Annotated in this window: 111 protein-coding genes and 1 tRNA gene (2 of these 112 running past the window's edge); 55 read left to right on the top strand and 57 right to left on the bottom strand. The window is 63.2% G+C overall.

Going from position 1 to position 113,121, the window contains the following annotated elements:
* From SC1_RS10520 to SC1_RS10510, 3 genes are all read right to left on the bottom strand, one after another.
* Positions 1-1,778 carry the 5' portion of an ATP-dependent helicase gene (locus SC1_RS10520; RefSeq protein ID WP_238586652.1) on the bottom strand. 535 nt of this gene lie to the left of the window's left edge, so 1,778 of the gene's 2,313 nt are visible here — the first part of the coding sequence; the start codon lies at positions 1,776-1,778; its stop codon lies beyond the left edge, outside the window.
* Positions 1,779-1,788: 10 nt separating this feature from the next.
* A complete protein-coding gene (locus tag SC1_RS10515) occupies positions 1,789-2,670 on the bottom strand; it encodes a Rossmann-like and DUF2520 domain-containing protein (protein WP_062181127.1) in 882 nt (293 codons plus the stop codon).
* A 70-nt stretch (positions 2,671-2,740) separates the two neighbouring features.
* A complete protein-coding gene (locus SC1_RS10510) occupies positions 2,741-3,049 on the bottom strand; it encodes a hypothetical protein (RefSeq protein WP_202966796.1) in 309 nt (102 codons plus the stop codon).
* Positions 3,050-3,721: 672 nt separating this feature from the next.
* On the opposite strand from SC1_RS10510, the gene SC1_RS10505 reads away from it, so the two are divergent.
* Both SC1_RS10505 and SC1_RS10500 read left to right on the top strand, forming a co-directional pair.
* Entirely contained in the window at positions 3,722-4,264 is a 543-nt protein-coding gene (locus SC1_RS10505) for a septal ring lytic transglycosylase RlpA family protein (protein ID WP_238586651.1), read from the top strand.
* 84 nt (positions 4,265-4,348) lie between these two features.
* On the top strand, positions 4,349-5,614 hold the full coding sequence (locus SC1_RS10500; RefSeq protein ID WP_238586726.1) for an MFS transporter: 1,266 nt from the start codon (positions 4,349-4,351) through the stop codon (positions 5,612-5,614).
* Here SC1_RS10500 and rsmD read toward each other — a convergent pair.
* A complete protein-coding gene (gene rsmD, locus SC1_RS10495) occupies positions 5,601-6,143 on the bottom strand; it encodes a 16S rRNA (guanine(966)-N(2))-methyltransferase RsmD (protein ID WP_062181114.1) in 543 nt (180 codons plus the stop codon). The two genes, SC1_RS10500 and rsmD, sit on opposite strands and share 14 nt — an antisense overlap.
* The gene (locus SC1_RS10490) at positions 6,143-7,003 is read right to left on the bottom strand and encodes a pseudouridine synthase (RefSeq protein ID WP_062181110.1); all 861 of its coding nucleotides are present in this window, start codon (positions 7,001-7,003) and stop codon (positions 6,143-6,145) included. The genes rsmD and SC1_RS10490 overlap by 1 nt, the downstream gene beginning before the upstream one ends.
* Positions 7,004-7,134: 131 nt before the next feature.
* On the opposite strand from SC1_RS10490, the gene SC1_RS10485 reads away from it, so the two are divergent.
* The 3 genes from SC1_RS10485 (at position 7,135) to SC1_RS10475 (ending at position 10,176) form a co-directional block, all read left to right on the top strand.
* A complete protein-coding gene (locus SC1_RS10485; RefSeq protein ID WP_238586650.1) occupies positions 7,135-7,596 on the top strand; it encodes a response regulator in 462 nt (153 codons plus the stop codon).
* Positions 7,597-7,697: 101 nt separating this feature from the next.
* A complete protein-coding gene (locus tag SC1_RS10480) occupies positions 7,698-9,257 on the top strand; it encodes an MFS transporter (RefSeq protein ID WP_152682360.1) in 1,560 nt (519 codons plus the stop codon).
* A 172-nt stretch (positions 9,258-9,429) separates the two neighbouring features.
* A complete protein-coding gene (locus SC1_RS10475) occupies positions 9,430-10,176 on the top strand; it encodes a Fic family protein (RefSeq protein ID WP_083435783.1) in 747 nt (248 codons plus the stop codon).
* 17 nt (positions 10,177-10,193) lie between these two features.
* Here SC1_RS10475 and SC1_RS10470 read toward each other — a convergent pair whose 3' ends face one another.
* The 9 genes from SC1_RS10470 to purB all read right to left on the bottom strand — a co-directional run bounded on the left by SC1_RS10470 (position 10,194) and on the right by purB (position 17,965).
* On the bottom strand, positions 10,194-11,534 hold the full coding sequence (locus tag SC1_RS10470; RefSeq protein ID WP_062181104.1) for a folylpolyglutamate synthase/dihydrofolate synthase family protein: 1,341 nt from the start codon (positions 11,532-11,534) through the stop codon (positions 10,194-10,196).
* A 131-nt stretch (positions 11,535-11,665) separates the two neighbouring features.
* Entirely contained in the window at positions 11,666-12,517 is an 852-nt protein-coding gene (gene accD, locus SC1_RS10465; RefSeq protein ID WP_062181101.1) for an acetyl-CoA carboxylase, carboxyltransferase subunit beta, read from the bottom strand.
* The gene (gene trpA, locus SC1_RS10460) at positions 12,514-13,305 is read right to left on the bottom strand and encodes a tryptophan synthase subunit alpha (RefSeq protein ID WP_062181098.1); all 792 of its coding nucleotides are present in this window, start codon (positions 13,303-13,305) and stop codon (positions 12,514-12,516) included. The genes accD and trpA overlap by 4 nt, the downstream gene beginning before the upstream one ends.
* The gene (locus SC1_RS10455; RefSeq protein ID WP_062181095.1) at positions 13,302-13,499 is read right to left on the bottom strand and encodes a hypothetical protein; all 198 of its coding nucleotides are present in this window, start codon (positions 13,497-13,499) and stop codon (positions 13,302-13,304) included. Before SC1_RS10455 ends, trpA begins: the two co-directional genes overlap by 4 nt.
* Positions 13,496-14,707, bottom strand: a complete 1,212-nt coding sequence (gene trpB / locus SC1_RS10450) for a tryptophan synthase subunit beta (protein WP_062181092.1) — start codon at positions 14,705-14,707, stop codon at positions 13,496-13,498. The genes SC1_RS10455 and trpB overlap by 4 nt, the downstream gene beginning before the upstream one ends.
* Entirely contained in the window at positions 14,704-15,336 is a 633-nt protein-coding gene (locus SC1_RS10445) for a phosphoribosylanthranilate isomerase (RefSeq protein WP_062181089.1), read from the bottom strand. Before SC1_RS10445 ends, trpB begins: the two co-directional genes overlap by 4 nt.
* 106 nt (positions 15,337-15,442) lie before the next feature.
* Positions 15,443-16,117 carry an orotidine-5'-phosphate decarboxylase gene (gene pyrF, locus SC1_RS10440; protein ID WP_062181086.1) on the bottom strand — a complete coding sequence of 225 codons (675 nt, stop codon included), beginning with the start codon at positions 16,115-16,117 and terminating at the stop codon, positions 15,443-15,445.
* Entirely contained in the window at positions 16,114-16,455 is a 342-nt protein-coding gene (locus SC1_RS10435; protein ID WP_062181083.1) for a lipopolysaccharide assembly protein LapA domain-containing protein, read from the bottom strand. The genes pyrF and SC1_RS10435 overlap by 4 nt, the downstream gene beginning before the upstream one ends.
* A gap of 199 nt (positions 16,456-16,654) precedes the next feature.
* A complete protein-coding gene (purB, locus tag SC1_RS10430) occupies positions 16,655-17,965 on the bottom strand; it encodes an adenylosuccinate lyase (RefSeq protein WP_062183936.1) in 1,311 nt (436 codons plus the stop codon).
* Between the two features lie 199 nt (positions 17,966-18,164).
* Here purB and SC1_RS22225 point away from each other — a divergent pair, with 199 nt between their 5' ends.
* Positions 18,165-18,455 (top strand): hypothetical protein, encoded by a 291-nt coding sequence (locus tag SC1_RS22225; RefSeq protein WP_062181079.1) that lies wholly within the window; start codon positions 18,165-18,167, stop codon positions 18,453-18,455.
* 27 nt (positions 18,456-18,482) lie between these two features.
* Positions 18,483-18,965 carry a calcium-binding protein gene (locus SC1_RS10420; protein WP_062181076.1) on the top strand — a complete coding sequence of 161 codons (483 nt, stop codon included), beginning with the start codon at positions 18,483-18,485 and terminating at the stop codon, positions 18,963-18,965.
* Between the two features lie 61 nt (positions 18,966-19,026).
* Here the strand turns inward: SC1_RS10420 and rnk are convergent, their stop codons facing one another.
* Both rnk and radC read right to left on the bottom strand, forming a co-directional pair.
* Complete coding sequence (gene rnk / locus SC1_RS10415) at positions 19,027-19,434, bottom strand: nucleoside diphosphate kinase regulator (protein WP_062181073.1); 408 nt, start codon at positions 19,432-19,434, stop codon at positions 19,027-19,029.
* Positions 19,435-19,639: 205 nt separating this feature from the next.
* Positions 19,640-20,317: a DNA repair protein RadC gene (radC, locus tag SC1_RS10410; RefSeq protein ID WP_062183933.1), complete on the bottom strand. Its 678-nt coding sequence runs from the start codon at positions 20,315-20,317 to the stop codon at positions 19,640-19,642.
* 169 nt (positions 20,318-20,486) lie between these two features.
* Here radC and SC1_RS10405 point away from each other — a divergent pair, with 169 nt between their 5' ends.
* The 8 genes from SC1_RS10405 (at position 20,487) to SC1_RS10370 (ending at position 27,045) form a co-directional block, all read left to right on the top strand.
* Positions 20,487-23,654 carry a YdbH domain-containing protein gene (locus tag SC1_RS10405; RefSeq protein ID WP_062181070.1) on the top strand — a complete coding sequence of 1,056 codons (3,168 nt, stop codon included), beginning with the start codon at positions 20,487-20,489 and terminating at the stop codon, positions 23,652-23,654.
* A 53-nt stretch (positions 23,655-23,707) separates the two neighbouring features.
* On the top strand, positions 23,708-23,866 hold the full coding sequence (locus SC1_RS10400) for a YnbE family lipoprotein (RefSeq protein WP_152682443.1): 159 nt from the start codon (positions 23,708-23,710) through the stop codon (positions 23,864-23,866).
* A 14-nt stretch (positions 23,867-23,880) separates the two neighbouring features.
* Positions 23,881-24,282 (top strand): YdbL family protein, encoded by a 402-nt coding sequence (locus SC1_RS10395; protein WP_062183930.1) that lies wholly within the window; start codon positions 23,881-23,883, stop codon positions 24,280-24,282.
* Positions 24,283-24,517: 235 nt separating this feature from the next.
* Entirely contained in the window at positions 24,518-24,862 is a 345-nt protein-coding gene (locus tag SC1_RS10390; protein WP_062181065.1) for an AtpZ/AtpI family protein, read from the top strand.
* Positions 24,863-24,912: 50 nt separating this feature from the next.
* The gene (locus SC1_RS10385) at positions 24,913-25,665 is read left to right on the top strand and encodes a F0F1 ATP synthase subunit A (RefSeq protein WP_062181062.1); all 753 of its coding nucleotides are present in this window, start codon (positions 24,913-24,915) and stop codon (positions 25,663-25,665) included.
* 42 nt (positions 25,666-25,707) lie between these two features.
* Complete coding sequence (locus SC1_RS10380; protein ID WP_037515205.1) at positions 25,708-25,938, top strand: F0F1 ATP synthase subunit C; 231 nt, start codon at positions 25,708-25,710, stop codon at positions 25,936-25,938.
* Between the two features lie 71 nt (positions 25,939-26,009).
* A complete protein-coding gene (locus tag SC1_RS10375; RefSeq protein WP_062181059.1) occupies positions 26,010-26,507 on the top strand; it encodes an ATPase in 498 nt (165 codons plus the stop codon).
* Positions 26,500-27,045 (top strand): ATP synthase subunit B, encoded by a 546-nt coding sequence (locus tag SC1_RS10370; protein WP_062181056.1) that lies wholly within the window; start codon positions 26,500-26,502, stop codon positions 27,043-27,045. Before SC1_RS10375 ends, SC1_RS10370 begins: the two co-directional genes overlap by 8 nt.
* 61 nt (positions 27,046-27,106) lie before the next feature.
* On the opposite strand, the gene SC1_RS10365 is transcribed toward SC1_RS10370, so the two are convergent.
* A complete protein-coding gene (locus tag SC1_RS10365) occupies positions 27,107-27,754 on the bottom strand; it encodes a glutathione S-transferase family protein (protein WP_062181053.1) in 648 nt (215 codons plus the stop codon).
* An 11-nt stretch (positions 27,755-27,765) separates the two neighbouring features.
* Entirely contained in the window at positions 27,766-28,485 is a 720-nt protein-coding gene (locus SC1_RS10360; RefSeq protein WP_062181050.1) for an SDR family oxidoreductase, read from the bottom strand.
* A 68-nt stretch (positions 28,486-28,553) separates the two neighbouring features.
* On the opposite strand from SC1_RS10360, the gene uvrC reads away from it, so the two are divergent.
* The 8 genes from uvrC to SC1_RS10320 are packed head-to-tail and all read left to right on the top strand — an operon-like array spanning position 28,554 to position 35,662.
* Positions 28,554-30,488 (top strand): excinuclease ABC subunit UvrC, encoded by a 1,935-nt coding sequence (gene uvrC, locus SC1_RS10355; protein WP_062181047.1) that lies wholly within the window; start codon positions 28,554-28,556, stop codon positions 30,486-30,488.
* 11 nt (positions 30,489-30,499) lie between these two features.
* Entirely contained in the window at positions 30,500-30,892 is a 393-nt protein-coding gene (locus SC1_RS10350) for a PaaI family thioesterase (protein ID WP_083435782.1), read from the top strand.
* Entirely contained in the window at positions 30,880-31,617 is a 738-nt protein-coding gene (gene recO / locus SC1_RS10345) for a DNA repair protein RecO (RefSeq protein WP_062181041.1), read from the top strand. Before SC1_RS10350 ends, recO begins: the two co-directional genes overlap by 13 nt.
* Positions 31,618-31,665: 48 nt before the next feature.
* Positions 31,666-32,712, top strand: coding sequence for a 3-isopropylmalate dehydrogenase (gene leuB / locus SC1_RS10340; RefSeq protein ID WP_062181037.1), 1,047 nt, complete (start codon positions 31,666-31,668; stop codon positions 32,710-32,712).
* Between the two features lie 4 nt (positions 32,713-32,716).
* A complete protein-coding gene (locus SC1_RS10335; protein WP_062181033.1) occupies positions 32,717-33,925 on the top strand; it encodes a PLP-dependent aspartate aminotransferase family protein in 1,209 nt (402 codons plus the stop codon).
* 17 nt (positions 33,926-33,942) lie between these two features.
* On the top strand, positions 33,943-34,344 hold the full coding sequence (gene apaG, locus SC1_RS10330) for a Co2+/Mg2+ efflux protein ApaG (protein WP_193749193.1): 402 nt from the start codon (positions 33,943-33,945) through the stop codon (positions 34,342-34,344).
* Positions 34,341-35,135: a LysR family transcriptional regulator gene (locus SC1_RS10325; protein WP_062181029.1), complete on the top strand. Its 795-nt coding sequence runs from the start codon at positions 34,341-34,343 to the stop codon at positions 35,133-35,135. The genes apaG and SC1_RS10325 overlap by 4 nt, the downstream gene beginning before the upstream one ends.
* A 56-nt stretch (positions 35,136-35,191) precedes the next feature.
* Positions 35,192-35,662: a DUF417 family protein gene (locus SC1_RS10320; RefSeq protein ID WP_062181026.1), complete on the top strand. Its 471-nt coding sequence runs from the start codon at positions 35,192-35,194 to the stop codon at positions 35,660-35,662.
* Here SC1_RS10320 and SC1_RS10315 read toward each other — a convergent pair.
* From SC1_RS10315 to parE, 4 genes are all read right to left on the bottom strand, one after another.
* Positions 35,580-36,950: a serine hydrolase gene (locus SC1_RS10315; protein WP_062181023.1), complete on the bottom strand. Its 1,371-nt coding sequence runs from the start codon at positions 36,948-36,950 to the stop codon at positions 35,580-35,582. The genes SC1_RS10320 and SC1_RS10315 overlap by 83 nt on opposite strands.
* Positions 36,947-37,537, bottom strand: a complete 591-nt coding sequence (locus tag SC1_RS10310) for a hypothetical protein (protein WP_062181020.1) — start codon at positions 37,535-37,537, stop codon at positions 36,947-36,949. Before SC1_RS10310 ends, SC1_RS10315 begins: the two co-directional genes overlap by 4 nt.
* On the bottom strand, positions 37,534-38,058 hold the full coding sequence (locus SC1_RS10305; protein WP_062181017.1) for an RNA polymerase sigma factor: 525 nt from the start codon (positions 38,056-38,058) through the stop codon (positions 37,534-37,536). The genes SC1_RS10310 and SC1_RS10305 overlap by 4 nt, the downstream gene beginning before the upstream one ends.
* An 83-nt stretch (positions 38,059-38,141) precedes the next feature.
* The gene (parE, locus tag SC1_RS10300; RefSeq protein ID WP_062181014.1) at positions 38,142-40,121 is read right to left on the bottom strand and encodes a DNA topoisomerase IV subunit B; all 1,980 of its coding nucleotides are present in this window, start codon (positions 40,119-40,121) and stop codon (positions 38,142-38,144) included.
* 171 nt (positions 40,122-40,292) lie between these two features.
* Between parE and SC1_RS10295 the strand changes: the two genes are divergently transcribed.
* Complete coding sequence (locus SC1_RS10295) at positions 40,293-41,123, top strand: outer membrane protein (RefSeq protein ID WP_062181011.1); 831 nt, start codon at positions 40,293-40,295, stop codon at positions 41,121-41,123.
* 50 nt (positions 41,124-41,173) lie between these two features.
* On the opposite strand, the gene SC1_RS10290 is transcribed toward SC1_RS10295, so the two are convergent.
* Both SC1_RS10290 and SC1_RS10285 read right to left on the bottom strand, forming a co-directional pair.
* Complete coding sequence (locus SC1_RS10290) at positions 41,174-41,578, bottom strand: PaaI family thioesterase (RefSeq protein ID WP_062181009.1); 405 nt, start codon at positions 41,576-41,578, stop codon at positions 41,174-41,176.
* Positions 41,579-41,588: 10 nt separating this feature from the next.
* The gene (locus SC1_RS10285; RefSeq protein WP_062181006.1) at positions 41,589-42,278 is read right to left on the bottom strand and encodes a GcrA family cell cycle regulator; all 690 of its coding nucleotides are present in this window, start codon (positions 42,276-42,278) and stop codon (positions 41,589-41,591) included.
* A 123-nt stretch (positions 42,279-42,401) separates the two neighbouring features.
* Here SC1_RS10285 and SC1_RS10280 point away from each other — a divergent pair, with 123 nt between their 5' ends.
* Positions 42,402-43,274: an ABC transporter permease gene (locus tag SC1_RS10280; RefSeq protein ID WP_062181003.1), complete on the top strand. Its 873-nt coding sequence runs from the start codon at positions 42,402-42,404 to the stop codon at positions 43,272-43,274.
* Positions 43,275-43,281: 7 nt separating this feature from the next.
* On the opposite strand, the gene hspQ is transcribed toward SC1_RS10280, so the two are convergent.
* Positions 43,282-43,656 (bottom strand): heat shock protein HspQ, encoded by a 375-nt coding sequence (gene hspQ / locus SC1_RS10275; RefSeq protein ID WP_062181000.1) that lies wholly within the window; start codon positions 43,654-43,656, stop codon positions 43,282-43,284.
* A 180-nt stretch (positions 43,657-43,836) separates the two neighbouring features.
* Between hspQ and SC1_RS10270 the strand changes: the two genes are divergently transcribed.
* Positions 43,837-44,460 (top strand): Yip1 family protein, encoded by a 624-nt coding sequence (locus SC1_RS10270; RefSeq protein WP_062180997.1) that lies wholly within the window; start codon positions 43,837-43,839, stop codon positions 44,458-44,460.
* A gap of 64 nt (positions 44,461-44,524) precedes the next feature.
* Here the strand turns inward: SC1_RS10270 and SC1_RS10265 are convergent.
* Together SC1_RS10265 and SC1_RS10260 are read right to left on the bottom strand one after the other, a co-directional pair.
* Positions 44,525-44,614 (bottom strand) — tRNA-Ser (locus tag SC1_RS10265).
* Between the two features lie 92 nt (positions 44,615-44,706).
* Positions 44,707-47,946, bottom strand: a complete 3,240-nt coding sequence (locus tag SC1_RS10260) for an amidohydrolase family protein (protein ID WP_062183924.1) — start codon at positions 47,944-47,946, stop codon at positions 44,707-44,709.
* A 136-nt stretch (positions 47,947-48,082) separates the two neighbouring features.
* Here SC1_RS10260 and SC1_RS10255 point away from each other — a divergent pair, with 136 nt between their 5' ends.
* The 4 genes from SC1_RS10255 (at position 48,083) to SC1_RS10240 (ending at position 52,862) form a co-directional block, all read left to right on the top strand.
* Positions 48,083-49,261 (top strand): CaiB/BaiF CoA-transferase family protein, encoded by a 1,179-nt coding sequence (locus tag SC1_RS10255; protein WP_062180995.1) that lies wholly within the window; start codon positions 48,083-48,085, stop codon positions 49,259-49,261.
* 74 nt (positions 49,262-49,335) lie between these two features.
* Positions 49,336-50,211, top strand: coding sequence for a glutathione-dependent disulfide-bond oxidoreductase (yghU, locus tag SC1_RS10250; protein ID WP_062180992.1), 876 nt, complete (start codon positions 49,336-49,338; stop codon positions 50,209-50,211).
* A 214-nt stretch (positions 50,212-50,425) separates the two neighbouring features.
* Positions 50,426-51,619 carry an acyl-CoA dehydrogenase family protein gene (locus SC1_RS10245; protein WP_062180989.1) on the top strand — a complete coding sequence of 398 codons (1,194 nt, stop codon included), beginning with the start codon at positions 50,426-50,428 and terminating at the stop codon, positions 51,617-51,619.
* 103 nt (positions 51,620-51,722) lie between these two features.
* The gene (locus SC1_RS10240) at positions 51,723-52,862 is read left to right on the top strand and encodes an acyl-CoA dehydrogenase family protein (protein ID WP_062180985.1); all 1,140 of its coding nucleotides are present in this window, start codon (positions 51,723-51,725) and stop codon (positions 52,860-52,862) included.
* Positions 52,863-53,347: 485 nt separating this feature from the next.
* Here SC1_RS10240 and SC1_RS10235 read toward each other — a convergent pair whose 3' ends face one another.
* The 5 genes from SC1_RS10235 to SC1_RS10215 form a co-directional block, all read right to left on the bottom strand.
* Positions 53,348-55,855 (bottom strand): TonB-dependent receptor, encoded by a 2,508-nt coding sequence (locus tag SC1_RS10235; RefSeq protein ID WP_062180982.1) that lies wholly within the window; start codon positions 55,853-55,855, stop codon positions 53,348-53,350.
* 2 nt (positions 55,856-55,857) lie between these two features.
* The gene (locus SC1_RS10230; RefSeq protein WP_062180979.1) at positions 55,858-56,787 is read right to left on the bottom strand and encodes a FecR domain-containing protein; all 930 of its coding nucleotides are present in this window, start codon (positions 56,785-56,787) and stop codon (positions 55,858-55,860) included.
* Positions 56,777-57,298 (bottom strand): RNA polymerase sigma factor, encoded by a 522-nt coding sequence (locus tag SC1_RS10225; protein ID WP_062183922.1) that lies wholly within the window; start codon positions 57,296-57,298, stop codon positions 56,777-56,779. The genes SC1_RS10230 and SC1_RS10225 overlap by 11 nt, the downstream gene beginning before the upstream one ends.
* 237 nt (positions 57,299-57,535) lie before the next feature.
* Entirely contained in the window at positions 57,536-60,751 is a 3,216-nt protein-coding gene (locus tag SC1_RS10220; protein WP_062180976.1) for an autotransporter outer membrane beta-barrel domain-containing protein, read from the bottom strand.
* Positions 60,752-60,855: 104 nt separating this feature from the next.
* Positions 60,856-61,707, bottom strand: a complete 852-nt coding sequence (locus SC1_RS10215; protein ID WP_062180973.1) for a class I SAM-dependent methyltransferase — start codon at positions 61,705-61,707, stop codon at positions 60,856-60,858.
* Between the two features lie 150 nt (positions 61,708-61,857).
* On the opposite strand from SC1_RS10215, the gene SC1_RS10210 reads away from it, so the two are divergent.
* The 4 genes from SC1_RS10210 to SC1_RS10195 all read left to right on the top strand — a co-directional run bounded on the left by SC1_RS10210 (position 61,858) and on the right by SC1_RS10195 (position 66,082).
* Positions 61,858-62,829, top strand: a complete 972-nt coding sequence (locus SC1_RS10210) for a glucokinase (RefSeq protein WP_062180970.1) — start codon at positions 61,858-61,860, stop codon at positions 62,827-62,829.
* Positions 62,830-62,903: 74 nt separating this feature from the next.
* The gene (locus tag SC1_RS10205) at positions 62,904-63,644 is read left to right on the top strand and encodes a gamma-glutamyl-gamma-aminobutyrate hydrolase family protein (RefSeq protein WP_062180967.1); all 741 of its coding nucleotides are present in this window, start codon (positions 62,904-62,906) and stop codon (positions 63,642-63,644) included.
* 105 nt (positions 63,645-63,749) lie between these two features.
* Positions 63,750-65,123 carry an aspartate aminotransferase family protein gene (locus SC1_RS10200; protein ID WP_062180964.1) on the top strand — a complete coding sequence of 458 codons (1,374 nt, stop codon included), beginning with the start codon at positions 63,750-63,752 and terminating at the stop codon, positions 65,121-65,123.
* A 20-nt stretch (positions 65,124-65,143) separates the two neighbouring features.
* On the top strand, positions 65,144-66,082 hold the full coding sequence (locus SC1_RS10195; protein WP_062180961.1) for a DUF808 domain-containing protein: 939 nt from the start codon (positions 65,144-65,146) through the stop codon (positions 66,080-66,082).
* Positions 66,083-66,172: 90 nt separating this feature from the next.
* Here SC1_RS10195 and SC1_RS10190 read toward each other — a convergent pair whose 3' ends face one another.
* From SC1_RS10190 to SC1_RS10155, 8 genes are all read right to left on the bottom strand, one after another.
* Positions 66,173-67,303, bottom strand: a complete 1,131-nt coding sequence (locus tag SC1_RS10190) for an ABC transporter ATP-binding protein (RefSeq protein ID WP_062180958.1) — start codon at positions 67,301-67,303, stop codon at positions 66,173-66,175.
* Positions 67,304-67,305: 2 nt separating this feature from the next.
* A complete protein-coding gene (locus tag SC1_RS10185; RefSeq protein WP_062180957.1) occupies positions 67,306-68,148 on the bottom strand; it encodes an ABC transporter permease in 843 nt (280 codons plus the stop codon).
* A complete protein-coding gene (locus SC1_RS10180) occupies positions 68,148-69,053 on the bottom strand; it encodes an ABC transporter permease (RefSeq protein ID WP_062180954.1) in 906 nt (301 codons plus the stop codon). The genes SC1_RS10185 and SC1_RS10180 overlap by 1 nt, the downstream gene beginning before the upstream one ends.
* Positions 69,054-69,076: 23 nt before the next feature.
* A complete protein-coding gene (locus SC1_RS10175; RefSeq protein WP_062180951.1) occupies positions 69,077-70,183 on the bottom strand; it encodes a PotD/PotF family extracellular solute-binding protein in 1,107 nt (368 codons plus the stop codon).
* Positions 70,184-70,274: 91 nt separating this feature from the next.
* Positions 70,275-71,666 carry a glutamine synthetase family protein gene (locus SC1_RS10170; RefSeq protein ID WP_062180947.1) on the bottom strand — a complete coding sequence of 464 codons (1,392 nt, stop codon included), beginning with the start codon at positions 71,664-71,666 and terminating at the stop codon, positions 70,275-70,277.
* Between the two features lie 7 nt (positions 71,667-71,673).
* A complete protein-coding gene (locus SC1_RS10165; RefSeq protein WP_062180944.1) occupies positions 71,674-73,017 on the bottom strand; it encodes an aspartate aminotransferase family protein in 1,344 nt (447 codons plus the stop codon).
* Positions 73,014-74,282, bottom strand: a complete 1,269-nt coding sequence (locus SC1_RS10160; RefSeq protein ID WP_062180941.1) for an FAD-binding oxidoreductase — start codon at positions 74,280-74,282, stop codon at positions 73,014-73,016. Before SC1_RS10160 ends, SC1_RS10165 begins: the two co-directional genes overlap by 4 nt.
* Before the next feature lie 14 nt (positions 74,283-74,296).
* A complete protein-coding gene (locus tag SC1_RS10155; protein WP_062180934.1) occupies positions 74,297-75,643 on the bottom strand; it encodes a glutamine synthetase family protein in 1,347 nt (448 codons plus the stop codon).
* A gap of 239 nt (positions 75,644-75,882) precedes the next feature.
* Between SC1_RS10155 and SC1_RS10150 the strand changes: the two genes are divergently transcribed.
* Positions 75,883-77,205, top strand: a complete 1,323-nt coding sequence (locus tag SC1_RS10150) for an aspartate aminotransferase family protein (RefSeq protein ID WP_062183919.1) — start codon at positions 75,883-75,885, stop codon at positions 77,203-77,205.
* Between the two features lie 95 nt (positions 77,206-77,300).
* Here SC1_RS10150 and SC1_RS10145 read toward each other — a convergent pair whose 3' ends face one another.
* Positions 77,301-78,533: a cell wall metabolism sensor histidine kinase WalK gene (locus tag SC1_RS10145; protein WP_062180931.1), complete on the bottom strand. Its 1,233-nt coding sequence runs from the start codon at positions 78,531-78,533 to the stop codon at positions 77,301-77,303.
* 149 nt (positions 78,534-78,682) lie between these two features.
* Between SC1_RS10145 and SC1_RS10140 the strand changes: the two genes are divergently transcribed.
* Positions 78,683-79,096: a hypothetical protein gene (locus SC1_RS10140; RefSeq protein WP_062180928.1), complete on the top strand. Its 414-nt coding sequence runs from the start codon at positions 78,683-78,685 to the stop codon at positions 79,094-79,096.
* A gap of 57 nt (positions 79,097-79,153) precedes the next feature.
* Complete coding sequence (locus SC1_RS10135; RefSeq protein WP_062180924.1) at positions 79,154-80,155, top strand: fumarylacetoacetate hydrolase family protein; 1,002 nt, start codon at positions 79,154-79,156, stop codon at positions 80,153-80,155.
* Positions 80,156-80,215: 60 nt separating this feature from the next.
* Here the strand turns inward: SC1_RS10135 and SC1_RS10130 are convergent, their stop codons facing one another.
* Genes SC1_RS10130 through SC1_RS10100 form a run of 7 tightly spaced genes read right to left on the bottom strand, consistent with a single transcriptional unit; the run spans position 80,216 to position 87,339 of the window.
* Positions 80,216-81,253 (bottom strand): type II secretion system F family protein, encoded by a 1,038-nt coding sequence (locus tag SC1_RS10130; protein ID WP_062180921.1) that lies wholly within the window; start codon positions 81,251-81,253, stop codon positions 80,216-80,218.
* Between the two features lie 12 nt (positions 81,254-81,265).
* Positions 81,266-82,234 carry a type II secretion system F family protein gene (locus tag SC1_RS10125; RefSeq protein ID WP_062180918.1) on the bottom strand — a complete coding sequence of 323 codons (969 nt, stop codon included), beginning with the start codon at positions 82,232-82,234 and terminating at the stop codon, positions 81,266-81,268.
* 55 nt (positions 82,235-82,289) lie between these two features.
* The gene (locus tag SC1_RS10120) at positions 82,290-83,561 is read right to left on the bottom strand and encodes a pilus assembly protein CpaE (RefSeq protein WP_062180915.1); all 1,272 of its coding nucleotides are present in this window, start codon (positions 83,559-83,561) and stop codon (positions 82,290-82,292) included.
* Positions 83,558-84,199 carry a CpaD family pilus assembly protein gene (locus SC1_RS10115; protein ID WP_062180912.1) on the bottom strand — a complete coding sequence of 214 codons (642 nt, stop codon included), beginning with the start codon at positions 84,197-84,199 and terminating at the stop codon, positions 83,558-83,560. Before SC1_RS10115 ends, SC1_RS10120 begins: the two co-directional genes overlap by 4 nt.
* A gap of 25 nt (positions 84,200-84,224) precedes the next feature.
* Complete coding sequence (locus SC1_RS10110; protein ID WP_062180908.1) at positions 84,225-85,769, bottom strand: type II and III secretion system protein family protein; 1,545 nt, start codon at positions 85,767-85,769, stop codon at positions 84,225-84,227.
* Between the two features lies 1 nt (position 85,770).
* Positions 85,771-86,814, bottom strand: coding sequence for a Flp pilus assembly protein CpaB (cpaB, locus tag SC1_RS10105; RefSeq protein ID WP_062180905.1), 1,044 nt, complete (start codon positions 86,812-86,814; stop codon positions 85,771-85,773).
* 54 nt (positions 86,815-86,868) lie between these two features.
* A complete protein-coding gene (locus tag SC1_RS10100) occupies positions 86,869-87,339 on the bottom strand; it encodes a prepilin peptidase (protein ID WP_238586648.1) in 471 nt (156 codons plus the stop codon).
* A gap of 106 nt (positions 87,340-87,445) precedes the next feature.
* Between SC1_RS10100 and SC1_RS10095 the strand changes: the two genes are divergently transcribed.
* Both SC1_RS10095 and SC1_RS21580 read left to right on the top strand, forming a co-directional pair.
* Positions 87,446-88,576: an FAD-binding oxidoreductase gene (locus SC1_RS10095; protein WP_062183916.1), complete on the top strand. Its 1,131-nt coding sequence runs from the start codon at positions 87,446-87,448 to the stop codon at positions 88,574-88,576.
* An 88-nt stretch (positions 88,577-88,664) separates the two neighbouring features.
* Positions 88,665-88,841, top strand: coding sequence for a DUF1508 domain-containing protein (locus SC1_RS21580; protein ID WP_083435781.1), 177 nt, complete (start codon positions 88,665-88,667; stop codon positions 88,839-88,841).
* Between the two features lie 19 nt (positions 88,842-88,860).
* On the opposite strand, the gene rnhA is transcribed toward SC1_RS21580, so the two are convergent.
* The 3 genes from rnhA to ispH are packed head-to-tail and all read right to left on the bottom strand — an operon-like array spanning position 88,861 to position 91,240.
* The gene (gene rnhA / locus SC1_RS10090) at positions 88,861-89,319 is read right to left on the bottom strand and encodes a ribonuclease HI (RefSeq protein WP_062180899.1); all 459 of its coding nucleotides are present in this window, start codon (positions 89,317-89,319) and stop codon (positions 88,861-88,863) included.
* Positions 89,316-90,278 carry a homoserine kinase gene (gene thrB, locus SC1_RS10085; protein ID WP_062180896.1) on the bottom strand — a complete coding sequence of 321 codons (963 nt, stop codon included), beginning with the start codon at positions 90,276-90,278 and terminating at the stop codon, positions 89,316-89,318. Before thrB ends, rnhA begins: the two co-directional genes overlap by 4 nt.
* On the bottom strand, positions 90,278-91,240 hold the full coding sequence (gene ispH / locus SC1_RS10080; protein WP_062180893.1) for a 4-hydroxy-3-methylbut-2-enyl diphosphate reductase: 963 nt from the start codon (positions 91,238-91,240) through the stop codon (positions 90,278-90,280). Before ispH ends, thrB begins: the two co-directional genes overlap by 1 nt.
* A 192-nt stretch (positions 91,241-91,432) precedes the next feature.
* On the opposite strand from ispH, the gene SC1_RS10075 reads away from it, so the two are divergent.
* The 9 genes from SC1_RS10075 to tatC all read left to right on the top strand — a co-directional run bounded on the left by SC1_RS10075 (position 91,433) and on the right by tatC (position 98,701).
* Positions 91,433-92,104 (top strand): hypothetical protein, encoded by a 672-nt coding sequence (locus tag SC1_RS10075; RefSeq protein WP_062180890.1) that lies wholly within the window; start codon positions 91,433-91,435, stop codon positions 92,102-92,104.
* A gap of 133 nt (positions 92,105-92,237) precedes the next feature.
* A complete protein-coding gene (gene argS, locus SC1_RS10070; RefSeq protein ID WP_062180887.1) occupies positions 92,238-93,965 on the top strand; it encodes an arginine--tRNA ligase in 1,728 nt (575 codons plus the stop codon).
* Positions 93,965-94,732 (top strand): SPOR domain-containing protein, encoded by a 768-nt coding sequence (locus tag SC1_RS10065; protein WP_062180883.1) that lies wholly within the window; start codon positions 93,965-93,967, stop codon positions 94,730-94,732. The genes argS and SC1_RS10065 overlap by 1 nt, the downstream gene beginning before the upstream one ends.
* A gap of 107 nt (positions 94,733-94,839) precedes the next feature.
* Positions 94,840-95,847 (top strand): beta-N-acetylhexosaminidase, encoded by a 1,008-nt coding sequence (gene nagZ / locus SC1_RS10060; protein ID WP_062180880.1) that lies wholly within the window; start codon positions 94,840-94,842, stop codon positions 95,845-95,847.
* 6 nt (positions 95,848-95,853) lie between these two features.
* Complete coding sequence (locus SC1_RS10055) at positions 95,854-96,627, top strand: ScpA family protein (protein WP_062180877.1); 774 nt, start codon at positions 95,854-95,856, stop codon at positions 96,625-96,627.
* Positions 96,624-97,223: an SMC-Scp complex subunit ScpB gene (scpB, locus tag SC1_RS10050; RefSeq protein ID WP_062180873.1), complete on the top strand. Its 600-nt coding sequence runs from the start codon at positions 96,624-96,626 to the stop codon at positions 97,221-97,223. Before SC1_RS10055 ends, scpB begins: the two co-directional genes overlap by 4 nt.
* Positions 97,224-97,248: 25 nt before the next feature.
* Positions 97,249-97,482, top strand: a complete 234-nt coding sequence (locus SC1_RS10045; protein ID WP_062180870.1) for a twin-arginine translocase TatA/TatE family subunit — start codon at positions 97,249-97,251, stop codon at positions 97,480-97,482.
* A gap of 29 nt (positions 97,483-97,511) precedes the next feature.
* Positions 97,512-97,904, top strand: a complete 393-nt coding sequence (gene tatB, locus SC1_RS22650; RefSeq protein ID WP_062180865.1) for a Sec-independent protein translocase protein TatB — start codon at positions 97,512-97,514, stop codon at positions 97,902-97,904.
* A gap of 41 nt (positions 97,905-97,945) precedes the next feature.
* On the top strand, positions 97,946-98,701 hold the full coding sequence (tatC, locus tag SC1_RS10035) for a twin-arginine translocase subunit TatC (RefSeq protein ID WP_062183913.1): 756 nt from the start codon (positions 97,946-97,948) through the stop codon (positions 98,699-98,701).
* Positions 98,702-98,716: 15 nt separating this feature from the next.
* On the opposite strand, the gene SC1_RS10030 is transcribed toward tatC, so the two are convergent.
* Together SC1_RS10030 and mgtE are read right to left on the bottom strand one after the other, a co-directional pair.
* Complete coding sequence (locus SC1_RS10030) at positions 98,717-98,845, bottom strand: entericidin A/B family lipoprotein (protein ID WP_062180862.1); 129 nt, start codon at positions 98,843-98,845, stop codon at positions 98,717-98,719.
* Between the two features lie 221 nt (positions 98,846-99,066).
* On the bottom strand, positions 99,067-100,518 hold the full coding sequence (gene mgtE / locus SC1_RS10025; protein WP_152682358.1) for a magnesium transporter: 1,452 nt from the start codon (positions 100,516-100,518) through the stop codon (positions 99,067-99,069).
* A 157-nt stretch (positions 100,519-100,675) separates the two neighbouring features.
* Between mgtE and SC1_RS10020 the strand changes: the two genes are divergently transcribed.
* Complete coding sequence (locus SC1_RS10020) at positions 100,676-101,122, top strand: peptidylprolyl isomerase (RefSeq protein ID WP_062180859.1); 447 nt, start codon at positions 100,676-100,678, stop codon at positions 101,120-101,122.
* A gap of 94 nt (positions 101,123-101,216) precedes the next feature.
* Here the strand turns inward: SC1_RS10020 and SC1_RS10015 are convergent, their stop codons facing one another.
* The gene (locus SC1_RS10015; RefSeq protein WP_062180857.1) at positions 101,217-102,350 is read right to left on the bottom strand and encodes a nitronate monooxygenase family protein; all 1,134 of its coding nucleotides are present in this window, start codon (positions 102,348-102,350) and stop codon (positions 101,217-101,219) included.
* 105 nt (positions 102,351-102,455) lie between these two features.
* On the opposite strand from SC1_RS10015, the gene nadC reads away from it, so the two are divergent.
* From nadC to SC1_RS10000, 3 genes are all read left to right on the top strand, one after another.
* Positions 102,456-103,304 (top strand): carboxylating nicotinate-nucleotide diphosphorylase, encoded by an 849-nt coding sequence (nadC, locus tag SC1_RS10010; RefSeq protein ID WP_062180854.1) that lies wholly within the window; start codon positions 102,456-102,458, stop codon positions 103,302-103,304.
* Complete coding sequence (locus SC1_RS10005) at positions 103,291-104,007, top strand: ribonuclease T(2) (protein WP_062180851.1); 717 nt, start codon at positions 103,291-103,293, stop codon at positions 104,005-104,007. The genes nadC and SC1_RS10005 overlap by 14 nt, the downstream gene beginning before the upstream one ends.
* 94 nt (positions 104,008-104,101) lie before the next feature.
* Entirely contained in the window at positions 104,102-104,326 is a 225-nt protein-coding gene (locus SC1_RS10000) for a hypothetical protein (protein ID WP_062180848.1), read from the top strand.
* Between the two features lie 255 nt (positions 104,327-104,581).
* On the opposite strand, the gene SC1_RS09995 is transcribed toward SC1_RS10000, so the two are convergent.
* From SC1_RS09995 to gyrA, 3 genes are all read right to left on the bottom strand, one after another.
* The gene (locus SC1_RS09995) at positions 104,582-106,654 is read right to left on the bottom strand and encodes an amidohydrolase family protein (RefSeq protein WP_238586647.1); all 2,073 of its coding nucleotides are present in this window, start codon (positions 106,652-106,654) and stop codon (positions 104,582-104,584) included.
* Positions 106,655-106,818: 164 nt separating this feature from the next.
* Positions 106,819-107,130 (bottom strand): DUF952 domain-containing protein, encoded by a 312-nt coding sequence (locus tag SC1_RS09990; protein ID WP_062180841.1) that lies wholly within the window; start codon positions 107,128-107,130, stop codon positions 106,819-106,821.
* Entirely contained in the window at positions 107,127-109,808 is a 2,682-nt protein-coding gene (gene gyrA / locus SC1_RS09985) for a DNA gyrase subunit A (RefSeq protein WP_238586724.1), read from the bottom strand. The genes SC1_RS09990 and gyrA overlap by 4 nt, the downstream gene beginning before the upstream one ends.
* A gap of 305 nt (positions 109,809-110,113) precedes the next feature.
* Between gyrA and SC1_RS09980 the strand changes: the two genes are divergently transcribed.
* The 3 genes in view from SC1_RS09980 to SC1_RS09970 are tightly spaced (at most 59 nt apart) and all read left to right on the top strand, a layout consistent with a single transcriptional unit that may run on beyond the window.
* Positions 110,114-111,328 (top strand): hypothetical protein, encoded by a 1,215-nt coding sequence (locus SC1_RS09980; protein WP_062180835.1) that lies wholly within the window; start codon positions 110,114-110,116, stop codon positions 111,326-111,328.
* A gap of 59 nt (positions 111,329-111,387) precedes the next feature.
* Positions 111,388-112,314: a hypothetical protein gene (locus SC1_RS09975; RefSeq protein ID WP_062183908.1), complete on the top strand. Its 927-nt coding sequence runs from the start codon at positions 111,388-111,390 to the stop codon at positions 112,312-112,314.
* A protein-coding gene (locus SC1_RS09970) for a sensor histidine kinase KdpD (protein WP_062180833.1) crosses the window boundary here: on the top strand, positions 112,311-113,121 show its 5' portion. Its footprint extends 560 nt past the window's final position; 811 of the gene's 1,371 nt are visible here — the first part of the coding sequence; its start codon is at positions 112,311-112,313; the stop codon falls past the right edge of the window. Before SC1_RS09975 ends, SC1_RS09970 begins: the two co-directional genes overlap by 4 nt.

The following is a 113,121-nucleotide window of genomic DNA, read 5'->3' as shown; positions in this document are numbered from 1 at the left end:
GAGCGTTGCGAGGGGAAGACGCCATCCTCCCATCCCGCGAGGAAGACATGATCGAACTCAAGGCCTTTTGCCGCGTGGATCGTCATGATGGTGACGGTCTCGCTGGTATCATTATTGTCGCGATCCATGACCAGGCTGACATGCTCGAGGAAGGCTTCGAGCGATTCATATTCCTCCATCGCCCGGACGAGTTCGGAAAGGTTTTCCAGTCGGCCCGCGGCTTCGACGCTGCGGTCGGCTTGCAGCATCGCGGTGTAGCCCGATTCGTCGAGAATGAGCTGGGTCAGTTCGGGGTGCGACAGTTCGTTGGCCTTGGCCTGCCAGCCCCGCATCTGTGCCACGAAATTTGCGAGTTGGCGGCGCGCCTGCGGTGTCAGCTCGTCGGTTTCGGTGATCCGCGACGCTGCATGAAGAAGCGGAGCGCGTTCGTGGCGGGCAAACTGGTGGATGCGCGCGAGCGCCTTGTCGCCAAGCCCGCGCTTGGGCGTGTTGATGATCCGTTCGAACGCAAGATCGTCGGCGCTCGATTGGACGAGACGAAGATAGGCGAGGGCGTCGCGAATCTCGGCGCGCTCGTAGAAGCGGAAGCCGCCGACGATCCGGTAGGGCATGCCGATCGCGATGAAGCGGTCTTCGAACTCGCGCGTCTGAAACTGCGCGCGGACGAGGATCGCGGCGCGGTCGAGGCTGACCTTGCGATGCTGGAGCGTTTCGAGCTCCTCGCCGATCCGCCGCGCCTCTTCGGGCCCGTCCCAAACGCCGACGACGCGGAGCTTGTCGCCCGGTTCCAGGTCGGTCCAAAGCGTCTTCCCAAGGCGGCCCGAATTCTGAGCGATCAGTGCGGAGGCGGCGGCAAGAATCTGCGGTGTCGAGCGATAATTCTGTTCGAGCCGGATGACGGTCGCGCCTGGGAAATCCTTTTCGAAGCGCAGGATGTTCGCCACCTCGGCGCCGCGCCACGAATAGATCGACTGGTCATCATCGCCGACGCAGCAGATATTCTTGCGCGCCTGTGCGAGCAGGCGGAGCCAGAGATATTGGCTGGCGTTGGTGTCCTGATATTCGTCGACGAGGATATATTTGAAGCGCTCCTGATATTGTTCGAGCACGTCGCGGTGCGTCTTCAGGATCACGAGCATGTGGAGCAGCAAGTCGCCGAAATCGCAGGCGTTGAGCGTCTTCAGCCGCGCTTGATAGAGGGCGTAGAAATGCTGACCCTTGCCATCGGCGTAGGATTCCTTGTCGGCCGCGTCGAGATCGGCGGGAACGAGCCCGCGATTCTTCCACTTATCGATAAGACCCGCGAGTTGGCGCGCGGGCCAGCGCTTCTCGTCGAGTCCCTCAGCCTGGATAAGCTGTTTGAGCACGCGAAGCTGGTCATCGGTGTCGAGGATGGTGAAATTGCTCTGCAGTCCGACGAGTTCGGCATGTCGGCGCAACATCTTGGCCGCAATGCTGTGGAAGGTGCCGAGCCAGGGCATGCCCTCGACCGCGTCGCCGATCATGCGGCCGATGCGTTCGCGCATCTCGCGCGCCGCTTTGTTGGTGAAGGTGACCGCGAGGATTTCGGACGGCCAGGCGCGGCGCGTCGCCATGATGTGCGCGAGGCGCGCGGTCAGTGCCGCAGTCTTGCCCGTGCCGGCGCCCGCAAGCATCAGCACCGGCCCTTCGGTCGTCAGCACCGCCTGCCGCTGCGGACCGTTGAGGCCGTGCAGATAGGGCGGATCCGACGGGTCGGGACGGGTCAAGTCGGGCAGCGAGGCAGGGGTATCGTTCACGCGCGAACGATTAGGGAACAGCGAGCAGGCTGTCCAGTGCGGTGAGGCGGTCCGAGGGTAAGGTTCCGGCGCGTTTCAATTCGTCGAGTGTCGCACGCGCCATCGCGCGATAGGCGGGCAGGAGAGCCGGGCTGTCCGCCTCGATCGTGGCGAGGTGATCGCTAACGGTCTGTGCGTCGCCGCGCAGTAGCGGGCCGGACAATCCCGCAAAGCCGTGATCGAGACTGTTTTGAAGCGCGGCGCGAACGAGGGGCGCGAGCAACGCCGAAGGGTCTTCGACGCCGGCGTCGCGCAGCGTGTTCGCGGCGCCGGCGATCAGCGTAACCAGATGGTTCGACGCATGACAAAGCGCGGCGTGATAGAGCGACCGGCGCGCCTCCGCGATTTCGACGGTAACGCCGCCGAGCAGGGCAACGATCTGTCCAGCTTGCCGCGTGGCTTCGGGCGTTGAGCCCGTGATGGCAAAGCTTGCTCCGACCATCCGCTGGGCTTCGGCTTGCGGGTTCCCGGTGAAGGTCATAGCGGGATGAATTGCGGCGGTCGTCGCGCCCGCCGCGCGCAGCGGTTCGAGGATCGCTGCGCCGCTGCGTCCGCTGACATGAAAGACAAGCGGGGCGTGAATTGCCGGTCGTGCCGCGGCGATGCTGGCGACGACTTCGCTCAGCGCGTCATCTGAGACCGCGATCGCGACGACGTCACATTCGGTCATCAAATGATCGATGGTCGCTGCGAGAGTGGCACCGACCCGTGTCGCCGCCGAACGGGCGTTGTCCGCGGTTCTGCCCCAGATTAGCGGCGGCGCGGACATGTGGGGAGCGAAAGCGCGTGCGAACGCCTGTGCGACGCGGCCCGTGCCGACGATGCCGGGCCGATGGAAGCGAAAATCGGTCATGGGTGCGCGATGTAGCGAGTGGGCCGCACTTTCGCCAATGGAACGTCGGCTTCCGACCGGTTGCAGACGTTCAGCCGTTCCGCTCGACAACAGAAAACTGCGGCGTAGCCCTCGTCAAGACGTCTAGGCAGGCCCAACCCGTCACGAACTGATAGTGCGCCACTGGCCCGCTTGCTTCTTTCCATGTTTCAGACTGCAGGCGGGCGAATCGGCTCCCCGCTATTTCATACGCGAAATGGTTCGCCACCCGACCCTCGTCCGAAGTATCGTCTTGTTCAGTGCTCAATGCCATTTCATCGAGCATCCTGACAATGCAGGGAAGATCAAAGGAAACACGCAGAAGTCGTTCTGGCTGATCAGGCAATATGAAATCAGCCATGATCCCATTTGTCTCCCATCGAAAGCCAACGAGGTCGCTTGCAACGGCGTTCAAATGTATTCCCGGATCAATCGGTCGGCAGATAGGCATCACGCACCTTTGCATTCAATTACAGTGTCTGCAATCCGCCCCATATGCGCCTTTCACCGCCAGTTTGGATGGAATGGCGGGAAACGACCGATTGCGGCCTCCTCCATATCGTCACCCCGGACTTGATCCGGGGTCCCGCTTGAGGTCCAAGCCGGTCGATGCGCAAGAAAAGCGGGATCCCGGGTCAAGCCCGGGATGACGAAAATGGGATGTCCGCTCCCCACCCCAAAACAGACATCGCCTTCAAATAGGTCTTTCCTACATTATCCGGCTGTGCCAGCCCTCATCTGGCTCTTTCATTCAGTGAACAAAAAGCGGTCGCTGCCTGCTTGCGGGTGAGACCATGATCGGACGTGCCGCGCACATCCAGCACTCTGCGACTTGCAAATCGGGGCTCTCACAGGGCTGAACTTTCCTGAACTTTGGAATATTACGCAGCCCTCGCGCCGATCCGATCCGGATACAGCCGGGCGATATCGAAAGAGCGCAACGGCAGCTCCACACCCCAAATCCGCCAATATACTTTATCTCGTCAATTCCGGCCTCTAGGGTCAGCCTATGCAAAGATATTCGACGATTAAAATGATTGGCGCGACCTTGTCGGTCTTGGCTCTCTCTGCCTGTGCGGGAGGCAATTATCGTCCCGTCGCCGATACGCCGGTGCGGATCGGTCCTGCCTATAGCATCCGCGGGACGACCTATGTGCCCGCCGCCGCACCCGGCTATGAAACCGTCGGTTATGCGAGTTGGTACGGCAGCGAGTCGGGCAACCGCACTGCCAATGGCGAGCAGTTCCGCCCCGGTTGGATCACCGCGGCGCATACGACGCTGCCGCTGCCAACCTATGTCGAGGTGACGGCGCTTGATACCGGGCGGCGAATACTCGTGCGCGTCAACGATCGCGGGCCGTTCGCGCTTGGCCGGGTCATCGACCTGTCGCGCGGTGCCGCGGAACAGCTTGGCATGAAGGCCCAGGGGCATGCCGCGGTCCGCGTGCGCCGCGTCGAACCGTCGGAGAAGGATCGCGAACGGCTTCGCAAGGGTAAGCCCGCGGCTTCGCTGGCGCCGGTGCCCGAACGCGAACTGCAACGATTGCGCGCGCAGTTGACGCCGCCTGCGCGCTGATCCTGCGCTTTCCGGCTTGCGCCAAGTAGGGAAAGGCGTCCAAAGCGGCGCCGACATCAAATGGGAGGGGCATCGCCCGTGGATCTGGCACCTTACCGGGCGCATCGGCGCATCCTGACCGCGAGTCTTGTCGGCACCGCAGTCGAATTTTACGACTTCTACATATACGGCACCGCGGCAGCGCTGGTGTTCGGGCCGCTCTTCTTTCCCGAGAGTTCGGACTCGGCGCAGCTGATGTACAGCTTCATGACTTTTGGTCTGGCCTTCTTCGCACGGCCCGTCGGCGCGATCGTGTTCGGACATTATGGCGACCGGATTGGGCGCAAGTCGACGCTTGTCGCGTCGCTTATGCTCATGGGAGCGTCGACTTTGCTCATAGCCTTCCTGCCGACCTATGCGATGGTCGGATGGGTTGCGCCTTTGCTGCTCTGCATCCTGCGTTTCGGGCAGGGCTTCGGGCTCGGCGGCGAGTGGGGCGGGGCGGCATTGCTTGCGGTCGAGAATGCGCCGCCGGGATGGAAGTCGCGCTTCGGCATGTTCCCGCAATTGGGCGCGCCCGTGGGGTTTATCGCGGCGAATGGCCTGTTCCTGCTGCTTGGCCTGGGGCTCGATGACGCCGATTTTGCCGCGTGGGGCTGGCGCATTCCGTTCCTGCTGTCGGCGATCCTTGTCGGCCTGGGGCTTTGGGTGCGGCTCAAGATCACCGAGACGCCGGATTTCGCGGAGGCGCTGGAGAAGGACGCGCCGGTAGCAGTACCGATCGGCGACCTGATCCGCCATCATCTGGTTCCCACGCTTGCGGGGACGTTCGCGGTCGTCGCCTGTTTCGCGATCTTCTATCTCGCGACCAGCTTTGCGCTTGGGCATGGCACTCAGGCACTCGGCTATCCGAAGGAGCAGTTCCTGCTGACCCAGCTCGGCGCGATCCTGTTCATGGCGGTCGGCATCATTTTCGCGGGCTATGCAAGCGATGCGTCAAGCGAACAGCGCGTGCTGACCTGGGGCTGCGGCGCGACCGTGCTCATCGGGTTCGTGTTCGGACCGTCGCTGGCATCGGGAAGCTGGCCGATCATCTTCGTGGGCCTTGCCGCGGCGCTGTTCGTCATGGGGCTGGTCTATGGGCCGCTCGGTAGCTGGCTGACCGGCCTGTTCCCGGTGCATGTCCGATATACGGGTGCTTCGGTCGCATTCAATGCGGGCGGGATATTGGGCGGAGCCATGGCGCCGATCATCGCCCAAGCGCTCGCCGAATGGGGCGGGACGGGGACGGTGGGTTTCTATCTTGCGCTGGCAGGCGTGGTGAGCTGGCTGGGGCTGCTGATGGTCCGCCGGACCGTTACGCCAGCCTGAGCAAGGTCAGCTTGGCTTTGCCGACCTTTCGTGTCGCGTCGATTTCAAAGCCCGCGACCTCGACCGTTTCCTTCTCCGCGGTTTCGATCGAGATCAGGCTGTCGGGTCCGATCCAGCCGAGGCGATTGAGTTTGTCGAGCGCGACGCTGCCTGCGCCGGTGTCATAAGGCGCATCGAGCAACAGAAGATCATAGGTGCGCCGCGCCGGTCCCAGTGCGAGAACCGATCCGGCACGAATGTCGGCGCGCGGCGTTGCCCCGAATGTCGCCAAATTCTTGCGGAGTATGTCGAGCGCGTCGCGATCCTGCTCGGCGAACAGGCATTGCTCGGCCCCGCGCGACAGCGCCTCTATCCCGAGCGCGCCCGATCCGGCAAACAGGTCGGCGACCGCCAGCCCTTCGAAACTGCCGACGCGGCTCGTCAGCATCGAGAAGAGCGTCTCGCGCGTGCGGTCGGCGGTCGGACGCGTCGCGTCATTTTTGGGCGCGAGCAACTTGCGGCCACGCCATTCGCCAGCGATGACCCGCATCATCCCATCTGCCGCCGGAATTTGAACAATTCGTCGCGCGGCACGACATCGACCGCGCCGAGCGGCATGCCGCCAAGTTCGAACGCGCCATAGCGCGTACGGATGAGGCGGCTGACCTGCAGCCCGAAATGTTCGAGCACCTTGCGGACTTCGCGGTTCTTGCCCTCGGTCAGTGTCATTTCGACCCACTGGTTGCGCCCGGTGCGGCGTTCGAGGTTGGCGTCGATCTTGCCATAGCGGACGCCGTCGATCTCGATCCCCATCGCCAGTTCCTCAAGCTGCGCCTGGCTGATGTCGCCGAACGCGCGGGCGCGATAGGTGCGCTCGACCCCGCTCGCGGGCAGTTCGAGCTGGCGCTTGAACTCGCCATCGTTGGTAAGGAGCAGCAGTCCCTCGGTATTATAGTCGAGGCGACCGACGGGCATAAGGCGCGGAAGATCCTTGGGCAGCAGGTCATAGATCGTCTTGCGGTCTTTCGGATCGCGTGCTGCAGTGATGCAGCCGGCGGGCTTGTGAAAGCGATAGAGCCGCGTCGAGACCGGCTTGGCCACGGGGGTGCCGTCGACCGTCAACCCCTCGAGCGACGACAAGAGCGGCGCCGGCTGGACGATCACCTGACCATTCAGCGCGATGCGGCCTTCCTCGATTATCCGCTCGACATCGCGCCGCGACCCGATGCCAGCGCGCGCGAGCAGCTTTGCGATGCGTTGCGGCCCATCCTCACGCTCGGCCTCGGCGGGTTTTGCCTTGAGTGCGGATGCGACACCGCGCGCGGCGCGGCGTCCCTTCGGTGCGTCGCGATCGCCGGCAGCTTTAGGCGCCGAGCGGGGGGCGGGGCGGGGTGGACGGCGTGTGTTCATGGGAACAGATGCGACTTTCTTGTCGTTATTGTCGGAAAATGTGTTGCGTTGTGATCACGCTCATAGCCGGAAAAGACTCGCTTCGTCGATGGCAAGCAGAAGCGATCTTGCAGGACGGCACGGAGCGAGTCATGGCGTTGTTTGAGGGAGTCATCATGCTCTTTGGCCACCGCCCGACCTGCATCAAGCGATTGCTGATCATCGAGGATGATCCGCTGACCGCGTTCGACAATGAGCACACGCTGAAAATCAGCGGGTACGACATTGTCGCGACGGTCGATTCGGGCGAGGCCGCGGTGGCGATCATGGCCGTCGAGCCGGTGGATGCGGTTGTTCTCGATCTTGGCCTCGCGGGGCATATGACGGGGCGCGAAGTTGCCCGACTGGCGCGGGACCGCGGTATCGCCGTGCTGCTGGTGACGGGCCAATGTCCCGCCGACGCCGAAGAAATCGCCATCGCCTGCCTTGGCAAGCCGCACAGTGCATCGGCACTCGTATCGGCGCTGAAGGCCGTCGAGATGATGGCATGCAAAAATCAGGCGCCGCGCAAGGTAAGCGGGCTGACGACTTTCTGGCGCCCTGCTGCGGCGTGACCGCGGCCAATCGATAAATAGCCGCTTCCAATTTGAGGCCAAGGCTATAGGCCTTGGCCATAACAATGTGTCCGCCCGGCGGATGCGCGGGGAGCGTACGCATGTCGGTTGATCTGATTCGGTTTATAATTTTCGTGGCGATCCTTGGCGGACTGGCGATCGTCGCGCTGTCGATCCCGGCGTTCCGGCCGTATCTGCGCAAAAATCCGATGATCACGTTCCTGCTCGGCATCTCGAGCGGATTTCCACTAACGCTGCTGATCGCGACGATGACCTTCTGGCTGGCAAAGGTCGGGATCGATACGGCGACGATCGGCTTCGCGGTCGCCTTGGGCATACCCTATACGCTCAAATTCCTGTGGGCGCCGCTTGTCGACAAGCTGCCGTTGCCGTTCCTGACCCGGACTTTCGGGCAAAGGCGCGGCTGGTTGTTCCTCATTCAGGCCCTGCTATTCGTTTCGATCTGGCAGCTCGGCGCCAGCGACCCGAAACCCGGCGACATCGGCTTGTTCGCGGTCTGGGCGCTGATCACGGCCTTCCTGTCGGCGACGCAGGACATCGTTATCGACGCCTATCGCATCGAGATACTGGAAGAGGACGAGTTCGCGCACGGCACCGCGACCAATCAGTTCGGGTACCGAACCGGCAATCTGATCGCCGGTGCGGGCACGATCTATTTCGCGTCGAGCGAAGGGCTTGGGCTGGGCTGGGCGACCGCTTATGGTCTGACCGCCTTTTGCATTGTTCCCGCGATCCTCGGCGCACTTTGGGCGGGGCCTGGCAAATTCGTCGACCGGTTCGAACATGCATCGGGAATGAAGGCCGGACAGTGGCTGACCGAGGCGGTCGTCAATCCCTTCCGCGAGTTCCTGACGCGCCACGGCGCGTTCCTCATCCTCGGATTCGTGCTCGTGTACAAAGTCGGTGACGCGATGGGGCAGACGATGCTCGGACCGATGATCGTTGATCTCGGCTTTCCCGATCTCGACTATATTTCGGCCAACAAGCTGTGGGGCTTTGGCGCGTTGATCGTCGGCTCGGCGCTCGGTGCGCCCTTCCTACTTTGGCTCGGCATGGGCCGCGCCCTGCTGATCTCGGGTTTCATGATGATGTTCTCGAACGTCATGTTCATGATCCTTGCCGCTACGGGCAACAATTACTGGATGCTCGTCGCGGCGATCGTCACTGAAAATCTGACGAGTGGCATCGGGCTTACCGTGTTCGCCACCTATCTCTCGGGCCTGTCGAGTATCGCTTATACCGCGACCCAATTTGCGTTGCTGTCATCCTTTGCCGGCGTGGGGCGGACGTTCATGGCGGGCCCCGCGGGCATCGTTGCGGAGAAGCTGGGCTGGGTGGGCTTCTGGGGTTTCACCGTCGCCGCAGCGATCCCGGGCATGATCCTGCTGTGGGTACTGTGGAGCAAGGGTTATGTCGTCGAGAGCATCCGCCAGACCGGCGCGATCGATGATCGGCAGCTCAAGCAGCCGGTCGGCGCATGGCGGATCGTCGGATTTGCCTTGATCGTCGCTGGATTGGTCGGGGTTCTCCTCTATCAGCAGCTCGAACTCGGCGCACATATTCTCGCCGCGTCGCTCGTCGCGTTTGTTGTCGGCATATTGCTGGCGTGGAAGGGCAAGGGATCGGCCGCCGCGGCTTGATTCAGTGGAAGGCCGACCAGAAGCAATCCGCCGGATACCATCCGGAGGACATTGTTGGCGGCGCTAAAGCTTGTTGAGCGAGAAAATTGTTCGATCCCAGATGAATGGGACGCGCTCTGCTGCGTCTTACACATCAGAGGCATGAGGAAGCCTCCGATGGGGATATCAACCTATGCGTGCCGCAACTGTGACGAAATCGCAGCGACCAATGGGCCGAAAGACGTCGGTTCCTCATATTCTGATGGCTCCGCATACGGAACCCGATCTGCTCTTGAACATAGCGCTCAGCCAAATGTGGGAGGCTGCAAAAAATGCATGTTCTTCAAGCGATCAATCTGTCGCCAAGCTTGTTGCGGAGGATTTTCAACCCATTGAGGTGGTGAAAAATAGCTTTCCGGGCCTTTTTGACGAGTTGAGCGCCCATTCCTACACGGGCCGCCCAATCCAGATCGACAGGGCGCGGGACAAGGCATTGATGGAATTTCGAGCCTTGCGGCATGTCGAGCGTAGGGGCTTGCAGAACGCTCTCCTAAACGACGACGCCTTTCTGGATCTCGTGTTTTGCATTCATCGTGCCGTGAAGGGTGGCGGCACGCAAATTCGCCGCGGCCACATGATAATTCGCCCCGATGAAGGGGGGAATCTGATCATCTTTCCGCCCTGGCAATTATGTGATCGCCTGCTGCGGGCGTTGGCCGGCCTGCTGCGGGACTATATGGCGATCTGCCCAGCGCTTTGTCCTGTGATCGCTTATGTCGGCATCATTCACGCCCATCCGTTTCGCGACGCAAATGGCCGCACGGCTCGACTTCTATTCAACCTGCTGCTTCGCCACGTTGCGGGTTCAAGTCATTATCTTTTCAACATTGTTCGGCTCAAGATCAGAAATAGCCGAAACGTTATTTATATAATTTCGTAGCGATCAAAGCTGAAGGCCTAGACCGGCCACTCGTCGTTGAGGTCGAGCACGACGCCCGCGAGATAGAGCGAACCGCAAATTAGCACGTCGCCGGGGGCGCGATGGGCGGCGATATGGCGCAAAGCCGCCGTGACATCGTCGCAGGGCTGCGCGTCGATGATGCCGAGATCGGACTGGACCCAGTGGCATAGATCCTTGGGATCATGATGCTCGTGCCCCGGTATCGGGACCGCCTGAAACGAGGCGATGCGGTCGGCGAACGGGCGAAGGAAGCCCATTGCATCCTTGTTCTTCAAAAGGCCGCAGACGATGTGGAGCGGCGCCCGGTCGCGAAGGGCCTTGGCGAGCGCGACGCCCGCATCGGGATTGTGGCCGCCGTCGAGCCAGGTTTCGCTATCATCGGGCAAAAGCGCGGTGAGCGGTCCGGCGCCAAGGCGCTGCATTCGGCCAGGCCAGAAAGCATCGGTGACGCCCTGCGCGATCTGGGCGTCGGTCGGCTGCGGGGCGGGGGCGAGGCGCAGCATGGCGATGGCGAGCCCGGCGTTGCGCATCTGATGCACCCCGGCCATGCGCGGGCGCAGCGGCGGATCGATCGAGCCCAATTTTGAGGTCCAATGGAAAGCATCGCCGTCGGTCTCGATCGTCCAGCCGTCGCCTTCGGGGAAAAATGTTGCGCCGACGTCGGCGACCTTCGCGGCGATGGTCTCGCGGATATGGGGCGGATAGCCGAGGGTGGCGACGGGCGTATCGGCTTTTATGATGCCCGCTTTTTCCCAAGCGATGCGCATTGCTGGATCTTCCGGTGTCCCGGTTTCGGGGGCGAGGAGGAAGGCTTCGTGGTCGATGCCGAGGGAGGCGATGCCGGCGACCGCGGGCGGCGGGATGATGTTGGTCGCGTCGAGGCGACCGCCCAGGCCGACCTCGATGATACAGTCGTCGGCGGGGATGCGCGCGAAGGCAAGGAAGGCAGCGGCCGTGGTGACTTCGAAGAAGCTCGCCTGAAGATCGGCGGCCTCGTCGAGGACTTCTTCGAGCAGCGATGCAAGCAGCGCGTCGTCGATCAGCGTTCCGGCAAGGCGGATGCGTTCATTGAAACGTACTAGGTGCGGGCTGGTGTAAGAATGGACGCGGCGGCCTTGCGCTTCGAGGATCGCACGGAGAAACGCACAGGTTGATCCCTTGCCGTTGGTACCCGCGACATGGAAGGTTCGAGGAAGTTGATTCTGCGGATTGCCGAGGCGCGCGCAAAGCTCTGCAATGCGTTCGAGGCCGAGGATGTCGCGGCCCGGCGAGAGAGCGGCGAGGCGGTCGAGTTGAGCCTGCACTGCGGAGTCGGAGCTTTGGGCGTGGTCGGGCATCGTTGGACGGAGCCTATCAATAGTTCGTCATTGCGGGCGCAGCGAAGCAATCCAGGGCGGTTTGCGAGCTCGCTGGATTGCCGCGTCCCCCGGCTTTCGCCGGGGTCCTCGCAATGACGACGCGGGAAAGGTTAAGCCGCCTTTTCGGGTGCGAGGTAGCCGATCAGGCGGCCCAGCGTTTCGGGCAAGTCCTTGCGATGCACGACCATGTCGATCATCCCGTGATCGAGAAGATATTCGGCGCGCTGGAATCCTTCGGGCAGTTTCTCGCGGATCGTATTTTCGATCACGCGTTGACCCGCGAAGCCGATCAGCGCCTTGGGTTCGCTGATCTGGATGTCGCCGAGCATCGCATAGCTGGCGGTGACGCCGCCTGTGGTCGGATCGGTGAGCAGCACGATATAGGGGAGGCCGGCGCGGCGCAGGCGCGCTAGCGCGACCGTGGCTCGTGGCATCTGCATCAACGACAGCGTGCCTTCCTGCATCCGCGCACCGCCAGCAGCAGTGATCGCGACATAGGGAACCCCGCGCCTGATCGCGTCCTCGACACCGGCGACAAAGGCTTCGCCGACGGCGACGCCCATCGATCCGCCCATGAAGGCGAAATCCTGAACGCCGATTACCGCGCCTTTGCCCGAGATGCGGCCGAACGCATTCTGATAGGCGTCGCGGTCGCCGGTCTGCGCGCGCGCCGCCTTGATGCGGTCGACATATTTCTTGGTGTCGCGGAATTTCAGCGGATCTTCGGGTGCCGCGGGTGCGCTGATCAATTCATGCAGGCCACCGTCGAATAACTGCGCGAAGCGCTCGGTCGCGCCGATCCGGTCGTGATGGTCGCAGCGCGGGCAGACGTTGAGATTGTCTTCCCATTCCTTGACGAACACCATCTGCTGGCACTGGCGGCACTTGTGCCAGAGGTTGTCGGCGGTGTCGCGTTTCGCCCCGAAGGGCAGCGCGTTGCGAACGCGGTCGAGCCAGCTCATGCGGCGATCTCCTTTGCGCCGTGGATAGCATCGGCAAGGGTGCGGGTGAAAGCCTCGACATGCGGCGCTGCGGCGTCGCCATGTTCGGCAATGATATCGATGAAGGCCGATCCGACGACCACGCCGTCGGCGACGCGCGCGATGGCAGCGGCCTGTTCGGGGGTGCGGACGCCGAAACCGACGGCGACGGGCAGGTCGGTGGCAGCCTTCAGGCGCGCGACGGCTTCGTCGATGCTGGCTTGTGCCGCCTGTTGCTGACCGGTGATGCCCGCGACCGAGACATAATAGAGAAAACCGCCCGCGCCGTTCAGGACATCGGGTAAGCGCGCGGCGTCGGTGGTCGGGGTGGCGAGCCGGATCAGGTCGACCCCCGCAGCGCGAAGTGCGGGGCCGAGTTCAGGGTCCTCTTCCGACGGAATATCGACGCAGATGATGCCGTCGACGCCTGCCTTCGCGCATTCGGCAGCAAACCATTCGGAACCACGGATCGTCATCGGGTTGGCGTAACCCATCAGAACAAGCGGCGTGTCGGGGTGGCGGTTGCGGAACGCCGAGGCAATCGCGAACAGGTCGGCGGTGGTCGTGCCTTTTGCGAGGCTGCGCAGGTTCGCCGCCTGGATCGCGGGGCCATCGGCCATCGGATCGGTGAAGGGCATCCCGAGCTCGATCACATCGGCGCCCCCCGCGACGAGCGCGTCGAGGTTGGCGGCGGTGTCGCCGTCGCCGCCCGTGATGAAGGCGACGAGCGCGGGACGGGGTTTGGCGAAGGCGGTTGCGAAGCGGGTCATTCGGCAGGCTTCTTCTGGTTGGCAGCTTTGTCGAGCCACACGAACATGAGCGACACAAGCACGACAACCACCCAGGACGGCGATTGGAAGCGGTCGCCCAAGCCGAAAATCTTGCTGATCAGCGGAAAGCCGAGCGCTTGAACGGCTGCCGCGATCAAAAAGACGATGATCGCACGACGTTGACCGGGGTTCACAATACAACTCCCAACGCATCGGCCACCGTAAAGATATCCTTGTCCCCGCGGCCTGAGCAATTGACGATGATGATCTTGTCCTTGCCCAAGGTCGGCGCGATGCGTTCGGCGGCGGCAATCGCGTGCGCGCTTTCGAGCGCGGGGATGATGCCTTCGAGTTTGGTCAGCTTCTGGAAGCTTGCCAATGCTTCAGCATCGGTCACCGGCTCATAGCGGACGCGGCCGATTTCGTGGAGCCAGCTATGCTCCGGGCCGATGCCCGGATAGTCGAGGCCTGCCGAAATGCTGTGCGCCTCGGTGATCTGACCATCATCGTCCTGCAGCAGATAGGTCTTGTTGCCGTGAAGGATGCCGGGGCGGCCGCCTGCAAGGCTTGCCGCGTGCTTGCCGTCGAGGCCTTCGCCCGCGGCTTCGACGCCGACGATCTCTACGCTGTCGTCGTCGAGGAATGGGTGAAACAGGCCGATTGCGTTGGATCCGCCGCCGACAGGTGCGATCAGCATGTCGGGCAGCCGTCCCTCGGCGTCGAGGATTTGCTCGCGGGCTTCGTCGCCGATCACCGACTGGAAGTCGCGGACGAGTTCCGGATAGGGATGCGGTCCCGCAACGGTGCCGATGATGTAGAACGTGTCGTGGACGTTTGCGACCCAGTGGCGCAGCGCCTCGTTCATCGCATCCTTCAGCGTCTTTGCGCCGCTTTCGACCGCGACAACTTCGGCGCCGAGCAATTTCATGCGAAACACATTGGGTTGCTGCCGCGCGACGTCGACCGCGCCCATGAAGATGGTGCAGGGCAGGCCGAACAGCGCAGCGACGGTCGCGGTTGCGACGCCGTGCTGGCCCGCGCCGGTTTCCGCGATGATCTTCGTTTTGCCCATGCGTTTCGCGAGCAGGATCTGGCCGATGCAATTGTTGATCTTGTGCGCGCCGGTGTGGTTAAGGTCCTCGCGCTTCAGGTAGATCTTTGCCCCGCCGAGTTCCGTGGTCAGGCGTTCGGCGAACCATAGTGGGCTTGGGCGCCCAACATAATGTTTCAGCAGATAATCGAACTCGGCCTTGAACGCCGGGTCGGCTTGCGCCGCGCGATAGTGGCGCTCGAGGTCGAGGATCAGCGGCATCAGCGTTTCGGCGACATAGCGGCCGCCGAACTGGCCGAAATGGCCTCGTTCGTCGGGGCCGGTGCGAAGACTGTTAGGAAGCTGGGTCATCGACCGGCGGCTTTAAGGAAAGCGGCGATCTTGTCTATATCCTTTACCCCAGGTGCGCTCTCGACGCCCGACGAGACATCGACGAGGGGGGCGCCGGTTTCGGCAATCGCCTGCGCGACATTGTTGGGGGTCAGCCCACCCGCAATGCCCCAATCCATCGTGTGGCGATGATTTTGGAGCAGCGACCAGTCGAAGCGCGTGCCGGTGCCGCCGGGCATGGCGGCAGCGGGAGCGTCGAACAGGATACGGTCGGCGACGCCGTGATATTTCTGCATTCGCATCAGCGTGTCGGCGTCCTTCAACCCAACGGCCTTCCAGACTTCCGCCGGGGTCAGCCGCTTCACGACGCCCAGCCATTCGGGGGTTTCGTTGCCGTGGAACTGGACAATGTCGGGGCGCACCATGCCGAGCGCGTCGCCGGTGACTTGCTGCGATGCATTGACGAGCAGCAATGCAACTTTGACGTTCCCCGCGCCGGCACGTTTGCGCAGCTCGGCCGCAGTCTTGAGATCGACATAGCGCGGGCTCGGCTCATAGTGATTGAGGCCAATATGCGTCGCGCCGTGACGGATGGCGGCATCGACCTCTTCGATCGTCTTGAGGCCGCAGATTTTGACGAGTGGGGGCATTGTCATCTTTATCCTGTCGTCATCCCGGCAAAGCCCGGGATCCCCACGGTGCAGCACTAGGGCCACGGCGAGACCCCGGCCTTTGCCGGGATGACGGATGTGTCGGTTAGAGCGTGGCTTCGATCTCGCGCGCGGCGAGATCCGGGTCGGCCGACTGGCTGATCGGGCGGCCCACGACAAGGATCGACGCGCCGTCGGCCATAGCCTGCGCCGGCGTGACGACGCGCTTCTGGTCGCCGACCTTGCCGTTGGCGGGGCGGACGCCCGGGACGACGAAATAGCCGCTAGGCCAAGCCTTTCGCGCCGCTTTCACCTCCTGTCCCGAACAGACGATGCCGTCGAGCCCGGATTCGCGCGCGAGCGCGGCGAGGCGCGCGACCTGATCGTGCGGTGTGCCGCCGACGCCTATGTCTTCAAGATCGGGGACGTCGAGGCTGGTGAGCACGGTAACGGCGACGACTTTTGTATTCAGCCCGGCCGCGGCCTTTGCCTCTTCGAGCATCGCCCGCCCGCCCGCAGCGTGGACGGTGAGGACGGCGGGTTCGAGAGTGCGGAGCGCCTGGATCGCCTTGGCAACGGTATTGGGAATATCGTGAAGCTTGAGGTCGAGGAAGATCGGCAGGCCGAGCTTCGCCATTTCGTGGACGCCGTGATGACCGTTGGCGCAAAAAAATTCGAGGCCCAGCTTGAGCCCGCCGACATGGCGCCGAACCTTTTGCGCGAGCGTCAGCGCCGCGTCGAGGTGCGTGGTGTCGATGGCGAGGTAAAGCGGGGATGTCATGGTTTGTCCGTAGAAAATAGGTCGGTGGGGGCCGGGGGAACATCGTTTACCGGCGCGGGGGGCGTAACTTCCACGGGGCGGTTCGCGAGCGCGCGGAGGTCGGCAGCCTGTCGCTCGCTCGCGTCAAGGCGGCGTTTCATCGACCAGCGCGTCGTGCGCAGCGCGATCCACATCGGCACGCTGCCGATCAGGAAGGCCGCAAGGATCAGCACCGGCAATTTGGTATCGAGAACCTGGCCCGGCCAGATCGTGACTGTCACCGGAATCCAGTTCGCCATCGCAAAAATGACCAGCACGGCGGTCAACAGGACCCAGATGATCGTTCGCAGGATACCCACTCGTCTTGCTCCTCTGCCGGTCTGGCGCCGACCCTATGACAGAATGCCGTGCGATTCCAGTTTTTGATCCTCCCTATGCCGCAGGCAGGGGGAGGGGACCCGTCCGCGGAGCGGATGGTGGAGGGGCCGCGCAATAGCTCCTCCGTCAGCGCCGAGCGATGCGACCTCCCCATGCCTGCGGCACAGGGAGGCTATTTGTCTATCCGAACACCCGGTCAAAGATCGTGTCGACATGCTTCATATGGTGGCCGAGGTCGAAGAGCGCGGTCAGTTCGTCGGCCGACAACTTCGCGGTCACATCGGCATCGCCCTTGAGGAGTTCGAGCAACGAGAGCTGGCCGTCCGATTCCCACACCTTCATCGCGTTCCGTTGAACGAGGACATAGCTTTCCTCGCGGCTCGCGCCCGCTTGCGTCAGCGCGAGCAGGACGCGCTGCGAATGGACGAGGCCGCCCATGCGGTCGAGATTCTTCTGCATCCGCTCGGGATAGACGAGCAGCTTGTCGACGACGCCGGTCAGCCGCGCGAGCGCGAAATCGAGCGTGATCGTCGCGTCGGGACCGATGAAGCGTTCGACCGACGAGTGGCTGATATCGCGTTCGTGCCACAGCGCGACATTCTCCATCGCGGGGATCGCGGCGCTGCGGACCATGCGCGCAAGGCCAGTGAGATTCTCGGTGAGTACGGGGTTGCGCTTGTGCGGCATCGCCGACGAGCCCTTCTGGCCGGGCGAGAAATATTCCTCGGCCTCAAGCACCTCGGTGCGCTGGAGGTGGCGGACCTCGACCGACAGGCGTTCGATAGAAGAGGCGATAACGCCGAGCACGGCGAAGAACATGGCGTGGCGATCGCGCGGGATGACCTGCGTCGAGACGGGCTCGATCGCGAGGCCTAGTTTCGCGGCGACATGCTCTTCGACCCGGGGGTCGATATTGGCGAAGGTGCCGACCGCACCCGAGATAGCGCAGGTTGCGATCTCGGCGCGTGCGGCTTGCAGGCGGAGCTTGCAGCGCGAGAATTCGGCATAGGCCTCGGCAAGCTTGAGCCCGAAGGTTACGGGTTCGGCGTGAATGCCATGGCTGCGGCCGATTGTGGGGGTCAGCTTATGCTCATAGGCGCGGCGCTTGATCGCTTCGAGCAGCGCATCGAGGTCGGCTAGCAATATATCGGCCGCCTGGCTGAGTTGAACCGCAAGGCAGGTGTCCAGCACGTCGCTCGACGTCATGCCTTGGTGCATGAACCGTGCTTCGTCGCCGACATTCTCCGCAACCCAGGTCAGGAAAGCGATGACGTCGTGCTTGGTAACGGCTTCGATCGCGTCGATCGCGGCGACGTCGATGACGGGGTTCGTGCCCCACCAATCCCAAAGCGCTTTGGCGGCAGATTTGGGCACCGTGCCGAGTTCGGCAAGGGCGTCGGTCGCGTGCGCTTCGATCTCGAACCAGATGCGAAACCGATTCTCGGCTGACCAGATCGCGGTCATTTCCGGTCGTGCGTAACGCGGAACCATTGAATTTCCTTCCTTTTCGGGCGCCTTGTCGCGGAATCCCTGCGGAACCACGACGGGCCGCCCCGTAGCAGGGACGGGGCGTTTCGCCAAACCCGGACGCTGCGCAACTTTGCGGAAAGACGACGGGTTGCTCTCATGCCCCATCAGAAAGGCGACGGGTCGCACCGACCATCGAAGTCGCCGTTACAGGAGAATAAACGTGTTGAAACAAGTGCTTTTGATCGGCGCGGCGGCTATCAGTTTCCCCGCCCTGGCTCAGACGACCGCTCCGGCTGAAGAACCTGCCCCGAGCACCCAGTCGCAGCCGGCGCCGACCGATACGACGACCCCCGATCCCGACAAGAAGCCGACGGACGAGACGAAGCCGACCGATCAGGCCCCCACCGAGGACGCTACCCCGAGCGACACGCCCCCCGCGGCCGAGCCGACCCCTCCGGCTGACCAGCCTGCTCCGGACTCCGAAGAAGAACCCAAACCGGATCCGCAGTAAAATCCTTCCAGAAACAGGAGATAGACCATGTTGAAACAGATGCTTTTGATCGGCGCTGCCGCAATCAGCTTCCCGGCTCTTGCGCAATCGACCCCGCCCGCCGACCCGGCTTCGCCGCCGACGGCGACCGAACCGGCCCCGGGCCCGGAATCGACCACGCCGGCCCCTGCTGAACCGGCGACCGCTCCGGCGCCTGCGCCCGATGCATCGACGCCGCCCGCGTCGGCCAGCGAGCCGGCGCCGTCGGGAGCAGCGGCAACGCCGACGCAAATCGCCCAGATCGTCGAACAGGAATTCCCGACTTATGACGGGGACAAGAATGGCGATCTGAACGAAGCCGAGTTCGGCGCGTGGATGAAGAAGCTGCGTGCCGCGACCGATCCCAGCGCCGATGTCGAATCGGCCGAGGTAAAGACCTGGATCGGTCAGGCGTTCGCTTCGGCCGACGGCGACAAGTCGGGCGCGGTGAACAAGACCGAATTGACCGGTTTCCTGTCGCGCGGCGCCTAAACGGCGTCCCGCGGGGTGGTGCAGCCGTCGGAGCGATCCGGCGGCTGCATCGCCGTGCAGACTATGCGGGCTGCTGGACCGCGACGATCGTCAGCCGGTGCTCGGCACCCCCGCGATCGGGCCAATTGATCGACTGGCCGACACTGAGGCCGATCAGGCCGGCGCCGACGGGCGTCAGGATAGACATTCGCCCCGCCGATATGTCGGCTTCGGCCGGATAGACCAGCCGGATCGTTCGTTCTGCGCCGCTTTTCTCATCTGTGAAGGTCACACTGGAGCCCATTGTGACGACGTCGGACGGGATGTCGGCGCGTCCGCAGATGGCGGCACGGTCGATCTCTTCAAGCAGCAGTTCGTAGAAGCGAACTGAATCGCGCTGCTGCTGCAGCGTCAGTTCGGTCAGGGCGTCGGCTTCACTGTCGATCATGCGGATATGGGGCATGGCTGCCCCGCTTTTCTTCTTGGTCATGGCGCGGACTTTCCGGCTGGCGCGTGACGTTTTGGCCACGCGCGGCAATATTTTTGACGGAAGGTGCCCCGGGCTCGGGGCGGTTGCGCCGGAACCCGGGGCTAGATGCCCGCGAGAAGCTGTCCCCCTTGATGGCGGAAATGAAGAAGGCTGAGCCGAATCTGCATGACGGCGATGATGTCCCGCCCAGCGAGGGAAGTCAAAGCTAGATCAGTCCCATCGCCCGGAAGCTGCGATAATCGGACCCGCCGATAATGCTGTGATCGTGAAGCGCTATGCCGAGATTTGAGGCGGCGGTCGCAATCTCCCTGGTGATCGCGATATCCTGCCGGCTTGGTTCAGGGCTGCCGCTAGGATGGTTGTGAACAAGAATGATCGCAGAAGCACCGAGCTCTAGCGCACGCTTGATCACCTCGCGGACGTAGATCGCCGACTGGTCGATCGATCCCTCGCTCGCAAGCTCGTCGCGGATCAGCATGTTGCGCGAATTCAGATAGAGGATGCGGACGCGCTCGACGTCGATCGGTCCCATATCGGCGCGCAGCCAGTCGAGCAGCGCGTCCCAACTGGATAGCAGGGGCTTGTCCCGAAACTCGCCCTTCAGCAGGCGCAGCCCCGTCGCTTGGACGATTTTAAGCGCCGCGATTCCGCTATCGCCAAGCCCGTCGACACGCCGCAGTGATTCGGGATCGGCGCTGACCAACTGCGCAAGCGAACCGAATTCACGCAATAACGCCTTCGCAAGCGGCTTGGTATCGCGGCGGGGAATAGCTAGCGCGAGTAGATATTCGACGAGTTCGTAATCGGCGAGGCCTTCCGCATCGTCGAGCAGGCGCGCGCGCAGCCGCGATCGGTGACCGACATGATCCGGCGTGTCCCCCATCGGACGGCAATAACCGCCTTGTGACGCGCACTCAACGGGCATAGGGAAAGGAAGATGGCGAACCGGATCAATTTCCTGCATCGAAACGGGATTTCCGGCGTTTCTGCCCTAAATGGGACTGGGTCCGGAGGACGAAATTTATCCGCCATGACGTCATCGGCCGCCTTCCATGAGTGACGCGGAAGCGGACACCCGGCGGCGGTTCAAATATCGAACGCTGCTGTTCAAAAAGCGCTGGTTGACCGCCGGCGCGGTCACGATTCTGATTGCAGGAGCGTGGCTCGCGCGCGAGCCGATCGCCGACGAATTCATCCGCGACCAGCTCGACAGCCGCGGTGTTCCGGCGCGCTACACGATCGACCGCATCGGCTTTCGCAGCGAGATATTGTCGAACATCGTCATCGGTGACCCAAAGCATCCAGACCTGATCGCGCGCAAGGTCGAAGTCCTGCTCGGCTATGGCTGGCAGGGGCCATATGTCTCGGGGATCAATGCCGACGGCGTGCGACTTTACGGGCGTTTTGTCGACGGGCGCCTGTCGTTCGGCTCGCTAGACAAGTTTCGCGACCCAGAAAGCAAGGATCCCTTCGCCTTGCCCGACCTGTCGGTGGCATTGCGCGACGCGCGGGCACGGGTCGAAACGCCATGGGGCAATATCGGCGCGGCGCTTAATGGCGGCGGCAATTTGCGCCGCGATTTCACCGGCAAGCTCGCGCTGGTCGCGCCGACGATTGTGGCGGCAGGATGCAGGGCGGACGACGTCAGCTTTTATGGTGCGGTGCTGGTTCGCAATGTTCGGCCGCAGCTTGTCGGCCCCTTGCGCGGGCGGGCTCTGACCTGTGCGGATAGTGGCGTCTCTGCGGCGTCGCCGCAGGTCGCGCTTGACCTCTCGCTCTCGGAGGACCTGCAAAGCTGGAAAGGCAAGGCAGACGCGAGCATCACTCGATTAGTCGCGGGGCCGGTCGCGGCCGATCGGATGGGGCTGCTCGCCCGTTTTGACGGCACAGCGTTGCAGACGAAACTCGACGTCGATGCTGCGATGGCACGGCTACGGGGCGCCGATTTCGCGGCCGATACCGTGAAACTTGAAGCCCGGGGCAGTGTCGGCAGCGCTGCACCGAAGCTCGACGGGCGAATCAGTTTCGCACGCGCAAGCGGCAGCACCGATTTGCGCCGTTCGCTCAACGAAAGCGCGCGCGGACTGGCCGGGACGCCGGTCGGCCCGTTAGCGGCGAAGGCAATGGCGGCATTCAGCCGTGTGCTCGCCGACGCGAGCGGCAGCGCAGGCTTCGCGATCGCGGGGGAGGGGCCGACGGCGCGCGTCGACCTGATCGCGCCCGAATTGACGAGTGCGAGCGGCGCGCGCTTCACCGGCAGCGCGGACAGCCGCATCGGCTATCTTTACGGCGCCGAAGAGCCTGCAGTGATCGCAACGGGAAGCTGGAGTATCGCGGGGGGCGACTTGCCATCGGGAACGCTGCGCCTTGATCGCAGCGCCGAGGGCAGGGTGACCGGGCTCGCCAGTCTCGATCCTTATAGCGCCGATGGAGCGCGGCTATCCTTGACGCCGGTGCGTTTTTCGGGCGGCGCGGGCGGATTGCTGCGTTTTGCGACGACAGCCGCGCTGTCGGGCCCGCTCGCAGGAGGGCGTGTCGAGCGGCTGACGGTGCCGCTGAACGGATTTTTGGCGCCGACGGGCGCGCTCGCGTTCGACGGCGGGTGCAGCCGTGTCGCAGCCGACCGGATCGAGGTTAGCGGATTCCGGCTTGGACGAAGCTCCGTCGACCTGTGCAGCCGTCCCGGTGCGTCGCTGCTCAGCGCTGGCCCCGACGGGCTGCGCGGCGATATCCGCATTCCCCGGATTGATTTGCGCGGGACAAGCGGTAGCTCGCCGTTCAGCCTGACGAGTGGTCCGGCAAGCATCGATCTGGCCGCGATGCGCTGGTCGCTTGCGCGCGCCGATGTGCGGTTGGGTGAGGGGGAGAGCGTGACGCACTTGGCCGCCGCAAGCCTGAATGGACGCGCGACGCCGAAAGGGATGGCTGGGGATCTGCGCGGCGCAAGCGGCAAGATCGGCGCGGTGCCCCTCAACATGAGCGAGATCGGAGGGCAATGGCGTTTTGAGAAGGGTGCTTTGACGCTCGACGGCGGGCTGTTGCTCACCGACGCAGCGCCCGAGCCGCGCTTCTTCCCGCTTGTCAGCAACGATGCGAATTTGCGGTTCGCGAACGGGATCATCGAGGCGAAGGCGGGCTTCAACGAGCGGAAGACTGGGACGAAAATTCTCGACACGCTTATTCGTCACCGGCTTTCCGACAGTAGTGGTTCGGCGGACCTGACGGTAAAGGAATTGCGCTTCAGCGAAGCATTCCAGCCCGATCAGCTCACCAGTCTCGCGCTCGGCGTCGTTGCCAACGTCCAGGGATCGGTGGTCGGCGACGGGCGGATCGAGTGGACGGCGGATGGCGTCACGAGCCGCGGCACGTTCGCTACCGCCGATACCAGCCTCGCGGCGGCGTTCGGCCCGGTGACCGGGCTGACGACGACCATCAGCTTTGATGATCTGATCGGCCTCAAAACCGCGCCAGGCCAGATTGCGAAGGTCAAGGAAATCAATCCCGGCATCCCGGTGCTCGACGGCGAGATCGAATATCGGCTGCTCGGCGACAATCGCGTGCGGGTCGAGGGTGGAAGCTGGCCCTTTGGCGGTGGCAAGTTGCTGCTCCATCCAACGACGCTTGATTTCAGCGCGGCGAATGCACGGCGGCTGTCGTTCGACATCGTCGGGGTCGATGCTGCCGTGTTCCTCCAAAGCTTTGGTTTTGACAATATCAATGCGACGGGGGTGTTCGACGGAACCTTGCCGGTCGAATTCGACGGCCTCGGCGGACGAATCGTCAATGGCCGTATCGATTCGCGCGGCGGCGGCGGTACGCTCGCCTATGTCGGTGAATTGTCGAACCGCAATCTCGGGACGATCGCCAATTTTGCCTTTGGCGCGCTGCGCAGCCTCAAATATGACGATCTCACGATCATCTTGAACGGGGATCTCGACGGCGAAATGGTGACCGATATCCGCTTTGGCGGCGTGGGGCAGGGCGAGGGCGCCACGCGCAACTTCCTGATCAGCCAGGTCGCTAAACTGCCGCTGATCTTCAACGTGAAGATCCGCGCGCCCTTCCGCCAGTTGCTGACGTCGGCGAAGGGCTTTTATGATCCGTCGCTGCTCATCGAACAGAATTTGCCCGCGCTGATGCGCGCGCAGGAAGAAGCCGAAGCCGCCGCCAAGGCAGCATCCAACCCCGTTCAGCCACCAGAAAGCGAGCCCGTGCGATGAAGATACCCGAGACTGGAGCAAGGAGGCTCGCCATATACGGTCGGACGGTTGCGATGATCATGGGTGCATCGGCGCTTGCCGGCTGCGTTCAGATCGACACGCCCGACAAACCGATCGAGATCAATCTGAACATCAACATCCGGCAGGAAGTGGTGTACAGGCTGGATGGCGATGCCAAGAAGCTCATCGAGCAGAATAGCGAGATATTCTGATGGGGAAGAATGTGATGCGTATGACGAAGTGGAAACCGACCGGACTGGCCCTTGCCGCGATCGCGGCGACAGCGGCGATCGCTTTTGCCGTACCGTCGGCGATGGCGCAGCGCGATCCGGCTTATGCTGCCGCGCGCGCCGCTGGTCAGGTAGGCGAGCAACCCGACGGCTATCTGGGCTTTGCGACGGCGCCGACCCCGGCGATCCGTGCGCTGGTGCAGGACCTCAATATCAAGCGCAAGGCGGCCTATACCGCGAGTGCGCAGTCGACCGGAAGCACGGTCGAACAGTTCGCCTTTACCAGCGGCTGCAACCTGATCGCGCAGACCAAGCCCGGCGAAAAATATCAGACGCCGAGTGGCGCGTGGAAAACCCGCGATGGCAGTCCGCCCGAACGCGACGCACGCTGCCCGTAAGAAAATAGCCAGCATACCGGGGCCCCAGGGTCCTCAGATGCCGCCGCGCCCCTAAACGCGGCGGCATTTTTGTGCATCGCCGCGCGCCCATTTTTGTGCATCTGCGCACAAGCATTGACTTAATCGGGCGTCGTTCCTAAACGGACCGCGCCTTAGGGGTACCCCGAATTTTCGGGCCTTTTTTTGTAGGCGGAATCGGGGGCTTCCCGTTCTGTTTCAGGAGGATGGCGAGGAAATGACGGGGAATGGCAGCGATCCGGAACTTGGCTCTGAGGATTCGCGCCTGGTCTCGCTCGAAGAGCGATTGGACCGGGCCGAAGCCGCAGAAGCGAAGCGGACCGCAGTGAACGCCGGACCGGAGACCGACGCCAATTACAAGCTCGGTAATCGCGTTCTGGCCGAACTGTTGGGCGGAATCGGTGGCGGCGCACTGGTCGGTTGGACAATCGACCATTTCGCCGGCACGGCACCCTGGGGCCTGTTGGTGGTGCTGTTCCTCGGAATAGTCGTCGCCTTCAGGAATATATTTCGGATTGCGAACGTTCGGCCCGTCAAACTCGACGAAGCTGGGCCGGACTGATGTTAATTTAGGCGAGGTATCGCGTGGCGGATCAAGGCAAAGTGGACCCGATGCACCAGTTCGAGGTGCAGAAGATGTTCGACATGTTCCATGTCGGCAATCACGAGGTCGCCTTTACCACCAGTGCGCTCTGGATGGTGATCGCCGGCCTCCTGCTGTGGGTCTTCATGATCGGCGGGATGAAGCGTCAGCTCGTTCCCGGTCGCTGGCAGGTCGCCGTCGAAGGCTTCACCGGCTTCATCTCGGGCATGATGAACGCCAACATTGGCCCCGAAGGCCGCAAATATACGCCTTATGTCTTTTCGCTCTTCATGTTCATCCTGATGTTGAACGTGCTCGGGCTGATGCCGCTTGGCCTGTTCGGCGTGCATCCCTTTACCGTGACGAGCCATTTTGCGATCACCGGTGTTCTCGCGATCCTCAGCTTCGCGATCGTCCTGATCGTCGGCTTCTGGCGCCACGGCCTGCATTTCTTCTCGCTTTTCGTGCCGCATGGCACGCCGATCTGGCTGATGTGGCTGATCCCGGTAATCGAACTGGTGTCGTTCCTCGTCCGTCCGTTCAGCCTTGCGCTGCGACTGTTCGTCGCGATGACCGCCGGCCACGTGCTGATGAAGGTCTTCGCCTCGTTTATCATCGATGGCCTCGCGGCGAGCCCTGCGATCGGTATCGGTGTGGGTATTCCCAGCCTCGCGCTGATGGTCGGGATCAGCGGTCTTGAGCTGCTGGTGGCCGGTATCCAAGCCTATGTGTTCGCGCTGCTCACTTCGCTCTATCTGAACGACGCGATCAATCTGCACTGATTTTTCAACTGTATAATCTACGTTTTTCCCAAGGAGTATAAAATGGACGTTCAAGCTGCTTCGCTCATCGGCGCCGGTCTGGCCGCCATCGGTGCCGGTATGGCTGCCATCGGTGTGGGCAACGTGTTCGGTAGCTTCCTCGAAAGCGCACTGCGCAATCCCGCGGCTGCCGACGGCCAGCAGGGCCGCCTGTTCATCGGCTTCGCGGCTGCCGAACTTCTCGGTCTGCTGTCGTTCCTTATCGCGATCCTGCTGTACCTGAAGGCAGCCTGATCCCGTTTGCGGGGCCGGCTCGCTAAAAGCGGGCCCCGCGACTGCTTTTCTTTTGTCGGTCGAGTAAATCCATGCCTCAAATCAGCCAATTCGCTGAAAGCTGGTACGCCGCATCGCAGATTTTCTGGGTGCTGCTGACCTTCGGCTTCGTCTTTTTCGTCATCGGCCGCGGCATGCTGCCGAAGATCGAGGCGACGGTGGACGCGCGCGACCGCAAGGTTGCCGACGATCTGGCCGCGGCGAAAGCCGCGCATGCTGCCGCCGACAATCTTGAAGAAAGCTACCGCCAGCAGAGCGACGCAAGCCGCGCCGCCGCGCAAAAGGCGGTAACCGACGCCAAGGACAAGGCGGCGAAAGACGCCGAAAAGCGTCTGGCAAAGATCGACGCTGAGCTCGCCGACAAGTTGTCGGCAGCCGAAGCCGACGTAAGCGCAGCGCGCACCTCGGCGATGGCGGAAATCGAATCGGTCGCGGCCGAAGCGGCAGGCGAACTCGTCGCCAAGCTGTCGGGCGTGAAGGTCGTTGCGGCGGATGCCAAGGCGGCGGTGAAGGCGGTGCTCCATGGCTAATGTTCTGACGATCCTGTCCGAAGCGGCGGGTGAAGTGCACGTCGAGCCGGCGTCGTTCGGCTTCATCGACGCAACCGTCTGGGTGTCGATCGCGATGGCGATCTTCATTGCGATCCTGTTGTGGAAGAAAGTCCCGGCGATGGTCGCGGGCATGCTCGACAACAAGATTGCCGAGATTTCGAAGCAGCTCAACGAAGCCGAGCAGCTGCGGCTCGACGCCGAATCGCTGAAGGCCGAATATGAGGCAAAGCTTGCCGACGCCGCGAAGGAAGCCGATGAGATGCGCGCCCGCGCCGATGCCGAAGCCGAAGCGCTCGTCGCCAAGGCCAAGGCCGATGCGACAGCGCTGATCGCGCGCCGCAAGCAGATGGCAGAGGATCGCATCGCAGCGGCCGAAGCTGGCGCACTCGCCGAAGTCCGCACCGCGGCCGCCAAGGCTGCCACCGAAGCGGCGGCGAAGCTCATCGCCGACAAGCATGACGCCAAGGCCGACAAGGCGCTGGTCGATCAGGCGATAGCGGGCGTTGCCAAGGGCTGAACCCTTCGACATATCGGAGAACAGAGCGCCCGCGGATTTCCGCGGGCGTTTTGCTTTGGAGCTAGTTCGCTGTGGCCAGCCCGGCGACCCACGCCTTGGTGGCCGGAAAATTGTCCATCGCACGTTGATATCCCTCGCGCGCCGTGGTCCGCGCGATGTAGTTCAGCTCCGCTGGGCCAAAAGCGAAGCCAATTGTGCGCTGGGCAAATTGCAGTGCATAGGTCACCGAAATGTCGGCCGCAGTGAAGCGATCGCCTGCGATATAAGGCGTCTTCGCCAATTGGCGGCTCACGAGGCCAAGTCGGCTTTTGAAAGTGTCGAGCGCCCAGCCCGTCGTCCAGTTCGCCTGCTCGTTTTCAGGGGCGAGGATGATCGTCGCGACGATGGCATTGACCGGTCCGGCAAGCCCCGCCTCACCCATATGGAGAAACTGCAGATAGGTAGCGAAGGCGGGATTATCGGGTTCCGGCGCCAGCGGCCCCGGGCCATAGCGTGCGAGCAGATACTCCATGATCGCGATCGACTCGACCATGATCGTTTCGCCGTCGACGATTGCGGGAATGAAGCCCGCTGGATTGATCGCGAGGAACTCGCTGTCGTTCTCGAGCCCGCGCAGAAGGTCGACCGGCCGCATGTGATAAGGAAGCCCAAGCTCTTCGAGTAGCCAGGCCACGCGAAATCCTCGGCCTTCGCCGTACAGGGTGATCATGGAGGCTTTCCTCAATATTGGATCATGATGCGTCGCGCGAGCGCGGGCGAAATGCTGTGAACGAGCCGCAGCAGCTTGGTCTGGCCGACCGCGACCTCGGCGCTGTTGGCCTTGATCCCACGGACGATCTCCGCCGCGCAGTCCGATGCCGTCATCATTTTGCCGCCGCGTCCCGAGGTCATATTTGTCGCGACGAGCGGCGGCAGTGCTTCCATCACCTTCACGCTGCTGGCCCGTAGCTGATAGCGGATCGCCTGCGTATAGCTGCGGAGCGCAGCCTTCGTCGCGCAATAGATCGGACCACCCGCGCGCGGCGCGAGCGCGAGACCCGAGGTGATGTTGACGATCATCGCATCGCCCTGTGCCTTTAACTGCGGCAACAGGCGGGTAATCACTGCGATCGGGGCATAGAGGTTCGTGTCGATACATTGTGCCGCGCTGGCGAGCGACGGGATGTCGTCGAGTTCATAGTCGCTGCCGACGCCCGCATTGTTGACGAGCAGCGCGAGCGGCTTGCCGGCAACGCCCTCGACGATCGCATCGATGCCTGCCTGTTGCGACAGGTCGCCGGCAATCGTGCTGAAGCCCAACGCCGCCATCGCCTGCAGCTTTCCGGCCGATCGTCCCGTGACGATTACCTCGGCGCCGAGCCCCTGAAGCTGAAGCGCGATTTCGCGACCGATACCGTCGCTTCCGCCCGTGACGAGCGCGAGCTTACCGCGAAGTTCCATAAGACCCCTCCTATGTTTTACCTCGCGCACTATGGCGGGTCGCATCGCCATCGCCTACATGCAAAATCATGGCACGCCCGAATGCTCCCGACCGATTCAACGAAGAAAAAGCGACCTATGTGATCCGCGGCGGCGACGCCGAGGGCGACCAACCCGACCTCGAGCGCGGCGCCGAGGCGATCCGCAGCGTGGTGCGCAAATTGCCGACGCGTCCCGGGGTGTACCGGATGCTCGATGCCCGCGGCGACGTGCTTTATGTTGGCAAGGCGCGGGCGCTCAAGAACCGGGTGACCAACTACACGCAGGTTGCGCGCCTGCCGCAGCGGCTGCAGCGGATGGTGTCGCAAACGCGCGCGATGGAGATCGTGACGACGACGAGCGAGGCCGAGGCGTTGCTGCTCGAAGCCCAGCTCATCAAACGATACCGCCCGCCGTACAATGTGCTGCTCCGCGACGACAAAAGCTTTCCCTTCATCTTGCTGCGCACAGACCATGATTTTCCGCGGGTGCAGAAGCATCGCGGCGCGCGGCGTGCCAAGGGCCGCTATTACGGCCCGTTCGCAAGCGCCGGTTCGGTGGGGCAGACGCTCAACGCACTGCAGAAGACCTTTCTACTGCGCAGTTGCACCGACAGCTTCTTCGCCAATCGCTCGCGGCCGTGCCTGCTTTATCAGATCAAGCGGTGCAGCGCGCCATGCGTCGATCGCATCTCGAAGGAAGATTATGCCGGGCTGGTGAGCGACGCGCAGGACTTCCTCGAAGGCCGCTCGACCGCGGTGCAGAAGCGGTTGGGCGACGCGATGACCAAGGCCGCGGAAGCGATGGATTATGAGCAGGCGGCGGTGATCCGCGACCGACTGAAATCGCTGACCTTCATCCAGGGCAGCCAGTCGGTCCACGCCGACGGATTGGGCGACGCCGACGTCTTTGCGCTCGCGGCGAAGGGCGGGCAGCTCTGCATCGCAGGCTTTTTCATCCGTGGCGGGCAGAATTGGGGTCATCGCAGCTTCTTTCCCGCGCATGTGTCGGGCGTGCCCGAAAGCGAGGTGATGGCGAGCTTTCTGATGCAATTCTATGAAGGCGTACCGCCGCCGAAGCTCATCCTCGTCGACCGCGAGCCCGACGAATGCGCGCTGCTGGCCGAGGCATTGGGCGAGAGCGGCAGACGCAAGATCGAGATCAGCGTGCCGCAGCGGGGCAATCGTCGGCGTTTGCTCGAACAGGCGGTGCGCAATGCCGGCGAGGAACTCGACAGGCGGCTCGCCGAGAGCAGCAGTCAGGCCAAACTCGGGCGTGAACTCGCCGATCTGTTCGACCTCGAAAACCCGCCGCAGCGCATCGAAATTTATGACAACAGCCATATCCAAGGCACAAATGCGCTCGGTGCGATGGTTGTTGCCGGCCCCGAAGGCTGGATCAAGGGCGCCTACCGCAAGTTCAACATCAAGCGTGCCGAGACACAGCCCGGCGACGATTTCGCGATGATGCGAGAGGTATTCGAGCGTCGCTTCGCGCGGGCGATCGAGGAAGATCCCGAGCGAACGAAGGGCGAGTGGCCCGACCTCGTGCTGATTGACGGCGGCAAGGGACAGGTGTCGGCGGCGGGGGCTGTGCTCGCCGAACTCGGCATCGACGACCTGACCTATGTCGGGGTGGCCAAGGGGCCCGATCGGAATGCCGGGCGCGAGACTTTCTATCATCCCGATGGGCGCGAATTCACGCTGCCGCCGAACAATGCCGTGCTCTTCTATATCCAGCGGCTCCGCGACGAGGCACATCGCTTCGCGATCGGCGCGCACCGGGCCAAGCGCGCGAAAGCGATGGGGTCGTCGCCGCTCGACGAAGTGCCGGGCATCGGCCCGTCGCGTAAGAAAGCGCTGCTGATGCATTTCGGCACCGCGCGCGCGGTGCGCGGCGCGAGCCTCGAGGATCTGCAGAAGGCCCCAGGCGTCAGCGCCGCGGTCGCGCAGGCGGTGCATGATTTCTATCATTCGGGACGATGAGGGGGACGATAATGGATTTTGCAGCAGCTATGCCGCTTGCGGGGACGCTCGGGGTCACGATCCACGAAGGCAGCAAAGACAGGGTGGCCGGCAAGCTGCCCGTGCGTGCGGAAATCTGCACGGCAGACGGGATCGTCCATGGCGGGGCGATCATGGCCTTTGCTGATTGTCTCGGCGCCGTCGGGGCGTTTCTGACGTTGCCTGAAGGGGCAAACGGCACGACGACGATCGAGAGCAAGACCAACTTTCTCGGCGCTGGGCCGGTTGGATCTGTGCTCGTCGGCGAAGCGACGCCCGTGAAGATCGGCAAGCGGCTGTCGGTGTGGCAGACGCGAATCCGCACCGAGGACGGCGCAGAGGTCGCGCTGGTGACGCAGACGCAGATGGTGCTTTGGCCAGCCTGACCGCCGATGCCATCGTCTGCGCGGTACGCGCGCATGGCGAGCATGGCGCGATTGTCCGCGCATTGACGCATGACGCGGGGCTGGTCGCCGGCTACGTGCGCGGTGGGCGTTCGACGCGACTGCGGCCGATCCTGATCCCTGGCAATCTCGTCGCACTCGAATTGCGTGCGCGGACCGAAGAGCAGCTTGCCGGCGCGACCGCCGAGCTACTGGAAAGCCGCGCGCCGCTGCTAGCGGAGCCGCTGGCGGCGGCGGCGATCGACTGGGCGACAAGCTTGACGGCATCGACGCTGCCCGAAAGTCAGCCTTATCCGGCACTTTATTCGACCCTTTCGGCCGTACTGGACGCGATCGGTGCGGCCTCTTCGGCGCGGCAATGGGCGGCCGCATTGGCACGCTACGAACTGCTGCTGCTCGCCGAACTCGGCTTTGGCCTGAATCTCGAGGAATGCGTCGTAACGGGAACATCCGCCGATCTGGCGTTCGTCAGCCCCAAGTCCGGAGGGGCGGTGAGCGTGGGCGCGGCGGCGGGTTATGAAGAGCGCCTGTTCCGCCTGCCGCCCTTTCTGCGGGGGCAGGACGCCAGTCCGCCGATGGACGATGTGCTCGCCGGTCTGATTATCACAGGCCACTTTCTCGACCGTGATGTCCTCGACGGACGCAACCGCGACTTGCTTACCGTGAGGGAAAGATTGGTCTCGCGGTTGGGCAGGGCGGTTGCGTGAACCGCTGCCGCTGTCTAAGCGGCTGGCGAGATACGAAAGGGCGACATAGTGCAAATCCTGCTGCTGGCTGGCGATGGTATCGGTCCGGAGATCATGGCGGAGGCCGAAAAGGTCATTGGCGCGCTGGCGCTTCCCGTGACGCTAGACCGCGCGCTGGTTGGTGGCGCCGCATATGAAGCGACCGGTCATCCGCTGCCGCCCGAGACGCTGGCGAAGGCGAAGGCCGCCGACGCGATCCTGTTCGGCGCCGTCGGCGATCCGCGGTTCGATAATGTCGAGCGCCATTTGCGCCCTGAGCAGGCTATCCTCGGCTTGCGTAGCGAACTCGGCCTGTTCGCCAATCTGCGTCCCGCCAAGCTGTTTGCCGGGCTGGAGGACAGCTCGGCTCTACGTCCCGAGGTCGCTGCGGCGATCGACCTGTTGATCGTCCGCGAGCTCAACGGCGACGTCTATTTCGGCGAAAAGGGAATGCGCACGACCGCGACGGGCGAGCGTGAAGGCTATGACATCATGTCATATAGCGAGAGCGAAGTACGCCGCATCGCGCATGTCGCATTCCGAGCGGCACAGGGGCGGCAGAAACGCCTATGCTCGGTTGACAAGGCCAATGTCCTCGAAACCTCGCAGTTGTGGCGCGATGTCGTGATCGAAGTCGCTGCTGACTATCCCGACGTGACGCTCAGCCATATGTATGTCGACAATGCCGCGATGCAGCTTGTGCGCAATCCGGGCCAGTTCGACGTGGTCGTTACCGGCAATTTGTTCGGCGACATCCTGTCCGATCAGGCATCGATGTGCGTCGGATCGATCGGGCTGCTCGCTTCGGCGTCGCTGAGCGAAAGCACGCAGGGACTATACGAACCAATCCATGGCAGCGCGCCCGATATCGCGGGTAAAGGCGTTGCCAATCCGCTTGCGATGATCCTGTCGCTCGCGATGCTGCTGCGGCACTCCGGTGGCGACGAGACGAGCGCGGCGCGGATTGAGGCTGCGGTGGCGACGGTGCTCGCCGACGGGTGCCGCGGCGCCGATCTGGGGGGCAATATGGGGACGACGGCATTGGGCGATGCGGTTGTTTCGGCTTTGAACGGATAAGAAGATGAAGAAAGATACGGGTCTCGATCGCAGCAAGACGAGGAACTGGCACCCCGCAACGCAGGCCGTGCGTGGTGGCACGTGGCGCAGCGAGCATGGCGAGACGTCGGAAGCGCTCTTCCTCTCGTCGGGCTATACCTATGACAGCGCCGAGGAAGTGGCGGCGCGCTTTGCCGGCGAAGAACAGGGCATGACCTATTCTCGTCTGCAAAACCCGACCGTGGCGATGCTTGAGGAGCGGATCGCGCTTATGGAAGGCGCCGAGGCATGTCGCGCACAGGCAACCGGCATGGCGGCGATGACGACGGCCTTGCTCTGTCAACTGTCGGCGGGCGACCATATCGTCGCCGCGAAGGCGGCTTTCGGCTCGTGCCGCTGGCTCGTCGATCATCTCTGTCCGCGCTTCGGGATCGAGACGACCGTCGTCGATGGTCGCGACAACGACGCCTGGGAAAAGGCGATCAAGCCGAATACGAAGGTGTTCTTCTTCGAAACCCCGGCGAATCCGACGATGGATATCGTCGACATGAAACATGTATGCGCGCTTGCGAAAGCGCACGGCATCACGAGCGTGGTCGACAATGCCTTTGCAACATCGGTGCTCCAGCGCCCGATGGATTTCGGCGCCGATGTGGTCGCCTATTCGGCAACAAAGCTGATGGACGGGCAGGGGCGCGTGCTCGCTGGGGCGGTCTGCGGAACCGAAAAGTTCATCAATGACGTGCTGCTGCCGTTTCAGCGCAACACGGGGCCTAACCTGTCGCCGTTCAATGCTTGGGTCGTGCTCAAGGGACTGGAAACGCTAGACCTCCGTGCACGCCGCCAGTCGGAAAATTCGCTGGCGGTCGGCAAGGCGATCGAGAGCCGCGTGGCGCGCATGCTCCATCCGGGGCTCGCGAGCCACCCGCAGCACAATCTGGCGATGAGCCAGATGGAGGCATGCGGACCGATCTTCTCCTTCATCCTCGATGGCGGGCGTGAACAGGCAATGGCGCTGCTCAACGCGCTCGAACTCGTCGATATCTCGAACAATATTGGCGATTCGCGCAGCCTCTGCTGCCATCCCGCATCGACCACCCATTACGGCGTCAGCGCCGAAGCGCGCGCCGATATGGGCGTCGTCGAGGGCATGCTGCGCATCAACATCGGCCTTGAAGATCCACGTGATCTGATCGCCGATCTGGACCAGGCATTGACCAGGGTCGGGCTTTAGGTGAATTTGGCATGGAGATGATCGACTCCTTTTTCCCCTTTGCGGCGACCACCGGGTCGATCACCGTGCGCGTTGCGGTCAGCTATCTGCCCGAACAGTCGCACCCGGCGCTCGGTCGCTGGTTCTGGGCCTATCATGTCCGCGTCGAAAATCACGGCGAGGACGCGGTGCAGTTGATCAGCCGTCACTGGCGGATCAGCGACGGGCGCGGCCAGATCAGCGAAGTCGAAGGCGAGGGGGTTGTCGGTGAACAGCCGCTAATCATTCCCGGCGGCGCCTATGACTATGTATCGGGCTGCCCGCTGCCGACCCCCGAAGGTTCGATGGTTGGGAGTTATGCGATGGAACTCGGTGACGGATCGCAAATCCTCGTCGCGATTCCGCATTTCCCGCTCGTGGCGCCTGCGACCGCGTCATGAAGCGTACCCATCTGCCCCTGAACGCGTTGCGCGTTTTCGATGCCGCTGCCCGGCATTTGAGCTTTACGCGTGCCGCCGACGAACTCGCGGTCACCCCTGCGGCGGTCGGTCAACAGATCCGCGCGCTAGAGGATATGCTGGGCGTCGTGCTGTTCCGCCGTACGCCCAAGGGGCTCGAACTAACCGGGGAAGCCGATGCGGGGCTCGACGCGCTGCGGCAGGGTTTCCTGCAGTTCGAAGAATCGGTGCGCGCGATGCAGGCCGGCCAGTCGTCGCAGTCGCTGACGATCGCCGCACCGCGCGACCTCACCGCCAAATGGCTCGCGCCGCGGCTCGCGCGCTACAGCCAGCAGGCCCCTGATGTGCGCTTTACGCTCGTCTCCGCCGACACTGGGATCGATTTCACTGAGGCAAACCTGGACCTCGCGATCTTCTGGACCGACGGCGCGGGCGAGCATGAAGGCGTCGCTCTCGCCGACGCGCTAATGGTCACCGTCGCAGGGCCCGGCAGCAACAGCGACACGCGCATTGCCTGGCCCGGCTGTCCGGCAAGCGATGGCGAACCGGCACTGCGCCTTGGCGACGCGGGACTCGCAATCGATGCCGCGGCAAATGGTTTGGGCCAGGCGAATGTGCCAGCGATGCTTGCGGAGGCCGATATCGCCTCGGGGCGTGTCCGGCAGGTTGGCGACAGCGTCGCGGTGAAGCGCGGCTATTGGCTCGTCGCGCCGACCCCGCAATGGCGGCAGGCGAAGGTCAAAGCGCTGGTTGCGGCGTTAACCGCCGTTTGATGTAACCGGGCCGCGTCGGCGCCCGAATAACCCCGAAACCATAATCGGGGATATTCATGCTTAAAATTCTGGACAAACTGCCACCTCAGACATTTGCGATCGGCGCGCTCCGCTGGTCGCTGCTGTTCATTTTTGCCCTTTTTGGCGTGGCCAAATTTGCGGCCTATGAAGCCCAAGGTGTGGCGGGCATCGCGATGCATTATCCGCTCTTTTCGTGGATGTACCCGCTGATTGGCGTGCAGGGGACCAGCAATGTCATCGGGACGATAGAACTTGCGACCGGCGTGCTGATCGCACTCGGGGCATGGTCGCATCGTGCAGGGCTGATCGGCGGCCTGATGGGCATGGCTACCTTCGTGATTACGCTCAGCTTCAGCTTCGGCGTACCGCTATGGGAGGACGGCTATGGCTTTCCCTTCATGGGTTCGACCGCACAATTTCTGTTCAAGGACGCGGTGCTGCTGGCGGGATGTCTGGCGCTGGCGCTGCATGCCGGTCATGCGCTGCGAGCGCGAGCAGGCGCGTGACCAGTCCGACGAACGGCGCAGTCTCGACATTGGCGTCGGGATTGTTCCAACTGGCGGTCACGACGAGCCATCTGCCGTCGCTCTTGCGTTGCCCGAGCAGGCTCATCGACAGCACGCCATTTTCCGACCCGCCCTTGTAGCCGAGATAATTCCAGTCGGCTGCGGCGACGGGGCCGACGCCATTGTTTATCGCCATCGCCTCGAGCAAGGTCTTCGACTGGCGCGCGCGCAAATCGATCATCAGCCGCGCTATGTCGTTTGGGCTTGCGAACCATTCGAGGCTTTCGATGTAGCGCGGCCCCGCCGTGAAACTGACCCCGTCGACGTTGGCGAGCGTCAGCTTTTCGCGATTATCCTCGATCAGCTTGCGCTGCGCCGCGTCATTGCCTTTGATAAAATCTGTGCGCAAATCATTGAAATTATTTCCCTTGAGCGCGAACCCCTCGACCGTCGTGAGCAATGGGATGTTGCGTGACGGGTCACTGTGCCCGGCGCTCTTCATCCGCGCCTCGATCGGCTCGCGGCCGAGCAGGTGGATCAGCGTGTCGGTCGCGCCATTGTCGCTCACCGAAATCATCCAGTTGGCCAGGGTTTGCAGCGTTACCGGCGTATTCGTGGGCCAGTTCGCAGTGCCCGCGGAAGAAAAGCTGAAATGCGACAGCGGCACGACATCGGCCCAGCGGCGCTTGCCTGCCGCGACCTGCGCCGCAAGCTCATCGAGAATATAGAGTTTGAAGGTCGAGCCCGTCGCGAATTGCCGGTCGGCGTTGGCGGAGGCGAGCGGACGAATGGCGGTGCCATCGAGCTCGGCGACGAGAAAACCAGCATGACCGGGCAGTTTTGCAATCTCCGCCGCCACTTTGTCGAAGCTGTCGTTCGCGACCGTCACACCCGTCACGCGAAGTCCGGTCACGCGTTCGTCGGCCGCGACGCCAACATCGAGCAGAACGGTCGCAACACCCCGCTCGAAGCGCAATAGGACGGTTCCCGAACGCTCGCCCGTCGGAGCTACTCGGTCGATCGCGACCGGTTTGCCATATTGCGCCACGAGTCCGGCGCTGAAGGCTTCGAACTGTGCTTCGGGGACCGCCGCTTGGAAGTGCGGATCGAAATAGGCCGAATAGGCAATCCTGCCCCCAAACAGGTCGACCAGTTGCGCCGCGCGTTTGTCCAACGCGGCCTGAGCGGTCGGCGTTGTCGTTTCGGTAGGCTGTATTGCGACCGCCGGGGATGGCGTGCCCAGCGAGATGGACGCTGCGGTCACTACTATTGGCAGAAAACGGATCATTCCCTCTCTCCTTCAACGCCTGCCGTTGCCGCGTCGAGCCGTTCGATCTGTTTGCGAAGCATGGCTGCCGCGTGGCGGTTGAGCAACCAGATGCCAAGAAGGATCAGTGCCGGGATCGCGGCAAAACCGACGAAACCGAATATGCTGCCGAAACCGCTCGCCGCAGCGAGTCCAGCCATGAAGACGGCGAGGCCCGGGACGAGCGGTCCGATATACCAAAGGCCGACACTCGCCAGCATCCGCTCCTCGGTCGCGAGGTGGGTCCGGTAATGGATGCGGACATTGGCCGCTTCGGCGTCGGAATCGGGCTTCGACGTGCGGCACGAAAGTTGCCAAGCCATTATGAACCCGCCGGCGATCACAAGAAGGCTACCCACCTTGAGCAATGTTCCGGGCAGGACCAGTGCATAGAGGCCGAAGATCAGAGTAACAAAGGCGGTAGCGATATATTCGCGGCGATTGCGCTTGCCGATCGCGTGGCTGAGCATGGCGGCCCGCGATTTGACTTCGGCGAGCGACAGCGGCTCGACTGCCGCGCCGCTATCCAGCCACAGGCTATGCAGGCTGTCGTCATCAAGGCGGGTCATGATATATCTCCGGGCTGCGCATAGCGGTGCGTCAACATCGCCTTGAACCGATAGATTTTCGTCGCGACGGAATCGGAAGAGACCCCTGTGATTTCGCTGATCTCAGCCGCGGCGATGCCTTCAAGATAGAGCAGCAATATCTGCCGGTCGGGCGGATCGAGCTGGTCGATGATCGACAGGATTTGCGCCATTGCCTGTTCGCTCGTCGCCCGCTCGAACGGGGTCGGGTCGTCAGACGGCAAGTCGATATCTTCAAGATGAGTCCAGCGCTGACGGCTGTGGCGGCGCCGCGTGATGATGTGCGACGTCGCGCGGTTATGCGCGACGCGCCAGACCCAGGTGCTCAGCGAGCAACGACCGTCGAAGCGAGCGAAGCTTTGCCAGAGCGCGACCTGGATATCCTGTTCGAGATCGCGGCGAAGCTCGGCATCGGCTTCATAGCCGCGCGCCATGCGGGCAATCGCGCCGCCGAAGCGCGCGATGGCGTCGGTAAATAGCTGATCCTGCTCGGCTTCGGTCACCCGAAATCTCCAGTCCCTATCCTCGTCTGGCTATTTAGTCGGCCGTCGCGAGACTTTCTGACAGGGGCGGGGATTCTTTTTCTTCAGGCGTCGATTGCGGCCCCGTCGAGGCTTGCGGCATTCGCCTGGATGAACTGGAAGCGATGCTCGGGATGCTTCCCCATCAGCCGGTCGACCAAATCCTTGACCTGATGCCGCTCTTCATATTCCTGCGGCAGCGTGACGCGGAGCATGGAGCGCGTTGCGGGGTCCATTGTAGTTTCCTTGAGCTGGCCCGGGTTCATTTCACCCAAGCCCTTGAAGCGCCCGACCTCGACCTTCTTGCCCTTGAACATCGTCGCCTCAAGTTCGGCACGGTGCGCGTCGTCGCGGGCATAGGCCGACACGCTCCCAGCGGTCAGGCGATAAAGCGGCGGCTGCGCGAGATAGACATGCCCGTTTCGCACGATGTCGGGCATTTCCTGGAAAAAGAAGGTCATCAGCAACGTCGCGATATGGGCACCGTCGACGTCGGCGTCTGTCATGATTACGATCTTCTCGTAACGGAGGCGGTCGGCGTCGCAATCCTTGCGCAGTCCGCAACCAAGCGCGAGCGCCAGGTCGGCGATTTCCTGATTGGCGCGAATTTTGTCGGCGCTGGCGCTTGCGACGTTCAAAATTTTGCCACGGATCGGCAAGATCGCCTGCGTTTTGCGGTCGCGGGCTTGCTTCGCGCTACCACCGGCGCTGTCGCCTTCGACGATAAACAATTCCGTGCCTTCCGGACCGTCGTTCGCGCAATCCGTGAGCTTGCCGGGCAGGCGGAGCTTACGCCCGCTCGTCGCCGTCTTGCGCTTTACCTCGCGTTCGGCCTTGCGCTTCAATCGCTCATCCATCCGGTCGAGGACAAGCCCGAGCAACGCGCGGCCGCGGTCCATGTTGTCCGACAGGAAATGGTCGAAATGATCGCGCACGGCATTCTCGGTGAAGCGCGCGGCCTCGGGGCTCGAAAGCCGGTCCTTCGTCTGGCTCTGGAACTGCGGGTCGCGGATGAATACCGACAGCATCATCTCACCGCCGTTGAACACGTCTTCGGCGGTGATCTGAGCCGCTTTCTTCTGACCGATCAACTCGCCGAATGCGCGCAAACCCTTGGTGAGCGCGGCGCGCAGGCCCGCTTCGTGCGTGCCGCCGGCAGGGGTTGGGATCGTGTTGCAATACCAGCTGTACGATCCGTCGGACCATAAAGGCCAGGCGATCGCCCATTCGGCGCGACCCTGTTCGCCTGGAAATTCCTGCCGCCCCACGAATGGCTCGGCGGTGGCGCATTCACGCGTGCCGATCTGTTCCTTGAGGTGGTCGGCAAGGCCGCCTGGAAACTGGAACACCGCCTCGGCGGGCGTGTCGTCGCCGATAAGTTCGGGCGCGCATTTCCAGCGGATTTCAACGCCTGCGAACAGATATGCCTTCGAGCGCGCCATGCGATAGAGGCGCTGAGGCTTGAATCGGCCATGTTCACCGAAGATTTCGGGGTCGGGAATGAAGGATACGCTTGTTCCGCGCCGGTTCGGCGTCGGGCCCAGCTCCTCAAGCCCGCCGAGCGGCGTGCCGCGCGAAAAACGTTGGCGATAGAGTTGCTTGCCGCGCGCAACCTCGATCTCGGTCTCGACCGAGAGCGCGTTGACGACGCTCACCCCGACGCCGTGGAGGCCGCCCGAGGTCGCATAGGCCTTCCCCTCGAACTTACCGCCCGAGTGGAGCATGGTCATGATGACTTCGAGTGCCGATTTGCCCGGAAATTTCGGGTGCGGGTCGACGGGCATGCCGCGGCCATTGTCGACGACGGTAAGGCGGTTTCCGACATCGAGTGTGACTTCGATGCGCGTTGCATGTCCTGCGACCGCTTCGTCCATACTGTTGTCGATCACCTCGGCGGCGAGGTGGTGCAGCGCGCGCTCGTCAGTCCCGCCGATATACATGCCGGGGCGGCGGCGGACGGGTTCGAGCCCTTCGAGCACCTCGATCTGCGAGGCGTTGTAGCTGTCGGTCGCGGGCTGGTTGCTGTCGAACAAATCGTGACTCATGCTGTGGCTATACGGGGCCGGGAAGGGCGCTGGCAAGCGGGGTTTTCAGCCTAAGTCCCGCACCCCGGTGCGGGCTCGGCTCATCGCATTTCGGCCACATGAAGGAACTTTGGCGGACGCCCCCGGGTTGGGGTCGGGACCGAGAGGTCACCAAAAAGTGGAGTAATAACAATGAAATTCGTAGCTCTCCTAGCCGTTTCGGCGGCGCCTTTGCTCGCCGTTCCAGCCTTCGCACAGGACCGCGATCCAGCACAGGATTTCAACGGTCCCTATATCTCGATCGGCGGCGGCGCGTCGCTTCAGGGAAATGACCGTGGTGAGACCCTGACCTTCGACACCAACCGCGACGGTACCTATGGCGATCCGGTCAACACCGCCGGCGGTACCGACGCTTTCGCACCCGGCTTCTGCAACGGCGCCGCGACGGGCACAGCCAACGGCGGCTGCCGTAACGACAGGGACGGCGCCGAATTCTTCGGGCGCCTCGGCTATGATCGCCGCATGGGCAATTTCGTGCTCGGCGCAGTCGTCGAGGGCGGTCACAGCGTTGCACGCGACAGCGTCAGCGGCTTTTCGACCACCCCTGCCAGCTACACGATGAGCCGTGAGGCCGATTATCAGGCGAATGCGCGCCTGCGCGCCGGTTACACTCCGGGCGGCGGCGCGCTCTTCTATGTGACGGGCGGCGGCGCCTATGCACGGCTCGACAACAAGTTTGCGACGTCGAACACTGTAAACAGCTTTGCCGATAACGGTAAAACCAACGCATGGGGCTATGCCGTCGGCGGCGGCGCCGAGGTGATGGTCACGAACAATATCGGGCTGGGCCTCGAATATCTGTACACCGATGTGAAGGACAAGGATTATGTCGTGAACGTCGGTGCGGGGACAGCCCCGGCGACCAACCCGTTCCTACTGAACGGCGGCGGGACAGATATCCGCCGCAGCGACCCAAATTTCCGGACGCACAGCGTGCGCGGGACGTTGAGTTACCGCTTCTGACCTCTTGGGAGCGGAAAGGGAGGCGCCGGGTCCATGATCCGGCGCCTTACCTATGCCTGCCGAGCATGCGGCGCGGCGAAAATCGCGAAATTGCCGTTCGCGCTGCTGACGAGGCGGCCGCCCTGATAAAGGCGCGCATCGATGTTCGCGACTCGCTTGCCGCGGTGGAGCACTTCCGCCTCGCAGGTCAGCCGGCCTTCGCCGACGCGGACATGATAGTTGAACTTGATTTCAAGCGTCGCACACCACTGATCGTCGGCAAGCACGCTGGTCAGCGCGCCGCCCATCGCGGTATCGGCGAGCGAATAGGCGACGCCGCCATGCGCAGCGCCCTGCGGGCTGAAATGACGCGCAGGTTCGATATCGATCGCCATCGAACAGCGCCCATCGCCGCGCTCGACCATTTGCAGGCCGAGCGCGCGGGCGAATTCGAAATCCTGCCCGAAAGGCCTCACCGGACGCGTCTTAACGAACTCGGGGACCACCGAACGGCGGGGGCGGGGGCGGGCGGCGCGTTCCGCGGGGGAGCTGTGCCTGATAGGCGCGGCCGCAATGCTCGACGCAATAGGGGAAGCCGGGGTTCACCGCTTCACCGCAGAAATGGAAGTCGGGCTCGCCGGGATGCCCCATCGGCCAGCGGCAGATACGGTCGTTGAGATCGAGCAGGCTCGTTTTGTCGGCAATTTCCGGGCTCGGCTTAGCGGGCACCAGCCGACGCGGCGGCGCCGGCGGGATCGGCGCCTGCTGGTCGCCGGGACCCTGACGGATGAAGCCGCCGGGGCCGATCGAAACGATGCGCGGTGCATCGGGCTTCGGCGCGGCTTCGACGCCATCCTCATCGGCTGCTTCGACGGGCGGCTTGGGTTCGGGCCTCGGCGCCGCGGCGACCGGGCGCGGCGCGACAGGCGCAGCGGGGCGTGATGCGGCAACCGGTGCTACCGGTTTCGGTGCGGCGGGTGCAGCGGGCTTCGCCGGCTTTGCGACCTTTTCGGTTGCCTTCACGGGCGAAGGACGCGATTTCAGGCCAAGACGATGCGCCTTGCCGATTACTGCGTTGCGGCTGACCCCGCCAAGTTCGTCGGCGATCTGGCTGGCGGTCAGACCTTTTTCCCACATGCTGCGCAGCTGTTCGATGCGCTCGTCAGTCCATGACATGCTATATATTCCTCATCATTCCACGCAGCAGGCAGCGATACAGTCTCTCAATCGGTCCTTGCGGAACGGTGTTTCGACGGCCCAGCTTGCGGTAAGATCGGGGAGGCGATAGGCGAGAACGCCATGAACGACCAGCCCCAAATTTCGAACCCCGACTCAGCAAATATCCGTGCGGTTCCGGCTTTCGCCGAACCCGGCGTCCCGCACATCCACACGCTGAACGTGCCGGGCATGCAGGCCCTATATGTCAAGGAGGTGCGGCGGTTTTTCAAGGTCCAGCTCCAAACAATCTGGGCTCCGGCGATCACCACCCTCCTTTTCCTCGTCATTTTCACCGTCGCACTGGGCGGCGCGGGGCGTACCGTGATCGGCGTGCCCTTCGCCGATTTCATCGCGCCGGGGCTCATAATGATGGCAATGCTGCAAAACAGCTTCGCCAATTCGAGCTTTTCGCTGCTCGTCGGCAAGATCCAGGGAACCATCGTCGACTATCTGATGCCTCCGCTCGCGGTCGGCGAACTCATCATCGCGCTCGTCGGCGCGGCGATTACCCGTGCGCTGCTCGTCGGGTTGGCGTTGTGGCTCGCGATGCTGCTCTGGCCGGGCGTGCATGTCATGCCCGACCATCTCTGGGCAGTCGCCGTCTTCGGCGTGCTCGGGGCCTCGATGCTTGCCTTCCTTGGCCTCATCACGTCGATCTGGGCCGAGAAATTCGACCATGCCGCCGCCGTAACCAATTTCGTCGTCACGCCGCTCGCCTTGCTTTCAGGCACTTTCTATTCGGTCGACAAGCTGGCGCCCTGGTTCCAGACGATCGCGCACGGCAACCCCGTCTATTATGCGATCATGGGCTTTCGGTACGGCTTTATCGGCACGGTCGATTCGACGATCGCGAATCCGGTACTGACCGCTGCGCTGTTCCTTGTGGCCGTGAATGTCGTGCTCGGGCTGATAACCTATCGCTTGCTGCGGTCGGGCTGGAAGCTGAAAGCCTGACCTGCGTTTAGTGGCGATGGATGGCGCGGACGCGGTAGCGTCCGTGGTCGAGCCCTTCGAACATAGCGTCGATCTGCGGATGGTCGATCGGTCCACCGTCGCCGTCAGCGACCAGATTCTGCTGGCTGACATAAGCGATGTAGGACGAATCGCCGTTTTCGGCGAGCAGATGATAATAGGGCTGCTCCTTCGCCGGACGAATATCCTCGGGGATCGCTTCATACCATTCGTCGCTGTTCGCGAAGACGGGATCGATGTCAAAGACGACGCCGCGAAAGTCGAACATGCGATGGCGCACGATATCGCCCGGCGCAAAACGTGCGCGGCCGATGAGCGGCGCAGTAACGGCCGCGGGAAGTTCGGATGAAGAGTCGGGGGTCATATGGTCAATCTATGGCAGTTTACGCGCGTTTCAAGTCCGTTACATTCCTATCCGGCTGTGGTTTGCCGATTCGGGCTGTGATCAGCGTTACAGATGCATTGGCGATGCGGGCTAAATAGGCCCTCCGGCTTTTGCATATCCCGTTCGGGTTGTGGGCCGCACGATCAGGGGAGACGCATTATGACGGACCTACCACCCAATATCTCCGGCCCGGCGTCGGGCATCATCCAGCGCGCCAAGGACATCCTTCTCAAGCCGAAGGAGACATGGCCCATCATCGCGGCCGAGCCGGCGACGGTGCAATCGATCTATGTGCCCTATGTGTTGATACTGGCGGCGATCGGCCCGATCGCCGGACTGGTCGGTGGGCAGGTTTTCGGGTTCACCATGTTCGGCGTAACATATCACCCGCCGCTGGTGGGTGCGCTGGTCTCGGCGATCGTGTCCTACGGCCTTTCGCTGGCAACGATCTTCATCCTCGCGTTGGTCATCGATGCCCTCGCGCCGAATTTCGGCGGGCAGAAGGATCAGGTCCAGGCCCTGAAGGTCGCGGCCTATTCGGCGACCGCCGGATGGGTGGGCGCGATTTTCGGGATCATCCCCGCGCTTTCAGTCATCGGCCTTTTGTTCGCGCTTTACGGGCTTTACCTTCTGTATTTGGGCCTTCCGGTGCTGATGAAGGCGCCGCAGGACAAGGCGCTTGGTTACACGGTGGTCGTGATCGTCGTTTATATCGTGCTGTTCCTGGTCGTTGGCGCGATTGTCGGAGCGCTCGCCGCACCATCGCTCGTCACCATAAGGTGACGGCACCCGCGAGTAGCCCCGGTCGTGCGCCGGGGCCGCTTGCTGTGGTCAAATTATAGAAAAATGGAGGAGAGTGAGGGATTCGAACCCTCGGTACCGTTGCCGGCACTTCGCATTTCGAGTGCGACGCTTTCGACCACTCAGCCAACTCTCCTCGCTGAGAGTGGACGCCCCTAGCGGCGGTCCGGACGTCTTGCAACCCTCTCGTCACAAAATTACCGCCCGCCGCTCGATTTGGACGCGGGTTCAGGGCTTGTCGGCTTCCCACCAATAAGGATGGCGCTTGCGGTTGCCTGTCTCGGCCTCGTTCATCGTCAGCGGATCATAGAGCCGTCCGCCGAGCATCACGCGGTGAATCTGTTCGGTATTGCGGATGTTCTCGGTGGGATCGGCATCGAGAATCAGCAGGTCGGCAAGTTTGCCGGCCTCGAGCGACCCGAGATCCTTGGCATAGCCGAGCGAGGTTGCAGGCATGATCGTCGCGGCGCGGAGCGCATCGATGTTGCTCCAGCCGCCGCGTACGAACGACCAGATTTCCCAATGGGCGCCAAGACCCGATTGCTGGCCGTGCGCGCCGATCGACACCATACGGCCCGTCGCTGCGATCTTACCCGCCTCCCGCGCCGAATCATCGTCGACATAATCGCTTTCCGGCGCGATCACGCGGCGTTTGTTGTTCGCGGCGAGTTCGGTCGGCGGGGCGTGGCGCGACAGGATCGGATGCTCCCACACGTTGGTGTGCGCGCGCCAATAGGGGTCGCCCGCCGGGCCGCCATAGGTGACAACAAGCGTCGGGGTGTAATCGACCTGGGTCTGCCCCCACAGTTGCACCAGATCCTTGTAAAAGACATGGAGCGGAACATTATGTTCGACGGTCGAATTGCCGTCCTGGATCAGCGTCACGTCCTGCGTGAACAGCGAGCCGCCCTCCGGCACGACGGTCATCCCTTCGACCTGTGCTGCTTTCACCACCATCTGGCGCTGGTCGCGGCGCGGCTGGTTATAGTTTTTGACGCTATGCGCACCCTGTGCCTTCAGGCGGCGAACATGCGCGAGCGCGTCGTCATAGCCGTCGATCTCGGCGTAGATGCCCGCCGCTTTCGCCCCATAAATGACCTCACCGGTCGAGAAGATACGCGGCGCGAGGATCAGACCGGCGCGCTGCATTTCGGACGAGACAAAGATTTCCGACGCACGCGACGAGGGATTGTGACTGGTGGTCGTCCCCATCGCGAGATTGACGATCTCCGACCAGTTCTGCTGCGGCACCAGTTCGTCGTCGCCGTGCGAGCCGTGTGCGTGGGCGTCGACGAAGCCCGGAACGATCGTCTTGCCGGTCGCATCGACGGTCACAGCGCCAGCAGGAACGGTGATCGCGCCCGCCGCGCCGACTGCAGTGATGCGGTCGCCGTCGATGACGATCGCGCCATTCTCGATGACGCCTCCGTCCTTGTCGGCCATCGTCACGATCTTGGCGCCCGTGATGACGACGACGCCCTTATGCTTTGACGCCGCCTGCGTCATCGACAGCGATACGCCATCGGTCGGCGGGGTGAACTTCGGCGCCTTGTCATCGGCGGGAGCATTGGTGAAGAGGCTGGCGAGGTCGGCGCTGAACAGCGTCGCGCCGCGGCTCCAGTGCAGGCGGCGGCCGCCGTCGGACCAGTGCGTATATTCGGCGCCGCTGCCGCTGACGCGCGTGACGGGCAGCGCACCGCTCTTGGTCCCGAGCGACACGTCCTGACCGCCGGGCATAAGCGGAGTGACGTAGGCGTCGTAATTCTGCCGGAACGCCAGTGTCCGGCCGTCGGGCGAGATTTCATAGTCGCTGACAAGTTCGCCATTGGCATGGACACGTTTGTCCTGCCCGTGGAGGTCAGTGCTGACGAGCTGGCTTTTGCCGTCGGCGGCGGTGACCATGAAGACGCGGTCGCTGGCGGACGCGAACTGCGGCTTGGCGCCGTCGTTGCTGATCCGTTCGGCGTTGCCGCCGCTAGCGGCGATGCGGTACACGCCGGGGTCTTCGCTCCAGCGCGCCGAGGTCAGTCCGCCGCTACCGCGCCGTTCGAACACGATCGTCTTGCCGTCGGGCGAGAAGCGCGGCTCGGCATAATGGCCGGGTGTCGCGGTGAGCTTGCGCGAGCTGCCGCCGCCCGCACCGATGACGTGGATTTCGCCCATGCCGCCATCGGTCCAGCGCACGAAGACGAGCGACTTGCCATCCCGCGACCAGCTTGGCCACAATTCCATTGCGTCGTCCTTCGCGCCGGTCAGTCGCCGCGCGCTGCCGCCGGTAGCGGGCTTGACCCACAGCTTGCCGAGCGTTTCGAACACGACGCTGCGCCCATCGGGCGAAACTTCGGCCCAGCGCGGCATCTTCGTCGCAAAGCTGTCGGGCGCGACTTCGACCGCCGGATGCGTCGCATCGACGATGGTGCGGTCGTCGCTGACGCTGAACGGGACGATGCGCGCCTCGCCGCCGGCGCCGCTTACGCGGCGCAGCTTGCCGCCTGCCCAGAAGACGATGTCGCTGCTATCGGGCGTCCATGCCATGTTCGGATAGACGCCCGTCACCGCCCAGGTTTCCTGCACGTCCTGGTCGAGCGCGTCATAGACCTTCTTTTCGGCGCCGGAGGCCAGGTCCTTCACATAAAGTTTCGATTGCGTCCCTTCGCGGCGGACGAAGGCAAGGCGCTTGCCATCGGGCGAGGGGGTCGGGCGGACCGCTCCGCCGGGACCCGATGCCGCGGTACTGATCTCGCCATCTTCCAGGCTGTAGCGTTCGATGTGGAAAAGGTCGGTGTTGCTGTCCTGTGCATATTCGAAGATCGGGCCCGGAGTGACGTTGCGCGTGTAGAACACGCTCTTGCCGTCGGCGGCGAAGATCGGCTCGCCAAGCTCCTTCTGGTGGCGCTCGTTCGGCTTTTTGACCAGCGGCACGCCGGCGCCGCCCGAGACATGATACATCCAAACCTCGCCGGTGCCGAGCGAGCGGCCCGTCGTGAAATGCTTCTTCGCAACGATGAACTGGCCGTCGGGGCTCCAGCTCGGTTGATTGAGCAGACGGAAATCTTCTTTCGAAATCTGCTTCTTGTCGCTGCCGTCGCGGTTCATCAGCCAGATATTGTCGCCGCCCGCGCGGTCGGAGACGAACGCGATGCGTTTGCCGTCGGGCGAGAAGCGCGGTTGATGTTCATAGGCGAGTCCCTCGGCGATGCGCGTCGGCGTCCCGCCCTCGATCGGCATCGTATAAATGTCGCCGAGCAGGTCGAACGCGATCGTGCGGCCGTCGGGCGCGACGTCGACGTTCATCCAGCTACCTTCGTCGACCGCAAGCTGGACCTTGCGGGTTGTCAGGCCTGGAGGGGCGTTGACGTCCCATTTTTCGGGCTTCGCCTCTGCTGTGGGAGCTGGGGGCGCGGTTTGCGCCCAGACCGAGGTCGAACAAGCCAAAGTCGCCGCGAGAGCGAGAGCGAAGCGCGTCATAAACATCCCCTGTTGAAACTTTCGTATACCATATGGCGCAGGCGCGAACATGCAAGCGACAGGTTTCGACGAAGAACTGGCAGCGTCGACGAGTGGCTGCTAGCCCGGACCAAAGAAATCATCGGGAGAGCAAGGCGTGCCGCTAACGGGGATCAGGGTACTCGACTTCGGACGCTATATTGCGGGCCCCTATTGTGCGGCATTGCTTGCGGACTATGGCGCCGACGTCATCCGCATCGAGGCGCCCGGCGGCAATGACGACCGCTATACTGTGCCTGTCGCCGAGGATGGTTCGGGGGCTATGTTCATGCAAATGAACCGCGCCAAGCGCTGCCTGACGCTGAAACCCGGAAGCGCCGAAGGGCGCGAGATTGTTCGCCGCCTTGTCGAAACGGCCGATGTCGTGATTGCCAACCTGCCGCACGACGCGCTGACCAAATTGGGGCTTGACCATGACAGCCTGTCCGCGATCAACCCGCGCATCATTCTGGCGACCGCTTCGGCATTCGGCAGCGAGGGCCCGCTTGCAAGCCGCGTGGGCTTTGATGCGGTGGGGCAGGCGATGTCGGGAACGGTTCACCTCACCGGTACGCCCGATCAACCGTACCGCGCGCAGGTCAATTATGTCGATTTCGGCACGGCGCTCCACTGTGCCTTTGGTGTGATGCTCGCGCTGCGCGAGCGCGAGGTGACGGGGAAGGGGCAATGTGTCTCCGGGTCGTTGCTCGGAACCGCGCTTGCCATGTCGAATGCGCTCACGATCGACCATGCGCTGAACGGTATCGAGCGTCAGCCGATCGGGAATCGCAGCTTCAGTTCGGGACCTACCGACGTGTTCCGAACGCGCGATGGCTGGATTATCACGCAGATCGTCGGCTCGGGGATCTTCGCGCGCTGGGCCGAACTGGTCGGGCGGCCCGAACTGGTCGATGACCCGCTCTATGCCAGTGACATTTTGCGCGGTGACAATGGCGAGGAACTAAGCGCGATCATGCAGCGCTGGTGTATCGAGCGGACGAGCGAAGAGGCGATCGCCGAGCTTGCTGCAGGCCGCGTGCCCGCAGCGCCCGTGCTGCGCGCGGGCGAGGCGCTCGCGCAGCCGCAGGTTGCGGCAATGGGATTGGTTGAGCCGGTCGACTATCCAGGCGCGGCGGGCGCGGTGCCGGTTATCCGTGCGCCGATCAATCTTTCGGAAAGTAGCAAAAGTGCCGCGCAGCGTGCGCCGCAAGTCGGCGAGCATAGCGACGCGATCCTTTCGGAACTCGGTTATGATGCCCAAGCCATTTCGGCTTTGCGGGGGGCAAAGATTATTTGAGCGGGGAAGGGTGGACAAACGACGATCGCCAATTAAATTACCGATCAGTATAAAAATCAGCCCAGGAGTTCTCCATGACCGACAATAACGAATATGTGCCCCCGAAAGTCTGGACCTGGGACAAGGAGAGCGGTGGGCGCTTCGCCAATATCAACCGCCCGATCGCGGGGCCGACCCATGACAAGGAGCTGCCGATCGGCAAGCATCCGCTCCAGCTTTATTCGCTCGGCACGCCCAATGGCGTGAAGGTGACGGTGATGCTCGAGGAATTGCTCGAGGCGGGGCACAGCGGCGCCGAATATGACGCCTGGCTGATCAAGATCGGCGACGGCGACCAGTTTTCGAGCGGCTTCGTCGACGCCAATCCGAACAGCAAGATTCCCGCGCTCGTTGATCGCAGCGGCGCAGAACCGATCCGCGTCTTTGAATCGGGCGCGATCCTGATCCATTTGGCTGAGAAATTTGGCGCCTTCCTGCCGACCGAGACCGCCAAGCGCGCCGAAGTCCTGTCGTGGCTGATGTGGCAGATGGGTAGCACGCCGTTCCTCGGCGGCGGCTTTGGCCATTTCTATGCCTATGCCCCGACGAAGCAGGAATATCCGATCAATCGCTATGCGATGGAAGTGAAGCGGCAACTGGACGTACTCGACCGGCGCCTTGCGGAGAGCGAATATCTGGGCGGCGGCGACTATTCGATCGCCGACATGGCGGTATGGCCCTGGTACGGCGCACTGGCGAAGGGGCTGGTCTATGAAGCGGGCGAGTTTCTCGAAGTCGAGAGCTACAAAAATGTCCAGCGCTGGACCGACCAGATCGCGACACGGCCCGCGGTAAAGCGTGGGCGGATGGTCAACCGCGTGATGGGCGATCCCGCAAGCCAACTTCACGAACGCCATGACGCATCGGATTTCGAACTGCGCACGCAGGACAAGTTGCAGGACGCCGAATAGACTGAAGTCCCGACGGAATAGACACGACGGCGCCGGGTTTCCCCGGCGCCGTTTTCATTTGGGGCGGGCGCCGCGCGGCGCGCCCGCATAAGCTGGACAAGCCGCGCCGTTCGGCGCAATCATCGGGATAAGGCCAGTTGCAAGTCGCAACTTGCCGTTTACGTAAAGGTGAGCGCCCATTATAAGGTCGCCATTGCCCAATGGGAGATTCGTGATGGACATGGAATTCAGCCCCGAAGATCTCGCCTTCCAACAGGAAGTGCGCGACTTCATCGCCGAAAATTACCCCGCCGAACTGCGCGGGAAGCAGGATGAAGGCGAGGAGCTGTCCAAGGAAGACTTCCTCGTCTGGCACAAGATTTTGCACAAGAAGGGCTGGATCGCGCCCGCTTGGCCGGTCGAATATGGCGGCACCGGCTGGACGCCGACGCAGCGTTTCATTTGGTCCGAAGAAACCGCGCGCGCCGACTGTATCCGCTTGATGCCCTTCGGCCTCGCGATGGTCGGCCCCGTGATCTACACCTTTGGCACGCCCGAACAGAAAGCCCATTTCCTGCCCCGCATCCTGTCGGGTGAGGATTGGTGGTGTCAGGGCTATTCGGAACCCGGTTCGGGCTCCGACCTTGCGAGCCTTCGCACCGCTGCGGTGCCTGACGGCGACGACTATATCGTCAACGGGCAAAAGACCTGGACGACGTTGGCGCAGCACGCCGACTGGGGCTTTTTCCTTGTCCGCACTGACAAGGAAGCGAAGCAGCAGGAAGGCATCAGCTTTCTTCTCATTGACATGAAATCGCCCGGCATCACCGTGCGCCCGATCATCACGCTGGGCGGCGAGCATGAAGTCAACGAAGTCTGGCTCGAAGATGTTCGCGTGCCGCAGTCGCAGCGCGTCTATGAGGAAAACAAGGGCTGGACCTGCGCCAAATTCCTCCTCGCGCACGAACGCACCGGCATCGCCGGTGTCGCGGCGTCGAAGCGCGGGATCGAAAAGGTGAAGGCGATCGCCCGCACCGAACTCGACGGTGACAAGCCCTTGCTCGCCAACGCCTTCTTCAAGCGCAAGGTCGCCGATCTCGAAGTCGATCTCGCCGCGCTCGAATTCACCGAATTGCGCAGCCTTGCGGGTCCGAACGCCAATCGCGGACCGGGACCGGAATCGAGCCTGCTCAAGATCAAGGGTTCGGAAATCCAGCAGCGTCTTACCGAACTCACGTTGGAAGCCGTCGGCCATTATGGCGCGCCTTACTTCCGCGGCTTTGGTGAGGGTGACAATGAGCATCCGATCGGGCCGGACTATGCGCACCGCGCCGCGCCGACCTATTTCAACACGCGCAAGACGACGATCTATGGCGGGTCGAACGAGATTCAGCGCAACATCATCGCAAAGATGGTTCTGGGGCTTTGAATGCGTCGCCCCCGCGAAAGCGGGGGCCGCAGTCGGCCGGACTCAGCTCCGCAATATAAACCTACAGCGGCTCCTGCCTATGCGGGGGCGACGGGGATAAAAAATGGATTTCACCTACACCGAAACGCAGGACATGATCCGCGACACGCTCGCCCGTTTCCTTGGCGATACCTATGACTTCGAAACGCGCCAGAAGTTCATCAACAGCGATAGCGGGCGTGACCCGGCAATCTGGACCGCGCTGGCGCAGGAACTGGGTATGCTCGGCGCATCCTTTGCCGAAGACCATGGCGGCCTTGGCGGCGGCGCGCTCGAAAATGCGATCATCATGGAAGAACTCGGCAAGGTCATTGCGATCGAGCCCTATCTTCCGACCGTCGTCATCGCGGGCGGCGCGCTCAAGGCTGTTGGCGGCGCGCAGGCCGATGCGGTCATCCCCGAGATTATCGCAGGCAACGCGATCATCGCCTTTGCCTACGCTGAACCGCAGGGCCGGTATGACCTCGCGAACCTGCGCACCACCGCAAAGAAAGACGGCGCGGGCTATGTGCTGAACGGGCACAAGGGCGTCGTCTATGCGGCCCCCTGGGCGACGCATCTGCTCGTCACCGCACGCACCGGCGGCAACGCACGCGACCGTGACGGCGTCTCGCTGTTCCTGATCGACGCCAATCTTCCCGGCATCGTGCGCCGCGACTATCCGACCGTCGACGGCAACCGCGCGTCAGAAATTTATTTCGAGAATGTCGCGATCCCCGGCGATGCGCTGCTGGGCGCCGAAGGCGGCAGCCTGCCGCTGATCGAACAGATCGTCGATGAAGCAACCGTCGCGGTGTGCGCCGAAGCCACGGGCGTGATGCAGAAGCTGCACGAAGGCACGCTGGAATATACGCAGCAGCGCAAGCAGTTCGGCGTGCCGATCGCGAAGTTTCAGGTGCTGCAGCACCGCATGGTCGACATGTTCATGGAGGTCGAGCAGGCGCGCTCTATGACGATCATGGGGACGCTGAAGCTTGGCCTGCCTGCGAACGAGCGGATGGCGGCGGTATCGGCAGCGAAAGCCAAGGTTGCGCGCGGCGCCAATTTCGTCGGGCAAAATGCGATCCAGACGCATGGCGGCATCGGCATCACGCAGGAACTCGCGATCGGCCATTATTTCAAGCGCGCGACGATGATCGAAAGCCAGTTCGGCACCGTCGATCACCATATGGATCGTTACGAACGGATCGCGCTGGCGGACTGACGCGGCAACCTTTTTGAAACGGTTGCGACGCGGGTGACCGGTCGATGGAGGCTTTCGACCGGAAACCACCCTATCTTTCATCGTCACCCCGGACTTGATCCGGGGTCCCGATTGAAGTCGAAATCAGTGAGCGCGTCAAAAAAGCGGGATCCCGGATCAAGTCCGGGATGACGAAAGGCGGGTGACTGAACGACAACTTCCCACGCCAAAGCAGACATGGCCTTCAAATAGGTCTTTCCTACATTATCCGGCCGTGCCAGCCTTCATCCGGCTCTTTCATTCGGTGAACAAAAAAGCGGTCGCTGCCCGGCTTGCCGGTGCAACCATGATCGGACGTGCCGCGCACATCCAGCACTCCGCGATTTGCAAATCGGGGCGCTCACAGGGCTGAACTTTCCTGAACTTTGGCGCCGATCCGATCCGAATCCAGCCGGGCGATGTCCAAAGAGGGTAACGGCAGCTCCCCACCCCAGTGCGGACGTACGCTAATAAGCGACGTCAATCGCGATCCTAAGGGTACGTGGGCGTAGCGGGGTGAGGAAGCCCTCATTCCCCTCGACGAAGGGCGTTCCAAGCGAGAAGCGATTCCCGCGCGAATCGAACAAATTGGTCAGCGTCAGCGATAGGCCCCGGCGTGCGTTGCCGACGCGCATCGCAAGGCCGGTGTCGATATAGTCGCCTTGGCTTTCGCCCAATATCGGCCCGATACCCAGCCGCGACGGGCCGATATAATTGGCCCACCCGTTTACACGGAAATCCTCGTCACCGATCATCGTGGCATAGTTGACCGATCCGCGTACCGCATGGCTTGCGACATTGGGAATGCGGCCGAGGCGCGCAGGCGCAGCATCGAATACCGGCAGAATCTGGGGCGAAAGATCGTCGACGCGGCTGTGGTTATAGACCGCGCCGAGTTCGAAGGTCAGCGCGCTTGTCGGCCGCATCGCTACCGCGCCCGACAGACTGGTAATGCGGCCGTCGCCGATATTTGCGGTGGTCGGGAAACCGGTACTGTCGATGAAGTCGGCCTGGATGTTGCGCCAGCGGCTGTGTGAGATCGAGATGCTGGCGTCGAGCAGGCTCTGCCCCTTGTCGCCGAAACGCATGCCGGCTTCCCATGTACGAACCTGGTCGTTGAGGAAGCGGCGGACAAAATTGCCATCGACCGCAAGCCCGCCCGGACGAAATCCTTCCTGATAGCGCGCATAGAGTCGGACATTGCGCAGCGGCGTCGCGAGCAGCGAGAAGGACGGAAGCAGGTCTGTCTCGTTGCGCGACGCGGTCGTGGCGCGATTCGCCTGTGCCAACGCAAAGGACACGCCCTCGGCCTCGCCGCCCAGCCGCGCGTGCGACAGGCGAAGGCCGCCCGACGCGATCAGGTCGGGCATCACTTCCACCGTCGCTTCGGCATAGCCCGTAAATTCGGTGATCCTGTTGGTCACGCCGGGGAGGGTCGCGCGGAGCGGGCCATAGGCATATTCACGATCCTGCCGCGCGCGATTGTCGATGAAGCTGGCGCCGACGACCCAGCCCAGCCCCTCATTATACGGCCGCGAGAGACGGTTTTCGCTGACGAACATCCGTGTCGCATTGTGCTGGTCGAGCACGCGCGGAACATTATTGAGCGGGATGACCTGAATCGGCGCGAACAGGCGTTCGACATCGACCGTCCCGACCGATGGAGGGGCGGGCAGGCCCCCGTTGGACGCGTCGGTTCCTTGCCGTGCCTCAGGAAGGCTGGCGTCAAAACGTTCGAACAACCGGTGGTCGATATAGGCGTTCGACGACTGGAAATGCAGGTCGTCCCAATCCTTCATCACGACGATCGTACCCATGCCGTAGCGCGCGGTCGCATTTTGCTCGACCATCGAGGCGCGCGTCAGCGGCGGGCCATTCTTGTCGGCATATTGGGCATCGTCGGATGTGATCGCCTGATAGACGCCCCCCAGATCGACCGTCCAATCGTCGCCCGCTTCGATACGAAAGGTGCCGCGCCCACCGCGCACATGGACGCGGTTGACGTCATTCTGTCCGCGAAGCGGATTGTCGATATAGCCGCCGTCGGTGAGCATATAGCCGACGAGGCGCAGGGCATGGCCATTCTCGCTGACCGGGATATTGGCGATCGCGGCGATGTCGCCGCCGGGGTCGCCGTGCTGGGTGATCGACACGCCTGCAATCGCCTGCACCGTCATCTCGCGCGGATCGGGTGCCTTTGGCACGACGCGGATGATGCCGCCGAGCGATCCGGCGCCATAGAGCGTGCCCTGCGGTCCTTCGAGGATCTCGACATTGTCGATGTCGTAAAGGCGAAGATCCGGATCGGGTGCGTTATAACTGAGGCGGATATCTCCGAGATACTGGCCGACGGTCGACTGCGTCGGTCCGGTGAAGCTCGAATCGGCGATGCCGCGAATGAACAGCTTGTTGCGCCCCGAACCCAAATGGGTCGAAGAGACGGTTGCGGTGCGCGAGAGGATCGAATCCATCCCGCGTTCGCCGCCAAACGCCAAATCGCCGCCATCCAATTTGGTGACGACGCCGGCGAAATGCGTAAGGGGCAGGTCGGTCTTTGACGCGGTGACGATGATTTCGTCCCGCGCCGCCGCAACCACGTCTTGAGAGGGCTCGCGCGCCCGCGGCTGCAGCGCTTGTCGCGGTGCCGGAGCAACCCTCGCGGTGCGGGTCGGGGCCGGGCGCCGTTCGATGCGCCAACTTGTCGCGCTGACCCGAACGGCGCGCGCATCGGAGCCGTCGAGCAGGCGCTGGATCGCCTTTTCGACGCTCATCCGTCCGCGCACCGGCTTGACGCGCGCCTGCCAGAGCTTCGCATCCACGACGCTGATGCTGACTCCGGCCTGCCGGCTGATCACCGGAAGGACTGTCGACAAGCTTCCCTTGGGGACGTCGAACGCGCGCTCCTCCGCCGCCAGCGCCTGCGCGGGCAGGCACAGCGCAATCGCTGCTGCGGCAAGGGAAAGGCGCGGATGCATGGTCAGCGGGTCAATATCCAGCCTTCGCCCTGCCGCTCGGCCCGTGTACCCGACAAAGCGGCGAGGTCGGCGATCGTGCGGCTCCGGTTCTTGTCGATGATCAGCGCGCCGCGGAACGACAGGTCGGCCGCCTCGGGTGCGATGCTCACCTGCATGCCGGCGGTGCGTTTCAGATCTTCGGCGACGACCGCGAGCGGGGTGCCATTGTAAACGAGCAGCCCGCTGCGCCAACCGCCGATGCTGGCGACATCGACATCCCGAACAACCGGCGGCTGGCGGTCGCCGTCGCGCGCCTCGATACCCTTGCCAGCGACCAGCCGGACCTTGTCGCGATCGGGGTTATAGAGGACGATGCCTTCGGACACCGCGACCGATGTCTGACGATCGCGCCGCACGACGTTGAAGGCGGTCCCGAGGTCGACGATCCGGGCATCACCCGTTTCGACCACGAACGGATCATTGTCGCGGTGGACCACATGGAACATGGCTTCGCCCGATTCCAGCCGGGCAAAGCGCGGGCGGTCCTTGTCGATCTCGACCACCGATGCGCCATTGATCTCGATCCTTGAACCGTCGTCTAGTGCGATCGTGCGATGTTCGCCCGCCGCAGTCTCGATCCGGTTCTCGTTCCCGAACGGATTGAGGCTCGACAGGCTGACCGCGCCGACGAGTGCTGCCGCCATCGCGCCGCCGAACCAGGCACGCCGCGACGGACGACGCGGCGCGTCGGGTACGATCACGACCGAAGCCGGGGGCGCAGCGGGCAGGGCGTCGAGATCGCGGTCGAGACTCGCGATGCTCTCGTAGATCGCGTTGTGCGCGGGATTCTCGGCAAGCCAGTCGGCAAAGCCGTCCCAGTCATCGAACAGGGGGTCGCGTTGGCGGATCAGCCATTCGATCGCGCGTGCTTCGGCGTTCGTGTCAGCTTGCATCGAACTGCCTCCGTATTACGGCAAGCGCCGCATAAACCTTACGCAGATCGGCTTCGACGGTGCTCAGGCTGACCCCCATTTCACTGGCGATGTCGCGTTGATTATGGCCGTCGACGCGGAAACGGCGGAAGATGCGGGCGGGTCGATCGCCGGTGGCGGTGATGGCCGCCTCGACGAGCGTGAGCTGCTCGCGCGAGATCAGCGACGCCTCGGTCGAGGGACTTTGCACGGCAGAAGCCTCTCCCCAGGCCTTGTCGCGCAGGTCGCTCTGACGCGCCGAGCGATATCGGTCGAGCATCAGATTGTTCGCGGCGCGCATGACATAGGGCAGGGGGTCGGCGATGGGGCCGGTCTTCCGGTCGGTGAGCCGCATCCACAGATCCTGAAACAGGTCCTCGGCGCCGTCCCCGGCACCGCGAAGTTCCAGAAAGCGGACGATCCTGTCCCGGTTGGCGAGCAATACGCCTTCGATGCCCTGGACGGCGTCGGTTCGGTCACGCGGCTCGGTCATTTCGGGTTGCTTGCTTTGGAACGCCATCTTCTGTCGGTAAGCGCCATTCTGCCTTGCGCCATACGTCCCCCTGATGACCGTGTCATATAGCGTCCATGATCCGCCGCGCAACTGCGGTGCCTGGAAAGAGAGGGCGGACTGTACAAGCATCTGTTTCTTTGTTTCTTTATCCCAAGGCAAGGGGGAAGCGTGGGTAGGGGTTACGCTTCCCCCTTGCGGGCGGGGCCGGCCGGGGGGCTAGAGGCCGACCCGCAGACTCGCACGGAACGCCCAGCCGATGTGGCTTTGCTGTTCTTCCGCGGACACTTCGCCAGCGACCTGAAAGGCCGAATTGCCGGCGATGCCACGGAACCGGCCGACCCAGCCGCTCGTGCGATCATCAGGAACAAGAGTGAAGGGCGTGCCGTTCTTGAACGACGCCGTCGTCGCGCCCAGCGTGCCGCTGACGATCTGGCGGCGGCCACCTTCGAGTTCGAAGCGCGTCCAGCCGTCATATTCGTCCGCCCCGCCGAAATCGAGACCGATGGCGACCGTGCCCGACACAGCAAGTTCGTCGCTGTCGCGGCCCAACACCTTAAGGTCGAGCGCGTCGCCGCCGCCGGTTTCCTGATAGCCGTCTTCCTTCAGCTTGAAGTAGTCGACGGCGACCATCGGGCGGAAGCTCAGGCCGCCGACGCGGGTGTCATAGGCAACCGATCCTGAGGCCGACCACAGGGTGGCGTCCCACTTGCCCTTCATCGTCTTTTCGATGTCCTCGGCGCCGGCTTCGGCGCGGAAGATGCGCGTACCTTTCAGGCTGACCGGCGCACCCGAAACGCGGGCGTTCGCCATGAAGCCGTCGGAGCGCAGGCGCCAATGCAGCGCGCCTTCGAACTGGCTGGTGCTGACTTCGTTGGCGTTGCTGCCGTTGCCGTCCTTGCCATTGAGAAACGCGATCGAGCCACCGAAGTTACCCAGATTGGTCTTGATTTCGGCGCCGCCCGAGATGCCCCAGCCGCTGACGTCATAGCTTGCGGTGTTGCCGACGCCCTTCGACGTGCCCCACACCGCCTGGTTGACCCAATAGCCCCATTTGCCTTCGTCCTGGTACGGCGCATTGGGGTCCTGCAGATAGCGCGACAGTGCGCGCGAGCCCGAGGTGACGGTTTCGAAGACGCCGCCTTCATGTTCGGGAAGCATCTGGCCGAGCTGGTTGTGGAACTGCTCACCGTCGGTGATGCCGAGGAAGACGCCTTCGACCTTCTTATCGGCGACCACGGCGTCAAGAACCGCGTCGAACGCGCCGGCTTCGGAGCGATTGAGCCCGAGTTCGGTCGTGCTCTTGCGCGACACGTCGACGATCAACTGCGTGGCGTTCGAGGTCAACGTACCCTTGTACAGGAAGGGCATTAACGTCTGCGATGCGGTCAGGTTGTTCGCCCCGGTCAGCGAACCGGCGGTAAGAACAATATGCTGGCCCTCCGCCTTTTCGATGCTCGACAGCTTGAGCGCGAGCTTCGATTCGGCGCCGAAGCTGGCGTTGCCGCTGACCTGAAGGTTGGTGCCCGTCGTGCCGGTGTCGAGCATGACGCCGAGCGTACCCTTGTCGGTAATGGCGAGCGACGAAATCGTCGCGGCGCCGCCGACGTCGAAGGTGCCGCCCGCGACCGAAACTGCAAGCCCCTGGGAATTGGCGAGCGTACCGGAGAACATCGAGGTGCCGCCGATTGTCAGCGCATCGGTGCCGCCGCCAAAGTCTGCGAGGCCCGTGAACTTCGAGGTTCCGGCGAGCGTCATCGTATCGTTGCCGGCGCCAAAGCGGGCGTTGCCGGCGTAGGTAGCATCACCCGACAGCGCGAGCTTGTTGTTGCCGGCTCCGAAAAAGCTGTTGCCCTTCACCGAACCGTCGGCGATGTCGAAAACGTCGTTGCCGCTGCCGAAGCGAACGTCGCCAACGATGCTGGGTGCGGCGATACCTGCGGCAACCGCGGTCTGCTTGACGGTCGCGCCATTGTTGTTCGCCGAAAGATCGATTGCGATGTTGCGATCCGACGTGGCGAGCGCACCCGTCGCGCTGATCGTGCCGCTGTTTTCGACCGTGCCAACCTTGCCCGACAGATCGACGATGGCGCGTGCCGTGCCATTGTCGCCGCCGGTCTTCGCCGTGATCGAACCGCTATTTCGGATCAGCGGAACGTCGCCGCCGGCCTCGACCAGAACTGCGGTTGCGACCGCGCCCGCCGCATTGCCGCCGGTCGTGGCTTCGATCTTGCCCGCGTTGCGGATTTCGGGCGTCGTCGCGCCGCTACCGATGCGGATCGCGGTTGCAGCGGTGTCCTTCGACAGCGCGGTGACGCTGCCGGTGGAGCCGATGCCGATGCCGCCCGCGATCGTCACCGCGCCGCCGAGGCCGCCGATCTGGATCGCGTTGCCGTCCTTGCCGGCATAGAGGCCGTTGCCGAGTACTGCGCCGTCGATGATGAAGCCGAGACCGGTGCCGGTTCCGGGGACCGCGCCGATCGTGACCGCGCGGTCGGCCGAACCGATACGAATTGCGGCGGCCGAACCGAAGGAGCGCACAACGGCGTTGCCTTCCTTGTCGTCGTCGATGCCGTCCTTGTCTTCATCCTTGTCGTCGGGCTTCGTGTCCTTCGGTGCGACAGCGAGGATGATTCCGCCCGTCACATTGCCTTCGACCGATAGCGCGTTACCGCCGACGAGCAAATCGTCGGCGTCGAGCTTCGAAGGGTCGGCGGGCGGCGTCGTGAAGCGATAACCGGTCGAGGTAAGATTGCCCTGGACGACCAGCGAGCCGGTGACATTGCCGGCAAGCCGGGCGCCGATCGCGTCAACGCCCTGTACGCCGATCGTTCCGGCGAGGCGGACATTGCCGGTAACGTCTTGCAGGCCCACGCCAAGCGCGCGGTCGCCGACAACGGCGATCGTGCCGTTGTTGATGAAATTGCCCGTCAGCGGACCGCCGAGGCGAATACCGGCGGAATTATTGCCCTCGATCGAGATGGCGCCGGAGTTGACGATATTGCCCGAGAAGGCACCGGCGGTCGCGATGCCGACGCGGTTGCTGCCGATCGCGAAAGCACCGTCAAGGTCGCCGTCATTGTCGATGTCGGTCGGGGCATAGGTCTCGCCGATGGTGATCTTGCCGCTCGCGCTGTTGGTGATGCCGCCCGTCGTGCCGGCGTTCGCCAGAATGCCCGTGGCGCCATCGACGTTGCTGAACTCGATCGTGCCTTCGTTGACGACCTTGTGGTTGCTGTCGATGGTGACTGCGGGACCGGTAACCGTCGGCTTGATCGAGCCTGCCGCGACGATCTTGATGTCGTCGGCCGCACCCGACTTGATCGTCGACGTCCGCACCGGTGCCGTGGTGGCGGTGCTGATCGTCGTTTCGGCATGAGCGGCGGTCGAAAGAAGGGTGGCCAGACAGGTGGAGGCCAGCAGGGTCTTGCGCATCGGGTTCCTCTTGTGATCGGGGGCCGGAATGTCTTCCCGGCGACAACCACAAGACGGAACGGTGTCGGCGCAGCCTTGGAAAAAAATGCTCTGACGGCTGGCCTTCAGTTATGCGCGGTCACGATCCACGCGGCGCCATCGATTTGAACCGATGTTTCGCCGGGACGTTTGGCGAAGGCCGCGCGGACGGCATCCGCCGCGCGGGCGCGAATGTCGTCGGGCTGATCGGCCAGCGCGCGCGACAACGGACCAACCTGAAACGCCATGTCGAGCGCATCGTCGATCGCGCCCTCGCGCGTCGCGCCGCGGCCATAGGCGAGGGTCGTATCGAACGGCGCAACATCGATCGCGGCAAAGCCTGCCGCAGCAAGGATATCGGCGACCCTCTGCCGGTCGCCAAAGGCAAAGGGACCGGGGGCATTCGGGTCGGTCGGCGCGGGTTCCACGATGTCGCGGATCGCCGCCATCGGCAGGCGCACCCAGTCATTCTCCTGCGCACCGCGCCAGCAGACGAAGGCGAGCCTTCCGCCCGGTTTCAGCGCGCCTCGCATATGTGTGAACGCTGCGACAGGATCGTCGAAGAACATTACGCCGAAGCGCGAGAAGAGGAGGTCGAAACCTGCCGCGGGCAGCGGCGCGGTGGCGGCGTCGGCGCAGCGAAATTCGACGGGTGCTCCCGCAGGAGACGCGGCGCGTGCTATCTCGACAAGCTGCTGCGAGATGTCGACGCCGAGGACATGCCCGTCGGTTCCTGCTTTTTCCGCCAGCGGAAAGGTCGATGTGCCCGAACCGCAGCCGATGTCGAGAATATGTTCGCCGGGTTGCGCATTGGCGGCAGCGAGCGCGGCATTGCCGAAATCTTCCAGCATCAGATCGAGCCGCGCCAGATTGGCGGCCCAGCGCATTCCGCTATCGCCGTTCCAGTCATGCGTCGGGAGGGGCGGGGTGTCGGGCATCGGAAGACCTCTCTATTGCGAATGAATCGCAACTACACGCGCGAAGCGGAAAGGGCAAGGGCGCGCGCATAGCTATGCCTTGTTGCATCGCTCCCGCCCATGCGACATTCCAAGGTATGGACCGGCATGCTGGACCGGCAAGGGAGAGTCATGAGCGAACAGATCGTCACCGTGGACATCGGCGGCACACATGCGCGCTTTGCGATCGCCGAGATCGAAGGCGGCCGTGTCCTGTCGCTTGGAGAGGCCACGACGCTGCACACCAAGGATCATGCAAGCTTTCAGACCGCCTGGCAGGATTTCGGGCGTCAGCAGGGCGGCGTTCTGCCGCGCGCGGTCGCCATCGCAATTGCCGGGCCGACGCGCGGCGACATCATACGCTTCACCAACAACCCGTGGATCATCCGCCCCGCGCTGGTGAACGAGAAGCTGGACGTCGATCGCTACGTCCTGGTCAATGATTTCGAGGCGGTGGGGCATGCGGTCGCACAAGCCGATACGCGCTATTTCGAACGCCTGACGGGCCCCGACGAACCCTTGCCCGAAAGCGGCACGATCAGCGTCATCGGCCCAGGGACTGGCCTAGGCGTCGCACACATCTGGCGTGATGGCGCGAGTTACCGGGTTCAGGCCACCGAGGGCGGGCATATCGACTTCGCGCCGCTCGACAGCATCGAGGACGCGATCCTTGCGCGGCTGCGCAAACGCCATCGCCGCGTGTCGATCGAGCGGATCGTGTCGGGGCCCGGCATCGTCGATATCTATGAAACGCTCGCCGCGCTCGAAGGCCGCGCGATCCCGCGGCTCGACGACAAAGCGATCTGGACCAATGCGCTGAGCGGCGATGATAGCCTTGCCGCCGCGGCGGTCGATCGTTTCTGCTTGTCGCTGGGCAGCGTATCGGGCGATCTTGCGTTGGCACAGGGCGCGAGCGGCGTCGTTATAGCGGGCGGGCTTGGTCTGCGCATTCGCGACAGCCTGGTACGTTCGGGTTTTCCGGAACGCTTTATCGAAAAGGGGCGGTTTGAGGGCTTTATGTCGGCGCTGCCGGTCAAGTTGATCACGCATCCGCAGCCCGGTCTGTTCGGCGCGGCTGCGGCTTTTGCCCGCCAGCACGGCTGACGCAAATATCGCTGGCATCCAGCCGAGAAAATCGGCAGCAAGGAATCATCGCTTCCTGAAGGATTTCGCGCCAAGTGTCCGCCCGTCCCGTCCTCGGCATCATTGCCTGCAACCGGCAGGTCGGCGCCGAATATGCGCAGGCGGTAATGAACCGCTATGCCAAGGCGGCGATGCGCCATGCCGACTGCGCCGCGCTGCTGATCCCTTCGCTGCCGGATTATATGCGCGCCGATGAAATCGTCGGGCGGCTGGACGGCGTTTTGCTCACCGGGTCGCCTTCGAACGTCGAACCGGCGCGTTATGGCGAGGAGGATGCGGGCGAAGGGCCGTTCGATCCTGATCGCGACCGCATGATGCGTGATCTGGTCGAAGCGGTCATCGCGGCACAGCGCCCGCTGTTCGGCATCTGCCGCGGGTTTCAGGATATCAATGTCGCGCTCGGCGGGACGCTGCGCCGCGACACGGCGACGAACGGCGAATTGCTGCGGCATCATACGCCCGACGGCACGCTGTTCGACGCGATGTTCGATCATCGCCATCATGTCGACCTTGTCGAGGGCGGAATGCTCGCGTCGGCCTATGGTGCGGCGTCGCTCGACGTGAATTCGGTGCACTATCAGGGCGTCGGTCGCCTCGCAGACGGTCTGTCCATCGAGGCGCGCGCGCCTGACGGCCTGGTCGAGGCGTTCAGCGCGCGGCCGAACGGCGCGCCCCTGCTTGCCGTTCAATGGCATCCCGAATGGGCGGTCGACGGCAATGAACAAAGCCAGACCTATTTTCGCCTGCTCGGTCAGGCATTGCGGGGCGCGCTGTGAACCGCCGCGTCACCCGTTACGACCGCTATCTCGCGCGGCTCTGCTTTTCGCCCTGATTCTCCGGATCCGGTTTCCTTCCGTTTCCAGACAATCAGGAGTTTTAGAATGCCCCGCAATCACGACATCGCCGAACTGCGCCGCCTCGACGTCGCGCACCATTTGCCCGCTCAGGCCGACTGGGCCGAAATCGAAAAGCTTGGTGGCAGCCGCATCATCACCCATGCCGAGGGCTGCTATATCCACGACGGCGACGGCCACCGCATCCTTGACGGCATGGCGGGCCTCTGGTGCGTCAACATAGGCTATGGCCGCGAGGAACTGGTCGAGGCAGCGGCAGCGCAGATGCGCGAGCTGCCTTTTTACAATACCTTCTTCAAGACCGCGACGCCGCCGACGGTGACCCTCGCGGCGAAGATCGCCTCGCTCACCGGCAACCGTCTGCCGCACATCTTCTTCAACGCGTCTGGCAGTGAAGCCAATGATACGGTTTTCCGCATGGTGCGCCACTATTGGAAGCTGAAGGGCGAACCCAATCGTACCGTCTTCATCAGCCGCTGGAACGCCTATCATGGCTCGACCGTCGCGGGCGTGTCGCTTGGGGGCATGAAGGCGATGCACGCGCAGGGTGATTTGCCGATCCCCGGCGTCGAACATGTGCGCCAGCCCTATAGCTTCGGCGAAGGGCAGGGGATGACCGAGGAGGAGTTCTGCGACGCCTGCGTTCAGGCGATCGAGGACAAGATCCTTGAGGTCGGGCCGGAAAATTGTGCCGCCTTTATCGGCGAGCCGGTTCAGGGTGCTGGAGGTGTCATCATCCCGCCCAAGGGCTATTGGCCCAAGGTTGAGGCGGTTGCGCGGAAATATGGCCTGCTCATTGTCGCCGACGAGGTGATTTGCGGGTTCGGGCGCACCGGCAAGATGTGGGGCCACGAGACGATGGGCTTCACTCCCGACCTAATGCCGATGGCGAAGGGGCTGTCGTCGGGCTATCTCCCGATTTCGGCGACCGCGGTTGCGGCGCATGTCGTGGAGGTGCTCAAGACCGGCGGCGATTTCGTCCATGGCTTCACCTATTCGGGCCACCCCGTCGCGGCTGCGGTCGCGCTCAAGAATATCGAGATCATCGAACGTGAAGGGCTGGTCGAACGCACCGGTAGCATCACCGGCCCGCATCTCGCCAAGGCTTTGGCGACGCTGAACGATCATCCGCTCGTCGGTGAGACGCGCTCGGTCGGACTGCTCGGCGCGGTCGAGATCGTCGCTGACAAGGAAACGCGTGCACGCTTCGGCGGTGCGGAAGGGACGGCAGGACCGATGGCGCGTGATGCGTGCATCGCGAACGGCCTGATGGTGCGTGGCATCCGCGACAGCCTGGTTATGTGCCCGCCGCTAATCATCACCACCGAACAGATTGACGAGATGGTTGCCATCATCCGCAAATCGCTCGATGAGGTGATGCCAAAGCTCCAAGCGCTCTAAACAGGAAAGACCAAACCCCTATGCCCTCCGGCCTTTTTGCCCTGCTCGACGATATTGCGACGATCGCCAAGGTCGCCGCCGCGAGCATCGACGATATCGGCGCCGCAGCGTCGAAGGCCGGGGTCAAGGCGGCGGGGGTCGTCGTCGACGATACCGCCGTGACGCCGCGCTATGTCACCGGCTTTACCCCGGATCGCGAACTACCGATCATCTGGCGGATCACCAAGGGGTCGATCTTCAACAAGCTGGTGCTGATCCTGCCTGCGCTGCTTTTGCTGTCGGCGGTCGCACAATGGGCGATCACGCCGCTGTTGATGATCGGCGGCGCCTATCTCTGCTTCGAGGGGGCGGAGAAGGTTCTCCACGCGTTGCAGAAGGACAAGACGAGCCTCGCCGAAGACGCCGAGATCGTCGCGGACAAGGATCATGAAGAGGCGATGGTGAAGGGCGCTGTGCGCACCGACTTCATCTTGTCCGCCGAAATCATGGTGATCGCGCTCAACGAAGTGCTCGACGAGCATTTTGCGATGCGCGCCGCGACGCTCGCGGTCGTCGCCGTCGCGATCACCATTGCGGTTTACGGCGTCGTCGGACTGATCGTGAAGATGGACGACATCGGGCTGCACATGGCGAAGGAGGGCAACAGCGCCCGCCGCGCGGTCGGACGCGGACTGGTTGCGTTCATGCCAAAGCTGTTGTCGGCGCTGGCACTGATCGGGACCGCTGCAATGCTGTGGGTCGGCGGACAGATTTTCCTTCACGGGCTCGACGAATATCATATCGGCAGTATCGGGCACGGACTGCATGATTTCGCGCATAGCGTCGCTGGCGGCCTGCCGGGCGCGGGTGTGTGGGAGTGGCTGATCAATGCCGGCGGCGCGGGCGTGTTCGGATTGTTGCTCGGCGGCGTGATCGTCGGTGTGCTGCACCTGCTGCCGGGGAAGAAGGCGGCCCATTAATTTCATCATTGCGAGCGAAGCGAAGCAATCCAGAGCGGCGTAATCCGTACTGGATTGCTTCGCTTCGCTCGCAATGACTGCTTGGGGAGGTTACCCCAGCAGCACCACCGGGCTATCGGCGCGCCAGTGCATGCTGACCTTGTCGTCCCAGGTGAAATCTTCCTGATCGTGGCGCGACAGATTGGGGCGCGAGACGCGGATGCGCGCGCCGGTTTCCAGCTCGATCTCGAACAGGGTGATATCGCCGAGATAGGACATGCCCTTGATCTTGCCGCGCGCGAAATTGTATCCGTCGGGGGCATCCTGCGCCGCCGCCTTGACCGCCTTGCCTTCGCCCGGGACGTGAAGATAGATTTTCTCGGGGCGCAGCGCGACCCAGACATCGGCGCCATGCGGGCCGGTGACGCCGTGGTTGAGGTATACCTTGCCAAGGCCCGGACAATCGACCGCCGCCTTGTCGGGTTGATCGAGGGTCAGCTTGCCTTCGAAGATATTTACCGATCCCACGAAATCGGCAACGAAGCGGTTTGCAGGATATTCGTAGAGGTCGGACGGCGTCGCGAGTTGCGACACCTCACCCTTGTTGATCACCGCGATGCGGCACGCCATCGATAGCGCCTCGTCCTGATCGTGCGTCACCGTGACAAAGGTGATGCCGACCTTTTCCTGCAATTCGCTGAGCTCGAACTGCATCTGTGCGCGCAGCTTTGCGTCGAGGGCCGACAGCGGTTCGTCGAGCAGCAATACCTTGGGCCGCATCACAAGGCTGCGCGCGAGCGCGACACGTTGCCTTTGTCCGCCCGACATCTGGTCAGGCATGCGCGTCTCAAAGCCGCCGAGCTTGACCAGTTCGAGCGCCTCAGCGACGCGGTCCTTGATCTCGCCGCCCTTTACCCCCGCGATCTTGAGACCATAAGCAACATTGTCGGCAACACTCATGTGCGGAAAGACGGCGTAGCTCTGGAACACCATGTTCACCGGGCGCTTGTTCGGTGGGATGCCCGCCATGTCCTGACCATCGATCAGGATGCGCCCTTCGGTCGGCAGCTCGAATCCGGCGATCATCCGCAGCAATGTCGTCTTGCCGCAACCCGACGGGCCGAGCAGGACGAAGAATTCGCCCGCATTGATATCGAGGCTGACATTGTCGACCGCGGTCACCTTGCCGAAGCGTTTCGAGACATTCTGGATCTGGATGATGGGGCGTGCGGTTTCGGTCATGGTCAATGGGTTTCCGCAATGGCTTTCACGCCCTGGAGCTTGAGCGCGATGAATGTCAGGGCGACGGTCAGGATGATGAGCAGGGTCGAGGCCGCGTTGACCTCTGGCGTCACCGAGAAGCGGACCATCGAATAGACTTTCACCGGGAAGGTGATCGTGTCGGGACCGCTGGTGAAATAGGTGATGACGAAATCGTCGAGGCTGAGCGTGAAGGAGAGGAGCGCGCCCGCGACAAGTGCGGGTTTGATGTGCGGGATCAGCACGTCGCGGAACACTTGCCACTCGCTGGCGCCCAGATCCTTTGCCGCTTCCTCCTGCTCACGGTTGAAGGTTGCGAGGCGCGAGCGCACGACCATCGTCACGAAGGGAAAGCAGAAGGTGATATGTGCGATCGTGATCGCGCCGAGGTTGAACGGCCAGATCAAGTCCGTCGGCCAGTTGACCGCGGCGAAGAACATCAGGAAAGCGACTCCGAGGCAGATTTCGGGAACGATGATCGGCAGCGAGATCGTGCCGTCGATCGCGCCTTTCAACGGGAAACGGAAGCGCCAAAGCATAACCGCTGCGACCGCGCCGAGCACAAGGCTGACGATCGTCGCGAGCGCCGCGATCGTCAGCGAATTGATCAGCGCCTCGACCAGTTGGTCGTTGCCAAGCGCTTTCTCATAATATTTGGTGGTGAAACCACGCCACACGACGTTACGCTTGCTGTCGTTGAAGCTGAAGATCATCAGCACGACGAGCGGCGCGTAAAGGAAGACCATCACAGCGCCGACCCACAAGCGCATCCAGAGGGTGCGGCTATATTCGAGCGGTGCGATCGGGGTGCGGGCGAAGAGGGCCATCAGCGGACCTCCGGCACTTTTCTGCGCATCGACTGGATCGCAATCAGCGCGAACATCGCATAGATGAGCAGGAAGGAGAGGGCGGCGCCGAAGGGCCAGTCATTCGCTTTCTTGAACTGGCGCTCGATCACGTTGGCGATCATCTGGCTGTCGGTCCCACCCATCAGATCGGGCGTCAGATAGGCGCCGAGCGCGGGGATCAGCGTGATCATTACCCCAGCGATGATGCCCGGTGCCGCGAGCGGAACGACGATGCGCATGATCGTGCGGAAATGCCCGGCGCCAAGATCGAGGCTCGCCTCGATCAGGCTGCGGTCGAGGCGGTCGAGCGCCGCGTAAAGCGGGAGCACCATGAAAGGCAGGTGGACATAGACGAGGCCGAAGACGACCGCGAAATTATTGAAGAGCAGTTGCACCGGTTCCCATGTCGGGAGCGGTTGCAGCCCGACGAGCGTCTTGATCCAGCTCGTTCCCTCCCACAGCGCGCCGAGGCCCTTGTTCGCGAAGCCCTGAGTGCCGAGCAGCATCATCAGCGCATAGGTGCGGATGAGGAGGTTGGTCCAGAAGGGCAGCATGATGCCGAGCAGCAGCCACGGTCGCCATTTCTCGCTGGCAAAGGTGACCGCCATCGCGACGGGGAAGCCGATGATCAGGCAGATCAACGTGACGAGCGCCGCGACGGCGAAGCTTTTGCCGAAAATGGTGAGGTAGAGCCATTCGGTCGCGCGCTTGTAATTTTCGAGCGTGCCCGAAAATTCGATCTCGGTGAGGCCCTTGTTCTCGCCGAAGCTGTAAAGCCAGACGATCGCCATGGGGACCAGGAAGAAGACGATGACCCAGAAGAGCGTCGGCAGCGATACCGCTGCAAAAACCCTCTTGTTCGTTTTCCAATCCTGTTCGGCCACCCCCCGATGCCCCCTTCAGACCCTTAGGCCGCCCGCACCCGTGTGAAGGCTTCTTCGTAAAGCGGCTGCAACTCGGGATTGAAGCGCGCATATTCGCATTTCGCCAGCACCTCGGCGGGCGGGAAGATGACCGGGTTATTCTTGTAGCTGTCCGGCATCAGCGCCTTCGCCGCCGCGTTGGGTGTCGGATAGAGAATCGTCTCGGTGATTTCCTTGTCGACGTTGGCATCGAGGATATAGTTGATGAAGGCGTGGGCATTTTTCGGGTGCGGTGCGCCCTTGGGGATGCACAGATTATCCGAATTGAGCTGGCTGCCTTCCTTCGGCACGACGAAGTCGATGTCGTTGTCCTCGGTCATCGCCTGCGCGATGTCGCCATTATATTCGAGCACCACGTCGACGTCGCCCTTCAGCAACAGGTCCTGCCCGTCATCCTCGTGGAATTTCTTCACATTGGGCTTTTGCTTGATCATCATCTTTTCGATCGTTGCGATGTCCGCGGGGGTCAGCGCGTTGACCGATTTGCCCAGATATTTGCCGTAAAGGCGGAACATGTCGCCGGCCTCCGACAGCCAGGCGATGCGGCCCGCATATTCGGGGCTGTCGAACAGGACTTTCCAACTATCGGGCCGCGCCGACACTTTCGATTTGCGAAAGCCGATGCCGAGCGCGAGCCAGGTATAGGGCATCGAAAACTTGCGCTGCAGGTCATATTCGACGTTGATATAGGCCGGATCGATATTCTTCTTGTTCGGAATTTGCGCATGGTCGAGCGGCATCAACATGCCGGCCTTGCTCATCCGCTCGACAAAGTCGTTCGACGGCACAATCACGTCGTAGCCGGGATTGCCGGCCTTGAACTTCGCAAACAGCACGTCGTTGCTGTCGAACAGGTCCATCGTAACGTCGACGCCCGTCGTTTCCTTGAAATTGTCGAGCGTATTCTCGCCGATATAGGTGTCCCAATTATAGAAGTTCAGCTTGGCTTCCTCGCCGTTCGCGAGCTTCTTGCCTTCGCCCTTGCTGCATGCGGCGAGCCCGCCGAAACTGATCCCGATGGCCGCGACCCCCATCGCCTGGAGCAGCGAACGGCGTCCCCGGGTTTGCTTGATCAGTTCAATCGGATCCATGTGCAGCCTCCCTGTTTGTGACGTCAAGCTGACTCAATAAAGTCGGCTTGGAAAGAGCTTTTTTGCGCTGCACCAAGAATATTTGAAACTTTCATGCGTTGCGCAGGTACCAGTCGTAATCAAGCGTCGGAACGACGCTGAAATAATTGTCCTGTTCGACCCGCTTGACGATGCTGAACATGTCGACGAAGCGGTCGCCGAGATAGGCGCGCATCAGCTTCGATGCGTGGAAGCGGTCGACCGCGGCGAACCAGTTGGAGGGCGGCTTGTCGTCGCCCGAATTGTCGCGATCATAACCGTTGCCGACGACCGCCGCGCCCGGGTCGGTCTTGTTCGTCATGCCATGATGCATGCCCGCGAGGACGGCGGCGACCGCAAGATAGGGATTGGCGTCGGCACCGCACGCGCGATGCTCGACATGCCGGCTCGGCGGCGGGCCGACGGGGATGCGGAACGAGACCGTGCGGTTGTTCACGCCCCAGGTCGGTGCCACGGGGGCGTAGCTGTTCGCCTTGAAACGGCGATAGCTGTTCGCATGCGGCGCAAAGAGCGCGAAACCATCGCCGACACTGCCGATCATCCCGCCGATCGCGTGGCGTAACGCGGGGGTGCCCTCGGGGTCTTCGCTCGCAAAGATGTTTGCGCCCTTGTCGTCGTTGACCGAGACGTGAATGTGCATGCCGCTGCCTGCCTGATCGGCGAAGGGCTTGGCCATGAAGGTCGCCTCTAGTCCCTGCTGCTGCGCAATCGCCTTGACGAGGCGCTTGTACATGATTGCGTCGTCGCAGGCGCGCAGCGCATCGGGCTTGTGGCGCAACGTCAGTTCGAACTGGCCGGGCGCGAATTCGGATATTGCGCTTTCGAGCGGCAGGTCCTGAATGTCGGTCGCGGCATAAAGCGCGTCGAAGAAAGGCCGGAAATCGTCGAGTTCGCGGAGGCCATAAACCTCGACATTACGCGGCGTGTCGCGGCTGTAGGCCGGGCGGGCAGGGCGAACCTTGCCGTCGCGCGCGCGGCGCGGGTCGACGAGATAGAATTCGAGCTCGACCGCAAGAACCGGAGTCAGCCCGTCGGCGGTGAAACGGTCGATCACACCCCCCAGCACATGGCGAGGGTCGAGGTCGTGCGGCGTCCCATCGAGTTCGTAGAAATCGACGAGGAATTGCGCGGCATGGTCGCCGCCCCACGGCGTGCGGACGAGCGTGCCGGGGATCGGCTTCATCGATCGGTCGGCGTCGCCATCTTCCCAGACGAGGCCCGTTTCGACCGTGTCCTGACCGGTAATGTCGACGACTGTAATCGAGCCGGGGAACATGCGGCCACTTTCATAAACGGCCAGCACCTCATGCTGGCGGAGCCGCTTGCCGCGAGGCACGCCGCCGAAGTCGGTGTAGATCATCTCGATAGAATCGACGTCGGGATTGGCCTTGAAAAAGGCTTCGGCTTCCGACCGTGGCGCGATCACGCCCGATGACTTCGACATCGCCCCTCTACTCCTTCAATGCTCGCACGCAGTCGGCGAAGGCGCCAACCAACCGGTCGATCTGATCGTCGCCGGTAACCGGGCTCACCAACATCATATTGTGAAACGGCGCCAGCAAAATCCCGCGATTGGCGAGAAAGAGGTGGGTCGCCGCCTCCAACTCGGGATGCATGGCCGTCTTTGCCTCGCTGCCATTGTGGGGTGGGGTGAGGCAGGTCAGGAATTCGACGCGGGCGCCGACCTGTGTGACATGCCAGTCAAGGTCGGCGGCGGCGATTTCCTGTTCGAGCCCGGCGACGAGGCGTGCCGCGCCGCGCAGCATCTGGTCGTAGGCGGTGGGCGTGATGACGTCCGACAGCATCGCATCCATCGCGGTAATGGCGAGCGCGTTGGCGGATAGGGTGGTGCCGATACCGCTGTGCCCGGCGGGTCTCGCGGCGTTGAGCGCCGCCATGCGTTCGGCGACCTCTGCCGAAAATCCATAGACCGCGCACGGCACGCCGCCGCCGATCGACTTGCCGACGACCATCAAGTCGGGTTTCGGACCATGCACGGCGCCATGGCCACCATGGCCCGACGAGATTGTGTGCGTTTCGTCGAATATGAGCAACGTGCCTGTTTCATCGCACAATTTACGCAGAGTCGAGAGAAAGCCCGGCGCGTCGCGCACCATGCCCACATTGGTCATCACCGGTTCGGCGAGGACACAGGCGATGTCTCCGCCGCGAAGAGCCGACGCAAGCGCATGTTCGTCGTTGAATTCGATCACGGTCGTCGTGTCGCGAAGGTCGTGGACCTGTCCGATCAGGCTGGCACGCATCATCGGCGTTCCGGCCTTCAGATCGACGAAGGCATCGTCAACAGCGCCATGATAGGCCCCGTTGAAGGTCAGGATCTTGCGCCGCCCGCTGATCCCGCGGCACCAGCGGATCACCGCACGGTTTGCTTCGCTGGCGGTCGTAGTGACCTGCCATTGCGGTAGACCGAACATCGCGGCGAGCTTTTCGGACAGTGCCGCCCCCCGCTCCGTCGGGAGCATGTAGCTTAGCCCTTCGGTAGCCTGCCTCATCAGTGCGGCCGCGAGAGCAGGCGGTGAATGACCGAAAAGGCTGGCGGTATCGCCGAGGCAGAAGTCGTCGTAGTCCTGTCCGTCGATGCTGGTGAGCGTAGCATGTTTTGCCGATGCGGCGACGATCGGCACCGGGCTCGGCCAATCCTTCATCCAGTGGAAGGGAACCGATTGGAACCATCCCGTGGCCGCGGCATGGTGCGCGAAAGCGCGCGGGTTGGCAGCGCGGAAGCGTTCGGCCTCGATTGCCGCGACGCGGGCGATGGCCGCGTCGGCGATCACCCGAGCTTGTCCTTCATGGCGTAATAGAGCAGCCCGAGCGTCGCGAGCGGGCGGCGCAGCCACTTGCCGCCGGGAAAGGGCTGCGATGGCAGATTTGCGAGAATGTCGAAGCGTTCGGCGGTGCCTGCCACAGCCTCGGCAACCAGCTCGCCCGCGATGGTTGTCACCAATGCTCCATGACCCGAAAAGCCGTGCGCGTGGAAGATGTTCCCGCGCCGTCCGATATGCGGCAGCCGGTTCAGCGTCACCGCGACGACGCCGCCCCAGCCATAGTCGATCTTCGCGTCGGCGATCTGTGGGAACACCTTTGCCATATAAGGTCTTACGAACGCCGCGATGTCGCGCGGCGGCACCTGCGAATAGCTTTCACCGCCGCCAAAGATCAGGCGTTTGTCGGCCGAGAGGCGGAAATAATTGAGCACGAAGCGGCTGTCGGCGACCGCGGCGTCGGTCGGGAGCAGTTCGTCGGCGTTCGGCAGCGGCGCGGTCGCTACGTTATAATTCATGATCGGCACGGTGTAGCGGCCGAGGTCGGGCTCGACTTCGCCGATCCAACTATCAGTCGCGTCGATGACATAGCGCGCGCCGACATGCGCGCGGTCGGTCATCACGCCCGGCCCTTCGGGATTGTCGGTGATCTGGCGAACGCGCTCACCCTCCCAGATGCGGACCCCGGCGGCTTCGGCTGCACGGGCTAGGCCGATGGCGTAGTTCAGCGGGTGGAAATGACCGCCCTGCGGATCGTGGATGCCGCCATGATAGAGCGGGCTGGCGATATGGTCGCTCATGGCGTGCTTCTCGACGACCGCGCTCCGATAGTCGAAGCGGTTGGCGAGATATTCGGCTTCACGCTGCATCGTAGCGAAATCCTTCGGCGTCCACGCCGCCTCCAGATGACCGGCCTTCAGATCGCAGTCGATGCCATGTTTCGCGATCCGCGATTTTACACGGTTTTCGCGCCAGCACAGGTCGAACAGGGCGTCGGCGCGCTCGCGTCCGAACTCGTCTTCCAGTTCGGAGGCGGTCCAGCGAAGCCCCGGAATGAGCTGCCCGCCGTTACGGCCCGACGCGCCGAAGCCGATATGCTCGCGTTCGATCAGGATCACCGAAAAGCCTCGCTCGGCGCAGGCGAGCGCCGCCGATAGGCCGGTAAAGCCGCCGCCGATCACCGCCACGTCGAACGACAGATCCCGATCAATTTCATAGGAGGATCGCCACGGATGGACGGTCGCGGCATAATAGCTGTTCGCAAGCGGATCGGTCATAGTCGCAGCGCGGGTCAGACCCGCATCAACAGATGTTCGCGTTCCCAGCTCGATACCACCGACTGATAGTTGAACAGTTCATGATCCTTCACCGCGAAGAAGATTTCGAAGAAATCATCGCCGAGCAAATTGCGCACCTTCTTGCACGAGGCGAAACGGTCGAGCGCCGCCTCCAGCGTACGGGGAAGGGTGCGTGCGCGGTTGTACGCGCTGCCGGTGATCGGCTTTGCGGGGACCATCCGGTCGACCATCCCGATATAGCCGCAGATCAGCGAGGCAGCGATTGCGAGATAGGGATTGCTGTCGGCGCCCGGCAGGCGGTTTTCGACGCGGCGGTTGTTCTTGTCCGAGATCGGCACGCGGAACCCGCACGACCTGTTGTCCTCGCCCCACTGAACGTTGATCGGCGCTGCGCTGTCGGGGCGCATGCGGCGAAAACTGTTCACATTGGGTGCCCACAGCGGCGAGATTTGCGGCATGTAGCGCACCAGTCCCGCGATATAGCTGCGGAACATCGCGCTATCGCGGCCGTTGGCGGTCGAAAACAGATTCTTGCCCGACCCTGCATCGACCACCGACTGGTGAATGTGCATCGCGCTGCCCGGCTGACCCGCCATCGGATTCGCCATGAAGGTTGCGTAGACGCTGTGCTGTTTCGCAACATTGCGCACGACGCGCTTGAAGAGGAACACTTCGTCGGCGAGCCGCAGCGGGTCGCCATGCTCGAAATTCACCTCGAGTTGCGCGGCGCCCATTTCATGGATCATCGTATCGATATCGAGCCCCATCAGCTCGCAATCGTCATAGATATGATCGATGATATCCTCATATTCGTTCATCGCCTCCAGCCCATAGGGCTGGCTTGCCGTCTCGCTGCGTCCTGACTGGCCGACGGGCGGGGTCAGCGGAAAGTCGGGGTCGGCGTTCTGCGAGACGAGGTAGAATTCGACCTCGGGCGCGATGATCGGTTTCCAGCCCTTTTCGGCATAAAGCCCGAGGACCTTCTTAAGGATCGTCCGCGGCGCGATGTCGACCTCGCTCCCATCTCCGTTGAACGCGTCGGCGATCACGAAGGCGGTCGGCGAGGTGAAGCCGGGTGCGACGCAGATCGTGCTGGGGTCGGCGATCAATATCTTGTCGGGATCCTTGTCCCAGATATCATCAATATCCTCGGGATAATGGCCGTCGATCGTGCATATGAAGACACTGCCCGGAATGCGCAGCGACTTGTCCTTGACGGAGGAGAGGAACTTCTTGGCCGGCAGCACCTTGCCGCGCTGAACCCCGTTGATGTCGGGAACGATACATTCGACTTCGTCGATTTTATGGTCGCTGATCCATTGTTCCAGATTGACTGACATGAGCCCCCGATTGGGCCGAGGAGTCGGCCCGTTGTGGAGAGGGTAGCGTATCGCAAGCTTTCCACGAGCGCCAGTGGGGGCAGCTATTCGGCCATTTCCGGCATGATTACATGCCCGATTCTTTGCTTGCGCGAAAAGGGCAGGCGGCCATCCTGGTATCACGGGCTTGACCCGGCGTCGGCCTTTTCTCCAAGTAGGACGACGCGCCGACGCTATCCCGTGTGCGCAGCAAGGAGACGATGGTGATGAGGGGCGACAATGACCGGCTGGCTTCCTTCTGGATGCCCTTTACCGCCAATCGTTCGTACAAGGCGCACCCGCGCCAGCTCGTCTCTGCGAGCGGGATGTATTACCAGTCGTCGGACGGGCGCGATGTGCTCGACGGAACTTCAGGCCTTTGGTGCAGCAACGCAGGCCATTGCCGACCCGAGATTACCGAGGCGATCGCCAACGCCGCGGCGACCCTCGATTTCGCGCCAACCTTCCAGCTCGGGCATCCGCTTCCGTTCGAACTGGCGGAGCGGCTCGCCGCCCTGATGCCAGCGGGGCTCGACCGCATCTTTTTCACCAACAGCGGGTCGGAGTCGGTCGATACCGCGCTCAAGATTGCGCTCAATATCCAGCGCGCGAAGGGACAGGGCACGCGGACGCGGCTGATAGGGCGTGAGCGCGGCTATCATGGCACCGGCTTTGGTGGGATCAGCGTTGGCGGCCTCGTGAACAATCGCCGCGCCTTTGGCGGGGGATTGCCCGGCGTCGATCATATCCGCCATACGCACGACATCGAACGCAACGCCTTCACCCGCGGGTTCCCGCAACATGGAGCCGAACTTGCCGACGATCTCCAGCGCCTCGTCGACCTGCACGGCGCCGATACGATCGCGGCAGTGATCGTCGAGCCGATGGCGGGCTCGACCGGCGTGCTCGTCCCGCCAGTCGGCTATCTCCAGCGCCTGCGCGACATTTGCGACCGGCATGGCATCATCCTGATCTTCGACGAGGTGATCACCGCTTTCGGCCGCGTCGGCGGAGCAACGGCGGCAGAACAATGGGGCGTGACTCCCGATATCATCACGATGGCCAAGGGCCTCACCAATGCCGCGGTGCCGATGGGTGCGGTGGCGGTGAAGCGCGAACTTCACGATGCGGTGATCGACAGCGTGCCGGGCGGGATCGAGCTGTTTCACGGCTATACCTATTCGGGGCATCCGCTGGCGAGCGCCGCCGGTCTTGCAACGCTCGACCTCTATGCCCGGGACGGACTGTTCGACCGTGCGGGCGAACTGTCAGGCTATTGGGAAGATGCCGCGCACAACCTGAAGGGTGCGCGCCATGTCATCGACATTCGCACGATCGGTCTTGTCGCCGGGATCGAACTCGAACCGCGCCCGGGCGCTGCCACCGCACGCGCGATGGAATTGTTCCATGCGTGTTTCGACAATGGCCTGCTGGTACGCGCGACCGGCGACATCATTGCGCTGTCGCCGCCGCTGATCGTCGAAAAAAGCCAGATCGACGAGATGTTCGGGAGGCTGGGCGAGCTGTTGGATGGGATCGACTAGGATCGTCGATCCGGGGTTAGGTCATTGAGCTGCCAAACAATGCACCGCGCAGCCAGTGATGCGGGCATGCGCTATTGCGATAAATGGCTGATTGTCTACGCCTGACCCGCCAGCGGAAATGCCACCGAAACCCGTGTTCCCTTGCCAAGCTCGCTCGCGATATCAAGCTGCCCCTGATGACGCTCGCTGATGTGCTTGACGATCGCGAGGCCGAGGCCGGTACCGCCGACCGAGCGGCTGCGCGCTTCGTCGACACGATAGAAGCGTTCGGTCAGGCGCGGCAGATGATCGGGCGCGATGCCGTCGCCCTCGTCGCTGACCGACAGTCGGACGCGGCGGCCTTCGCGCGCCAGTTCGACCGTCACGGGCGTTCCAGCGTGGCCATATTTCATCGCGTTCGAAATGATATTGTGCGCGAGCTGCCCCAACTGCGCTTCGTCGCCGAACATTGGTTGCGGTTCGTCGCCCAGGCTTGCAACGATGTCTTTCGCGCGCGCCTGTTCGCTGTCGCGCAACTGCGCGATGGTCGTCCGGACGATCGCAGCAAGATCGACCTGCGCCGTTGGGCGCCGAAAACGGTCGGCCTCGACGCGTGAGATCGAGAGAAGGTCGATCACCAATTGTTGCATCCGTCCAGCCTCGCGGTGGATGATCGAAAGGAAGCGGCTTCGGGTCGGCGCATCGGTGTCGCCGTTCATGTCCTGCAAGGTTTCGACATAGCCCAGGATTGCCGCCAGCGGGGTCCTGAGTTCGTGGCTGGCATTGGCGACAAAATCGGATCGCATCCGGTCGGCAGCGTCGATGGCCGAACGGTCGGACAGGAAGATGATATTCTCGCTGCCCGACAATGCAGCGATCCGCATCGTCCAGCGTTGGCCGGGGCGCGGAAAGTCGATCAGATTGACCGTTTCGAGCGGCAGGTTCGCGTCGATTTGCGACAGCCAGTCGGTTGCCGCGGGATGGCGGATCGCGGTGCGGACATCCGCCCCGACAATATGCCGGCCAAGCAACCGGATCGCCGCGTCGTTGGCGATGGTCACAATATTGTCGGCGGTTCCGATCAGGGGCTCTTTTTCCTGATCGACCCAATGGGCAAAATCGGGGTGGCGGAGCAACGAGATCGGCGGGGCGACGGCAGCTACGGCGCCGACGTCCTTCGTGGCTGGCAAGGACATGGGTAGCGCGCTGTAGACCGTCGCCGCGGCGAGAAAACCCGCAAGCACCATGATCGCAATCGACAGCGGATCGCCCCCGGCCAGCGTGGCAAAGATCGCCGCGATGGCGACCAGCGTCAAAGCGATGACCAGGCTGGAAAGGCGATCGAACATCGTCGCTGCGCCTCGCACGAAGCGGGGATCGAGCGCAAGGATGTTTACGGTAATTAACGTCCCCTCGGCGAATGTCCCAAAGCGGGAAGGGCGAGGGGGCGGGCCGTCTTTTGCTTTTCCTTGACGGCTCATTAGGTTATGCGCGCGGCATGGAAAACGGCGACATTCCCGACGAAAATCCCGCAGGGGCGGACGAGGCTATTCCTTCGCGGCGAAGAATGCTGGCGCTCGGCGCGATGGGTGTGTCGGCCGCACTGACGATCCGCCCCGCCTTTGCGCAGACTGCGGTGTCTGTAATGAACTGTGAGATCCCCGTTCCGGGGCCGACCGGCGCCGGCAAATATATCGATACGGCGGGCAAGCTGGTTCCGCCGGGCACCAAGGGCGCCTTTCCGGGCTCGCCTCGCCCGTTTACAGGCGAGGAAGTGAAGCGCGCCTTCCGTGGACAGACGCTGCCGGGCACGACCTACAACCAGTCGCAGGCCTATCTTCAATATATCCGGCGCTTGCAGGCGGGGCAGAGCGGCTTTACCTGTTTCGCATCGATCACGACGACGCGCTGATTTTCGTTCCTTTGAGGCGATGTCGGTTCAGCCGCGCCGCCAGCCAAAGGAATTTCTGTGAAACTAGCTTCGCTCAAACAGGGTCGCGACGGTCGCTTGGTCGTCGTTTCGGACGATCTCGCCTGGTATGCCGATGCGGGCCAGATCGTGCCGACGATGCAGGCGGCGCTGGACAATTGGGCCTATGCCGCACCCCGGCTTGCGTCGCTGGCCGAGGATCTCAACCATGATGCGATCCCGAAGGATCGGTTTCATGAGCATGACGCCGCATCGCCGCTGCCGCGCGCCTATCAATGGGCGGACGGCAGCGCTTATGTGAACCATGTCGCGCTGGTGCGGCAGGCGCGCGGGGCCGAAATGCCCGACAGCTTCTGGCACGATCCGCTGATGTATCAGGGCGGAAGCGACGCGTTCCTGGGACCTCGCGACCCGATCCCGCTCGGCGATCCGGCCTGGGGCTGCGACATGGAGGCCGAGGTCGTCGTCGTCACCGGGGACGTTCCCAAAGGCATTGACGCGATTGCGGCGCGCGACACGATACTGCTCGTCGGGCTGACCAACGACGTATCGCTCCGTGGGCTGATCCCGGCGGAGCTCGCCAAGGGTTTCGGCTTTTTCCAGTCGAAGCCGTCGAGCGCGATGTCGCCGGTGTTCGTTACACCCGACGCGCTTGGTGAACGCTGGAAGGATGGCAAGCTGCACGGCACGCTGTCGGTTGATCTCAACGGCCAGCCGCTGGGGCGCGCCGATGCGGGGGTCGACATGACTTTCGATTTTGGGGCGCTGATCGCCCATGCGGCGAAGACACGCGATCTGGGCGCCGGCACGATCATCGGATCGGGCACGGTGTCGAATCGCGACGCCGATGGCGGGCCGGGCAGGCCGATCGCCGCGGGCGGCCTGGGCTATAGCTGCCTGGCCGAAGTGCGGACGGTGGAAACGATCCAGCAGGGCGAGCCGAAGACGCCGTTCATGCAGCAGGGCGACACGGTTCGCATCTGGATGGACGACGACCGCCATCACAGCATCTTCGGCGCGATCGAGCAGCGCGTCGGCTGATAGCAAGAGAGGGCGGAATTGCTTCCGCCCTCTCCCGATCTTACTCGCGCTACCGCTTGTTTAGCCGAAGCTGCCGCCGGACATCGCGTCGCTCAGCGAACATGCTGCTGGGCCGAGAATGACGATGAACAGCACCGGCAGGATGAACAGAATGAGCGGCACGGTCATGATTGCGGGCAAACGAGCTGCCTTTTCCTCAGCGCGCATCATGCGTTCATTCCGGAATTCGGCCGACAGAACGCGAAGCGCGCTCGCAAGCGGCGTGCCGTATTTTTCGGTCTGGATCATCGTCGTGACCACGCCCTTCACCGACTCCAGATTCACGCGGTAAGCGAAGTTTTCGAAGGCCTGACGGCGCTCGGTCAAGAAGCCGAGTTCAATCGACGTCAGAGCGAATTCTTCGCCGAGTTCGGGATAAGCGCGGCCCAGTTCCTTCGAGACGCGGGCAAAGGCGGAGTCGACGGTCAAGCCGGCCTCGGCGCAGATGACGAGTAGATCGAGCGCATCGGGAAGACCTTTACGGATCGCGTCGGTGCGCTTCTGGCGCATATTGTTGACGAACAGATCGGGCGCCTTGTAGCCAATGATCAATGCACCCATGGTGGACATTGAGCGTTTGAACGGCGTCAGATCGGGCCACATGTCGACCCAGTAGATCAGCAAGACGGCGAGCCCACCGAACAGGATCGGGAGGACCATGCGGCCAAAAATTACCGCCACGGCGAGATCCTTCGACCGGATACCGGCCTGCGCCAGCTTTTGCTGGACCTCTTTTATCTGCCCATCCTGCAACACCTGAAGCCTGTCGAGGAAGGTACGCATCCGATCGGCCGTCTGGTTCTTGCGAACCAGCCGAGCACGACGCTTCGCGGTCGAGGCGGTGATACCTGCCTTCAACTGTTCGCGACGATCGTTGAGGGCCTTGACCCGCTTGGTCATCGGATTGCGAACGGTTAGCGCGTTGTAAATCGCGAAAAGGACCGCAAATACGCCGACGGCCGCGAGCATGGTACCCGCCCATACGACGTCGATGCCCAGAATTTTCGGACCCGCCTGCGCGCCTGAAAAGGCCGAACTAAGTAGGAGGCTGCTGTTCATTTCTATGCCCCCTCAGATTTCAAAGTTGACCATTTTGGCCATGATGCCGGCGCCAATGCTCATCCAGATGAGACCACCCAACCCGGCGATGATGAGGCGCTCTTCGTAGAAGAAGCCTCCCAGATAGCTGGGGTTCATCGACCAGACGACGCCGAAGACGAAGAAGGGCAACGAGCCGACGATATAGGCGGAAGCCTTCGCTTCCGACGACATCGCACGAATTTTCAGCTTCATCTGCGCGCGCTTGCGCAGAACGTCGGACAGATTGGCCAGCGTTTCGGCCAGATTGCCGCCGGTTTCGCGCTGAATCTGGATCGTGATGCAAAAGAACTGGAATTCTGGAGTGCCGAGCATATCGGCCGATTCCTGCAATGCCGCTTCCATAGTGTTGCCGATGCGGATGCGTTCAATGATGCCCTTGAACTCCTCGCCGACGGGGCCGGGTAGTTCGTGGCTGACGACCTGGAAGGTTTCGGTGACCGGCAAACCCGACTTCAGCCCGCGTACCAGAAGGTCGATCGCGTCAGGAAAGCGGGCGTTGAATTTGGCGATGCGCCGCTTGATCGCTGATCCGACAACAAAATAGGGCAAGCCGAGCGCGAGGAACAAGCCGACCAGCCCGGCCATCAGAATTGGCGCGCGAACGATGAGCATGGCGCCGGTTACCACGACGAACACGATCATCGACGCGAACATATATTGCGTGAGGGTCCAGCTCTTGCCGGTCCTGCGTATCCGCTTCTCCAACTCGTCGCGACGGGGAAGCAGCGCGGTCAGCGATGAATCACCCTTGCGTCCTGACTGAATCGTTTTGCGCATCTGGGCCGCAACTACGGCTTCGGTCGAGTTCGCGTGACGGTCCTTGACCATCGCCAGCCGCCGCGTCTTCGCCTTTCCGGACGACGGTCCGCCGAGCAGGAACACGAGGAGGGCAAAAGCCAGGAAGGCCCCTGCGATGATAAGGATGACTGGCAGATTCATGGTCAGCTGATGCCCGCTTCTATCGCTGGACGTGGCGACGGCCCGGGGGCCGCCATCACGCCGCTTGTTTCACGCCCTTTTTCGTCAGCCCGAGCTTGCCGAGCAGCGAACCGCCCGATTTGCCCTTCGCCGCGACAATCTGCGCTTCCTCGGCTTCGACATCAGCGCCTTCGAGGATGATGCGCATCAGATTGTTCCATACCTGCGCCGCCTTCGTGCCTTTGCAGGTTTCAGCATAGGATTTGCCGAGCTTTGCCGACTGGGCGACCAGCTTGGGGTCGAATGGAATGACGATGTCGATCGGACGTTCGATCGAAGATTCAAATTCCTTGCGCGACAGTTCGCCGATGGCGTTCTGAAACTTGTTCGCGACCAAGACGACACGCGCGCCCGGAATATTCTGCTTGAACCAGGACAAGAGCCGGATCGTGTCGCGCGCCGCGGCAAGCGTAACGTCGCTAACGAGCAGGATCGTGCCGGCTTCAGACACAAGGTGCGGGAAGGGGATCAGTACCTGTCGCGGAATGTCGACGATCGTCATCTCGAATGCCGAGCGAAGTTCCTCTTCCAGCTGGAAAAAGGCAGAGCCATCGGTCATCACCGGCTGATGGATCGGCGCTTCCGCCGACAACAGGCTGAGCTTGTCCGATGCGCGCACCATCGCGCGCTCGATGAAAAGCCCGTCGATACGGCTGGGGTTGTCGATCGCATCGATCAGGCCGCGGCCCGGTTCGAGATCGAGCGTCAGTGCGCCCGTGCCGAAATGAACGTCGAGATCGAGCAGCGCGGTCTGACGGCCAGCCTGCTCGCTGATCGCCCACGCAAGCGAAGTCGCGACGAGCGACGCGCCGACACCGCCGCGAACGCCGACAACACCCATCATGTGATGCGGCTTGTCGTCGTGCATATCGGCATGTTTCGGCGCCGACAGCATGGCTTGCGCCATCGTGAGCGATTCGCGGACCTGTTCGAGCGAAAGCGGCTTCAGGAGATAATCCTGGATGCCGCTGGACAGCAGATCGCGGTACAGCCGAACGTCGTTGACCTGACCCGCGGCAATCACGACGGTGCCCGGCTCGCAGACCTCCGCCAGCGCATTGATGTCGTTGATCGGGTCGCCTGATTCAGACATGTCGACAAACAGGATGTTCGGGCTGGCCGACACCGACAGCGATTGCACCGCATTGCGCAGGCCGCCCTTGTTACACTTTTCGATCGGCCAGCCCATGTCGTTGGCCGCGGCGCGGATCAGCTCGAGCGTATCGTCATCGCAGACGAAGGCATTAAACGGATCGCGCAATCCTGCTGATTTGAAAGGAGCGTTCACTGGCTGCCTCCGCTGGTGGGTGCCTTGGTCAGTTCGCCGGCACCGGTCTGGGGTTTGGTACGATAGGTCTGGATCGCGCGCGTTGCCGCGGCCGGGTCGCTGCCGGTATTGCTGGCGCCCTTGATCAGGTCGTTCGGATCGGCGACCATCGCAGCAAGATTGCTGTTCGTCGCGCAGCCATAGTTCGACGATGTCGAATTGGTCGGATTGATCGACGACTTGCTCTCCCAGTTGGGACAGCCAGGTACCGATGCCGATGCCCGCGTCACGACGATGCGCATGTGGCCGTCGGGCACGGCTCCGGTCGTGACTGGAACGTCGGTGCTGAGCAGCAATCCGCGGCGCTCGACCATCGCACGGACCGTCGCCTGTGCAGCGCTTGAACCATAGAGCGACGGGTCCTCAAGTGCGACGCGGTCGCCGTAGCGAACTCCCATCGCGTCGAGCCAGCCCTGCAGGCGACCCTGTTCGCTCGGAGGCAGTTCGCCGTTGGCCGCCGCAACATCAAACTGATAGATGCTGTTGCGCACGACCGGCTGGTGCACCGAGTCCAGACTGTGGTTGCTATTGGCGGCACCGGTACAGCCGGCGAGCGACGTGGCCACAGCCAGAACCGTCCAAGTTGCGATTTTTTTCATCACTTTGCTCCTGAAATCCGGCGCGTCACTTGATGCTGAAACCGGGCGACGCGTCGCCGCTGCCCCGCGGACGATCGGCATCGCCGACGCTGGTATCGAGCCGCGGTTTGGGGCGGTCGCCGCCAGTTACGCCATTGCTGGTCTGGTTGAGCAGGAGGCGCTGAAGATCGTTCGGGTCCTGATAGGCATCGGTGGGAAGCTTGATGTCATTTGCGGACACCGGCTGGACCAGATACGGCGTCACGACGATGACGAGTTCGGTTTCGCCACGGCGGAAGCTGTCCGATTTGAACAGCATGCCGAGCACCGGGACATCGCCGAGGCCGGGAAGCTTGTCGATGGCACCGATAGACCGGTTGTTTAGCAGCCCCGCGATCATGAAACTCTCGCCCGAGCCCAGCTCGACCGTAGTTTCGGCGCGGCGGATCGTGAGAGCCGGAACCTGAAAGCCCTGCATTTCGATCGCGCCCTCGGTCGACAGTTCCGACACTTCGGGGCGGACACGCAGGCTGATCCGGCCGTTGGACAACACCGTCGGCGTATAAGCCAGGCTGACACCATATTTGCGATATTCGATTGTCGTCCCGGCGAAATTGCCCGGGATCGGCACGGGAAACTCGCCGCCTGCCAGGAAGTCAGCGGTTTCGCCCGAAATGGCGGTCAAATTTGGCTGCGCCAGCGTAGCGACCAGACCCGAGCGTTCGCCGATATCGAGCGAAGCGATCAGATCGAGACCGAACAGGCGGCCAGCGCCCGCGAGGCTGCGCGTACCCGTCGGCGTCGTGACCTGATATTGAGTGCCAAGGTACGGCGAATTGATCGGCTGGCCTGTGACGGGATCGTACGGGCGGGGCACGGGGCTACCGGGGAACACCGCCGTCGGCGCAGGGACCGGCGTAATCGTGCCGGGGTTCCGGCCACCGAAGACTCCGGCCAAGAAGCCGCCCGTCGAATCGCGGGTCAGGACGTTGCCGCTGATTTCCTTGACCAGCGAGCGGTTTACTTCGGCGATCCGGACCTGCAGATTGACTTGCAGCGGTGTCGCCGTGCGAAGACGCGATAGAACCTTGGTCTCTTCGCCGACAAAAGCCTGTACCAGCCGTTCGGCTTCGGCGGCATCGTCAGGCGATTTCACCGTTCCCGTGAGCAGCACGAAGCCGTTCATCGGGTTCGCCGAAATACTGGCGTCCGGCATCGCGAGCGAAAGCATCTGATCGATCGTCTCGATGTTGTTGCCGACGCGGGCGACGGTCGAGAAAACGACGCGGCCGCTGGCATCGGTGGCATAGATGCTGGTTTCTCCGGGCTTTTTGCCAAAGATGTAGAGCTGGCGACCCGAACGCACCTGGACGTCGGCGACTTCGTCATTGGCGACAAAGACGTCGGACATCGAGGCGGGAAGGCTGACCAGCCGGCCGCGGCCCACCGATAGTTCGATGCTGCTGCTCGCGTTCTGGACGGCCTGTGCGATAACGGGCGCCGAAGGAGCTGCTGCCAGAGTGGCTGCGACGAGGCCTATCGCCAGGGTGCGGGCCATGGCCGCCGCCTTGAGTTTGGCTGTGCTGTTCATCTTACTTACCCCCGACCGGAACTTCGGTCATCTTGTCGCCGCGGGTCACGCGCACGACCGGACCGGTCGGAACGGACACGGGGCGCCCCCCATAGGATTGCGTGGAACCGCTGTTGTTCGTTGACGCCTGCGGTGCCCGCGGTGCCGTCACACGGCCGCGTACCGGGATCCAGAAGCGCGAGACGTCGCCACCGGTCGTCGCCGACGAGCGGCTCGAGGTCGGACGTGCAGCGGCTTCGGCCAGCATCTTCCGTTCAGCATTAGCGCCGCCAGTGGCCGGAACATTGACTTCGCCCGACGCGATTGCCGCGTCGAGTTCGCCGGCGCTTTCGGCCAGTGGACGCAGCGCGAGCGAAAGTTTGCCCATGTCCTGCGCGACGGCGATCTTTTCGGCGATTTCGGGTGTTGCTTCGAGAGTCACCGAACCGAAGGTGCGGACCGGGGTCTTCCCCGTTTCGTCTTCGGCATCAAAGCGCTGGTCAGTCGCCAGAATACGGACGTTACGGACGATCGTTTCGGCGGTGAACAATTCCTTGTCTGGATAGCTCGAGTTCTCCGAATCGACCGAGATGCGCTGCGCGAGAACCACGTCGACGCGGTCACCCGGAAAAACGAACCCGGCGACGCCTTGTTCCTGGCTGACCTTGACCGTGACGGCACGCATGCCCGGGCCAAGCGCCGCAGCGAGGAAGCCGCGGTCGTCGGGATGGACCAGAGCGCCCTGTGTCAGGGGCTGGCCCGCCGTGATTGGATAGCGCACGACGGTCCCGACCAGCGTATTCACGTCGGTCTTGTCCTTCATGAAATAGGCCTTTTCGACCAGTTCCTTCGGCCAGGGCTGAAAGCGGAAGCTGTCCGGGCCAACGATCGTACCGACGGGCAACTGCCGTGTCGCAACGAGGATCATCGGACCGGTAATCTCCGGTGCCGCGGCCGCGCGGGCCTGTGGCGCCGCCGCTCCGCGCATAATCTGGTTGACCCCGAACGCCGCGCCGATGGCAATCACCAGCGCGCCGACGATCAGCATAATCTTTCGCGTATCCATGACGATTTGTCGCCCTCCTGCACCCACCAGAGACGGTCGTGCTTTTCCCTCAGGTCATCCGATAACCTGAAACTGGTTAAGATATTGTTGGTGAAGCGCCCAAAGGCCTGCTGCGGCGATGGCGACCCCATAGGGGACCTCGACCGGCTTGTCCGAAGGACGCAATTTCATATGGATAAGCATCACTGCCGACAGGATGCCGCCGGCGACCGCCATGATCGTCAGCATTGGGACGAATAGGGGTAGCGGGATCCAAAGCATCACCGCGCCGATCATTTTGACATCGCCGCCACCCATCGCGCCGACAGCGAACAGTCCGGCAAAGATCAGGAAGATGGCGAATGCCGCGCCGAACTGGATCGGAACGTCGGGCCAAAAGGCCAGGCCGGTCGCGATCCAGAAAGGGATTGCAAGCAGCGCTATCGCTGCGTTGAGTTGGTTCGAAATGCTGCGCGACCGCAGGTCGCTGATCGCTGCTGCGATCATCAGCGCGCCGAGCAGGACCATCAGCCCCAGGGAGATCATGCCGCTTTCCATCGGCTTTCTCATAGGCAACATGGCTTACCAAAGAGTAACCATGCTGCTGGCACGCGCTGCTTGCATTCCGCGGTTCAACCGATATGCGGCGGGCATGACCGCCGCGCCGCCTTCCACTACCGATGTGCTGATCGTCGGCGCAGGGATCGCCGGCGCGAGCCTAGCGGCAGCGCTCGCGCCCTCTCGCCGAGTCATGCTGGTAGAGGCCGAGGAGGCCCCCGGTTACCACGCGACGGGCAGGTCGGCCGCTTTCTGGCACGAAAGTTATGGCGGAGTGGCGGTGCAGCCGCTGACCCACGCGTCCTTCGAAGCACTGAACAATCCCGACCCCGAATTTTCGGATATGGGCTTCCTGTCGCCGCGCGGAGCCTTGACCCTGGGCCGGCAGTCCGACGCGGCGGCCGTCGACGCGTTCGTCGCCGAGTTCGCAGCACAAGGCGTGGATGTGGTACGGATGTCGGGTGCCGAGGTCTCCGGCAGAATTCCGGGCCTTCGCCCCGAATGGAGCGAAGCCGCCTATGAATCCGCCTGCCGCGATATCGATGTCGCCCGCCTCCATGCCGCCTATCTGCGCGCGGCGAAGCGGGCCGGCGCGAGGCTGGTCACGCGCGCGCCCTTGAGGCGCGCGCGCCGCGTTAGCGCCGGCTGGGAGGTCGAACTGGGCGGCGCTCGGGTCCATGCGGCGCTGATCGTCAACGCCGCCGGGGCATGGGCAGACGAGGTTGCTGTGGCATGTGGGATCGCGCCAGTCGGCATCCAGCCCTATCGCCGGACGGTGATGCAAATCCGGCTGGGAGTTCCGGTTCCCGCCGACTTCCCGTTGGTGGTCCACGTTGGCGGCGAATTCTATTTCAAGGGTCAGAGCGAGGGGCGCGTCTGGCTGACTCCCCATGACGAGACGCCGACGGCTCCGCACGATGCTGCGCCTGAAGAACTCGATGTAGCGCTGGCGATCGACCGGATGCAGTCGGTGGTCGATTGGCCGGTCGCGGCCGTCGAACGTAAATGGGCAGGCTTGCGCAGCTTCGCACCCGACCGCGTCCCCGTGTTCGGCGCCGATCGACATGAAAGCACTTTTATCTGGTGCGCAGGGCAGGGCGGTGTCGGCATCCAGACCTCTCCAGCGATTGCCGCGCTCCTCGCGGCGGAGTTGGGCGCGCCGCTGCCCGGCGGTGCGATCGGCAGCGTCGATCCTGCGCCTTTTGCAGCATCGCGCTTTCGCTGAGCGATCTGACCGCTTGCGCGACGAAACGACTGGATTACCATAGGCTTGGCTGCGCCACCCCGGGCGCCGCCGACATGTGGAGGATGGTATGGCCCATTATTTCGAGATCAAGAAGAACAAGGCCGGCGAATTTGTCGCCTATTTCAAATATAATAGCGAACCCATCTTCTGGACCGAGGGCTATAGCAGCAAGGCTTCCGCGAAGAACGCAATCGAGTCGATCCTGAAGAATGGGCCGACCGCAGAAGTGCGCGAAACCGAATAAGACCGAAGCGCGCGGGCGCTTAGCGTGCCCGCGCCACTTTCAAGGCTGCATCGCTCGCGAGTTGGTCGGCGAGTTCATTGTCGCCGTGGCCTGCATGGCCCTTCACCCAAATCCATTCTACCTTGTGCCGGGCATTTTCCTTGACGAGGCGCTGCCACAGATCGGCGTTGGCGACCGGCTTTTTCGCCGCCGTCTTCCAGCCATTCCTCTGCCAGCCGAAAACCCATTTGGTGATGCCGTCGCGAACATAGACGCTGTCGGTCGACAATTCGACGTTGCAACTGCGCTTGAGAGCGGCAAGTGCCTCGATCGCCGCCAGCAATTCCATGCGATTGTTCGTTGTGTCGGGCTCACCGCCGGAGAGGGTCTTCACTACATCCCCCCACCGTAGCACTGCGCCCCATCCGCCGGGCCCCGGGTTGCCCTTGCACGCACCGTCGGTGGCGACGATCACGGTCTTGCCGATGCTCTCGCTCATCCGACTGCGAACAAGCCGGCGGCGTCGGCGGCGCTATAACGTTGCAGCCGGGCGAGGAACGGAGAGGGATCCTTGCGCGTGACAAGGGCGTCGGCGGGGGTATGAACCCAATCATGCGCGCGCGTCAGCAGGAAGCGTAGCGACGCGCCGCGCGCGAGCAGCGGCAGCGCGGCGACCTCGGCATTAGATAAAGTGATCTCGCGGGTATAGCCGCGCATCAGCGCTTCGGCGCGGGCAGGGTCACAATATTTCCCGTCGGTGGAAAAGGCCCAGGACGCGTGCGTAATGACCAAGTCATAGGCGCGAAAGTCGCTCGCCGCGAAATAGAAGTCGATCAGCCCGGTGACCCGGTCGCCGAGCATCAACACATTGTCGGGAAACAGGTCGGCGTGAATGACATGCATGGGCAGGTCATGCGGCCAATGCGCATCGAGATAGGCGAGCTCTTCATCGACGATCGACTGGAGGCCGGGCAACACCACGTCGAGGTCGCCGGTCGCCTCGGCAACGCTTCGCCAATGGCTATGGCCCATGCTGTTCTCGCGCGCACCCGAATAATCCTCGAGGGCGCGGTGCATCGCGCCGAGCGCTTTACCCGCCGCTTCGCACTGAGAAGGGGTCGGCTGGGTCAGCGAAATACCGGGTAGGAACTGGATCACGCACGCGGCGCGGCCCGATATCTGCTGGATTGCGGCACCGCTCCGATCGCGGATCATCGCCGGGACCGGGCAGTTCTGGGTGGCAAGATGGCTCAGCAGATCGACAAAGAAGGGGAGGTCGCCCTCGCTGACCCGCTTTTCATAAAGCGTCAGAATGAAGCGGCCACCTGTCGTTTCGAGCAGGAAGTTGCTGTTCTCCACACCCTCGGCAATGCCTTTGCACGAAACGACCGTGCCGATGTCATACCGGGCCACCAGCGTTGCAAGATCGTCGGGCTCGACGTGCGTGTAGACAGCCATCAGGCAGCTTCGAGCCCGCGCGGCAGTTTGAAGACCATATTTTCTTCGGCGGTGACCACGACATCCTCGACGACCGAGCGGACAGCGGCGACGGCGTCGATGACTTCGCGAACCAGCGTTTCGGGCGCGCTCGCGCCCGCGGTAATGCCAAGCGTGCCGATGCCCTCAAGCCATGCCGGATCGACGTCAGTACCGCGCTGGACGAGATGCGCCGGGGTTCCGAGCCGTTCGGCAACCTCGACGAGGCGCAGGCTGTTCGAGCTGTTGGGAGCGCCGATCACGATCATGCGATCGCACTGTCCCGCGATGGCCTTCACTGCGTCCTGTCGGTTCGACGTCGCGTAGCAGATGTCCTCGCCGCGCGGCCCGGCGATTGCAGGAAAACGGTGCTGGAGTGCAGCGATGATATCGCGCGTATCGTCGACTGACAGAGTCGTTTGCGTCAGAAAGGACAACATCTCGGGATCGCCGGGTGACAGGGCGGCGACGTCATCGACCGATTCGACCAATGTCATCGCGCCTTTGGGAAGCTGGCCGAGCGTCCCAATGACTTCCGGATGGCCGGCGTGGCCCACAAAAATGATATGCCGTCCGGCCTCGTAAACGCGCTCGGCCTGACGGTGGACTTTCGATACAAGCGGGCAGGTGGCGTCGATATAGTCGAGCCCCCGCATCTCGGCCTTTGCGGGGACCGCTTTGGGCACGCCGTGCGCGCTGAACACGACGGGCACGCCATCGGGAACCTGATCGAGCGATTCGACGAAAATCGCACCCATGGCCTTCAACGAGTCCACGACATAACGATTGTGGACGATCTCGTGCCGGACATAGACCGGCGCGCCATATTTCAGGAGCGCGAGTTCGACGATACGGATCGCGCGGTCAACGCCGGCGCAAAAACCTCGCGGCGCGGCGATCAAAACCTTGAGTTCTGCCGCTTCACTGCCTTCTGCGTGCGTCATCGGATGGGGAGCGTTCATGATGCGCGGGCTCTAGCGCAGCAAGCCATCCGGGGTAAAGCCGCTTCGTCCCCGCCCGCATTCTTGTTCTCTTTGTTGCGCCGCGTTCATCGCACCGATAAGAAGCGGCGCGCATGAAGCGGGATCAATTGTCCCGACGCCTGTCAAAGCGCCTGTTTGGAAAGCCCGTTTATCATGATGTCCATTTCGTTTCCGTCCCGTAAGTTTCTGACCGTGCTGTGCGGCACGGCAGCCATGGCGACGGTGGCGGGATGCGCGAAGGATAATGAAATCGATCTCGCGGGCGGCGTCGGCATCACTGCAACGCGGAGTGCTTGCCCGGCAGTGGCGATCCCGCTCCACACAGGCGATATCACGCTGTTCGACCCTGCGACGAGCCGCGATGCCAGCGCCGTCGATGTGGTTGCCGCGATTACCAACATCACCCCGCAGTGCAACGACACGGGCGAAAAAGTCTATCAGCTTGCCAGCTTCGACGTCGTCGCTACGCGCCGCGATGCCGGACCGGCGCGCGCGGTTACCTTGCCCTATTATGCGACCGTCCTGCAGGGCGGCACCGCTGTCGTTGCGAAGCGGCTCGGTAACGTCACCGTGAATTTCGCCGAAGGACAGGTGCGCGGCACCGGGCGGGGGCAGGCGTCGGCCTATGTCGACCGTGCGGCGTCGACATTGCCCGCCGACATACAGGAACGCATCACTCGCAAGCGCAAGGCGGGCGATCAGGACGCAGCAGTCGATCCGCTCAGCCTTCCCGAGGTCCGCGCGGCCGTGCAGCGTTCGAGCTTCGAATTGCTCGTCGGCTTCCAACTGACGCAGGATCAGCTCGAATATAACGTCCGACGATAAGCTCGCGGCGGCGTTCCGGCGCCGTTCGCATTTTCACGCCCCGCGCGCCGCCGTGCGACGCGGGGCTTTTCGCGCCCGCCCACCTGTTATAGGGCGCGCGCAAGTCCTTCCGATCGAAGATAGGCCAAGCCCCGTGACTCTGTTCAGCCGCTTTTCCGACCATATCGGCACCGCGCTCGATGCGCTGGTCGCCCGCGACGCACTCCCTTCGGGGCTCGACCGTTCGGCCATAAGCGTCGAGCCTCCGCGTGATCCCGCACATGGCGACGTCGCCACGAACGCCGCGATGGTACTCGCGAAGCCCGCAGGTATGAACCCGCGCGCGCTCGCGGATCTCCTCGTCGCCGAACTTGGCACGCTGGACGAAGTGACAGAGGCGAGTGTCGCCGGCCCCGGCTTCATCAACTTGCGCGTTGCCAGCGACAGCTGGCGCGACGAACTCGCGCTGATTTTCAGCGAGGGCGGCGATTATGGCCGCTCGGCGATGGGGCAGGGGCGTCGCGTCAATGTCGAATATGTCTCGGCGAACCCAACTGGCCCGATGCACGTCGGCCACTGCCGCGGCGCCGTCGTCGGCGACGCGCTCGCCGCGCTGCTAGAATATGCCGGGCACGAAGTGATCCGCGAATATTATGTCAACGATGCAGGCGCGCAGGTCGATGTCCTCGCCCGGTCGGTCCACATGCGTTACCGCGAGGCGCTTGGCGAAGACATCGGCGCCATCCCCGAGGGGCTCTATCCCGGCGACTATCTGATGCCCGTCGGCGACAAACTTGCCGCCGAATATGGCGACCGGTTCGTCGATGCGCCCGAAAGCGCCTGGCTCGGACTATTCCGCGCCGAAGCGGTCAGTGCGATGATGGACATGATCCGCGCGGACCTCGCGAAGCTTGGCATTCATCACGATCTTTTCTCGTCCGAAGCCGAGCTGCAGGCCGAGGGCAAGCCGGCCGCCGCAGAGAAATGGCTGCGCGACCATGACCTCGTCTATGACGGCCAGCTTGAAGCGCCGAAGGGCGAGACGCCCGAAGATTGGGAGCCGGTCGAACTGCCGCTGTTCCGTTCGACACAATTCGGCGACGATCAGGACCGCCCGATCAAGAAGTCGGACGGTAGCTGGACCTATTTCGGCGCCGACCTCGCTTATCATTTCCAGAAAAGCCAGAACGCCGACGAACTGATCGATATCTGGGGCGCAGACCATGCGGGGACCGTCAAGCGGATCAAGGCCGCGGTGGCAGCGCTCACGGGCGGCAAAACGCGTTTCGACGTCAAACTTGTGCAGATGGTGCGGCTGCTAAAAAATGGCGAACCGTTCAAGATGTCGAAGCGCGCGGGCAATTTCGTGACGCTGGCCGATGTCGTCGACGAGGTTGGCAAAGACGCGGTCCGCTTCACGATGTTGACGCGGAAAGCCGATGCCCAAATGGATTTCGACTTTGCCAAGGTAGTCGAGGCATCGCGCGACAATCCCGTGTGGTATCTGCAATATGCCAACGCCCGTATCGCGCGACTGCGCAAGAAAGCCGCCGACGCCGGGATCGAGCTGCCTACCCCGGCACCTGGGCGGCTTAACGAGCATGAACTGGGGCTGATCAAACTGCTCGCGCAATTTCCGCGGACCGTCGAAGCCGCGGCATCGGCGCGTGAACCGCACCGGATTGCTTTCTACCTTGCCGACGTCGCCGCGGCCTTCCATGCTTGGTACAACCTCGGCAACGACGACGCGGGCCTTCGGATCGTTCTGGACAATGACCCGGAATTGACCGCGACGCGCCTTTATTTGGCCGATGGAATCGGGCAGGTTATCCGCAACGGGCTGTCCCTGATGGGGGTAGAGGCGATCGAGGAGATGAACTGATGGCCGGGGACAAGAATGCGGAGCAGGGCGACGCTGGGCTCGGCCTTGAGGACGAGGATCGGCTGCCCTGGCTTGAAGCCGCTGACGGGTTCGAAGAAGATGGCGAAGTTTCGCCCGCGCGCTTGCTCGTGATGGTGCTCGGAGGCTTGCTGCTAATCGGCGTGGTTCTCGGCGGCCTGTGGTGGGTTCAAAATGGCGGCGCGCGCGGCAAGGGTGAACTGATCGCGGCGCAGCAGGGAGACTATAAGGTCGCGCCCAAGACCGATGGCGCCAAGACGTTCGAAGGCGAGGGCGATGCGAGCTTCTCGGCCAGCGAAGGCGCCGAGCCTGCCGGCAAGGTCGACCCGACGCGCATGCCTGAAGAACCCGCGGTGACGCCCGAGGAACGCGAGGCTGCGGCCAAGAAGGTCGCCGCAGATAAGGCTGCCGCTGCCAAGGCGAGCGCTGCAAAGGCTGGCCCGGCGGACAAGGCGAAAGTGGCGGCAGCGGCGCCAAAAACGCCCGATGGCGAAGCCAAACCTGTGGCGACCGGTGGAGCGGTGATCCAGCTTGGGGCGTTTAGCAGCGACGCTGCGGCAGCGAAGGCGTGGACGAACCTTTCGAAGCGCTTTGCCTATCTAGCGGAACTCAACAAATCGGTTTCGCCTGCTAAAATCGGCGATGGCACGGTCTATCGCCTGCGCGTTTCGGCAGGAACCGCAGCCAACGCTTCGAATTTGTGCGGAAAATTGCGCGTTGCCGGTGAAAATTGCGTCGTCGTTCGCTGATTCGGCCCGTTTGGCCGCAGACTCTGTTGGTGCAAATCCGTCGCCATGGCATGATCGCAGCTTGGTCATCGTCTGAGGGGGCGGCGATCGATGGAGTTTGATGCACGATGATACCGGCAATTTTCGGCCTTTCGGGCCTGACCCTCACCGATGATGAACGCGCCTTCTTTCGCGACAGCGAACCCACGGGCTACATATTGTTCGGGCGCAATATCGAAAATCGTGAGCAGTTACGGCGCCTGACCGACGAGCTTCGCGATATTGACGGACGGGCCAATCTGCCGATCCTTATCGACCAAGAGGGTGGGCGCGTGGCGCGCATGCGAACGCCGGAATGGCCACTTTTCCCAAGCGGCGCAGCGTTCGACGCCCTCTATGACCGGGCACCCGCGAGCGCGATCGAGGCTGCGCGGCTGAACGCAATGGCGCTTGCTGCCATGTTGTCGGAGGTCGGCATCACCGTCGACTGCCTGCCCCTGCTCGACGTACGCCAGCCCGGCGCGAGCGATGTGATCGGCGACCGAGCACTTGGCAGCGAGCCGATGCGTGTTGCCGCGCTTGGCCGAGCGATCCTTGGCGGATTGCAGGCGGGCGGTGTAGTAGGCATCGTGAAGCATATCCCCGGCCATGGCCGCGCGCTGCTCGATACGCACGAAGCTTTGCCGACGGTCACCGCGGCCGACCGCGATCTGCAGACCGATCTGGCACCTTTTGCGGCGCTGCGCGATGCGGCAATGGCGATGACCTGTCATGTCATCTTCGAGGCCTGGGATCCCGATCGACCCGCGACGCTGTCGCCGGTGGTTATCGATAGCGTCATTCGCCAGCGGATCGGATTTCACGGGCTGTTGATGACCGACGATCTCGACATGAAGGCGCTATCGGGCGACGTTCCCTCTCGCGCCGCAAATGCGATCGCCGCGGGTTGCGACATCGCGCTCAACTGCTGGGCGAAAATGGACGATATGGTGGGGATCGCGAATGCGCTCGACCCGATCAGCACCGTGTCGCGCGCGCGCCTCGAAGGCGCGATGGACCGGATTTCGGGTGACAGCGACGGCCGCGAGTTCGCGACGCTCGTCGATCAGCGCGACGCGCTGCTGGCGACGGCCTGATCGCCGATGGACGAACTGCCGCTCGATTTCGAGATCGTACCGGCAGCGCCCGAGCGTGAAGACGCGCTCCAGCTTTCGTTCGAAAGCTGGGAAGGACCGCTCGATCTGCTGCTGACGCTCGCGCGCGGTCAGAAGGTCGATCTCAAGCAGATTTCGATCCTCGCACTCGTCGAGCAATATCTGACCTTCATCGCAGAGGCGCGTGAGCTGAAGCTTGAGGTTGCGGCCGATTATCTCGTGATGGCTGCCTGGCTCGCCTATCTTAAATCGGCGCTGTTGCTCCCCAAGGACCCGCTAGAGGACCCATCGCCCGATGAACTCGCACTGCGTCTTCAACTGCGCCTGCAACGGCTCGCGGCGATGCGCGATGCGGCGGCGCGGCTGCTTGCGCGCGACCGGATAGGCCGCGACGTTTTCCTGCGCTCGAAGCCAGAGGGACTGCGCGACATCAGGGTGCGACGCTGGGACGCCAGCCTTTATGATCTTCTTTCGGCCTATGGACAGGTCAAGCTGCGCTCCGAACCCGTCGTGCATATGGTCTCGCGGCGCCCGGTCGTCACGCTCGACGCCGCGCTCCATCATCTTCAGCGCCTGCTCGGCGTAAAGCTCGACTGGGCCGAGCTCTCCGATTTTCTGCCAGCGGATTATGACGGGCCGCTCCGCCGCTCGGCGATCGCGTCCAGCTTCGTCGCCGCACTCGAACTGGCACGTCAGGGCCGCGTCGACCTCAGGCAGGACGGTGCATTCGAACCCCTCTATCTGAAGGCCGCATCTTCATGACTCCAATCGACGATCTGGAACGTGCCATAGAGGCGATGCTGTTCGCTAGCGACGAACCGCTCGACGCACGCCAGGTCGCGGGGCGGCTCGGCGACGAAATGACCCCGGGCGAGGTTCGCGCGATCATTCAGACGATCGCTGCGCGTCATGCCGGAAGCGGGATCGAACTCGTCGAGCGGGGCGGCCACTGGCATTTCCAGACGCCGGCCGATCTGGCGCATCTGCTTCGCCGCGAACGCGACGACCCGCGCAAACTGTCGCGCGCCGCCGCCGAAGTGTTGGCCATCGTCGCCTATCACGAGCCCGTCAGCCGGGCCGAAATCGAAGCGATCCGCGGCGTGCAAACGTCGAAGGGTACGCTCGACGTGCTGATGGAAGCCGAATGGATCGCGCCGGCAGGGCGCCGAGAGGTTCCCGGGCGGCCGCTGATATACAAGACGACCGACGCGTTCCTGCAACATTTCGGCCTCACGAGCCGCAAGGACCTGCCGGGAATCGAGGATTTGCGCGCGGCGGGACTGCTCGACCCAGTCGATCTCGCTTTCGAGGAAGCGATGGGCGAACTGGACCTAGTAAAAGACGGCGAAGAGGCCTAGATGGGCCCTTCAAGGAGAATTTGAGATGGGTAGCTTCAGCATCTGGCACTGGCTCGTGGTCGGGATTCTCGTCCTGCTGCTGTTCGGCAAGGGCCGTTTTTCGGACATGATGGGCGATGTCGCCAAGGGCATCAAAAGCTTCAAGAAGGGCATGTCGGAAGACGACGCGCCGACCCCTGCACCCAAGCATATCGAGGGTCAACGCGCACCCGACGCCACGCCGATGCCGACGCCGACGGCCGAGCACGACAAGCTCTGATCGCCAGTCGCCGGCGGGGAATTTAAGCGATGTTCGATGTTGCGCCCACCGAGCTGCTGCTCGTCGTGGTGGTGGCCCTGGTGGTTATCGGCCCGAAGGATTTGCCCAAGGCGATGCGCTTTGTCGGCAAATGGATGGGGAAGGCGCGCGGCATGGCGCGGCATTTCCGTTCGGGCCTCGATACGATGATGCGCGAAGCCGAACTTGAAGAGCTTGAAAAGCAGTGGCGCGAACAGAATGAGGCGATCATGCGCGAATTTCCGCGGATCGACGACATAAACGCGTCACCGGCAACTCCTTCGACGACGCCAACCGAACCGGCGAACAGCGAAGCGCCGACCGAATCCGCGATCGATGAGGCCGCAGCCGCCAATCCGCCAGAAACCCATATAGTACCGCCAAAGGACGGCCCGCTACCGTGACTGGGGAGACTGGGTCCGACGAGGATGGCGCCGGCGGCAAGATGCCGCTGCTCGATCATCTGATCGAACTGCGTTCGCGCTTGCTGAAGTCGCTGCTCGCGATCGGCCTGGCCTTTGGCGTGTGCCTCTATTACGCCAAGCCGATTTTCGGCATCCTCGTCCAGCCGCTCGTCCGCGCGGGGCAGGGCAAGCTGATCTATACGCAGCTATTCGAGGCATTTTTCGTCGAGATCAAGGTCGCGCTATTTGCGGCGATGATGATCGCCTTCCCGGTGATCGCGAACCAGCTATGGAAATTCGTCGCGCCGGGGCTGTTCAAACAGGAAAAGCGCGCGCTGCTCCCCTTCCTGCTCGCGACCCCGATCCTGTTCGCGATCGGTGCCAGCTTTGCTTATTTCATCACCATCCCGATCGCGCTCAAATTCCTGCTTGGATATCAGGGCAACGTCGGCGGCATCACACAGGAAGCCCTGCCGTCGGTCGGCAATTATCTAAGCTTCACGATGCAGTTCATCATGGCGTTCGGCATCGCCTTCCTGCTGCCGATCCTTCTCATGCTGCTCGAGCGGTCGGGGCTGGTAACGCGCGAACAGCTCGTTTCGGCGCGCCGTTATATGATTGTCGCCGCCTTCGCGATCGCCGCGGTCTTTACGCCGCCCGATATCCTGAGCCAGCTATTGCTCGCCGTGCCCTTGGTGTTTCTGTACGAAATGTCGCTGTTGGCGATCTGGTTCACCCAGCGCCGACGCAAAACAGGCGCCGAAGAGGCGCCTGTCGAGCCTCTCGAAGAGGCTTAGGGTAAATTACTAAGATCAGTTGATGGCGTCGCTGCCAGCCTGACCGACCGACTCGATGTCGCGGCCAGCACCCTTCACCGTGTTGCAACCAGTGACCAGAAAGCTTGCCATCAGGGCGAGAAGGATTGCACGGAAGCTCGTCATTTTTCTACCTCTCAGGATTTTTGTGCAAAATGGCCCGGCACGCTTCGAGGGGGGGGAGGGAATGCGGGCCGGGCCAATGTTGCTGAGCAGCGCTGCGGGGGGGCGATGACCGCTGCTCGAAGGGGAAACGACCGATGCATCGAATAAGTTCCCGAAAAAAATCGCGCCGATGAACTTTTTTTCGAAAATTTTTGAATCGCTTGGATTTCAGAGGCTTGCCCTCAGAGTGTCGTCAATCCGCTGAGCACTGCGAGGCCGAGGAAGGCCAGAAAGCCCATGGAATCGGTTGTCATCGTAACGAAAATCGAGCTCGCGACGGCAGGATCCTGATCGAGCCGGTCGAGCAGCAGCGGGATAGCGACGCCCGCCACGCCGGCCACAAAGATATTCACGATCATCGCCGCAGCGATCACCATGCCGAGCTCTGGATTGCCGAACCACAGCGCGGTCGCGGTTCCCGCGATCAACGCGATCGTCCCGCCGTTGAGCAGCGCGATCTTCATTTCGCGCCAGATCGCGCGCCAGCTATTTGAATCGGTGAGCTGGTTCATGGCGAGCGCGCGCACCGTGACCGCAAGCGTTTGCGTCCCGGCGTTGCCCCCGACACCCGCGACGATCGGCATCAGCGCGGCGAGCGCGACCATATGCTCGATAGCACCGCCGAAAAATCCGACGATCGATGAAGCCAGCAGCGCAGTGCCGAGGTTGGCGATCAGCCAGCGGACGCGCGCGCTATATGTTTCGCGGATCGGCTCGTTGATGTCGCCGTCGCCGGCGCCCGACAGGCGCAATATGTCCTCGCCAGCCTCTTCCTGAATGATGTGGACGATGTCGTCGACCGTGATCATGCCGACGAGCCGTCCGCTCTTGTCGACGACCGCCGCGGAAATCAGCGCATATTTCTGGAAACGCAACGCAACTTCTTCCTGGTCCATATCGACCGGGATCAACGTTTGTTCGCGCTTCATCACATCGCTGATCGCGATGTCCCGCGGCGTGCGGAGGATCCAGCTCAACTGGCACGTGCCGACCGGCCTGTGCATCGGATCGACGACGAAAATTTCCCAGAAATCGCTGGCGAGGTCGGCGTCTTCGCGCAGCCGGTCGATTACGTCCCCGACGGTGACATGTTCGGGCACCGCGACGAGGTCGCGCTGCATCAAACGCCCGGCGGATTCTTCGGGGAAGGAAAGGGCGTCCTCGATCGCGGCGCGATCTTCGGGTTCCATCGCCTGGAGGACGGCTTGCTGTTCGTCCTCCTCCATGTCCTCGATGATCGCGACGGCGTCGTCGGTGTCGAGTTCGGATGCGAGTTCGGCGACCTGCTCGGGCGCGAGGAGGTCGATCAGCTCCTCGCGGACATAATCGTTCATCTCCGCCAGCACGTCAGCGGAGAGCATGTCGCCGAGGACCGCGGCCAGCATCGGCCGCTCGTCAGTTCGCGCAAGCTCGAAAAGGTCGGCGATGTCGGCGGGGTGCAGGCGGCCGACGCGCTCGCGTGCGGCTTCGCCTTCGCCGGCTTCGGCCAATTCGATCACGTCGCGAACGAACTCTGGCTTCAGCCGGTCGTCTTCGTCGAGTTCGGTCTCGGCTTCGCGCGGCGTCTGTTCGCGATCGCGGTCGTCGGTGATGACAACATCTTCCGGCGGCAGGGAATCTTCGCGTTTGTCCATCGCGCGGTCCTCCCTGGTCTCTTGCGGCGCCCGAGCCTTGCCCTAGTGCCGCCGCCCGCCGAAGGCAACGCCGCGAACGCCTTTTCGAGATTTAATGCGTGGCTTTGCCGGCTCGCGCGGCTATGGGACCGCCAACATAGACTGCAGGAGTTCTACCATGTCCGACACTCTCACCCTTTCGCTGTCGACCGGCGATGTCGTCATCCGCCTCCGCCCCGACCTTGCTCCGCAGCATGTCGAGCGCATCACCGGCCTCGCAAAGGACGGTTTCTACGACGGCGTCGTGTTCCACCGCGTCATCCCGGGCTTCATGGCGCAGGGCGGCGACCCGACGGGCACCGGCATGGGCGGCAGCGATCTGCCCGATCTGCCGCAGGAATTCAGCGGCGAACCGCACGTCCGCGGCGTCTGCTCGATGGCCCGTGCGCAGAACCCGAACAGCGCGAACAGCCAGTTCTTCATCTGCTTCGACGACGCGCGCTTCCTCGACAAGCAATATACTGTTTGGGGCGAAGTGATCGAAGGCATGGAAAATGTCGACGCGCTGCCCAAGGGCGAGCCGCCGCGCGAACCCGGCAAGATCGTCAAGGCGACCGTTTCCTGACCTGCGTCCCCGCGAAGGCGGGGATACAGAGCGTTCTCGAACGACGTTAGCGCCGATGGCTCTGGGCCCCCGCCTTCGCGGGGGTTCAGTGATGCTAGTCGCCGATGAAACCGTTCAGCCGCTCGCACGCGGCGATCCAGTCCTCCTTGAATTCCTGTACGACCTGTCCGGCGCCCATCGCTTCATTCATCAGTCCGACGCCCTGGCCGACCCAGTAGGTTGCGAGCGCCTTGGCGCCTTCGTGGCCGCCCTCGGACAATTTATCGACCTTGCGTAGCGCGGGTTCGCTGACCAGCGATTGCAGCGGCATCGGCAATGGTTTGGGCGCGCCTTCGGCCTCCCATGCATCGGTCCAGGGCGAGCGGAGCTGGCGCGACGGCTTTCCCGTGCGGCTTTTCGACCGCACCGTGTCGCGCGAAGACGCGGCGAGCATCTTTTCCTTCACAATCGGGTTGGTTTCCGCCTCGGCCGTCGTCAGCCAGACCGAACCGGTCCACGCGCCGTGCGCGCCCATCGCCATCGCGGCCGCCATCTGGCGCCCCGTGACGATGCCACCGGCGGCCAGGATCGGGGTGTTCGCCCCGACCGCTTCGACCGCCGCAGCGACTTCGGGGACGAGCACCATCGTCGCGACTTCGCCGCAATGGCCGCCAGCTTCGCCGCCAGCGACGACAAGGATGTCGACCCCCGCGCGGACTTGCGCCAGCGCATGATCGCGGGTGCCGACGAGCGCCGCAACCGGGACATCATGTCGCTTGCCAAGATCGAGCATCAACTGTGGAGGGACGCCGAGCGCGTTGGCGATCATCTTGATCGGGTGTCGAAAGGCGACTTCGAGCAGCGCCGCGGCGCCATCGTCGCTCATATTATCGCCGAGGCTGGTGCGCGCCGCGCCCGGCGACGCGAGATCGTCGTTGTCGACGCCGTGCTTTTCCAGCAGGCCCGCGACGAACGCCTTATGTTCGTCGGGGATCGCCGGTGCCTCGCGCTGGACTTCTCCCTTGCCCGCAAAGCTGTTGGGTACGATCAGGTCGACGCCATAGGGACGGCCGCCGATATGCGCATCGATCCACGCGAGTTCCTCCTCCAACCGCTCGGGCGGCAGCGAAGCGGCGCCAAATACGCCCATGCCGCCCGCTTTCGAGACGGCAACGACGACGTCGCGGCAGTGCGAGAAGGCGAGCAGGGGGAATTGGATGTCGAGCATCGCGCAGATGGGGGATTGCATGAGGACCTCTCCGATGTTGGCTAAAGTGCCGCGTAGCGTGCATGTCAGCGCCAGTTGACGTAAACGTCAAGTTGATTTGCTGGGCAGGCAGATTATCGCGGGTTCATGACCCAGTTCACGCTCCCCGATTTCGACCTCGATGCCTTTGTCCGCTCCACTCTGGCCGAGGATTTGGGGGCGGGGGGCGACATCACCTCGATGGCCACGATTCCTGCCGACGCGCGTTTCGGCGGAGTGATGGACAGCCGCGACGCGATCACCGTCGCGGGATTGCCGATCGCCGAGCGATTCTTTCGTGCGCTCGAACCGGCCATGGAGATCGAAATATTGGTCGCAGAAGGGTCCGAAGTTGCCGTCGGCAGCGATCTGATGCGCCTGTCGGGCAATGCACGCGCGATGCTGACCGCCGAACGGTCCGCGCTCAATACGGTGCAGCATCTGTCGGGGATCGCGACCATGACGCGGCAATATGTCGACGCGCTTGCCGGAACCGGCGCGACCCTGCTCGACACGCGCAAGACGATCCCGGGCCTGCGGGTGCTCGAGAAATATGCGACGCGCATGGGCGGGGCGAAGAATCACCGCATGGGCCTGTGGGACGCGGCGATGATCAAGGACAATCATGTCGCGGTCGCCGGGTCGGTCGAGGAAGCGGTGCGGCGCGCGGTCGCGGCGGGGATCGCGGATATCATTGTCGAAGTGGACCGCGTCGCGCAGGTCGAACCTGCGCTCGCCGCCGGTGCGACGCACCTGCTGCTCGACAATATGGACGTCGCGGAATTGCGCGAATGCGTCAATCTGGTCGGGGGCAAGGTGCCCACCGAGGCGTCGGGCGGTGTCCGGCTCGACACGATCGGCGCGATCGGTGAGACGGGGGTGACTTATGTGTCGGTCGGGCGGCTGACCCAGTCTGCGCCGGCAGCGGATATCGGGCTCGACTTTGCGCTGGCTTAGCGCCGCTGCGCTGGCGTTAGTGCCGGTCGCGGGGCAGGCGCAATCGCTGGCGTGCTCGGCCCCCGACCGGATAGCGGTGCCGCGCCTCGAACAGCCGAAACGCGGCGAGCCCGTCCGCAAGCCGGCGATCACCGGCTATCTGCTCGCCATGAGCTGGTCGCCGCAGCATTGCGCCGACGTACGCAATCCAAAGGACGCGCGCGACCGTTTCCAATGTTCGGGCGCGAACGGGCGTTTCGGCTGGGTATTGCACGGCTTATGGCCTGAAACCGACAATCCGGGGTATCCGCAGTGGTGCCGCCCGGCGAAGATCGTGCCCCAGCCGGTGTTGAGACAGCATATGTGCATGACGCCTTCGGCGCAGCTCCTCCAGCACGAGTGGGCAAAGCATGGGACATGCATGAGCCCGAATCCTGCCGCCTATTTTCGTTCGGCCGAACTATTGTTCCGCGCGGTGCGATTTCCCGACATGAAAGCGCTCGCTGCAAGGCCGCAGACAGCGGCAAGCATCCGCCGCGCCTTTGCCGCGGTTAATCCGGGCGTGAGCGCCCCAATGATCGCGGTCTCTATCGACCGACAAGGATGGCTCGACGAAGTGCGCTTATGCCTTGGCCCGCGCATGAAACCCGCGCGCTGCAAGCCCTTTCAAGCTGGCGCGAAGGATGCACGGCAGCTTCGCGTGCGTCCCATGTCGACACGTTAAAGCACGCGCGAAAAAGCGTGCCAGTGCGGGACGCCGCCGCGTTAACACTCTTTTAACCTTATCGACTCGTTAACATCGCCCTAGCTTTGGGTTCATGGACTCGGACAATCATATCAATATTCGAACGCGCGTTCGCGAATATGGTGCGCGCCGGTTGGTCATTGCGCGGTTGAATGCACCCGCGGACTGGCAGAGTGAATTGCGGACGGCGCTTGCCGCGCACCGCGAACCGGCGACGATCTTTTCGAACAATGATTTCCGCCTGTTTCTTCAAAGCTTCGCAATCTTCTTTACCGCGGCGATGATGTTTTTGATTTAGCCACGGCTTCGACCGGAGGCGGCCCGTTCGAAGTCGAAGTCGGTGAGTGTGTCGAAAAAGCGGGATCCCGGGTCAAGCCCGGGATGACGAACGGGGAACCGACCGCAAGTTGTCGATAGAGAGGTGCGCCCGAGCTTTCGCCAAGGTGCACTTAGGCAACGCTAGCGTCCGAACATCACCCCAACGCTACACCAATATTGCCGGTAGGCGGGACGCCCCCCGATCTCGCCGGGGGGCGTACGGACGGCCTGCTCTTTATTTTGGCCGACCGCTATACCCCGCCGCCTTGCGTAGCGCGTCGGCGTCCATGACATAGCCGTCGCTGACCACCGTCACGACGCGGCGGAGTGCGCCAAGGTCGGTCGAGGGGTCGCCGTCGACCAGCACCATATCGGCCTCTTTGCCCACCGCGATCGATCCCGTGCGCTTGTCGGCGCCGACGATGCGGGCAGGGATGATCGTCGCGCTCTGAATCGCCTCGGCAGGGGTGAAGCCGGCCTGGCGGTAGATTTCCAGTTCGCGGACCAATTCGATGCCCCAGCCGTCGGTGCCCGCGACGATCGGCACGCCCGCCTTGTGCAGCCGGCCAACCAGATCGACCATCTTCGCATAGCTTTTGCGATAATCGTCGCGCGTCAGCCCCTCGACCAGTGGATAACCGGCGGAGGTAAAGACCGAGCGTTCGATGACGGGCGAGATGATGCCCATATAGGGGGCGTAAGCGGGCTGGGCTTTGCCGCCGTCCTGCGTCAGCATGCCTTCGAAGATGACGATCGTCGGATCGACGATGGTGTGTTTCTTCGCCAGGTCGGCGACGAAGCCCTTCATCAGCGGGGCGTCGAGATCGACATCCTTGAAGAAGCGTGCCGGCCCCTCCATCCGCATCCGCGTGTTCGCCTTGTCGATCACCTCACGCGGCATGGATTCCATCACGACGAAATTAAGATGGGTGAGTTCGTCATAACCCGCCGCGACCGCCTCGCTCGGCTTCATGCCCGCCGGGACATGGCCGTGGACGTGAAGGCCGAGCTTGTGCGCCTCGGCGGCGGCGGGCGCGATCCAAGCCGGGTTCATCGAGGTGTAGAATTTGACGCCCCACAGACCAGCATCCTTGACGCGTCGCACGGCGGCGATCGCTTCTTCGGCGCTGCTGACGACTTCAGACCCTTGCGCTGCCAGCGGATCCTTTTTGTCGACGATGACCGAGATGAAGGGCTCGCCCATCAACAGGGTGCCGTCAGCGCGGCGCTTTGTCGCATCGACCGCGCGGTCGAAGGTCGTTCCCGGGCTGCGGAAGCTGGTGATGCCGTTCGCCATGTTCGACAGCACATCCCAGTCGTCGCCGATATGCAGGTGGCTGTCCCAGATGCCCGGCACCAGCGTCTTGCCGCTGCCGTCGATCCGCTGCGCACCCGCCGGCGCCTTCAGCGATCCTGCGGGGCCGATCGCGGCAATCTTGCCATCCTGCGCCAGCACGGCGCGGCCTGTCAGAAATTCCCCCTTGTCGGCGTCGAACAGCCGGACATTGTCGAACAAAACGGGGGCCTTGGCGGCGGGGGTCAGGAATCGTTTCGCGACCCCCGCAACAGCTTCGGCCGTTGCCTTTTCCTGCGTGTCGCGCAGTTGTTTGAGCGCGCCTTCATATCCCGCGGGAATGACCGAGATGAAACTGATGTCGGCAAAATAGCGCCTATTCTCGTCGAGCCAGACCAGATAGGGCGACGGTAAAATGCCGCTGACGAAAGCAAGCTGGACGGTCTTGGGACCGGTCGGGCCCTGGATCACCTGCGTCGGGCCAAAGGTCATGCGTCCTTTGCCGCTGGGCAGGAAATCGATCCCCGCGTCGCCCGCGGCCGCGAGCGCATCAATCAGAGGAGCGCTGGCGATGCCAACGCCGCCTGCGGGAATGTACCAGCCGCCGGCGGGTGCTTCGCCGCTATCGGTTGCGGTCTTCCAGCTCGCGCGGCCGTCCGCCACGCGATATTCCTCCGCAGCGTCGCCAGACATGGTGACACCGCGCACGGTGGTCGCGGCGATTGTCCCACCGGGCGCGAAGGTCGTGACCTGATCCATCTCGGTGATCCAGCCGCGCAGTTCCTGCGACCAGCGATAGGCGGTGCGGCCGTCGGGAAGCTGCCAGCGCCACTGGTCGCCATGTTTGCCGGCTTCGGACACGACGACATAGTGCGCCGCGTCGGCAGGCGGCTTCAGCAAGTCTTCCTTGGGGACGGGTTTCGATGCCGCCGCGGAAGCGGGAGCTGCGTCATGCGCGAAAGCGGGAACGGTGGCGGTCGAGGCCAGTAGGGCGGCAGTCAAAAGCAGGCGCATCATCGTCTCCCCTGTGCGCGGACGTTGGTAATGTTCGACAATGGGTGGGGAATTTCTGAGCGCGAAGCAAGATGCGACCAACACCGATCGAGCGTCGATGAAAGCCGGTCGCTGTAGGTGTCAGCCTATCCGTCTAACGGCCCCCGCCTGGGCAGGGGCGGCGGTTATTGGTCGCGCCTTTGCAGCCCCACCACCGCATGCATCGGCAATTCGGCATAGATATGCGGAAACAGGTCGCCGCCGCGCGCCGGTTCCCAGCGCACCTTGTCGCCAAGGCAGACGAGGTCCACCTCGGCGATCATCAGGCCGGTCTGTCCGGCGAAATATTTGGCAATCGTGGTTTCGAGCTGCTCCGCGGTCGACAGGTGGATATAGCCGTCGGCAATATCCACCGGTGCGCCGCGGAACACGCGTTCGCGCTCGAAATCGACCCATTGCTGCTGGGTCAGCACCTTGAAGGCCGTCGACGCGGTCATTCGGAGGGCGCCTCGCTCGGGGTTTCGGCTGCGGGCGCATCGCCTTCGCCGACATCCACGCCTTCGACCTCTTCCTCGTCGCTCTCTTCGATCAGCGCGGCTGAAACGACATGCTCGTCCTTCGCGACGTCGAACAGGCGCACGCCCGCCGAACCGCGGCCGATGACACGCATCGAATCGAGCCCCATGCGGATCAGCTTTGCCTGATCGGTCACCAGCATCAACTGATGTTCCTTGGTGGCCGGGAAGCTGGCCACGACAAGGCCGTTGCGCGCAATATTGTCGATATTGGTGATGCCCTGACCGCCGCGGCCCGTACGGCGATATTCATAGGCGGACGAAATCTTGCCGTAGCCATTGGCGCAAATGGTCAGGATAAACTCCTCACGCGACGCCAGTTCGGCCATGCGCTCACCATCGAGCGTCGGTTCGTTCTCATTGTCCTTCCACGGCGCGGCGCGGAGATAGGCTTCGCGTTCGTCGCTGGTGGTGCCGACCTTATGGAGGATCGACAGCGAGATGACCTCGTCGCCGTCGGCGAGCCTCATCCCGCGCACGCCGGTCGAATTGCGGCTCTGGAATTCGCGCACGTCGTCGCCGGCAAAGCGGATCGCCTTGCCCTGGCGCGTGGCGAGCAGAACATCGTCGCTTTCGTCGAGCAGCGCGACGCCGATCAGGCGGTCGTCTTCGTCCTCGCCTTCGAACTTCATGGCGATCTTGCCGTTCGAGGGTACGTTGGTGAAGGCGTCCATGCTGTTACGACGCACATTGCCCTTTGCAGTTGCAAACATGACGTGCAGCTTGCCCCATTCGCCTTCGTCCTCGGGCAGCGGGAGCACGGTCGAGATGGTTTCGCCCTGCGCCAGCGGCAGCAGGTTGATCATCGGGCGGCCGCGCGTCGCGGGCCCGCCCTCGGGCAGGCGCCACACTTTCATGCGGTATACCTTGCCTGCGGTCGAGAAGAAGAGCACCGGCGTATGCGTCGAGGTGACGAACAACTCGGTGACGACATCCTCGTCCTTCGTGGCCATGCCTGCGCGCCCCTTGCCGCCGCGGCGCTGGGCGCGGAAGGTGTCGAGCGGAGTGCGCTTGATATAGCCGTCGAGGGTAACGGTGACGACCATCTCTTCGCGCTCGATCAGATCCTCGTCGTCGATGCCGTCGGCAGCGGGGGCAACGAGCGTCCTGCGCGGGGTGGCAAATTCTTCGCGTACTGCGACGAGTTCCTCACGCATCACGCCATAAAGCTTGACGCGGTCGGCGAGGATCGAAAGCAGCTCCTCAATCTCGGTCGCCAACTCACCGAGTTCCTTGCCGATTTCGTCACGGCCGAGCGCAGTCAAGCGGTGGAGGCGAAGGTCGAGGATCGCCTTTACCTGCACTTCGGACAGGCGATAGGTCGCGGATTCTTCCATCTCGCCCTCGATCGCCTCGACGAGGCGGATGTAGGGGGCGATTTCACCGATCGGCCATTCGCGTGCGAGCAGAGCTTCGCGCGCCGCCGCGGGCGAGTTCGATCCGCGAATGATGCGGACGACTTCGTCGAGATTGCTGACCGCGACGACGAGGCCGAGCAAGATATGCGCGCGGTCGCGTGCTTTCGCGAGTTCGAATTTGCAGCGCCGCGTGATCACTTCCTCGCGGAACGTGATGAAGGCCGACAATATGTCCTTCAGGCCCAGCATTTCCGGGCGGCCGCTGCGGATTGCGAGCATGTTCGCGGGGAAGCTCGATTGCGCGGGCGTGTGACGCCACAGTTGGTTGAGCACGACTTCGGCGGTTGCGTCGCGCTTCAGTTCGACGACGACGCGCACGCCTTCACGGTTTGACTCGTCGCGGATGTCGGCGACGCCCTCGATGCGCTTGTCGCGCGCCGCCTCGGCGATTTTCTCGACGAGGCCCGATTTGCCAACCTGAAACGGAATCGACGTTAAAACAATCGATTGACGGTCATTCCTGCCTTCTTCGATGATATGCGTTGAGCGCATCATGATCGAACCGCGTCCGGTGGCATAGGCGTTGCGCGCGCCGCCCTGGCCGAGCATCATCGCACCGGTCGGGAAGTCGGGGCCGGGGACGATCGCCATCAACTCCTCGAGCGTGATGGCCGGGCCGCCTTCGAGCTGGCGATCGATCATCGCAAGCGTCGCGTCGACCACTTCGCCAAGGTTGTGCGGCGGAATGTTGGTCGCCATGCCGACCGCGATACCGCCCGCGCCGTTGACGAGCAGATTCGGGAAGCGCGCCGGGAGCACCGTCGGCTCATCGCGGCTCGCGTCGTAGTTTGGCTGGAAGTCGACCGTATCCTTGTCGAGGTCGTTCAGCAGCACCATCGCGGTCTTCGCGAGCCGCGCTTCGGTGTAACGCATCGACGCCGGCGGATCGGGGTCCATCGACCCGAAATTGCCCTGACCGTCGATCAGCGGCACGCGCAGCGACCAGTCCTGCGTCATGCGTGCAAGCGCGTCGTAGATCGCGCTGTCGCCGTGCGGGTGATAGTTACCCATCACGTCGCCGACGATCTTCGCCGACTTCTTGTACGGACGGCCCGGAACGAAGCCGCCTTCCTGCGCGGCATAGAGGATGCGGCGGTGCACCGGTTTCAGGCCGTCGCGCACGTCAGGCAGCGCACGGCTGACGATCACGCTCATCGCGTAATCGAGGTAACTGGTCTTCATTTCGTCGACGATATTGATCGGCGAAACGCCATCGTCGGACGGCGGAACAGGCGTATTTTCTTCGGTCAAGACCCGGCCTTTTTTCTGCTTATCGGGAGATGGATCGGGCCTAGCCCATGGGGGCGGTAAAGGCCAGCGATTCGGTAGTTTTCCGGGCAATTTTTTGCGCGCGAAAATGACCTGGAAAGTACCGGAAAACAGGGTGAAGGCGTGACGTCGCCGCGCGCATTTTCGGGGGCTTGCCAATCGCTTCACCGGCCCTAAAGCTGCGCATCGATGACCGCTGCTGAAAACCCGCGGCGCCAATGGCGCTGATTGCGCTGGTCGGCGCCAGCGAGACGCTGCCCGACGGGTCGCTTCGCGCGCTCGTCACCGTGGCGGGCGAAACGCTGATCGAGCGGCAGGCGGCGCGCCTTTCGGACGTCGGGGTGACACATATTGCCGTCGCGGTCGCCGCGGTCCCCGCCGAGCTTGTGGCAACTTGCGACCGTATCCGCCGCCGCGGCGTGAAGGTGACACCGGTGCGGTCGGCGGGCGACCTGGTGCCGCTGGTCGAAGCCGATGATCGGATTATCCTCGTCGCCGACGGCCTCCGCGCCGGGGGCACCCATTATGCGGCGATCGCCAAACCCGGCTCGCCCGCGATCCTCGTCACCGGCGACACGATGCTGACGCAGGGATTCGAGCGGATCGACGCGACGCGGCGATGGGGCGGGCTCGCATCAATCTCGCAGCCGATGGCCGCCGAGCTTGCAGCGATGCCGGGCGAGTGGGACATGATGCTCACGCTGCTGCGGCTCGCCGTGCAATCGGGTGCGCGGCGGCTCTATTGCGAGCCCGCGCTGTTCGAACAGGGGGAGATCGCGATTGTCACCGATCGCCCGACTGCGGCGCTGATCGAGCAGTCGAGCCTGCAGCAGGTCGAATATGGCGGCATGGGGCTCGGCCGATCGGCGATTATGATGCCGCTGATCCGGCTGGCAGGGCCGTTGCTCGTGAAATCGCCGATGACAGCGAAATATCTGCCTTGGGTCACCGGCCTGCTGTGGGTGATGGTCGCGCTACTCGCGGCGAGCGGGCTTGCCGCCGCCGGAGCGCTGGTCGCCATTTTCGGCGGACTGGGGCTTGCCGCGATGCGCTTCCTCTCTGCCTTTCGCGCGGAAAGCGCGGCGCAGGACCGTGCGCGCGATATCATCCGCATCTTTGCATGGGTACTGCTCGCGCTGTTCCCCTGGCTTCTATCGCTCGGCGGGCAGGGGCACAGCATGCCGCCGTTTTCGGAAGCCGCACTTGCACCGTGCCTTGCGGCAACGATCCTGCTCGCTCGCGCGCTTTACGAGGATTCCGGGGAACGCCGGCGGTTTCACTGGCTGCTGCCCGATGCCGATCAGGCGTGGATAATGCTCGCGCCGGCCTTGCTCTTTGGCTTTGCGCCACCGATGTTCGCAGTTCTCCCGCTGCTCGCGCTGTTCCAGATTCTGCTCTGGCTACGGCTCGCGCGGCGTCCGGAAACCCGTTAAAACTTATACGCTTGAAGGTTTAACGCCTATTAACGCTATGCTGTTATTGGCGGATGCGCATGAATGAATCCGTCTCCCCTCCCGGCATCGACACGCCGTCGCCGACGCTGTCGGCGCGTCTGCGCGAGTTGGCGGGTTATCTGGCGGCGCCCGCTGCCGGACGGTTGACCGAAGAGCAGCGCGCGCTTTCGCTGGGCATTGCGCGCCGACTGGTGATCGACGTCGCGGCTCGGCTCGATCCCGGAATCGATCCGGGCAGTCTGTGGGAAGATTGGCTGCGTGGCGGATTGCCGTGCGCAACACGGCTTGCCGGCATCTGTTTCGCGCGCGCCGAGGAGCATCGCTGGCGCGAGCAATCGGCGCTGCGGACGAGCCCACCTCCGATCCTGTCCGAGCCCGATCTTTCGAATGGCGAGGCGCCCGCGGTCGGCGCTCCGCTCTCCGATGTCGACCGCGCCTATCTTGCGCTGCAGATCGCCGACCGCCGCCGCTTCGACGCGCTGGGCAATCCCGCGCTCGCGCTGGCCGATGTCGATCGCGAAATTTTCCGCGCGCTGCTGCTCGATATCGCCGCCTGGCGGCTGTCTGAGTTGAGCGGCGACAAGCGGCGCGCCGCAGGCTTGGGCGAAGCGGTGCGGATCGCGACCGAACGACAGGCCGCCGAAACGGGAATGACGGAGGCCGGGCAGGCCTATTGCGAAATTCTGGGCACCGCATTGCCTGACGCGGCGGCGACGGCAATTGCGCGCCACAACTGGCCGACGCTGATCGCGCTCGCCGCATCGGCGCATCGCCGCACGTATGACGATATGGCGATGGCGCTGCTGACGGCGGAGAGCGCGACGCTGCCTTCGCTGCTCTCGCCCCTGCGCCTCGACCATGCAGCGATCGCACCGCTCGAAGCCTCACTGGCCATGCTGCCCGCGCGCGCGGTCGCCGACGCGGGGCATATGGAGTTTTCGGCGTCTGGAGCGACGCCGCGATGAGCGAACGCATCATCCGCGGGCGAGTCGATCGGGCAGGGGCTTTGATCAGCGCCGATACGCCGCTGCTCCGCCTGCAACAGCGCGCGGGCTCGGGCCTCGAAAAGCCGCTGGCGCTGCCACATCTCGCGCGGCTCGTCGCGCTGGCGCAACGGCTTCACCGCGACATCAGCCGGCCTCTTTACGCCGCCGACGATCACAGTGACATCCACGCGCTCGTTCGCATCGTGCCCGATGCCGACGGCGCGAGCCTGGAGATCAGCGACTGGCGCACGCGTCCCGTGACGCTGCCACAGGTGCCGGCGATCGCCGACGGCGCCGCCGTGCCGCAAAGTTGGACATGGGAATGCGATCCGCAACTGCGCTTGGTCGCATTGCGTGCCGGCTCGGATGCACCCGCCATCCCCGACGGCTGGGAGGGCCGCTCGCTCTCCGAGTTGTTCGAACTACAGCCTGACGAGGACGGGCGCTTTCCCGTGCTGCGAGGGTTGGCGCGGCAATCTCGCTTCGAAAGCCAGCGCGTGCACGCGGCGGGAATGGCGATGAACCTGTCGGGCGAAGCCCAGTTCGATGCCACTGGACGTTTCACCGGATTCCGTGGGCTTGCCGCGGTGGCCGAAGGCGAAGCTATCGTAGAGCCCAAAGCTGCCGGAACACTCGTCGACCCCGCGTTCGGATCGCTTCCGCTGTCCGATCCCCAATTCGGTCGCCGCATCGACGGCGCGCTGCGCGGGCCGCTCAGCCGCATTATCGCGACGGCTGAGACGATTTCGGGACAGTTCGACGGCCCCATTCGTGCCGATTATGCAC

Origin of the sequence: Sphingopyxis sp. C-1 (genome assembly GCF_001047015.1) — a bacterium.
GTDB lineage: Bacteria > Pseudomonadota > Alphaproteobacteria > Sphingomonadales > Sphingomonadaceae > Sphingopyxis.
The sequence above is the reverse complement of the archived record's forward strand: the minus strand, read 5'-3'. Positions and strand labels throughout refer to the sequence as shown.

Excerpts from the sequence above, each read along its gene's own strand:
- SC1_RS10515 (WP_062181127.1), bottom strand. The coding sequence starts at position 2,670 with ATGACCGATTTTCGCTTCCATCGGCCCGGCATCGTCGGCACGGGCCGC.
- SC1_RS10510 (WP_202966796.1), bottom strand. The coding sequence starts at position 3,049 with ATGGCTGATTTCATATTGCCTGATCAGCCAGAACGACTTCTGCGTGTT.
- SC1_RS10505 (WP_238586651.1), top strand. The coding sequence starts at position 3,722 with ATGATTGGCGCGACCTTGTCGGTCTTGGCTCTCTCTGCCTGTGCGGGA.
- rsmD (WP_062181114.1), bottom strand. The coding sequence starts at position 6,143 with ATGCGGGTCATCGCTGGCGAATGGCGTGGCCGCAAGTTGCTCGCGCCC.
- SC1_RS10490 (WP_062181110.1), bottom strand. The coding sequence starts at position 7,003 with ATGAACACACGCCGTCCACCCCGCCCCGCCCCCCGCTCGGCGCCTAAA.
- SC1_RS10485 (WP_238586650.1), top strand. The coding sequence starts at position 7,135 with ATGGCGTTGTTTGAGGGAGTCATCATGCTCTTTGGCCACCGCCCGACC.
- SC1_RS10480 (WP_152682360.1), top strand. The coding sequence starts at position 7,698 with ATGTCGGTTGATCTGATTCGGTTTATAATTTTCGTGGCGATCCTTGGC.
- SC1_RS10475 (WP_083435783.1), top strand. The coding sequence starts at position 9,430 with ATGCGTGCCGCAACTGTGACGAAATCGCAGCGACCAATGGGCCGAAAG.
- SC1_RS10470 (WP_062181104.1), bottom strand. The coding sequence starts at position 11,534 with ATGCCCGACCACGCCCAAAGCTCCGACTCCGCAGTGCAGGCTCAACTC.
- accD (WP_062181101.1), bottom strand. The coding sequence starts at position 12,517 with ATGAGCTGGCTCGACCGCGTTCGCAACGCGCTGCCCTTCGGGGCGAAA.
- trpA (WP_062181098.1), bottom strand. The coding sequence starts at position 13,305 with ATGACCCGCTTCGCAACCGCCTTCGCCAAACCCCGTCCCGCGCTCGTC.
- trpB (WP_062181092.1), bottom strand. The coding sequence starts at position 14,707 with ATGACCCAGCTTCCTAACAGTCTTCGCACCGGCCCCGACGAACGAGGC.
- SC1_RS10445 (WP_062181089.1), bottom strand. The coding sequence starts at position 15,336 with ATGCCCCCACTCGTCAAAATCTGCGGCCTCAAGACGATCGAAGAGGTC.
- pyrF (WP_062181086.1), bottom strand. The coding sequence starts at position 16,117 with ATGACATCCCCGCTTTACCTCGCCATCGACACCACGCACCTCGACGCG.
- purB (WP_062183936.1), bottom strand. The coding sequence starts at position 17,965 with ATGGTTCCGCGTTACGCACGACCGGAAATGACCGCGATCTGGTCAGCC.
- SC1_RS10420 (WP_062181076.1), top strand. The coding sequence starts at position 18,483 with ATGTTGAAACAGATGCTTTTGATCGGCGCTGCCGCAATCAGCTTCCCG.
- rnk (WP_062181073.1), bottom strand. The coding sequence starts at position 19,434 with ATGACCAAGAAGAAAAGCGGGGCAGCCATGCCCCATATCCGCATGATC.
- radC (WP_062183933.1), bottom strand. The coding sequence starts at position 20,317 with ATGGGGGACACGCCGGATCATGTCGGTCACCGATCGCGGCTGCGCGCG.
- SC1_RS10405 (WP_062181070.1), top strand. The coding sequence starts at position 20,487 with ATGAGTGACGCGGAAGCGGACACCCGGCGGCGGTTCAAATATCGAACG.
- SC1_RS10400 (WP_152682443.1), top strand. The coding sequence starts at position 23,708 with ATGATCATGGGTGCATCGGCGCTTGCCGGCTGCGTTCAGATCGACACG.
- SC1_RS10395 (WP_062183930.1), top strand. The coding sequence starts at position 23,881 with ATGCGTATGACGAAGTGGAAACCGACCGGACTGGCCCTTGCCGCGATC.
- SC1_RS10390 (WP_062181065.1), top strand. The coding sequence starts at position 24,518 with ATGACGGGGAATGGCAGCGATCCGGAACTTGGCTCTGAGGATTCGCGC.
- SC1_RS10385 (WP_062181062.1), top strand. The coding sequence starts at position 24,913 with ATGCACCAGTTCGAGGTGCAGAAGATGTTCGACATGTTCCATGTCGGC.
- SC1_RS10380 (WP_037515205.1), top strand. The coding sequence starts at position 25,708 with ATGGACGTTCAAGCTGCTTCGCTCATCGGCGCCGGTCTGGCCGCCATC.
- SC1_RS10375 (WP_062181059.1), top strand. The coding sequence starts at position 26,010 with ATGCCTCAAATCAGCCAATTCGCTGAAAGCTGGTACGCCGCATCGCAG.
- SC1_RS10370 (WP_062181056.1), top strand. The coding sequence starts at position 26,500 with ATGGCTAATGTTCTGACGATCCTGTCCGAAGCGGCGGGTGAAGTGCAC.
- SC1_RS10365 (WP_062181053.1), bottom strand. The coding sequence starts at position 27,754 with ATGATCACCCTGTACGGCGAAGGCCGAGGATTTCGCGTGGCCTGGCTA.
- SC1_RS10360 (WP_062181050.1), bottom strand. The coding sequence starts at position 28,485 with ATGGAACTTCGCGGTAAGCTCGCGCTCGTCACGGGCGGAAGCGACGGT.
- uvrC (WP_062181047.1), top strand. The coding sequence starts at position 28,554 with ATGGCACGCCCGAATGCTCCCGACCGATTCAACGAAGAAAAAGCGACC.
- SC1_RS10350 (WP_083435782.1), top strand. The coding sequence starts at position 30,500 with ATGGATTTTGCAGCAGCTATGCCGCTTGCGGGGACGCTCGGGGTCACG.
- SC1_RS10335 (WP_062181033.1), top strand. The coding sequence starts at position 32,717 with ATGAAGAAAGATACGGGTCTCGATCGCAGCAAGACGAGGAACTGGCAC.
- apaG (WP_193749193.1), top strand. The coding sequence starts at position 33,943 with ATGATCGACTCCTTTTTCCCCTTTGCGGCGACCACCGGGTCGATCACC.
- SC1_RS10325 (WP_062181029.1), top strand. The coding sequence starts at position 34,341 with ATGAAGCGTACCCATCTGCCCCTGAACGCGTTGCGCGTTTTCGATGCC.
- SC1_RS10320 (WP_062181026.1), top strand. The coding sequence starts at position 35,192 with ATGCTTAAAATTCTGGACAAACTGCCACCTCAGACATTTGCGATCGGC.
- SC1_RS10315 (WP_062181023.1), bottom strand. The coding sequence starts at position 36,950 with ATGATCCGTTTTCTGCCAATAGTAGTGACCGCAGCGTCCATCTCGCTG.
- SC1_RS10310 (WP_062181020.1), bottom strand. The coding sequence starts at position 37,537 with ATGACCCGCCTTGATGACGACAGCCTGCATAGCCTGTGGCTGGATAGC.
- parE (WP_062181014.1), bottom strand. The coding sequence starts at position 40,121 with ATGAGTCACGATTTGTTCGACAGCAACCAGCCCGCGACCGACAGCTAC.
- SC1_RS10295 (WP_062181011.1), top strand. The coding sequence starts at position 40,293 with ATGAAATTCGTAGCTCTCCTAGCCGTTTCGGCGGCGCCTTTGCTCGCC.
- SC1_RS10285 (WP_062181006.1), bottom strand. The coding sequence starts at position 42,278 with ATGTCATGGACTGACGAGCGCATCGAACAGCTGCGCAGCATGTGGGAA.
- SC1_RS10280 (WP_062181003.1), top strand. The coding sequence starts at position 42,402 with ATGAACGACCAGCCCCAAATTTCGAACCCCGACTCAGCAAATATCCGT.
- hspQ (WP_062181000.1), bottom strand. The coding sequence starts at position 43,656 with ATGACCCCCGACTCTTCATCCGAACTTCCCGCGGCCGTTACTGCGCCG.
- SC1_RS10270 (WP_062180997.1), top strand. The coding sequence starts at position 43,837 with ATGACGGACCTACCACCCAATATCTCCGGCCCGGCGTCGGGCATCATC.
- SC1_RS10260 (WP_062183924.1), bottom strand. The coding sequence starts at position 47,946 with ATGACGCGCTTCGCTCTCGCTCTCGCGGCGACTTTGGCTTGTTCGACC.
- yghU (WP_062180992.1), top strand. The coding sequence starts at position 49,336 with ATGACCGACAATAACGAATATGTGCCCCCGAAAGTCTGGACCTGGGAC.
- SC1_RS10245 (WP_062180989.1), top strand. The coding sequence starts at position 50,426 with ATGGACATGGAATTCAGCCCCGAAGATCTCGCCTTCCAACAGGAAGTG.
- SC1_RS10240 (WP_062180985.1), top strand. The coding sequence starts at position 51,723 with ATGGATTTCACCTACACCGAAACGCAGGACATGATCCGCGACACGCTC.
- SC1_RS10235 (WP_062180982.1), bottom strand. The coding sequence starts at position 55,855 with ATGCATCCGCGCCTTTCCCTTGCCGCAGCAGCGATTGCGCTGTGCCTG.
- SC1_RS10230 (WP_062180979.1), bottom strand. The coding sequence starts at position 56,787 with ATGCAAGCTGACACGAACGCCGAAGCACGCGCGATCGAATGGCTGATC.
- SC1_RS10225 (WP_062183922.1), bottom strand. The coding sequence starts at position 57,298 with ATGACCGAGCCGCGTGACCGAACCGACGCCGTCCAGGGCATCGAAGGC.
- SC1_RS10220 (WP_062180976.1), bottom strand. The coding sequence starts at position 60,751 with ATGCGCAAGACCCTGCTGGCCTCCACCTGTCTGGCCACCCTTCTTTCG.
- SC1_RS10215 (WP_062180973.1), bottom strand. The coding sequence starts at position 61,707 with ATGCCCGACACCCCGCCCCTCCCGACGCATGACTGGAACGGCGATAGC.
- SC1_RS10210 (WP_062180970.1), top strand. The coding sequence starts at position 61,858 with ATGAGCGAACAGATCGTCACCGTGGACATCGGCGGCACACATGCGCGC.
- SC1_RS10200 (WP_062180964.1), top strand. The coding sequence starts at position 63,750 with ATGCCCCGCAATCACGACATCGCCGAACTGCGCCGCCTCGACGTCGCG.
- SC1_RS10195 (WP_062180961.1), top strand. The coding sequence starts at position 65,144 with ATGCCCTCCGGCCTTTTTGCCCTGCTCGACGATATTGCGACGATCGCC.
- SC1_RS10190 (WP_062180958.1), bottom strand. The coding sequence starts at position 67,303 with ATGACCGAAACCGCACGCCCCATCATCCAGATCCAGAATGTCTCGAAA.
- SC1_RS10185 (WP_062180957.1), bottom strand. The coding sequence starts at position 68,148 with ATGGCCCTCTTCGCCCGCACCCCGATCGCACCGCTCGAATATAGCCGC.
- SC1_RS10175 (WP_062180951.1), bottom strand. The coding sequence starts at position 70,183 with ATGGATCCGATTGAACTGATCAAGCAAACCCGGGGACGCCGTTCGCTG.
- SC1_RS10170 (WP_062180947.1), bottom strand. The coding sequence starts at position 71,666 with ATGTCGAAGTCATCGGGCGTGATCGCGCCACGGTCGGAAGCCGAAGCC.
- SC1_RS10160 (WP_062180941.1), bottom strand. The coding sequence starts at position 74,282 with ATGACCGATCCGCTTGCGAACAGCTATTATGCCGCGACCGTCCATCCG.
- SC1_RS10155 (WP_062180934.1), bottom strand. The coding sequence starts at position 75,643 with ATGTCAGTCAATCTGGAACAATGGATCAGCGACCATAAAATCGACGAA.
- SC1_RS10150 (WP_062183919.1), top strand. The coding sequence starts at position 75,883 with ATGGTGATGAGGGGCGACAATGACCGGCTGGCTTCCTTCTGGATGCCC.
- SC1_RS10145 (WP_062180931.1), bottom strand. The coding sequence starts at position 78,533 with ATGTTCGATCGCCTTTCCAGCCTGGTCATCGCTTTGACGCTGGTCGCC.
- SC1_RS10140 (WP_062180928.1), top strand. The coding sequence starts at position 78,683 with ATGGAAAACGGCGACATTCCCGACGAAAATCCCGCAGGGGCGGACGAG.
- SC1_RS10130 (WP_062180921.1), bottom strand. The coding sequence starts at position 81,253 with ATGAACAGCAGCCTCCTACTTAGTTCGGCCTTTTCAGGCGCGCAGGCG.
- SC1_RS10125 (WP_062180918.1), bottom strand. The coding sequence starts at position 82,234 with ATGAATCTGCCAGTCATCCTTATCATCGCAGGGGCCTTCCTGGCTTTT.
- SC1_RS10115 (WP_062180912.1), bottom strand. The coding sequence starts at position 84,199 with ATGAAAAAAATCGCAACTTGGACGGTTCTGGCTGTGGCCACGTCGCTC.
- SC1_RS10110 (WP_062180908.1), bottom strand. The coding sequence starts at position 85,769 with ATGAACAGCACAGCCAAACTCAAGGCGGCGGCCATGGCCCGCACCCTG.
- cpaB (WP_062180905.1), bottom strand. The coding sequence starts at position 86,814 with ATGGATACGCGAAAGATTATGCTGATCGTCGGCGCGCTGGTGATTGCC.
- SC1_RS10100 (WP_238586648.1), bottom strand. The coding sequence starts at position 87,339 with ATGATCTCCCTGGGGCTGATGGTCCTGCTCGGCGCGCTGATGATCGCA.
- SC1_RS10095 (WP_062183916.1), top strand. The coding sequence starts at position 87,446 with ATGACCGCCGCGCCGCCTTCCACTACCGATGTGCTGATCGTCGGCGCA.
- SC1_RS21580 (WP_083435781.1), top strand. The coding sequence starts at position 88,665 with ATGGCCCATTATTTCGAGATCAAGAAGAACAAGGCCGGCGAATTTGTC.
- rnhA (WP_062180899.1), bottom strand. The coding sequence starts at position 89,319 with ATGAGCGAGAGCATCGGCAAGACCGTGATCGTCGCCACCGACGGTGCG.
- thrB (WP_062180896.1), bottom strand. The coding sequence starts at position 90,278 with ATGGCTGTCTACACGCACGTCGAGCCCGACGATCTTGCAACGCTGGTG.
- ispH (WP_062180893.1), bottom strand. The coding sequence starts at position 91,240 with ATGACGCACGCAGAAGGCAGTGAAGCGGCAGAACTCAAGGTTTTGATC.
- SC1_RS10075 (WP_062180890.1), top strand. The coding sequence starts at position 91,433 with ATGATGTCCATTTCGTTTCCGTCCCGTAAGTTTCTGACCGTGCTGTGC.
- SC1_RS10065 (WP_062180883.1), top strand. The coding sequence starts at position 93,965 with ATGGCCGGGGACAAGAATGCGGAGCAGGGCGACGCTGGGCTCGGCCTT.
- nagZ (WP_062180880.1), top strand. The coding sequence starts at position 94,840 with ATGATACCGGCAATTTTCGGCCTTTCGGGCCTGACCCTCACCGATGAT.
- SC1_RS10055 (WP_062180877.1), top strand. The coding sequence starts at position 95,854 with ATGGACGAACTGCCGCTCGATTTCGAGATCGTACCGGCAGCGCCCGAG.
- scpB (WP_062180873.1), top strand. The coding sequence starts at position 96,624 with ATGACTCCAATCGACGATCTGGAACGTGCCATAGAGGCGATGCTGTTC.
- SC1_RS10045 (WP_062180870.1), top strand. The coding sequence starts at position 97,249 with ATGGGTAGCTTCAGCATCTGGCACTGGCTCGTGGTCGGGATTCTCGTC.
- tatB (WP_062180865.1), top strand. The coding sequence starts at position 97,512 with ATGTTCGATGTTGCGCCCACCGAGCTGCTGCTCGTCGTGGTGGTGGCC.
- tatC (WP_062183913.1), top strand. The coding sequence starts at position 97,946 with ATGCCGCTGCTCGATCATCTGATCGAACTGCGTTCGCGCTTGCTGAAG.
- SC1_RS10030 (WP_062180862.1), bottom strand. The coding sequence starts at position 98,845 with ATGACGAGCTTCCGTGCAATCCTTCTCGCCCTGATGGCAAGCTTTCTG.
- mgtE (WP_152682358.1), bottom strand. The coding sequence starts at position 100,518 with ATGGACAAACGCGAAGATTCCCTGCCGCCGGAAGATGTTGTCATCACC.
- SC1_RS10020 (WP_062180859.1), top strand. The coding sequence starts at position 100,676 with ATGTCCGACACTCTCACCCTTTCGCTGTCGACCGGCGATGTCGTCATC.
- SC1_RS10015 (WP_062180857.1), bottom strand. The coding sequence starts at position 102,350 with ATGCAATCCCCCATCTGCGCGATGCTCGACATCCAATTCCCCCTGCTC.
- nadC (WP_062180854.1), top strand. The coding sequence starts at position 102,456 with ATGACCCAGTTCACGCTCCCCGATTTCGACCTCGATGCCTTTGTCCGC.
- SC1_RS10000 (WP_062180848.1), top strand. The coding sequence starts at position 104,102 with ATGGACTCGGACAATCATATCAATATTCGAACGCGCGTTCGCGAATAT.
- SC1_RS09995 (WP_238586647.1), bottom strand. The coding sequence starts at position 106,654 with ATGCGCCTGCTTTTGACTGCCGCCCTACTGGCCTCGACCGCCACCGTT.
- SC1_RS09990 (WP_062180841.1), bottom strand. The coding sequence starts at position 107,130 with ATGACCGCGTCGACGGCCTTCAAGGTGCTGACCCAGCAGCAATGGGTC.
- gyrA (WP_238586724.1), bottom strand. The coding sequence starts at position 109,808 with ATGAAGACCAGTTACCTCGATTACGCGATGAGCGTGATCGTCAGCCGT.
- SC1_RS09980 (WP_062180835.1), top strand. The coding sequence starts at position 110,114 with ATGGCGCTGATTGCGCTGGTCGGCGCCAGCGAGACGCTGCCCGACGGG.
- SC1_RS09975 (WP_062183908.1), top strand. The coding sequence starts at position 111,388 with ATGAATGAATCCGTCTCCCCTCCCGGCATCGACACGCCGTCGCCGACG.